Origin of the sequence: Lentzea albidocapillata subsp. violacea, from assembly GCF_900100275.1 — a bacterium.
Classification (GTDB): Bacteria; Actinomycetota; Actinomycetes; order Mycobacteriales; family Pseudonocardiaceae; genus Lentzea; species Lentzea violacea.
In genome coordinates, this window is the sequence record NZ_FNET01000007.1 from 1 (window position 1) to 114739 (window position 114739).

General features: G+C 69.3%; 110 protein-coding genes, 1 tRNA gene and 1 riboswitch (1 of these 112 cut by a window edge). Of the genes, 65 read left to right on the forward strand and 46 right to left on the reverse strand.

Annotated features, from left to right (window positions below):
* Positions 1–353: 353 nt before the first annotated feature.
* A complete protein-coding gene (locus BLR21_RS17200; RefSeq protein ID WP_090007111.1) occupies positions 354–962 on the reverse strand; it encodes an NINE protein in 609 nt (202 codons plus the stop codon).
* A 52-nt stretch (positions 963–1014) separates the two neighbouring features.
* On the opposite strand from BLR21_RS17200, the gene ald reads away from it, so the two are divergent.
* The 8 genes from ald to BLR21_RS17240 all read left to right on the forward strand — a co-directional run bounded on the left by ald (position 1015) and on the right by BLR21_RS17240 (position 7198).
* Positions 1015–2085: an alanine dehydrogenase gene (gene ald, locus BLR21_RS17205; RefSeq protein ID WP_090006851.1), complete on the forward strand. Its 1071-nt coding sequence runs from the start codon at positions 1015–1017 to the stop codon at positions 2083–2085.
* Positions 2086–2093: 8 nt separating this feature from the next.
* A complete protein-coding gene (xerD, locus tag BLR21_RS17210) occupies positions 2094–2969 on the forward strand; it encodes a site-specific tyrosine recombinase XerD (protein ID WP_476737557.1) in 876 nt (291 codons plus the stop codon).
* Positions 2970–2993: 24 nt separating this feature from the next.
* A complete protein-coding gene (locus tag BLR21_RS17215; RefSeq protein ID WP_090006852.1) occupies positions 2994–3323 on the forward strand; it encodes an ArsR/SmtB family transcription factor in 330 nt (109 codons plus the stop codon).
* A 145-nt stretch (positions 3324–3468) separates the two neighbouring features.
* Positions 3469–4347 (forward strand): ParA family protein, encoded by an 879-nt coding sequence (locus tag BLR21_RS17220; RefSeq protein ID WP_245816457.1) that lies wholly within the window; start codon positions 3469–3471, stop codon positions 4345–4347.
* Entirely contained in the window at positions 4344–4661 is a 318-nt protein-coding gene (locus tag BLR21_RS17225; protein WP_090006853.1) for a hypothetical protein, read from the forward strand. Before BLR21_RS17220 ends, BLR21_RS17225 begins: the two co-directional genes overlap by 4 nt.
* A complete protein-coding gene (locus BLR21_RS17230) occupies positions 4658–5488 on the forward strand; it encodes a segregation and condensation protein A (protein WP_090006854.1) in 831 nt (276 codons plus the stop codon). The genes BLR21_RS17225 and BLR21_RS17230 overlap by 4 nt, the downstream gene beginning before the upstream one ends.
* Positions 5485–6471: an SMC-Scp complex subunit ScpB gene (gene scpB / locus BLR21_RS17235; protein ID WP_176929670.1), complete on the forward strand. Its 987-nt coding sequence runs from the start codon at positions 5485–5487 to the stop codon at positions 6469–6471. The genes BLR21_RS17230 and scpB overlap by 4 nt, the downstream gene beginning before the upstream one ends.
* Positions 6464–7198 (forward strand): pseudouridine synthase, encoded by a 735-nt coding sequence (locus BLR21_RS17240; RefSeq protein ID WP_176929671.1) that lies wholly within the window; start codon positions 6464–6466, stop codon positions 7196–7198. Before scpB ends, BLR21_RS17240 begins: the two co-directional genes overlap by 8 nt.
* 47 nt (positions 7199–7245) lie before the next feature.
* On the opposite strand, the gene BLR21_RS17245 is transcribed toward BLR21_RS17240, so the two are convergent.
* Entirely contained in the window at positions 7246–7560 is a 315-nt protein-coding gene (locus tag BLR21_RS17245; protein WP_090006855.1) for an SH3 domain-containing protein, read from the reverse strand.
* Positions 7561–7695: 135 nt separating this feature from the next.
* Between BLR21_RS17245 and BLR21_RS17250 the strand changes: the two genes are divergently transcribed.
* The 6 genes from BLR21_RS17250 to BLR21_RS17275 all read left to right on the forward strand — a co-directional run bounded on the left by BLR21_RS17250 (position 7696) and on the right by BLR21_RS17275 (position 18476).
* Entirely contained in the window at positions 7696–10374 is a 2679-nt protein-coding gene (locus BLR21_RS17250) for an nSTAND1 domain-containing NTPase (RefSeq protein WP_090006856.1), read from the forward strand.
* A gap of 167 nt (positions 10375–10541) precedes the next feature.
* Positions 10542–13256 (forward strand): nSTAND1 domain-containing NTPase, encoded by a 2715-nt coding sequence (locus tag BLR21_RS17255; protein WP_090006857.1) that lies wholly within the window; start codon positions 10542–10544, stop codon positions 13254–13256.
* Positions 13257–13371: 115 nt separating this feature from the next.
* Positions 13372–16104: an nSTAND1 domain-containing NTPase gene (locus BLR21_RS17260; protein WP_090006858.1), complete on the forward strand. Its 2733-nt coding sequence runs from the start codon at positions 13372–13374 to the stop codon at positions 16102–16104.
* 80 nt (positions 16105–16184) lie between these two features.
* The gene (locus BLR21_RS17265) at positions 16185–16928 is read left to right on the forward strand and encodes an ABC transporter permease (RefSeq protein ID WP_090006859.1); all 744 of its coding nucleotides are present in this window, start codon (positions 16185–16187) and stop codon (positions 16926–16928) included.
* Complete coding sequence (locus BLR21_RS17270; protein WP_256334740.1) at positions 16925–17692, forward strand: ABC transporter permease; 768 nt, start codon at positions 16925–16927, stop codon at positions 17690–17692. Before BLR21_RS17265 ends, BLR21_RS17270 begins: the two co-directional genes overlap by 4 nt.
* Entirely contained in the window at positions 17676–18476 is an 801-nt protein-coding gene (locus tag BLR21_RS17275) for an ABC transporter ATP-binding protein (protein ID WP_051769417.1), read from the forward strand. The genes BLR21_RS17270 and BLR21_RS17275 overlap by 17 nt, the downstream gene beginning before the upstream one ends.
* Before the next feature lie 76 nt (positions 18477–18552).
* Here the strand turns inward: BLR21_RS17275 and BLR21_RS42535 are convergent, their stop codons facing one another.
* A complete protein-coding gene (locus BLR21_RS42535) occupies positions 18553–19374 on the reverse strand; it encodes an IniB N-terminal domain-containing protein (protein ID WP_090006860.1) in 822 nt (273 codons plus the stop codon).
* A gap of 174 nt (positions 19375–19548) precedes the next feature.
* Complete coding sequence (locus BLR21_RS17285; RefSeq protein WP_090006861.1) at positions 19549–20718, reverse strand: 4-hydroxybenzoate 3-monooxygenase; 1170 nt, start codon at positions 20716–20718, stop codon at positions 19549–19551.
* Between the two features lie 177 nt (positions 20719–20895).
* On the opposite strand from BLR21_RS17285, the gene BLR21_RS17290 reads away from it, so the two are divergent.
* The 5 genes from BLR21_RS17290 (at position 20896) to BLR21_RS17310 (ending at position 26767) form a co-directional block, all read left to right on the forward strand.
* Positions 20896–21912, forward strand: coding sequence for an ABC transporter substrate-binding protein (locus tag BLR21_RS17290; protein ID WP_090006862.1), 1017 nt, complete (start codon positions 20896–20898; stop codon positions 21910–21912).
* Between the two features lie 219 nt (positions 21913–22131).
* Positions 22132–24900, forward strand: a complete 2769-nt coding sequence (locus tag BLR21_RS17295) for a sensor histidine kinase (RefSeq protein ID WP_256334741.1) — start codon at positions 22132–22134, stop codon at positions 24898–24900.
* A complete protein-coding gene (locus BLR21_RS17300; protein ID WP_030468876.1) occupies positions 24897–25319 on the forward strand; it encodes a roadblock/LC7 domain-containing protein in 423 nt (140 codons plus the stop codon). The genes BLR21_RS17295 and BLR21_RS17300 overlap by 4 nt, the downstream gene beginning before the upstream one ends.
* Positions 25320–25335: 16 nt before the next feature.
* A complete protein-coding gene (locus BLR21_RS17305; RefSeq protein ID WP_090006864.1) occupies positions 25336–25932 on the forward strand; it encodes a GTP-binding protein in 597 nt (198 codons plus the stop codon).
* A 316-nt stretch (positions 25933–26248) separates the two neighbouring features.
* On the forward strand, positions 26249–26767 hold the full coding sequence (locus BLR21_RS17310) for a snapalysin family zinc-dependent metalloprotease (protein ID WP_256334742.1): 519 nt from the start codon (positions 26249–26251) through the stop codon (positions 26765–26767).
* A gap of 43 nt (positions 26768–26810) precedes the next feature.
* Here BLR21_RS17310 and BLR21_RS17315 read toward each other — a convergent pair whose 3' ends face one another.
* The 5 genes from BLR21_RS17315 to BLR21_RS17335 all read right to left on the reverse strand — a co-directional run bounded on the left by BLR21_RS17315 (position 26811) and on the right by BLR21_RS17335 (position 31532).
* Positions 26811–28643 carry a diguanylate cyclase domain-containing protein gene (locus BLR21_RS17315; protein ID WP_090006865.1) on the reverse strand — a complete coding sequence of 611 codons (1833 nt, stop codon included), beginning with the start codon at positions 28641–28643 and terminating at the stop codon, positions 26811–26813.
* On the reverse strand, positions 28643–29443 hold the full coding sequence (locus BLR21_RS17320; protein WP_090006866.1) for an SAM-dependent methyltransferase: 801 nt from the start codon (positions 29441–29443) through the stop codon (positions 28643–28645). Before BLR21_RS17320 ends, BLR21_RS17315 begins: the two co-directional genes overlap by 1 nt.
* A 99-nt stretch (positions 29444–29542) precedes the next feature.
* Positions 29543–29986: a hypothetical protein gene (locus tag BLR21_RS17325; RefSeq protein WP_090006867.1), complete on the reverse strand. Its 444-nt coding sequence runs from the start codon at positions 29984–29986 to the stop codon at positions 29543–29545.
* Positions 29964–30581: an RNA polymerase sigma factor gene (locus BLR21_RS17330; RefSeq protein WP_090006868.1), complete on the reverse strand. Its 618-nt coding sequence runs from the start codon at positions 30579–30581 to the stop codon at positions 29964–29966. Before BLR21_RS17330 ends, BLR21_RS17325 begins: the two co-directional genes overlap by 23 nt.
* Before the next feature lie 54 nt (positions 30582–30635).
* Positions 30636–31532, reverse strand: coding sequence for a S8 family peptidase (locus tag BLR21_RS17335; RefSeq protein ID WP_256334743.1), 897 nt, complete (start codon positions 31530–31532; stop codon positions 30636–30638).
* On the opposite strand from BLR21_RS17335, the gene BLR21_RS43800 reads away from it, so the two are divergent.
* Genes BLR21_RS43800 through BLR21_RS17345 form a run of 3 tightly spaced genes read left to right on the forward strand, consistent with a single transcriptional unit; the run spans position 31494 to position 36087 of the window.
* Positions 31494–31916 carry a hypothetical protein gene (locus tag BLR21_RS43800; RefSeq protein ID WP_256334744.1) on the forward strand — a complete coding sequence of 141 codons (423 nt, stop codon included), beginning with the start codon at positions 31494–31496 and terminating at the stop codon, positions 31914–31916. The two genes, BLR21_RS17335 and BLR21_RS43800, sit on opposite strands and share 39 nt — an antisense overlap.
* Positions 31913–34501: a CHAT domain-containing protein gene (locus BLR21_RS17340; protein WP_256334745.1), complete on the forward strand. Its 2589-nt coding sequence runs from the start codon at positions 31913–31915 to the stop codon at positions 34499–34501. Before BLR21_RS43800 ends, BLR21_RS17340 begins: the two co-directional genes overlap by 4 nt.
* Positions 34502–34560: 59 nt before the next feature.
* Positions 34561–36087, forward strand: coding sequence for an FAD-binding oxidoreductase (locus tag BLR21_RS17345; RefSeq protein WP_090006869.1), 1527 nt, complete (start codon positions 34561–34563; stop codon positions 36085–36087).
* Here the strand turns inward: BLR21_RS17345 and BLR21_RS17350 are convergent.
* On the reverse strand, positions 36068–36340 hold the full coding sequence (locus BLR21_RS17350) for a YggT family protein (protein ID WP_030476244.1): 273 nt from the start codon (positions 36338–36340) through the stop codon (positions 36068–36070). The two genes, BLR21_RS17345 and BLR21_RS17350, sit on opposite strands and share 20 nt — an antisense overlap.
* An 84-nt stretch (positions 36341–36424) precedes the next feature.
* Between BLR21_RS17350 and BLR21_RS17355 the strand changes: the two genes are divergently transcribed.
* From BLR21_RS17355 to BLR21_RS17365, 3 genes are read left to right on the forward strand one after another with little or no spacing between them, the layout of a single operon-like run.
* A complete protein-coding gene (locus tag BLR21_RS17355) occupies positions 36425–36754 on the forward strand; it encodes a TfoX/Sxy family protein (protein ID WP_030476245.1) in 330 nt (109 codons plus the stop codon).
* 42 nt (positions 36755–36796) lie between these two features.
* Complete coding sequence (locus BLR21_RS17360) at positions 36797–37240, forward strand: nucleoside deaminase (RefSeq protein WP_256334746.1); 444 nt, start codon at positions 36797–36799, stop codon at positions 37238–37240.
* Between the two features lie 10 nt (positions 37241–37250).
* Complete coding sequence (locus BLR21_RS17365) at positions 37251–37688, forward strand: Rossmann-fold NAD(P)-binding domain-containing protein (RefSeq protein WP_090006871.1); 438 nt, start codon at positions 37251–37253, stop codon at positions 37686–37688.
* Here BLR21_RS17365 and BLR21_RS17370 read toward each other — a convergent pair whose 3' ends face one another.
* The 3 genes from BLR21_RS17370 to BLR21_RS17380 are packed head-to-tail and all read right to left on the reverse strand — an operon-like array spanning position 37689 to position 39906.
* Positions 37689–38051 carry an STAS domain-containing protein gene (locus BLR21_RS17370; protein WP_176929672.1) on the reverse strand — a complete coding sequence of 121 codons (363 nt, stop codon included), beginning with the start codon at positions 38049–38051 and terminating at the stop codon, positions 37689–37691. It abuts the gene before it with no gap.
* A gap of 20 nt (positions 38052–38071) precedes the next feature.
* Positions 38072–38839, reverse strand: coding sequence for an iron-containing redox enzyme family protein (locus BLR21_RS17375; protein ID WP_090006873.1), 768 nt, complete (start codon positions 38837–38839; stop codon positions 38072–38074).
* A complete protein-coding gene (locus tag BLR21_RS17380) occupies positions 38839–39906 on the reverse strand; it encodes a carboxylate-amine ligase (RefSeq protein WP_090006874.1) in 1068 nt (355 codons plus the stop codon). The genes BLR21_RS17375 and BLR21_RS17380 overlap by 1 nt, the downstream gene beginning before the upstream one ends.
* A gap of 49 nt (positions 39907–39955) precedes the next feature.
* Between BLR21_RS17380 and BLR21_RS17385 the strand changes: the two genes are divergently transcribed.
* Complete coding sequence (locus tag BLR21_RS17385) at positions 39956–40879, forward strand: DNA topoisomerase IB (RefSeq protein ID WP_090006875.1); 924 nt, start codon at positions 39956–39958, stop codon at positions 40877–40879.
* Here BLR21_RS17385 and BLR21_RS17390 read toward each other — a convergent pair.
* The 3 genes from BLR21_RS17390 to BLR21_RS17400 are packed head-to-tail and all read right to left on the reverse strand — an operon-like array spanning position 40866 to position 42530.
* Positions 40866–41291, reverse strand: coding sequence for a DUF4383 domain-containing protein (locus tag BLR21_RS17390; protein ID WP_176929673.1), 426 nt, complete (start codon positions 41289–41291; stop codon positions 40866–40868). The genes BLR21_RS17385 and BLR21_RS17390 overlap by 14 nt on opposite strands.
* Positions 41292–41333: 42 nt before the next feature.
* Entirely contained in the window at positions 41334–42053 is a 720-nt protein-coding gene (locus BLR21_RS17395) for a SigB/SigF/SigG family RNA polymerase sigma factor (RefSeq protein ID WP_090006877.1), read from the reverse strand.
* A 12-nt stretch (positions 42054–42065) separates the two neighbouring features.
* Positions 42066–42530, reverse strand: a complete 465-nt coding sequence (locus BLR21_RS17400; RefSeq protein ID WP_090006878.1) for an SRPBCC family protein — start codon at positions 42528–42530, stop codon at positions 42066–42068.
* Between the two features lie 214 nt (positions 42531–42744).
* Between BLR21_RS17400 and BLR21_RS17405 the strand changes: the two genes are divergently transcribed.
* From BLR21_RS17405 to BLR21_RS17435, 7 genes are all read left to right on the forward strand, one after another.
* Complete coding sequence (locus BLR21_RS17405) at positions 42745–43518, forward strand: ABC transporter ATP-binding protein (RefSeq protein ID WP_090006879.1); 774 nt, start codon at positions 42745–42747, stop codon at positions 43516–43518.
* Positions 43515–44294: an ABC transporter ATP-binding protein gene (locus BLR21_RS17410; RefSeq protein ID WP_090006880.1), complete on the forward strand. Its 780-nt coding sequence runs from the start codon at positions 43515–43517 to the stop codon at positions 44292–44294. Before BLR21_RS17405 ends, BLR21_RS17410 begins: the two co-directional genes overlap by 4 nt.
* The gene (locus BLR21_RS17415) at positions 44291–46111 is read left to right on the forward strand and encodes an AMP-dependent synthetase/ligase (protein WP_090006881.1); all 1821 of its coding nucleotides are present in this window, start codon (positions 44291–44293) and stop codon (positions 46109–46111) included. Before BLR21_RS17410 ends, BLR21_RS17415 begins: the two co-directional genes overlap by 4 nt.
* Positions 46104–46991, forward strand: coding sequence for a branched-chain amino acid ABC transporter permease (locus BLR21_RS17420; RefSeq protein ID WP_090006882.1), 888 nt, complete (start codon positions 46104–46106; stop codon positions 46989–46991). Before BLR21_RS17415 ends, BLR21_RS17420 begins: the two co-directional genes overlap by 8 nt.
* Entirely contained in the window at positions 46988–48106 is a 1119-nt protein-coding gene (locus BLR21_RS17425; protein ID WP_218130898.1) for a branched-chain amino acid ABC transporter permease, read from the forward strand. The genes BLR21_RS17420 and BLR21_RS17425 overlap by 4 nt, the downstream gene beginning before the upstream one ends.
* Positions 48107–48119: 13 nt before the next feature.
* Positions 48120–49406, forward strand: coding sequence for an ABC transporter substrate-binding protein (locus BLR21_RS17430; RefSeq protein WP_090006883.1), 1287 nt, complete (start codon positions 48120–48122; stop codon positions 49404–49406).
* Between the two features lie 74 nt (positions 49407–49480).
* Positions 49481–49795: a hypothetical protein gene (locus tag BLR21_RS17435; protein WP_090006884.1), complete on the forward strand. Its 315-nt coding sequence runs from the start codon at positions 49481–49483 to the stop codon at positions 49793–49795.
* A 159-nt stretch (positions 49796–49954) separates the two neighbouring features.
* On the opposite strand, the gene BLR21_RS17440 is transcribed toward BLR21_RS17435, so the two are convergent.
* From BLR21_RS17440 to BLR21_RS17450, 3 genes are read right to left on the reverse strand one after another with little or no spacing between them, the layout of a single operon-like run.
* Complete coding sequence (locus BLR21_RS17440; protein ID WP_090006885.1) at positions 49955–50911, reverse strand: TolB family protein; 957 nt, start codon at positions 50909–50911, stop codon at positions 49955–49957.
* Complete coding sequence (locus tag BLR21_RS17445) at positions 50908–52110, reverse strand: MFS transporter (protein WP_090007120.1); 1203 nt, start codon at positions 52108–52110, stop codon at positions 50908–50910. Before BLR21_RS17445 ends, BLR21_RS17440 begins: the two co-directional genes overlap by 4 nt.
* A gap of 20 nt (positions 52111–52130) precedes the next feature.
* The gene (locus BLR21_RS17450) at positions 52131–53489 is read right to left on the reverse strand and encodes a CBM96 family carbohydrate-binding protein (protein ID WP_090006886.1); all 1359 of its coding nucleotides are present in this window, start codon (positions 53487–53489) and stop codon (positions 52131–52133) included.
* A gap of 171 nt (positions 53490–53660) precedes the next feature.
* On the opposite strand from BLR21_RS17450, the gene BLR21_RS17455 reads away from it, so the two are divergent.
* Positions 53661–54239 (forward strand): hypothetical protein, encoded by a 579-nt coding sequence (locus tag BLR21_RS17455; RefSeq protein ID WP_090006887.1) that lies wholly within the window; start codon positions 53661–53663, stop codon positions 54237–54239.
* Here BLR21_RS17455 and BLR21_RS17460 read toward each other — a convergent pair.
* Positions 54202–55188, reverse strand: coding sequence for a PHP domain-containing protein (locus BLR21_RS17460; RefSeq protein WP_090006888.1), 987 nt, complete (start codon positions 55186–55188; stop codon positions 54202–54204). The two genes, BLR21_RS17455 and BLR21_RS17460, sit on opposite strands and share 38 nt — an antisense overlap.
* Before the next feature lie 145 nt (positions 55189–55333).
* On the opposite strand from BLR21_RS17460, the gene BLR21_RS17465 reads away from it, so the two are divergent.
* The gene (locus tag BLR21_RS17465; RefSeq protein ID WP_143027746.1) at positions 55334–56905 is read left to right on the forward strand and encodes an alpha/beta fold hydrolase; all 1572 of its coding nucleotides are present in this window, start codon (positions 55334–55336) and stop codon (positions 56903–56905) included.
* 194 nt (positions 56906–57099) lie between these two features.
* On the opposite strand, the gene BLR21_RS17470 is transcribed toward BLR21_RS17465, so the two are convergent.
* Both BLR21_RS17470 and BLR21_RS17475 read right to left on the reverse strand, forming a co-directional pair.
* A complete protein-coding gene (locus tag BLR21_RS17470) occupies positions 57100–57927 on the reverse strand; it encodes a phosphotransferase (RefSeq protein ID WP_143027747.1) in 828 nt (275 codons plus the stop codon).
* Positions 57928–58072: 145 nt separating this feature from the next.
* Positions 58073–59020, reverse strand: a complete 948-nt coding sequence (locus tag BLR21_RS17475; RefSeq protein ID WP_218130899.1) for an MASE1 domain-containing protein — start codon at positions 59018–59020, stop codon at positions 58073–58075.
* Between the two features lie 245 nt (positions 59021–59265).
* Here BLR21_RS17475 and BLR21_RS17480 point away from each other — a divergent pair, with 245 nt between their 5' ends.
* Both BLR21_RS17480 and BLR21_RS17485 read left to right on the forward strand, forming a co-directional pair.
* Entirely contained in the window at positions 59266–61404 is a 2139-nt protein-coding gene (locus BLR21_RS17480) for a molybdopterin oxidoreductase family protein (RefSeq protein ID WP_090006892.1), read from the forward strand.
* A gap of 31 nt (positions 61405–61435) precedes the next feature.
* Entirely contained in the window at positions 61436–63217 is a 1782-nt protein-coding gene (locus tag BLR21_RS17485) for an AMP-dependent synthetase/ligase (RefSeq protein WP_090006893.1), read from the forward strand.
* A 218-nt stretch (positions 63218–63435) separates the two neighbouring features.
* On the opposite strand, the gene BLR21_RS17490 is transcribed toward BLR21_RS17485, so the two are convergent.
* Together BLR21_RS17490 and BLR21_RS17495 are read right to left on the reverse strand one after the other, a co-directional pair.
* Positions 63436–64419: a LacI family DNA-binding transcriptional regulator gene (locus tag BLR21_RS17490; RefSeq protein ID WP_090006894.1), complete on the reverse strand. Its 984-nt coding sequence runs from the start codon at positions 64417–64419 to the stop codon at positions 63436–63438.
* A 33-nt stretch (positions 64420–64452) separates the two neighbouring features.
* Positions 64453–65019, reverse strand: coding sequence for a TetR/AcrR family transcriptional regulator (locus tag BLR21_RS17495; RefSeq protein ID WP_090006895.1), 567 nt, complete (start codon positions 65017–65019; stop codon positions 64453–64455).
* A gap of 101 nt (positions 65020–65120) precedes the next feature.
* Between BLR21_RS17495 and BLR21_RS17500 the strand changes: the two genes are divergently transcribed.
* Positions 65121–66002, forward strand: a complete 882-nt coding sequence (locus BLR21_RS17500) for an alpha/beta hydrolase family protein (RefSeq protein ID WP_090006896.1) — start codon at positions 65121–65123, stop codon at positions 66000–66002.
* Positions 66003–66005: 3 nt separating this feature from the next.
* On the opposite strand, the gene araD is transcribed toward BLR21_RS17500, so the two are convergent.
* Genes araD through BLR21_RS17515 form a run of 3 tightly spaced genes read right to left on the reverse strand, consistent with a single transcriptional unit; the run spans position 66006 to position 69263 of the window.
* Complete coding sequence (gene araD, locus BLR21_RS17505) at positions 66006–67727, reverse strand: L-arabinonate dehydratase (protein ID WP_090006897.1); 1722 nt, start codon at positions 67725–67727, stop codon at positions 66006–66008.
* Complete coding sequence (locus BLR21_RS17510; RefSeq protein ID WP_090006898.1) at positions 67724–68629, reverse strand: dihydrodipicolinate synthase family protein; 906 nt, start codon at positions 68627–68629, stop codon at positions 67724–67726. Before BLR21_RS17510 ends, araD begins: the two co-directional genes overlap by 4 nt.
* The gene (locus BLR21_RS17515; protein WP_256334747.1) at positions 68616–69263 is read right to left on the reverse strand and encodes a GntR family transcriptional regulator; all 648 of its coding nucleotides are present in this window, start codon (positions 69261–69263) and stop codon (positions 68616–68618) included. Before BLR21_RS17515 ends, BLR21_RS17510 begins: the two co-directional genes overlap by 14 nt.
* Before the next feature lie 156 nt (positions 69264–69419).
* Between BLR21_RS17515 and BLR21_RS17520 the strand changes: the two genes are divergently transcribed.
* The 4 genes from BLR21_RS17520 to BLR21_RS17535 all read left to right on the forward strand — a co-directional run bounded on the left by BLR21_RS17520 (position 69420) and on the right by BLR21_RS17535 (position 72340).
* Entirely contained in the window at positions 69420–69929 is a 510-nt protein-coding gene (locus BLR21_RS17520; protein ID WP_143027748.1) for an anti-sigma factor, read from the forward strand.
* Positions 69930–70037: 108 nt separating this feature from the next.
* Positions 70038–70964, forward strand: coding sequence for a DUF1996 domain-containing protein (locus BLR21_RS17525; protein ID WP_256334748.1), 927 nt, complete (start codon positions 70038–70040; stop codon positions 70962–70964).
* A 123-nt stretch (positions 70965–71087) separates the two neighbouring features.
* On the forward strand, positions 71088–71639 hold the full coding sequence (locus BLR21_RS17530; protein ID WP_090006900.1) for a sigma-70 family RNA polymerase sigma factor: 552 nt from the start codon (positions 71088–71090) through the stop codon (positions 71637–71639).
* Complete coding sequence (locus BLR21_RS17535; RefSeq protein WP_090006901.1) at positions 71636–72340, forward strand: anti-sigma factor family protein; 705 nt, start codon at positions 71636–71638, stop codon at positions 72338–72340. The genes BLR21_RS17530 and BLR21_RS17535 overlap by 4 nt, the downstream gene beginning before the upstream one ends.
* 41 nt (positions 72341–72381) lie before the next feature.
* On the opposite strand, the gene BLR21_RS17540 is transcribed toward BLR21_RS17535, so the two are convergent.
* Positions 72382–73326 carry a zinc-binding dehydrogenase gene (locus BLR21_RS17540; RefSeq protein ID WP_090007123.1) on the reverse strand — a complete coding sequence of 315 codons (945 nt, stop codon included), beginning with the start codon at positions 73324–73326 and terminating at the stop codon, positions 72382–72384.
* A gap of 241 nt (positions 73327–73567) precedes the next feature.
* On the opposite strand from BLR21_RS17540, the gene BLR21_RS17545 reads away from it, so the two are divergent.
* From BLR21_RS17545 to BLR21_RS17560, 4 genes are all read left to right on the forward strand, one after another.
* Positions 73568–77311 carry a hypothetical protein gene (locus BLR21_RS17545; RefSeq protein ID WP_090006902.1) on the forward strand — a complete coding sequence of 1248 codons (3744 nt, stop codon included), beginning with the start codon at positions 73568–73570 and terminating at the stop codon, positions 77309–77311.
* Positions 77312–77368: 57 nt separating this feature from the next.
* A complete protein-coding gene (locus BLR21_RS17550; RefSeq protein ID WP_090006903.1) occupies positions 77369–77902 on the forward strand; it encodes a hypothetical protein in 534 nt (177 codons plus the stop codon).
* 97 nt (positions 77903–77999) lie between these two features.
* Entirely contained in the window at positions 78000–79958 is a 1959-nt protein-coding gene (locus BLR21_RS17555; protein WP_090006904.1) for a trypsin-like serine protease, read from the forward strand.
* Between the two features lie 82 nt (positions 79959–80040).
* Positions 80041–80628, forward strand: coding sequence for a hypothetical protein (locus BLR21_RS17560; RefSeq protein ID WP_090006905.1), 588 nt, complete (start codon positions 80041–80043; stop codon positions 80626–80628).
* A 433-nt stretch (positions 80629–81061) separates the two neighbouring features.
* On the opposite strand, the gene BLR21_RS17565 is transcribed toward BLR21_RS17560, so the two are convergent.
* The 4 genes from BLR21_RS17565 to BLR21_RS17580 are packed head-to-tail and all read right to left on the reverse strand — an operon-like array spanning position 81062 to position 86416.
* Entirely contained in the window at positions 81062–82450 is a 1389-nt protein-coding gene (locus BLR21_RS17565) for an aminobutyraldehyde dehydrogenase (protein WP_090006906.1), read from the reverse strand.
* Entirely contained in the window at positions 82447–84060 is a 1614-nt protein-coding gene (locus BLR21_RS17570; protein WP_090006907.1) for a thiamine pyrophosphate-binding protein, read from the reverse strand. Before BLR21_RS17570 ends, BLR21_RS17565 begins: the two co-directional genes overlap by 4 nt.
* Complete coding sequence (gene speB / locus BLR21_RS17575) at positions 84057–84995, reverse strand: agmatinase (RefSeq protein WP_030476287.1); 939 nt, start codon at positions 84993–84995, stop codon at positions 84057–84059. The genes BLR21_RS17570 and speB overlap by 4 nt, the downstream gene beginning before the upstream one ends.
* Positions 84992–86416, reverse strand: coding sequence for a sodium:solute symporter family protein (locus BLR21_RS17580; protein ID WP_090006908.1), 1425 nt, complete (start codon positions 86414–86416; stop codon positions 84992–84994). The genes speB and BLR21_RS17580 overlap by 4 nt, the downstream gene beginning before the upstream one ends.
* A gap of 82 nt (positions 86417–86498) precedes the next feature.
* Here BLR21_RS17580 and BLR21_RS17585 point away from each other — a divergent pair, with 82 nt between their 5' ends.
* The 7 genes from BLR21_RS17585 (at position 86499) to BLR21_RS17615 (ending at position 92484) form a co-directional block, all read left to right on the forward strand.
* The gene (locus BLR21_RS17585; RefSeq protein WP_090006909.1) at positions 86499–87833 is read left to right on the forward strand and encodes a PucR family transcriptional regulator; all 1335 of its coding nucleotides are present in this window, start codon (positions 86499–86501) and stop codon (positions 87831–87833) included.
* A gap of 144 nt (positions 87834–87977) precedes the next feature.
* Positions 87978–88049 (forward strand) — tRNA-Glu (locus BLR21_RS17590).
* Between the two features lie 119 nt (positions 88050–88168).
* The gene (locus BLR21_RS17595; protein WP_090006910.1) at positions 88169–88831 is read left to right on the forward strand and encodes an SAM-dependent methyltransferase; all 663 of its coding nucleotides are present in this window, start codon (positions 88169–88171) and stop codon (positions 88829–88831) included.
* Between the two features lie 69 nt (positions 88832–88900).
* Positions 88901–89548 carry a DUF4383 domain-containing protein gene (locus BLR21_RS17600; RefSeq protein WP_090006911.1) on the forward strand — a complete coding sequence of 216 codons (648 nt, stop codon included), beginning with the start codon at positions 88901–88903 and terminating at the stop codon, positions 89546–89548.
* A 70-nt stretch (positions 89549–89618) separates the two neighbouring features.
* A complete protein-coding gene (locus tag BLR21_RS17605; protein ID WP_218130900.1) occupies positions 89619–90299 on the forward strand; it encodes a M50 family metallopeptidase in 681 nt (226 codons plus the stop codon).
* A 61-nt stretch (positions 90300–90360) separates the two neighbouring features.
* Positions 90361–92094, forward strand: a complete 1734-nt coding sequence (gene argS, locus BLR21_RS17610) for an arginine--tRNA ligase (RefSeq protein ID WP_090007124.1) — start codon at positions 90361–90363, stop codon at positions 92092–92094.
* 72 nt (positions 92095–92166) lie between these two features.
* Positions 92167–92484 (forward strand): WhiB family transcriptional regulator, encoded by a 318-nt coding sequence (locus BLR21_RS17615; RefSeq protein ID WP_090006913.1) that lies wholly within the window; start codon positions 92167–92169, stop codon positions 92482–92484.
* Here the strand turns inward: BLR21_RS17615 and BLR21_RS17620 are convergent.
* Positions 92457–93257 carry a SigB/SigF/SigG family RNA polymerase sigma factor gene (locus BLR21_RS17620; RefSeq protein ID WP_090006914.1) on the reverse strand — a complete coding sequence of 267 codons (801 nt, stop codon included), beginning with the start codon at positions 93255–93257 and terminating at the stop codon, positions 92457–92459. The genes BLR21_RS17615 and BLR21_RS17620 overlap by 28 nt on opposite strands.
* Positions 93254–93652, reverse strand: a complete 399-nt coding sequence (locus BLR21_RS17625; protein ID WP_256334749.1) for an ATP-binding protein — start codon at positions 93650–93652, stop codon at positions 93254–93256. Before BLR21_RS17625 ends, BLR21_RS17620 begins: the two co-directional genes overlap by 4 nt.
* 137 nt (positions 93653–93789) lie before the next feature.
* Here BLR21_RS17625 and BLR21_RS17630 point away from each other — a divergent pair, with 137 nt between their 5' ends.
* Positions 93790–94452 (forward strand): ATP-binding protein, encoded by a 663-nt coding sequence (locus BLR21_RS17630; RefSeq protein ID WP_143027749.1) that lies wholly within the window; start codon positions 93790–93792, stop codon positions 94450–94452.
* Here the strand turns inward: BLR21_RS17630 and BLR21_RS17635 are convergent.
* The gene (locus tag BLR21_RS17635; RefSeq protein ID WP_143027750.1) at positions 94449–94805 is read right to left on the reverse strand and encodes an STAS domain-containing protein; all 357 of its coding nucleotides are present in this window, start codon (positions 94803–94805) and stop codon (positions 94449–94451) included. The genes BLR21_RS17630 and BLR21_RS17635 overlap by 4 nt on opposite strands.
* A gap of 399 nt (positions 94806–95204) precedes the next feature.
* Between BLR21_RS17635 and BLR21_RS17640 the strand changes: the two genes are divergently transcribed.
* From BLR21_RS17640 to gcvP, 9 genes are all read left to right on the forward strand, one after another.
* Positions 95205–95420 carry a hypothetical protein gene (locus tag BLR21_RS17640; protein WP_256334750.1) on the forward strand — a complete coding sequence of 72 codons (216 nt, stop codon included), beginning with the start codon at positions 95205–95207 and terminating at the stop codon, positions 95418–95420.
* A 99-nt stretch (positions 95421–95519) separates the two neighbouring features.
* Positions 95520–96101: a cardiolipin synthase ClsA gene (clsA, locus tag BLR21_RS17645; protein ID WP_090006918.1), complete on the forward strand. Its 582-nt coding sequence runs from the start codon at positions 95520–95522 to the stop codon at positions 96099–96101.
* Positions 96102–96143: 42 nt separating this feature from the next.
* A complete protein-coding gene (gcvH, locus tag BLR21_RS17650; protein WP_090006919.1) occupies positions 96144–96527 on the forward strand; it encodes a glycine cleavage system protein GcvH in 384 nt (127 codons plus the stop codon).
* A 113-nt stretch (positions 96528–96640) separates the two neighbouring features.
* On the forward strand, positions 96641–97099 hold the full coding sequence (garA, locus tag BLR21_RS17655; protein WP_030476302.1) for a glycogen accumulation regulator GarA: 459 nt from the start codon (positions 96641–96643) through the stop codon (positions 97097–97099).
* 48 nt (positions 97100–97147) lie between these two features.
* Entirely contained in the window at positions 97148–97687 is a 540-nt protein-coding gene (locus BLR21_RS17660) for a MerR family transcriptional regulator (RefSeq protein ID WP_090006920.1), read from the forward strand.
* Between the two features lie 152 nt (positions 97688–97839).
* Positions 97840–98313, forward strand: a complete 474-nt coding sequence (locus tag BLR21_RS17665) for a bifunctional nuclease family protein (RefSeq protein ID WP_030476304.1) — start codon at positions 97840–97842, stop codon at positions 98311–98313.
* Between the two features lie 304 nt (positions 98314–98617).
* Complete coding sequence (locus BLR21_RS17670; protein ID WP_030476305.1) at positions 98618–99184, forward strand: MerR family transcriptional regulator; 567 nt, start codon at positions 98618–98620, stop codon at positions 99182–99184.
* A 113-nt stretch (positions 99185–99297) separates the two neighbouring features.
* Positions 99298–100269, forward strand: a complete 972-nt coding sequence (locus tag BLR21_RS17675; protein WP_090006921.1) for a Clp protease N-terminal domain-containing protein — start codon at positions 99298–99300, stop codon at positions 100267–100269.
* A 56-nt stretch (positions 100270–100325) separates the two neighbouring features.
* A riboswitch (glycine riboswitch) is annotated at positions 100326–100421 on the forward strand.
* Between the two features lie 154 nt (positions 100422–100575).
* Positions 100576–103467 (forward strand): aminomethyl-transferring glycine dehydrogenase, encoded by a 2892-nt coding sequence (gcvP, locus tag BLR21_RS17680; RefSeq protein WP_090006922.1) that lies wholly within the window; start codon positions 100576–100578, stop codon positions 103465–103467.
* On the opposite strand, the gene BLR21_RS17685 is transcribed toward gcvP, so the two are convergent.
* The 4 genes from BLR21_RS17685 to BLR21_RS17700 all read right to left on the reverse strand — a co-directional run bounded on the left by BLR21_RS17685 (position 103464) and on the right by BLR21_RS17700 (position 106043).
* Positions 103464–104555 carry an IS630 family transposase gene (locus tag BLR21_RS17685; protein WP_143027751.1) on the reverse strand — a complete coding sequence of 364 codons (1092 nt, stop codon included), beginning with the start codon at positions 104553–104555 and terminating at the stop codon, positions 103464–103466. The two genes, gcvP and BLR21_RS17685, sit on opposite strands and share 4 nt — an antisense overlap.
* Before the next feature lie 253 nt (positions 104556–104808).
* Positions 104809–104991: a hypothetical protein gene (locus tag BLR21_RS17690; RefSeq protein WP_090006924.1), complete on the reverse strand. Its 183-nt coding sequence runs from the start codon at positions 104989–104991 to the stop codon at positions 104809–104811.
* Between the two features lie 12 nt (positions 104992–105003).
* A complete protein-coding gene (locus BLR21_RS17695) occupies positions 105004–105663 on the reverse strand; it encodes a maleylpyruvate isomerase family mycothiol-dependent enzyme (protein WP_090006925.1) in 660 nt (219 codons plus the stop codon).
* Between the two features lie 2 nt (positions 105664–105665).
* Positions 105666–106043 (reverse strand): DUF3224 domain-containing protein, encoded by a 378-nt coding sequence (locus tag BLR21_RS17700; protein ID WP_090006926.1) that lies wholly within the window; start codon positions 106041–106043, stop codon positions 105666–105668.
* A gap of 49 nt (positions 106044–106092) precedes the next feature.
* Between BLR21_RS17700 and BLR21_RS17705 the strand changes: the two genes are divergently transcribed.
* Positions 106093–107064, forward strand: a complete 972-nt coding sequence (locus BLR21_RS17705; RefSeq protein WP_090006927.1) for a helix-turn-helix transcriptional regulator — start codon at positions 106093–106095, stop codon at positions 107062–107064.
* Positions 107052–107867: an aldo/keto reductase gene (locus tag BLR21_RS17710; protein ID WP_090006928.1), complete on the forward strand. Its 816-nt coding sequence runs from the start codon at positions 107052–107054 to the stop codon at positions 107865–107867. Before BLR21_RS17705 ends, BLR21_RS17710 begins: the two co-directional genes overlap by 13 nt.
* An 18-nt stretch (positions 107868–107885) precedes the next feature.
* Here the strand turns inward: BLR21_RS17710 and BLR21_RS17715 are convergent, their stop codons facing one another.
* The 7 genes from BLR21_RS17715 to BLR21_RS17745 form a co-directional block, all read right to left on the reverse strand.
* The gene (locus BLR21_RS17715; protein WP_090006929.1) at positions 107886–109592 is read right to left on the reverse strand and encodes a vWA domain-containing protein; all 1707 of its coding nucleotides are present in this window, start codon (positions 109590–109592) and stop codon (positions 107886–107888) included.
* Positions 109593–109655: 63 nt separating this feature from the next.
* Positions 109656–110471: a 3-methyladenine DNA glycosylase gene (locus BLR21_RS17720; RefSeq protein WP_256334779.1), complete on the reverse strand. Its 816-nt coding sequence runs from the start codon at positions 110469–110471 to the stop codon at positions 109656–109658.
* Between the two features lie 92 nt (positions 110472–110563).
* A complete protein-coding gene (locus BLR21_RS17725; protein WP_090006931.1) occupies positions 110564–110809 on the reverse strand; it encodes a hypothetical protein in 246 nt (81 codons plus the stop codon).
* A gap of 48 nt (positions 110810–110857) precedes the next feature.
* On the reverse strand, positions 110858–111454 hold the full coding sequence (locus BLR21_RS17730) for a dihydrofolate reductase family protein (RefSeq protein WP_090006932.1): 597 nt from the start codon (positions 111452–111454) through the stop codon (positions 110858–110860).
* Positions 111455–111540: 86 nt separating this feature from the next.
* Complete coding sequence (locus BLR21_RS17735; protein WP_090006933.1) at positions 111541–112566, reverse strand: hemolysin family protein; 1026 nt, start codon at positions 112564–112566, stop codon at positions 111541–111543.
* A complete protein-coding gene (locus BLR21_RS17740) occupies positions 112563–113873 on the reverse strand; it encodes a hemolysin family protein (protein WP_090006934.1) in 1311 nt (436 codons plus the stop codon). The genes BLR21_RS17735 and BLR21_RS17740 overlap by 4 nt, the downstream gene beginning before the upstream one ends.
* A 109-nt stretch (positions 113874–113982) precedes the next feature.
* Positions 113983–114739, reverse strand: the 3' portion of a protein-coding gene (locus BLR21_RS17745) for a LacI family DNA-binding transcriptional regulator (protein ID WP_090007126.1). 260 nt of this gene lie beyond the right edge of the window; only the last 757 of its 1017 coding nucleotides appear in the window; its start codon lies beyond the right edge, outside the window; the stop codon is at positions 113983–113985.

Consider the following 114739-nt stretch of genomic DNA (forward strand, 5'->3'; position numbering starts at 1 on the left):
CGGCACACCATCCGCACACGCCAGCACGATCCTGCACCGCTGCGCCAGCACCTGCGACGACTTCGCCCGCCGCGCCCACCGCTGCAACGTTTCCCGCTCCTGCTCGGTCAACGTCACCTCAGCAGGAGGACGTCCAATCCGCGCCATCACCCCACCATAGACTTACCCAGCGGATTTCAGGCGCAGGACACTAGTGGCGCGACCCGGAACGTTGGCGAGGTAATCCACGCTCAGCAGGGCGCCTCGCGGCGCCGCCCCCACGCCCCCGTACATCCAGTACGAGGACGTGGGGGCGACACCACGATGCACCCGTCTGACCGCGAATTCCCCCGGCAACCTTCCGGGCCACGCCACTAGTCCCTGAGCTTGCGGCCCTGCGCGTCCGTGCCGCCGTTGACCAGGATGATGATCCCGTCGATCAGCGACCAGATGCCGCAGCCACCGCAGGTCAGCAGCTGGGCGACGGCGATGCCGGTGTGACCGGTGTAGAAGCGGCCGATGCCCAGGTTGCCCAGGAACAGCTGCAGCACGCCGGCGGCGACCTTCGACTTGTCCGACAGCGGCACGCCGGTGATCGGGTCGTAGCCGTACGGGGCGCCGGGGGTGCCGTAGCCGGGCGGGAGCATGCCGGGCGGGGGCGGCGGGACCGCGTACTGCGGCTGCGGGCCGGTGGGCGGCGGGTAGTACGGCTGAGTGGGCTGGGGCGCGTAACCGGGCGGGGCCGGGGGCACGGCGAACGGCACCGACGGCGGCGCGAGGAACGGCGGATGGGGCTGCGGCAGGTCGCGGAACAGCTCCGCGAGCTCGGCGTAGCTCTGCGCGCCGGACGCGCGGTTCACGCGTTCCTGGTATTCACCGATGTCGAGCCGCGCCATCGCGAAGTGGTCGTTGAGCGCGGTGATCGCCTCTTCGCGCTGCTGGTTGCCGATGCGTTGCTGCTCAGGCCCGAATGCTTCTGACACGGCACGCACGGTATCCGATGCAGCAGATCGATATGGGGAATACGCTGCGACGATGCTGGTCGGTGTCCCAAAGGAGATCAAGAACCACGAGTACCGTGTCGCGATCACCCCCGCCGGAGTCGTCGAGCTGGTGCGCCGCGGCCACGAGGTCGTCGTCGAGCGTGACGCCGGTGCGGGTTCGTCGTTCCCCGACCACGAGTACGTGGCGGCGGGCGCGCGGATCGCCTCGTCGGCCGACGACGTGTGGGGGTCGGCGGACCTGGTTCTCAAGGTCAAGGAACCGATCGAGCCCGAGTACCACCGCATGCGCCGCGACCAGGTGCTGTTCACCTACCTGCACCTCGCGGCTTCGCCGTCGTGCACCGCGGCGATCGCGGCCTCCGGCATCACGGCCATCGCCTACGAGACCGTGCAGCTGCCCGACGGGTCGTTGCCGTTGCTGGCGCCGATGAGCGAGATCGCCGGGCGGATGGCCGCCCAGGTCGGCGCGCACTGCCTGGAACGAGCCCAGGGCGGGCGCGGGGTGTTGCTCGGCGGGGCGCCCGGAGTGGCGGCGGGCAAGGTCGCGGTGATCGGCGCGGGCGTGGCGGGGATGAACGCGGCGACGATGGCCGTGGGCATGCAGGCCGAGGTCGTCGTGCTGGACAACAACGTCAACCGGTTGCGGCAGATCGACTTCACCTACCGCGGGCACCTGCAGACGATCGCCTCGAACGTCTACGAGGTCGAGAAAGCCTGCCAGTGGGCGGATCTGGTGGTCGGCGCGGTGCTGGTGCCGGGCGCGAAGGCGCCGAAGCTCGTCAGCAACGACCTGGTGTCGCGGATGCGGCCCGGCAGTGTGCTGGTGGACATCGCGGTCGATCAGGGCGGGTGTTTCGAGGACACGCGGCCGACCACACACGACGCGCCGACGTACCGCGTGCACGACTCCGTGTTCTACTGCGTCGCGAACATGCCTGGTGCCGTGCCGAACACGTCGACGTACGCGCTCACGAACGTGACGCTGCCGTACGTTATCGCCTTGGCGGACAAGGGTTTCGATCGTGCTGTCGCGGATGACCCGGCGCTCGCCAAGGGTGTCAACGCGCGTGCTGGAGTGATCGTGCTGGAAGGGCTGGAGTGATTGCCGAGCTGGTGGCGACCTATCTCGACCACCTCGCCGTGGAACGCGGCACCGCCCGCAACACGCTCGACTCCTACACGCGCGACCTGCGCCGCTACACCGAGCACCTGGAGTCCATAGGTGTCACGGACTTGGGCGCGGTTACGGAACTGCAGGTGAGTGAGTTCCTGGCCGTGCTGCGCGAAAGCGGGCTCGCGGCGTCGTCTGCCGCACGGACGTTGGTCGCCGTGCGCGGGTTGCACCGCTTCGCACACCGTGAAGGCGTTGTGCCGCATGACGCCGCACGGGCCGTGCATCCGCCGTCGCCGCCGAAGAGGCTGCCGAAAGCTTTACCGATCAATGAGGTTCTCACCCTCCTGGAAACTGTGGGAAACCTCAGGGACAAAGCACTGCTGGAGCTGCTGTACTCGACGGGAGCGCGAATCTCCGAGGTCGTCGGGCTGGACGTGGACGACATCGACGCTGCCGAGCGCACGGTGCTGCTGGACGGGAAGGGAGGGAAACAACGGCTGGTTCCGGTCGGGCGGCCGGCGTTGGCGGCGGTCGACGCCTACCTGGTGCGAGCACGTCCCGCGTTGGCGGCCAAAGGACGTGGTACGCCTGCGTTGTTCCTGAATACACGTGGCGGAAGGCTGTCGCGGCAGAGTGCGTGGACGGTTCTGAAGACCGCGGCGGAGCAGGCCGGCATCACCGCGGTGGTGTCGCCCCACACGTTGCGACATTCGTTCGCCACCCATCTGCTCGAAGGGGGTGCCGACGTTCGGGTGGTGCAGGAACTTCTCGGGCATGCATCCGTTACGACCACTCAGGTGTACACGCTGGTAACCGTTACGACTTTGAGGGAGGTCTACGCAACTGCACACCCTCGGGCCACTGGAACATGAGGCTTCCACGGGTACGGTGGGCAGGTGCCGAACTTGGACGAGCCGTCCCCACAGGCCATCGACCTAGCCGCCGTGCTGCACGCGCTGAGTGACCCGACAAGGCTCGCGGTCGTGCGCCAGATCCAGTTGAGCGGCGAGAGGCTGTGCGGGGCTTTCGAAGTTGACGTAGCGAAGTCGACCCTGTCCCAGCACCTGCGCGTGTTGCGCGAAGCGGGTATCACCCGAACACGCTGCCGCGGCAACCAGCGCTGGGTGTCATTGCGTCGCGATGACCTGGATCTTCTCTTCCCCGGCCTGCTGGACGTGGTGCTGTCCGCCGCCGATCGGCGAACACGAACGGATGTCACTGTCTAAGTAACTCTTGACAAGCCCGGCGAGGCGCGTTGCCGCTCGCACGGGTGCGGCCTAGGCTGCGCCCGGAGAGACGACTACGACCAGTGAGGGAACGCCAGCCATGTCGACACCGGAGCACGCTTTCGCGCCCCGTGCCGATCTGAACATGGCCCCGCACGCCGCGCCGGTGGACGACGTCGCTCACGAGCAGGTCGACGGGATCGGTCCGACAGGCCGCACGCGCCGCATCATCCCGGATCCGCCGCAGTTGCTGCACCACGGCCCGGCGAAGATCCTGGCCGTCTGCAACCAGAAGGGTGGCGTCGGCAAGACGACGACGACCATCAACCTGGGCGCGGCGCTGGCCGAGTACGGCCGCCGGGTGCTGCTCGTCGACTTCGACCCGCAGGGCGCGCTCTCCGTGGGTCTCGGCGTGCACCCGCACCAGCTGGAAACCACGATCTACAACGTCATCATGGAGAACGACACCGCCGTTCCCGACGTGATCCGCAAGACCATGGTCGACGACATGGACCTGCTGCCGAGCAACATCGACCTGTCGGCGGCCGAGATCCAGCTCGTGTCGGAGGTGGGCCGCGAGCACACGCTCGTGCGCACCCTTCGTCCCGTGATCGACTACTACGACTACGTGCTGGTCGACTGCCAGCCCTCGCTCGGCCTGCTCACGGTGAACGCCCTCGCGGCCGCGGACGGTGTGCTGATCCCGCTGGAGTGCGAGTTCTTCTCGCTGCGCGGGGTGGCGCTGCTCATCGACACCATCGAGAAGGTCAAGGAACGGTTGAACCCCAAGCTCAACATCACCGGCATCCTCGCCACGATGTACGACCCGCGCACGCTGCACTCGCGTGAGGTCATGGCCCGCGTCGTGGAGGCGTTCGGCGAGATCGTGTTCGACGCGGTCATCAACCGCACGGTGCGCTTCCCGGAGACCACCGTGGCCGGCGAGCCGATCACCCGCTGGGCACCGCGGTCCGCGGGCGCCAACGCGTACCGCGCGCTGGCTCGCGAGGTGATCGCCCGGTGAACCGTCGCCCAACGCTTCCCGGGGCCGCGGAACTGTTCAGGCTGACCGCTGCGCCCACCGAGGTCTCCTCCTCCGAGGACGCTCCGCAGCAACGCCGGGGTTCCGGCCGCACCAAGCACACCACGAAGATCACGGTCTACGTGTCCGACGAGGAGCTGCTCGCTCTGGAACAGGCGCGGCTCGTGCTGCGCGGTTCGCACTCGCTGGGCGTAGACCGCGGGCGCGTGGTGCGCGAGGCGGTCGCCATCGTGCTGGACGACCTCGAAACGCACGGTGACGCGTCGTTGCTGGTACGCAGGTTGCGCGAGCAGTGACAGAGCAAACCCCTGCTGACACTCCGGTTGACGACGGCAAGTTCAGGGTCCGGCTCACGAACTTCGAGGGCCCGTTCGACCTGCTGCTGCAGCTGATCTCCCAGCACACGCTCGACGTGACAGAGGTGGCGCTGCACACGGTCACCGACGACTTCATCGCGCACCTGCGCGGCATGGGCGACAAGTGGGACCTCGACGAGACCACCGAGTTCCTGGTCATCGCGGCGACCCTGCTGGACCTGAAGGCCGCCCGGCTGCTGCCCACCGGCGACGTCGAGGACGAGGACGACCTGGCCCTGCTGGAGGCGCGCGACCTGCTGTTCGCCCGCCTGCTGCAGTACCGCGCCTACAAGCAGGTCGCCGCGCTGTTCGCGGAACTGGAGCAGGGCGCGTTCCGGCGCTACCCCCGCTCGGTGTCGCTGGAACCGCGCTTCGAGGGCCTGCTGCCCGAGGTGATGCTCGGCGTCACGCCCGACAGGTTCGCCCTGATCGCGGCCGCCGCCTTCCGCCCGAAGCAGAAGCGCACGCTGTCGGTCGACCACATCCACCAGCACCGCGTGTCGATCCGCGAGACCGCCGACATCCTGCGCGCGATGCTGATCGAGAAGGGCACCGCGTCGTTCTCGGAGATCGTCGCCGAGTGCACCGAGACCATGGAGGTCGTGGCGCGGTTCCTGGCACTGCTGGAGCTGTACCGCGAGAAGTCGCTGGCCTTCGAGCAGGAGGACCCGCTCGGTCCGCTGCGGGTGACGTGGGTCGGCGGGACGTTGGAGGACGCGCAGGCGCAGGTGCACGCCGGCGACGAGGATGAGGACTACGCCGGATGAGTGAGCCACTGGTCGGGCCGGACGCGGCGGAGATCAAGAAGCCGGGGCCGGCGTTCGACGGCGGCGAGCCGCAGGAGCCCGACGCCGCGCTGGACGACGCCGCTCCCGCCGCCGTCGTGCTGGAGGAGCCCGCGGCCTCTGCCGAGGTCGTGGCCGAGGTCGCGGAGCCCGAGCCCGATGCCGCGCTGGACGACGCCGCTCCCGCTGCTGTCGTGTTGGAGGAGCCCGCGGCTTCCCCCGAGGTCGTGGCCGAGTCGAGTGACACTCCGGAGCCCGACGCCGCGCTGGACGACGCCGCTCCCGCCGCCGTCGTGCTCGAGGAACCCGAGGTCGCGGAGCCCGAACCCGACCCGGCCGACACCGAGGACGCCGCCGCCCTCGAGACCCAACTGCTCGCCGCGGCCCCCGAAGAGGCGATCGAGGACAGCGGCCTCCCCGACCTCACCGACGACGCCATCTTCGAGGCGGCACTGGAGTCCGTCCTCCTCGTCGTCGACAGCCCGATCGGCGAAGACGCCCTCAGCAGCGCTCTTGAGCAGCCGGTTAAGCGAATCAAGCAGGCACTCCGTAGACTCTCCACCAGGTACACCGAGTCCGGCAGCGGCATCGACCTGCGCAGGGCGGGGGACGGCTGGCGGTTCTACACGCGAGACCGCTTCGCCCCGTTCGTGGAGAAGCTGCTGCTCGACGGCCAGCGCGCGAAACTGACCCGCGCTGCCCTGGAGACGCTTGCGGTGATCGCCTACCGGCAGCCCGTGACGAGGGCGCGGATCGCGGCGGTTCGAGGCGTCAACGTGGACGGTGTGATCCGGACCCTGGTCGCACGGGGGCTCATCGAGGAGACGGGCACCGACAGCGACACGGGTGGGATCCTGTACCGCACGACCGAACTGTTCCTGGAGCGGTTGGGGCTGTCGTCACTTGCCGACTTGCCGCCAATCGCCCCGCTGCTGCCCGAAGTGGATGCGATCGACGATGTCTGAGAACGAGGGCGTGCGCCTGCAGAAGGTGCTCGCGCAGGCGGGGGTCGCCTCGCGCCGCGCTTCCGAAGAGCTGATCGAGCAGGGGCGGGTGCAGGTCGACGGCAAGGTCGTCACCGAGCAGGGGCGGCGGATCGACCCCGAGACGGCGGTCGTGCACGTCGACGGACTGCGGGTGCAGATCCGCGAGGACGTCGTCACGATCGCGCTGAACAAGCCGTACGGGATGCTCTCCACGATGGAGGACGACCTGGGCCGTCCGTGCGTGGGCGACCTGGTGCGCAGCCGCAAGGAGCGGCTGTTCCACGTCGGGCGCCTCGACGCCGAGACCGAGGGGCTGCTGCTGCTCACGAACGACGGTGAGCTCGCGCACCGGCTGATGCACCCGAGCTACAACGTCAAGAAGACCTACCTCGCCGAGGTCCCCGGACCTCTCGAGAAGGGCCTCAACAAGAGGCTCAAAGAGGGCATCGAGCTCGAGGACGGGCCGGCCAAGGTCGACTCCTTCAAGCTCATCAGCTCCGTGCCCGGCAAGGCGCTGGTCGAGATCGTGCTGCACGAAGGCCGCAAACACATCGTCCGCCGCCTGATGGAGGCCGCCGGATTCCCGGTGCAGTCGCTGGTCCGCGTCGCTGTCGGCGGTGTTTCCCTCGGGAACCAGCGCCCCGGTTCGATGCGGGTGCTGAACCGGCAGGAGGTCGGCGGGCTCTACAAGCTCGTCGGTCTCTGACCCCGGCGCAGGAAGGGGCCGCCACACCGGCGGCCCCGAGGGACGACTCAGCTGCACCAGCTGATGTGGATGGAGTGGACCCAGATCCCCTTGGCGCCACCCCAGAAGTCGCCCTTGAACCAGAGCGAGCCGTCGGCCGGCTTCACGCTCCTCATCTCCGACAGCTTGACGAAGCCCTGCCCCTTCATCACCGTGCCCAGCTTCCGGTAGCCGGTGCCGGGGCCGGAGCGGTAGTTGACGTCGTTCTTGTTCACGCAGTGGTAGCCCGCGGCGGTCACGGACTCGGACGCCTGCGCCACGCCTGGCGCCACCAGCAATGCGAGACCTGCGGCCACCACTGCGGCCGCGTTGCGGAACGTCATGGAGGTTCTCCCCTCGTCTGCCCGGCGCCGAACCGGCCGGGACGAGGGCAAAAGCTAGGTCCGCGGCATTGTTCAGTGCCGAACCCGCCCGCGTGATCATCACTCTGTGGACAATGTGGCCGGGGGGAGAACCACATGCCACGAGGGGAAACGCCGCTCGGCGCCGTCGACTCGGAGCTCGGGCGGTTCGCCGGCGGGCTGCGCCGGCTGCGCGAGAAAGCGGGCACGCCGCCGTATCGGGAACTGAGCTCACGGGCGCATTACTCGGCGGCCGCGTTGTCCGAGGCCGCCGCCGGCAAGAAGCTGCCCAGTCTCGCGGTCACGCTCGCGTACGTCGTGGCGTGCGGAGGTGATGCCACGGAGTGGGAGCAACGGTGGCGGGCTATCGCGGAGCCGCCCGCCGATGGCGGCACGCCGCCGTACGCGGGTCTCGCCGCGTTCGGCACGGAGGACGCTGACCTCTTCTTCGGTCGCGAGAAACTCACGGCGAAGCTCGTCGCACTCACGGCGGAACGTCCGTTCGTCGGTGTGTTCGGCGCGTCCGGCTCGGGGAAGTCGTCGCTTCTGCGCGCCGGACTGGTTCCCGCGCTGGACCGGACGCTGGTGTGCACGCCCGGCCCGAGCCCGCTGGACGAGTGCGCGGTACGGCTGGCCGAGCTCACCGGCGAACCGGCGCTCGACCTGTACGAGCGGCTCAAGGCGGACCCGGACGTGCTGCGGTTGCTCACCAAGGGCGTCACGGTGGTGGTCGACCAGTTCGAGGAGGTCTTCACACTCGCCGACGAGGGCTGGCGGGGCGCCTTCATCACGGCGCTGACCCGGTGCGACAGCGTGGTGATCGGCGTGCGCGCCGACTTCTACGGCCACTGTGGACACCACCCGGCGCTCGCGGAGGCGTTGGAAGGCGCTCAGCTCCTCGTCGGTCCGATGACGCCGGACGAGCTGCGGCGCGCGATCGTGGAACCCGCCCAACGCACCCACGTGACCGTAGAGTCCGCGCTGGTCACGAGGCTCGTCGCGGACGTCGCGGGGCAGGCGGCCGCGTTGCCGTTGATGTCGCACGCACTAGTGGAGACGTGGCGGCGGCGTCGCGGCATGACGATGACGCTGGCGGGCTACGAGGAGGCGGGCGGGATCGAGCACTCGGTCGCCCGCACCGCCGAGCAGGCGTTCCGCGCGCTTTCCGCGCAACAACAGCAGGTGGCGCGGGACGTGTTCCTGCGGCTCGTCGTAGTAGGGGAGGGCACCGACGACACGAAACGCCGTGTGCCCCGCCAGGACCTGGACGACGAGGTGCTGGACCGGCTCGCCGCCGCCCGCCTGATCGTGCTCGACCGGGACCACGTCGATCTTGCCCACGAGACGCTGCTCCGGTCGTGGCCCCGGCTGCGGGACTGGATCGCCGAGGACCGCGACGCCGTGCGCGCCCGCCAGCATCTGTCGGAGGCGGTCGCCGCGTGGGAGGCGAACGGCAGACACGCCGACGCCGTCTACCGCGGCGTCCGCCTCGTCCAGATCAGGGAACTGGACGGGCTCACCGGGCCGGAACGGGACTTCCTCGCCGCCGGCACCAGGATCGAACGCCGTCGCGCGCACCGCCTTCGCGCGCTGGCCGCGGTGCTGACAGTGCTGGTCGTCGTCCTCACCGGCGCCGTGCTGCTGGCCGTCGACGCGACACAGGTGGTCGCCGCGCAACGCAACGCCTCACTCGCCCGCGAGGCCGCGTCGGAGGCTCGCAGGCTGGCGATCACCGATCCGGGCGGCGCGGCCAGGATCGCGCTCGCCGCGCACGCCGTGGCGCGGACCGACGAGACACGAGATGCCGTGCTGAGCGTGTCCGCCGCCGTCCAGCGGACCTCCGTGCCGATCGTGACCACCCCCATGACGGTCCGGTTCTCGCCGTCCGGCCGCGCCCTGATCGTCCAGGACCAGGACAGGAGCATGTGGTGGGTCGAGGGCACCGAACGCCGCCCGCTCCCGTTCACGACCGACAACCGGTTCCACGTCAGCGCTGACGAGAAGCGGTTCTTCGTGCCGGAGGACGGGTTCCGTGTCCGCGTGTACGAGGCCGGCCGAACGGTCGAGATGCTGCCGCACTTCGCGATCCACGACGTCGACGGCACCGGCAGCATGGTCACCGGTGTTGATGTCTTCGAGACCGGCGACCGGATCTCCAGCCCGGACCGCATCCGCCTGTGGGACCTGAGCGGCACACCAAAGGACACGCTCTTGCCCGTGGAAGGGGTCATCGCGAGCGCGCTGAGCCGGGACGGCCGCACGCTCGCGGTCGCGCTGAACGACGGCGCGATGGAGTTGTGGCGAGTAGGCGGGGAACGGATCGCGCGCTGGCACAGGGAAGGCAAGCCGGCGACGAGACTGTGGATGAACGACGACGGCACGGTGCTCGCTGCGTGGCTGGACTCCCGCAGGACAGTGCAGTTGTGGCGGCTCGACGGTACTCCGCGGTGGTCGGCCGACCTGTCGGTCTCCTCCTCGACCCTTCCGGACGTGGCCTTCGGCGACCAGACGATGGCGGTGCACCTGGAGCCGAGCATCCAGGTGTGGGATCTCCGTCATGAACAGCCGCGCCGGACGGCGGAGTTCGGCGGGTTCACCAGCCACGTCCCGTCGATGCGCTATCGGCCGGACATCGGCGAGTTCGTCGCCTTCGAGTGGGAGGGCTCGAACGTGTGGACCTTGCGCGGCGACCTGACCGCCGCGCTGATACAGGTCTGCGCCGTGGCAGTCTCGCCTCTGTCCGACGAGGAGTGGCGGCGGCGGTTCCCGGATGTGGAACGCGTGCCCGTGTGCTGACCGAGGTCGTGGGTGGCGCGTGCGCGGGCCACCCACGGCCACTCCGGCGCCGGTTCGGGGCGCGAGCACCGGGTCTTCCCCGTGTAGTTGCCCCCCGACGTTAGGGCGAACGGGTTGTTCACGGTCATGTGTTCGCCGCTGAACAAAGTTCTCTGAACAATGACGGGATGCCGAGACGGGAACGCCCTCTCGACGAGGGCGAGAGTGGTCTCCTGCGGTTCGCGGCGGATCTGCGCCGGCTGCGGGAGCGTGCGGGCAGCCCCACCTACCGGGAACTGAGCCGGCGGGCGCACTACTCAGCGGCGGCGCTGTCGGAGGCGGCCGGTGGGCGCAAGCTGCCGAGCCTGGCGGTGACCATGGCGTACGCCAAGGCCTGCGACGCCGATCCGGAGGAGTGGGCGCGGCGGTGGCGCGCGGTCGTCGAGTCCGAACCCCGTGGTGGGAACGACAGTCCGTACGTGGGGCTCGCGATGTTCCAGCCCGGCGACGCGCCGAAGTTCTTCGGGCGCGAGCGGTTGACGGCCGAACTGCTCACCACCCGGAACCGCTTCACCGGCGTCTTCGGACCGTCCGGTGCGGGCAAGTCCTCGTTGCTGCGGGCCGGTCTCATCGCCCGCACCCGCGAGCCGGTGCTGCTGTTCACGCCCGGCGCGAACCCCGTGGAGGAGTGCGCGATCGCGCTCGCCCGGCTCACCGGCGGGGAGGCGGCCGCGCTCGCCGGCGAACTGGAGGACCCCGGCGCGCTCTGCCGCAGGCACCCGCACCTCGTGGTCGTCGACCAGTTCGAGGAGCTGTTCACGTTGTGCCGCAACGAAGAGCTTCGCCGGTGGTTGATCAAGGCGCTCATCGGCTGCCCGAAGGTCGTCATCGGCGTGCGCGCCGACTACTACGGCCACTGCGCGCAGTACCCCGATCTGGTCGACGCCCTCGAAGGCGCGCAACTCCTCCTCGGCCCCATGACGTCCGACGAGCTCCGCCTCGCCATCACCGAACCCGCCGCGGTCGTGGGGGCCAAGGTCGAGACCGCGCTGCTGGCCAGGCTGATGGCCGACGCGATGGGGCAGGCGGCCGTGTTGCCGTTGCTGTCGCACGCGCTCGCGCAGACCTGGCAGCACCGGCGCGGCATGACGCTGACCCTCAGCGGTTACGAGGAGGTCGGCGGCCTCGAACACGCTGTCGCCCGCACCGCGCAGGAGGTGTTCGACGGCCTGTCCGCGGCCGGGCAGGAGCAGGCGAGGCAGATCCTGCTGCGGCTCGTCACCGCCGACGGCACCAAACGCCGCGCGCACCAGGCCGAACTCGAAGCCGACGACGAGGTGCTGTTCGCGCTGGCCGCGGCGAGGCTCGTCGTGATCGACCGCGACGGCGTCGAACTGGCGCACGAGGCGTTGATCCGCAGCTGGCCCACGTTCCAGCGCTGGGTCGAGGAGGATCGCGAGAACATCAAGGCGCAGCGCGAACTCACGCACGCCACGCAGACCTGGGAGTCGCTCGACCGCGACCCCGGTGTGCTGTGGCGGGGACGCCGCCTGGTGAACGTCCCGGCAGGACTTTCCCTGAACGCCAAGGAACGCGCCTTCCTCGCCGCGAGCCTGGCCGCCGAAGAGGAGGCCTCGGCGAGCGCCCGAAGACGCACCCGCCGTCAACGCCAGCTGCTCGCCGCACTCGCGGCACTCGTGGTCGTCGCCGCCAGCTCGACCGCTTTCGCCCTGCGGGCGGGCATCGCCGCCGACGAGCAGCGCGCCAACGCGGCCGTGCTGAGAGCAGTGGGGGAGGCCGCAGCGCTGCGTTCCACGAACCCCGCCCTGGCGCAGCAGGTCGCGCTTGCCGCCTACCAGCTCGTGCCGTTGCCCCAGGCGCGTAACGGACTGCGGCAGGAGGACGTGCCGTCCCAGGTGCTGCGCGAAGCCCAGTCCGAGGTGACGGCGCTGGTGGTCGGCCCGACCCAGCAGCAGGTCGCGACCGGGCACCGGGACGGCACGGTCGTGCTGACGACGCTGGACGACCTGCCGTCCCCACGCACCTCCCACGACGCCACCAGGCACTCCGGTGCCGTCACCGCGCTCGCGATGGACTCGACCGGTGGCCTGATCGCGTCCGCCGCCGACGACGGCACCGTGCACCTCGTCGACGTCTCCCTCGGCAGACCGCGCGAACTGGCCGCGCTTCCCGTGCGTGCCACCGCGATCGCCTGGCAGGGCGGCACCCTCGTCACCACCGGCGCGGACGGCGCCCTGAGCTTCTGGACGGACCTGCGCCACGAACGCCCGAGGCTCCTCACCACCGCCCAGCCCGGCCTGGGACCGCTGGCGGCCATGTCGTTCCGCCCGGACGGCCAGGTCCTCGCCGCCGTCACCACCGGCCACGCCGTGCACCTGGTCGACGTCAGCGACCCGCGTGACGTCAAGCTCCTGTCGCTGACCAGGGAGTTCGCCGGCGGCGCCCAGTTCGCCGGCGCGGACCGCCTGATGACCACCGCGGGCACGGCCGTCCACCTCTGGGACACCACCGACCCGCGTGACCCCGTCCTGCGTGCCGCGATCCGGTCCGGCGGCGGCGAGGTCACGGCCGCCTGGCTCGCCGCCGGCCGGGTCGCGGTCGCCACCGACGACGGCCTGGTGCGGCTCTGGCTGCTCGGGGACGGCGAACCGGTCGAGCAGGCCCTGCTGCGCGGGCACACCGGACCGGTCACCGCGGTAGGCCTGACGCCCAGGGGTGACGAGGTCGTGACGGGTGGCGCGGACCGGGCGGTGCGGCTGTGGAACGCCGACCCGCGCGACCCGGCGGTCAGGATCTGCGAGCAAGCGTTTCCGCGGATGAGCCGCGAGCAGTGGGCGCAGTACTTCGGCGATCTCGACTTCGCCCCGCCATGTCGCGAGTGAAAGCCCAGGACCTGGCCGGTGGAACGATCACGAAGCGCACGTCCGGATGGTGAGGGATTAGCGGGCCGTTAGACGGAGGGCGAACCTCTGGTGGACAATCCGGCCAGGAGGCGGCATGCCAAGAGGGGAACGTCCGCTGGGCCCGGAGGACACCGCGTTGCTGCGGTTCGCCGGTGACCTGCGCAGACTGCGTGACCAGGCAGGCAAACCGAGCTATCGCGAACTGGCCCGGCGCGCGAACTACTCGCCGACCGCGTTGTCCGACGCGGCCGGCGGACGCAAGCTGCCCTCACTCGCGCTGACGCTCGCGTTCGTGCGGGCCTGCGAGGCCGATCCCGCCTCGTGGACCAGGCGATGGCGTGAACTCGCCGCCGAGCACACCCAGCCGTTGCACCCGAACACGCCGTACCCCGGCGGTGCGCCCTTCACCGAGGCCGACGCGAAGCGGTTCTTCGGGCGTGAGTGCCTCGTCGAACAGGTCGTCGAGTCGGTCAGGGCCAAGCCCGTCACCGTCGTCTTCGGCGCCTCCGGATCGGGCCGGACGTCGCTGCTGCGCGCCGGACTGCTGCCCGCCCTGGACGACGCCGTGGTGATCACGCCGGGGCAGGACCCGGTCGGGGCCCTCGCCGCGGCCCTCGCCGAGATCTTCGAGAACACCACCGCGAGCCGGTTGGCGCAGGAGTTCCGGGAGGACCCCGACCACCTCAGGCTGCGGATCCGCCAGCACCGCCCTGGCCTCGTGCTCCTCGTCGACGACTTCGAGAGGGCGCTGGACGCGGACGACTTCGTCGCCGCCGTGACCCGCTGCCCCCACGTCGTGCTTTGCGTGCGTGCCGACGAGCGGCGGCGCTGGCACGACCAGGGCGTCCACGCCGCCGAGATCACCATCGAGCCGATGAGCGCGGACCAGGTGCGCCGCGCGATCGCCGAACCCGCGGCCAAGATCGGTGCCACCGTCGAGACCGCGGTGATCGCGCGCCTGGTCGCCGACGCCGCGAACCAGCATGCGCTGCCGCTGGTGCAGCAGGCCCTGGTCGAGACGTGGCGGCGCAAGCGCGGCATGACGCTGTCGCTGGCCGGTTTCGAGGAGTCCGGCGGCATCGAACACGTCGTCGCGCAGTCCGCGGAGACCTTCTTCGCGGACCTCGGCGAGGCCGACCAGCGCGTGGCCAGGCAGCTGTTCCTGAGGCTCGTCTCGGTGCCGCGCAACGGGATCGTGCAACGTCGCAACCGCCTGCTGGACGTCGACGCCCGCCTGCTCGGCCTCCTCGTGAAGGCACGGCTGGTGACGCTCACCGAGGACGGCGTCGAACTGACCCACGACGCCGTGCTGCGCTGGCCGAGGCTCGCCGGGTGGATCGACGAGGAACGCGAGAACCTCAGGACGCACCAGCAACTCGTCACCGCGATCGAGCTGTGGGAGGCGAGCGACCGCGACCCGCTGGCGCTCTACCGGGGCGTCCGGCTGCGCCGGGCCAAGGAGCTCGGCGAGTTCCTGACGGTTCAGGAGCGCCGGTTCGTCGACATCAGCACCAGACGCGAGACGCGCCGCTCGACGGCGTTGATCGCGGTCGTGGCGGTGCTGCTGGCACTGGTGCCCGGCACCGTCGTCTACGCGCTCGCGAACGAACGCAAGCTCACCGAGATGAGCGACAGGGCGCTGGGCGGCAAGGCGCTGTCGCAGTCCGAGGCGCTGCTGGAGCAACGCCGGCCGTACGCGGACAAGTTCGCGCTGGTCGGCTACACGGTCAACCCGTCGGCCGAAGCCGAGAAGGTGCTGCGGCTCGCGAACGCGGTCGCGAGCGGCATCCTGTTCACCGGCACGCCGAAGGACGACGCGGACGTGGTGGTCTCCCCGCGCGGGGAGATGGCGGCGGTGACCGACCAGGACGGTACCGACCGGATGTGGGGCATCGACGACGGCAAGGCGTGGCCCGGCAAGAAGTTCGCCGACCGCCATCGGGTCGTGAAGCTCGCCGAACGCCGTGCCGTCACGAGGGACTTCAACGGCCAGGAACACCTGTGGGCCGTCGGCGACGCGAACGACGTCACCTACCTGACGGCGTTGCCCGGCCGGTTCCGCACGCTCGACCTCAGCCCGGACGGCTCCCGGCTCGCCGGCAAGGTCGGCGCCTCGGTCGAGGTCGGGCTGCCGACGCCGGACGAGTCCGAGTACGCGGAGCTCTACGACCTGAGCGACCCGCGCCACCCCCGCAAGCTCCCGATGCCGGTGAGCAACCCCGGGACCGTCGCGCTGAGCCAGGACGGCCGCGAGCTCGCGACCGGCGTCTGGAACTCGGCCACCGGCACCACGACGATCCAGTTCTGGAGCATCGGCGGCACCGTCGAGTCCGCGGGCCCGGCGATGTCCCAGCACGCCTACGTCCGCGGCATCACCTACAGCGGCGACGGGCGCTGGCTCGCCGTCGAGCACTCCTCGCCGGAGTCGGTCGTCGAGGTGTGGCAGCGCGTGCCGAGCGGCACGCCCGTGCTGCGCGCACGGCTCGACACGGCGTTGCGGGCCGGTGCCCGAGTCACGTTCTCCGACGACGGCCGCGTGGCCGTGGTCCGCGACAACGTCTTCGAGGTCCACCAGCTCCACGCGAGCGACCGTCCGGCGGACCGGCTCGTGTACGTCGTCGGGCACGGCAACTCCACGCGTGCGGTGTTCCGGCCGCAGAACCGCGACTTCCTCGTGCGCAGCGGGGGCCAGGATCCGGAGCTGCTGCCGTACGACCTCGACACCGGCGGCATCATCAAGAGGATGTGTGAAAAAGACGGCGCGAGGCTCACTGACTCCGAATGGGTGAAGAGCTTCGGCGAAGTGGCGCGCGTGAAGGTCTGCTGAATCCCGCGATGTGCGGGAAACAACCCGGAGTTGAGCGTGCACGCATTGTGAACTGGAGATCCACTCTCTAGGGTGACCGAGTGCGTGCGTTCACAAGGGGACTCATCGGCATCGCCGGGTTCCTCGCGCTCTGGGAGCTCTTAGGACGCTCTCCCCTTCTACCCGCGGATGCGCTGCCACCACCGTCCCTCGTGTTCGGTGAGCTGGTCGTGCAGCTGACGTCCCCCGAGTTCATCAGTCATGTCGTGGCAACGGTTCTGGCGGTGCTGATCGCCATCGCCATCGCCATCGCCATCGCGGTGCCGAGTGGACTCGTCCTCGGCAGCGTCCCGGCCGTGCGGCACGCGACCAGGGCGGTCATCGAGTTCCTCCGTCCGATCCCTTCTGTGGCACTGATTCCGCTCGCACTCGTGATGCTGGGCTTCGGCCCGGAAACGAAGATCACGCTCGCGGTCTACGCGGCACTGTGGCCGATCCTGTTCAACACCATCTACGCGCTGGACGAGCTGGACCCGTTGCTCGTTGAGACGTCACGGGTTTTCGGCACCGGACGTGTCGGCGTGCTGTTCCGGGTGGCGTTGCCGAGCGCGTTGCCGTTCGTCCTCACCGGAATCAGGCTCGCGGCGACGACGGCGCTGATCGTGATGGTGAGCGTGGAGCTCATGGCGGGCAGCCAGATCGGTCTCGGCTTCTTCATCATGGAGGCCCGCAGCGGGCCGGGCCGGATGGACCAGGTGCTGGTCGGCACCGTGGTCGCGGGCGCGATCGGCGTCCTGCTCAACAGCGGTCTCGAGCGCGTCCGCAAGCGTTGGGTGGCCTGGTGAACAAGTTCCTGCAACGGTGGACCGTGTTCGCCGGTCTCGTAGTCTTCTGGCAGCTGGCCGGCATGGCGGCCGACGACCCGTTCTTCCCGCCACCGTCCGACATCGTGTCGGCGGCCTGGGAGTGGTGGGTCCTGGAGCCCCAGAACGTCACCGAGCACATCCTGCCGTCGATCGGCCGGCTGCTGTCGGGCTGGGCGATCGCCTCGGTCATCGGCGTGGCGCTGGGCGTGCTGCTCGGCCGCTCCGACCGGGCGATGGACTACGCGGGACCGCTGCTGGTGTTCCTGCGCTCGATCCCGCCGCCCGCGCTGGTGCCGGTGTTCCTGCTGCTGTTCAGGGGCGGCACGTCGATGCAGCTCGCGACGATCATCTTCGGCGTGATCTGGCCGGTGCTGCTCAACAGCGTGGACGGCGCCCGTTCCGTCGACGTGACCAAAGTGGACACTTCCGCGGTCTTCCGGATCCCGCGCCACCAGTGGGTTCTCGGGGTGGTGCTGCCCGCGGCCTCACCGAAGATCTTCGCCGGGCTGCGGGTGTCGCTGTCGCTGTCCCTGGTGCTGATGGTCATCTCCGAGCTCGTGGGCACGGACAACGGCATCGGTTCGCAACTCATGCAGGCACAGCGCGAGTTCGACTACACGCGCATGTGGGCCGGCATCGTCCTGCTGGGCGTGCTGGGCTACGGACTGAACACCGTGCTTCTGGCGGTGGAACGCAGAGCTTTGGCTTGGCAACCGAGGAGCAGGGATGAGCAACATGCTTGAGGTGGCCGACCTAGGCCACAGCTACGGCGACTACGAGGCCATCGGTGGCCTCACGTTCACCGTGCGCGCCGGCGAGCTGGTGTGCGTGGTCGGACCCTCCGGATGCGGCAAGTCCACACTGCTGCGCACGATCTCGGGGCTCATCGCGCCCTCCCGCGGTGACGTGACCCTCAACGGTTCCCACCTCGCGGTGGTGTTCCAGGACTACCAGCGTTCCCTGTTCCCGTGGCTCACGGTGCAGGGCAACGTGGAGTTCCCGCTGCGCTCCCTGCCGCGCGCCGAACGCCGCTCCCGCGCCGCCGAGGCCCTGGCCTGGGTGGGTCTCTCGGCGGCCGCCAAGAAGCGGCCGTGGCAGCTTTCCGGTGGCATGCAACAACGTGTGGCGATCGCGCGCGCTCTGGCGTACCGGCCGGCGTTGCTGTTGATGGACGAGCCCTTTGCCTCGGTGGACGCGCAGACCCGGTTCGAGCTGGAGGACCTGTTGCTGCGCGTGCGCCGTGAGCACGACACGACCGTTCTCGTGGTCACCCACGACATCGACGAGTCGGTGTACCTGGGCGACCGCATCCTGGTGCTCTCCGGCTCGCCCGCGAAGCTGGTGGCGGACCTGGAGGTGCCGTTGCCCGCCGAGCGTGACCAGGTGACGACGCGGACGGACGAGGCCTTCGTGGCGTTGCGGTCCAAGGTGGCCCGGCTGCTGAACGTCGGCGGCAAGCCCACCCTCGACGTCGACAAGTGGGCTGCGGCGGAACGGGAATCGCTCAGCGAGACCGTCTCGTCCTGACAGTCGCTTGAGACAGGTGAGCCCCGGACCGCCGCGGTCCGGGGCTCACCTGTGTTCACAGTGCGCCAAACACAGCTCAGAGGTGGAGGTCGATGCTGTTGCCGTTGCCGATGCCACCGTCGAGGATGTCGATGTCACCGATCTTGACGTCCCCGACGACCTGGCCGAGGTCGTTGTGCACGTCGCCGACCTGCACGACGTTGTGCACCACGTTGTCGGTCACGTCCACGACGTCCTTCACGTCGAGGTCGACCGAGCCGGCGACGTCCTTGACCAGCACGTCGGAGTCCAGGACGTCCTTGACGAGCACGTCGGTGTCGAGGTCCTTGACGACCACGTCGGTGACGTTGTCGACGTCGACGACGTCGGTCACCTTGGAGACGACGGCGTTGTCGTGGGCCACGCCGGAGACGTTCGAGACGACGTCGCCGGCCGTCAGCACGGTGGAGTCGAGGGTGCCGGACACATCGCCCAGGCCGGAGAAGTCGCCGGTCAGTGCGGTGATGGCGGAAGGAGCGGAGACGCCGGTGGTGCCGGTGATGCCCTCGACGTTGCTCGCGATCAGCGTCAGCTGGTCGACGGCGGGCAGTTCGCCGCAGCCGGAGAGGACCTCGTCGATCGCGCCGGTGTTCGGGACGGACGCGGCGTCGAGCACCAGCGGCAGGATGTCCTGGACGTCGCCGGGGGTGAGGTCGCCCAGACCGGCTGCCTCCAGGGCGGCCAGCGGGTCCTGCTGAAACGCCTCGCGGGCGTCGAGGTCGGTCAGGAGGCCGAGAGTGAAGTCGTGCAGGGTGGTCTGTTCGGTCTGCGCCTCGGTGCCACCGGTCTGCACGCTGGTGTCACCGGTCTGGGCCGTGGTCGGGCCGGTCTGCACCGTGGTGGTCTCGGTCTGCTGCATGGGACTCAGGCTCCTGTAGGTGGATCGGGGGATGTCGTGTTGAACCGTATGGATGAACGACATCCCCCGGCATCGGGAGTTGGCCCCAGATCGTGACGTAGCGAGGTCCTTAGGGGATCGGGTTCACCCGTTAGGGGAGCGGGGATTTCACCCTGTAGGGCTGATTTTTACCCATCAGGGTCCGACGTAGTTCTCCGCGAAGGTGGCGCGGTAGGCGGGAGACTCCGCCAGGTGCTCCAGCCTCGCCTGGGCCAACCGTCCGAAGAACGGCGAGCTCACGTCGGTGTGGATCATGTTCACCATCCACTGGGAAAATTCCTGTGCCCGCCAGACGCGGCGCAGGCAGTCCTCCGAGTAGGTCTTGAGACCGGTCTCGGATCCGCTGGCGTAGAAGTCGATAAGCGCACGTCCGAACGTTGCGGCGTCGTTCATGGCGAGGTTCATGCCCTTGGCGCCGACCGGTGTGATGATGTGGGCTGCGTCACCCAGCAGGTAGAGCCTGCCGTACGACATCGGCTCGACCACATGGCTGCGCATGTCGAGAACGCGCTTCTCGATGATCTTTCCCTCGGTCAGCGCCCACGACGAGTCGTGCAGTGTGAAACGTTTGTGCAAAGCTTCCCAGACCTGTTCGTCGGACCAATCCGAAGCCTTGGTCCCGACCGGTACCTGAAGATAGAAACGGGATATCGTGGGAGACCGCAACATATGGCCGGCGAATCCGTCTTCGTGCAGCGCGTAAATGATGGCTTTAGTCGATGGAGGGGCTTCCGCGAGAATGGCCAGCCATTCGATCCCGTGCTGGTGCGAGAATTCTGAGAGCGCTCCCACAGGAATGGACGGACGGCTCACGCCGTGAAACCCGTCGCACCCGGCCACGAAGTCGCTCGTGATGGTCTCCCGGACCCCGTCTGCGCTGGTGAAGGCCACTGATGGACGAGAGGACGTCAGCTCCCGCAACTCCACGTCGCTGACCGAGAACCGGATGTCACCTCCTCTGTCCAGAAATCCCCCGATGAGGTCCTTGACGACTTCCTGCTGGGGGTACACGTAGTGTTCGCGGCCGCCATAGAGGTCGCTGTACGACACCTGGAACGCCTGGCCGCTCACGCGGAATTCACACGTTCCGTGACGGTCTGCTTCCATCAGCAAACGATCTGCCAGACCGAGCGACTCCAACATGGTCACGGAGCGGTGCTCCAGGACTCCTGCCCGTGCTCGTGTTTCCACTTGAGCTCGACTGGCCTTTTCGAGCACGACGCAGTCGATACCTGACTGCTGGATCAAGTTTGCCAAGGTCAGACCGGCCGGCCCTGCGCCGACAACGGTCACGGAGCGCTTCAACTGGGGTTCTCCTAGCGCTAGACCTGCTGTGCTTAGATGCTCACCGCAGGTAGTTGACTGGAACCTGCTCGTGTCGGTCAACTGGGGTCTTTTGGAGCAGCGTCATTACTCTGAGTGGTTGACCGTCGCGATCCCCCCCCGCAACGACGACACCGCTCCGACAGGAGAGTGCTCCCGATGACTCGAAGAGTCCGCCGTATGGCCATCCGTGGCATCGCCCTTGCCACGCTGCTCGCCACCGTGGCGAGCTGTGGTGCGCTCGGCGGCAAAGAGCAAGCACCCCCGGCTGATGCGAACAGCAGCGGTCCGGTCGAGAAGGCCAAGATCAGCCTGGGGGTCCTGCCGATCCTCGACGTGGCGTCCGTCCACGTGGCGATCAAGAAGGGGTACTTCAAGGCCGAAGGCCTCGAGGTCGACCTCAAGATCATCCAGGGTGGGGCCGCCGCGATCCCCGGCCTGGTCAGCAAGGAGCTGGACTTCACGTTCGGCAACTGGGTCTCGTTCTTCGCCGCCCAATCGAAGGACGCCGCCAAGGCGGTCGACGGAATCAAGCTCATCTCCGACGGCTACCAGGCGAAACCCGACATGTTCCTGATCCTGGCGGGCGGTGACTCGGCCATCAAGAGCCCGGCCGACCTCGCCGGCAAGACCATCGCGATCAACACGTTCAAGAACATCGCGGAGCTCACCGCGAAGGCCACGCTCGAGGCCGCGAACGTGGACGTGAACTCGGTGAAGTTCAAGGAGATGCCGTTCCCGGACATGCAGGCGGCGGTCCAGAACAAGACCGTTGACGCGGCCTTCATGGTCGAGCCGTTCATCACCCGCGCGCAGCGCGCCGCCGGTCAGATCAAGGTGCTGGACGCCGCGTCCGGCCCGACCGACAACATCCCGATCGCGGGCTACGCGACCACCGGCGCCTTCGCCAAGGAGAACCCCAAGACCGTCGCCGCCTTCCAGCGCGCGATGGCCAAGGGCCAGGCCGAAGCCGCCGACCGTCCCACGGTCGAGCCACTGCTCGTCGAGTACGCCAAGGTCGACAAGGAAACCGCAGGTCTTGTCCACTTCGGCGCCTTCCCGACGACGCTCGACGCCACGCGTCTGCAGCGCGTCGTCCAGCTGATGCAGCGGTACCAGATGCTGGACAAGGAGCTCGACGTCAGGCCGATGCTCATCCAGCCCTCCGGTAGTTGACGAACAGCGCGGGTGGCTGTGATCAGGCCGTGATCACGGCCACCCGCGCGACCGTTTCCTCCAGATGAATTATCGTGCGACGGCCGTTTAGCCGCGCAGCTCAAAGTTGTTGATTCTCGAACCACTGTTTTGTCGTCCGAACGGCGGTATGAGAACAGCGCGTTTTACTCCAAGATCCACCAGGTTTGCAGCTATTAAACGGGGCGGGGAGTGTTGACGGTGCGCGGTCGTGAGGACCAGCGAGGCATCGACCGGTTCCGCCTACGCAACTGGCGGTTGCGGAGCAAGCTCGCAGTGGTGTTGCTAGTTCCGGCTCTGAGCACCGCGACGCTCGCGGGCCTGCGCCTGAACACCCAGCTCGACGACGTCGAACTCTTCGGCAACGTCCAGCGCGAGCTCGCCGTGAGCCACCAGGCGGCGAGGGTGGAGAACGCTCTACAGGTCGAACGTGACTGGGCGGTGCAGTGTGTGGCCGCCGGCAGGCAGAACGCGTGCCCGGAGCACGCCGCCAAGACGAATCTCACCGATACGGAACTGGGCAGGTACCGGGATACGGGCGCGACGGCCACGGCCTTGAGCGCGCCCTTGCGGGAGACGTTCACCAAGTCGCTGCAGTCGCTCGACGGACTGGCGAGCTTGCGCGTGACGTTGCTGACCACCAAGTACCCGGACGTCGCGGTGATCAGTGCGTACAACCAGATCATCGCCTCGCTCGGCACGGTGCACCGCGCCGCGATCTCCAGCCTGAGCGAGCCGGAGATCGTTCCGCTGGTGGCCGCCGCGCAGGCGCTCTACACGGCGCAGGAGCAGCTCGGCCAGCAGAACTCGCTCCTGACGTCCACCGCGCTGCGCAGGGGCTTCGCGCCCGGCGCCGCGGACGAGCTGCGTGCCGCGCAGTCGCGTCTGGACGCGGCGTTCAACGAGTTCAACGACGCGGCGTCGCCGGCGAACAGGCAGAAGTTCCAGGACGTCGTGTCCGGTTCGTCCGTGGACGGTCGCAACCGGCTCGTGCGGCTCGCGCTCGCGCAGGACTTCGAGCGCAAACCGGTGTCCATCACGGACGCCGAGGTCCTCAAGATCGGCCAGGACACCGCGAACCTGGTTCGCGAGGTCGCGACCCACGTGGAGGCTCAGGCCGACGCGACGACCACGCGCCTTGCCGACACGGCTCGTTCGGACGCCTGGCGTGACGCGGCACTGGTCGCCGTCTCGCTGCTGATCGCGTTCGGCCTGATGGCGATGGTCGCCCAGTCGATGCTGCGGCCGCTGCGCGTGCTGCGCCGCAGCGCGCTCGACGTGGCCCGCAACCAGCTGCCCGAGGCGATCAAGCGAATCCGTTCGCACCGCGACCCGGAACGCGCCGCGGAGGAAGCGATCGTCCCGGTGCCGCTCAACACGACCGAAGAGGTCGGCCAGGTGGCACGGGCGTTCGACCTCGTGCAGCGCGAAGCCGTCCGCCTCGCCGTCGAGCAGGTGGCACTGCGCGCGAACGTCAACGACATGTTCATCAACCTGTCGCGGCGTTCGCAGGCGTTGGTGGAGCGGCAGATCAACGTGATCGACCGGCTCGAGCAGGACGAGCAGGACCCGGACCACCTGGCGTCGCTGTTCGAGCTCGACCACCTCGCCACGCAGATGCGCCGCAACAGCGAGAACCTGCTCGTGCTCTCCGGCACGACGGTCAACCGCCGCGTCACCCGCCCGGTCGCGATCGCCGAGGTGCTCGGCGCCGCGGTGTCCGAGGTGGAGAAGTACGCGCGCGTCCAGATCGCGCCGACGCCGGAGCTCATGGTGCAGGGCCGCGTGGTCAACGACCTCGCGCACCTCGTCGCCGAGCTGCTCGACAACGCGACGGCGTTCTCCAAGCCCACCACCAAGGTGACGGTGCGGACGATAGAGACCCGCAAGGGCGAGGTCGCGATCCGCATCCACGACCGCGGCGTCGGCATGCAGGAGAACGACGTCGTCGAGTTCAACGCGAAGCTCGCCGAGCCGCCGGAGGTCGACGTCTCGGTGGCCCGCGAGATGGGCCTGTACGTGGTCGGCCAGCTCGCCAAGCGTCACGAGATCCGCGTGACGCTGGCGAACAACGACGACATCGAGGGTGGCGTCACCGCGCAGGTGATCCTGCCGATCTCCCTGCTGCACAAGGGATCGGTGCCCGCGCTGCCGTTGCCGGCCGCGTCGCTGCCCTCCGCGGCCGAGTCCACCGGCACCGGTGAGGCCCTGTCCGGTGTGCCGAAGTGGACGCCGGAACACCCGGTCGTCGTGCCGTCGCCCGCCACCGAGGACGAGAACTCCGGCCGGCACCGCATCGAGCAGACCTCGACGGACGGCCTGTTCACCGCGCGGATCGAGGCTTCGGAAGACGTCGCCGAGGACGGGTACTCCTACGAGCCGCCGATCGAACGCCCGACCGATCCCGCCACGGAGATCTTCCCCGCGATCGTCGACGAGCCGCTGATCTCGCACGACGACCTGTCGAGGTGGTTCAAGACCCCCTCGGCCCCCGAACCCTCCCTCAAGGACGTTCCGCCGGTGGAGCCGGAACGCGCCGAGCACCACGAGGAGGACGCGGAGCCCGCCACCGTGAACGGCCTGCCCAAGCGGCACCGTTCGGCGGACACCGTCAAGATCGAGGCGCCGACGGCGGTGCCGCGCGCGGTCGCCGACTACGCCGAGTCCGACTGGGGAGTGGCGGACGAAGGCTGGAAGGCCGCGGGCGCGCTGGACAAGGGCACGGCCGCGCAGACGACGGAGAACGGTCTGCCCAAGCGCGTCCCGAAGGCGCGCCTGGTCCCCGGTTCGCTGCCGAAGCCGACGTCGCCCGCGCCCCAGCTGTCGACCGCCGCCATCCCCGGCCGGTCGGCCGACCGGCTGCGCCAGCGGTTCGCCACGTACCAGAAGGGTGTCCAGATGGGCCGTGAGTCGCTCTTCGACTCCGCCGTCGGAGGCATCCCCGTGATCGCAGAAAGGGAACGCCAGTGACCACCGCGACTGAGGAACTGGACAACTTCAGCTGGCTGGTCGAGGACTTCGTCAGCAGGGTGGCCGGTGTCGCGCACGCGATCGTGGTCTCCGCCGACGGCCTGTTGCTCGCATCGTCCGATCGACTCCCGCACGACCGCGCGGAGCAGCTCGCCGCCGTCTCGTCCGGACTGGTCTCCCTGAACCTCGGCGCGGCGCGCTGTTTCGAGGCGGGTGAGGTCAAACAGACCGTCGTGGAGATGGAACGGGGCTATCTTTTCCTGATGTCCATCAGCGACGGGTCCTGCCTCGCCGTACTCGCCGCACCCAACTGCGACATCGGGCTCATCGGCTACGCGATGACCCGGCTGGTGGAGCGGGTCGGTCTTCAGCTGACGCCGGAGATCCGGGCCCAGCTGCACGTTTCCATGCGCGCCTGAGTAGAGAGAAGTTCCCATGAGCAACGGTGCTCCGGGTCGTCCGGGGTCACCTGGGGCCGGCCTGAACGTGATGTCGTCGAAGATCGTCGTCGCGGGCGGGTTCGGCGTCGGCAAGACGACGTTCGTCGGGTCGGTCTCCGAGATCACCCCGCTGACGACCGAGGCCGTGATGACCCAGGCATCGGTCGGTGTCGACGACCTGTCGGCGGTGCCGGACAAGGTGACCACCACGGTGGCCATGGACTTCGGCCGGGTGTCGCTGGACAAGGACCTGATCCTGTACCTGTTCGGCACGCCCGGTCAGCACCGGTTCTGGTTCATGTGGGACGACCTGGTCCGCGGTGCGATCGGTGCCGTCGTCATGGTCGACACCCGCAGGATCGACGAGGCGTTCGCGCCCATCGACTTCTTCGAGGACCGCGACCTGCCGTACGTGATCGCGGTGAACTGCTTCGACGGCCTGATGCACCACCGGGCGGAGGAGATCCGGGACGCGCTGACGATCTCGGCATCGGTGCCGATAATTCCGTGCGACGCACGGAACCGGCAGTCGACGAAGCAGATCCTGATCGCACTGGTGGAGCACGCGCTGCGCCAGCCTTCGTTCGCCTGAAACCCGCCTCCCGCGGAAACCGGGGCCGGTGCCACGCGCACCGGTCCCGTTCGGCCTTCCGGTCCATAAGAACCAGCCGCGTGTGAAGAGTTATACCTCCGTCCGGCGGCGGCCTGTTCGGCGCAGGAGAACGCGGGAAATCCGTTGGTAGGGCATGTTTCCGCTCGCCAGGCCACGCGCCGGTGCTGCCGGCGAGCTGATCACCGACGAAGTCTCTTGATCGTGGCAGCGCCGCTTCACACTTGACGCTTCTTGTGCGGCAACGGTGCGGCGATACAGTCGGGACGCAATTACCCTGCATTGCGAGGAGATTCCTGTGTCCCTGCGCAAAACAATTGCCGTGGTCGCCAGTGCCGCCGCCCTCTCGGTCGGTCTCATCGGCACCGCGGAAGCCGCGCCCCGTGTCATCACCTACAACTCGTCCGGCGCCGCCGAGTTCGTGGCGGCCGTCGACGCGGGCGCGAACGTGTGGAACACGCAGCTTCCGAACACCCTCAACCTGAGGAAGGTCACCGGCCCCGCGCACGTCACCATCGTCGCGGACAACGGCTGGCCCCGCGCCCAGACGACGAGCCTCGGCCGAGGCCGGATCTGGATGGGCCGCCTGGCGGTCAACGAGGGCCACGACACGATCCGGATCGCGGCGCACGAGCTCGGCCACATCCTGGGTCTGCCGGACCGCCGGACGGGTCTGTGCACCGATCTGATGTCCGGTGCCAGCGCCGGCACGTCGTGCAAGAACCCCAACCCGAACGCCGCGGAGAAGGCCCAGGTCGTCCGGAACTTCGGCCGCACCGTGACCGTCAAGGCGGAGACGTTCCAGGACGCTGCCTAATAAGCTCGTGAGTGGTTGTGGTCTCCCTGACGGCCACAACCACTCACGGCGAGACCACCAGGTCCACGCCCAGCGCCTGCAGCTCGTCCGGATCGCCCGGCCCGCCGATCACGTGCACGCCGGCCGACCGCAGCAGCGGCACCATCAGAGCAAGGCCCTGGCGCGCCAGGCGTTCCGACGGCGGCCGTGCCAGCCGGACACCCCACACCGGCGCGCGGTCCACAGTGGACAATCCGGCGAACCCGCCGCCGAACTCGTGCAGCAGGACGTGCACACCCATGTCGTGCAGCACTTCGAGGTTCTCCTCGCCGTCGGGCATCGACCTGACGTCCAGCGCCAGGAACAACGACGAGGCCGGGAACGAACTGGCCCGCAACGTCGACCGCACGTGCGCCGTGAGGTCCGGATGCCGCGACTGGTCCCTGGACAGCCGGATCAGGGCCGGCTCGCCGCGCGAGCACGCGTCCCGCAGCACCAGCTGCCCGAGCCGGGACGCCAGTCCGAGGGCGTCGGCGTAGGCCACGACGTCGTCGTGCCGGGTGGCACCCCAGCGCACGGACGCCTCCACGAAGGCCGGCGGTCCCGAAACCCACGACACCGGCGCGTACTCCACGGAGATCTCGCCGTTCTCGAAGGCACCGGGCATCGCCGCGATGCGCGCGAATCTGGCCCGGTCGACGGCGTCGGCCTCGTGGTCGTAGATGCCCCACTGCCGCTTGCCGCCGGTCTCGGCTCTGCGCAGCGTCGAATGCGCGCGCCGCAGCACGGCCGTGGGATCGACGCCGGGACCGGAGGTGTGCACGAAACCGATCGACGTCGACACCGCGACACCGGCGCCCTCCAGGTACACGGGCTCGGAGAGTTCCTCGTCGATCATCGCCGCCAGCGCCGCGACGTCGGGCGATCCGTGGATCAGCACCACGAACTCGTCGCCACCGACCCGCGCCACCACCGCGTCCGGCAGCACGACCCGCAGCCGCCGCGCCACCTCGACCAGCACGGCGTCGCCCGCCGCGTAACCGAGGCCGTCGTTGACGATCGTCAAACTGTCGACGTCCAGGTAGCCCAGCGTGTACGGCTCGCCGGACGCCGTCGCGGACTCCAGCTTGTCGGTGAACGACGCCCGGTTCGGCAGCCCGGTCAGCAGGTCCGTCAGCGACTGGTGCCGCAGCCACTCCTGGAGCATGCGCTGCTCGGTGACGTCCTCGATCAGCGCGACGTGGAACTTCGGCAGCCCGTCCGAGCCGCGCAGCACGGACAGGACGACGTTCGCCCACACCGTGTCCCCGTTGCCGCGGGCCAGTTCCCACTCGCGCCGGTCGGTGTCCACAGAGGACGCGAGCAGCCGGTGGCAGGCCGCGGCCAGCGCGATCGCGTCCGGCTCGGCGAACAGTTCCTTGGGCATCTCCTCGTGGCCGAGGATGGCGGCCAGCGCCTCGTTCGCCTCCACGACCGCGCCCTGCAGGTCGAAGATCGCGATGCCCACCGCGGTCGTCGCGAAGACCTGGGCGAACCGGGCCTCGCTGTCGTGCAGGTCGCGCTGTGCGTCCTCGACGGCCTTCAGCAGCGAGTCCTTGACCTTCTCCTGCTCGGCGAACAACTGGTCGCGCGTCGCCCGCACGTAGCCCGCCGCCAGCGCGCCGAGCACCTCGGGCGAGAACTCCCCGCCGAGCACCTCCAGCGTGCGGCGCAACGAGTCCGGTCCGGTGAAACTCCTGCGCACCAGCCATTCGCCGATGGCCACCGCCGCCTGCCCAGCACGCAGCCGGGCGGCGTGCTCGTCGAGGTGCTGCGTCAGCTTCCGCCTCGACATCGGCGAGTACGCGCTCTCGATCAGAACAGCCGCCCAGCGCTGTGCGAGGGGCGAGGCGGACATCAGGGCTTGCGACCCACCGCCGCGTAGAGGTTCGCCTTCGACGGCTCGTCACCGACGTCCTCGGGGGTCTCCGGCCGCCACTGCGGCGTGAACACGATGCCGGGCTCGACGATCTCCGTGCCCGCCAGCATGTCCGCGACCTGGGCCTTGGTGCGGGGCGTGATCGGCTCCGCGGTCTTCGCGAAGATCTCCTTACCGGCCGCCATCGCCGCCGGCATGCTGTCCGCGGTGAAGTGCGACAGCGCCAGGTACGACCCGGACGGGAGAGACTCCACGTAACGGGCCAGCACGCCCCACGGGTCGTCCGAGTCGGGGATGAACTGCAGCACACCGACGACCAGAAGCCCGATCGGCCGAGAGAAGTCCAGGTGCTGAGCGGCCTGCGCCACGACCTTCTCCGGTTCGCGCAGATCCGCCAGCAGCGCCGTCACGTTCGGCTCGCCCGCCAGCATCAGCTCGGCGTGCGTGATCGCGACCGGCTCGAAGTCGACGTACACGACCTTCGACTCGGGCGAGACCTCGTGCGCGACCTCGTGCACGTTGCCGACGGTCGGGATGCCCGAACCGAGGTCGATGAACTGCCGGATGCCGAGATCCGCCAGTTCCAGCACCGCGCGGCGCAGGTAGGCGCGGTTGAGCCGCGCCATGCCCCGCACCGGAAGGACCTTGATCAGGGCTTCCGCCGTCGCGCGGTCCGCCTCGAAGTTGTGCCCGCCGCCGAGCAGGTAGTCGTAGATCCGGGCGGAACTCGGGACGTCGACATTGACACCTTCCGGAACCCAGCTGACTCGATCGACCACAGCAGCACACCTCTCGCGATGCGAATTCTGAGCATCGACAACCCTACTGGCCGCAGATGTGGGCCGAACGAATGAATTACCCGTTCACACGAATGTGAGTCAGAGGATGAACCAATCGGTGCAACCACTTGCGAACCGGAACTTCACCGGTCCTCGTGGTGCGACCCCCATGACGAACATCCCCAGCTCGTCGACCGCCGCGGTCTCGTGGTCGCCGTCCGGCGTCACCAGCGTGACCGGTCCGGTCGCCGGCATCAGCTGACCGGTGACCCCCGCCGCGGACACCTCGACCTGCAGCATCACGCCGTCCGCGTCGAACACCAGCTGCCGCGCCGTGGCCGTCGACCGGGCACGGGCGAACAGCGTGTCGTCCAGCACCGAGTCGTACGACGTGATGAGCAGCAGCTCCTCGTCGATGTTCCGCCAGGTGAACGCGGCCTTCGCGGCCTCCACGAACTCCGGCGGGACGTCGTCCTGGGGTGTGCTCAACGCGTCACGCAAGGCGTCGAGCAGTACTTCGTCACTGTCCCAGTCGTGCCGCACCCAGCACACCTCCTCTCTTCACCGGCGATCCGAGGAACGCTGAAAGCGCAGTGGTCTTCCGCAACTTCTCCAGGCACCGTATCCGCGTCGGGCCGATGCTGCCGACCGGCATCGCGAGCTCTTCGCTCACGACCTGGTAGCTCGGCGGCGGATCCGTCATCAGCTTCTGCAGCAACCGCTTGCACTGGTCCGTGAGCTCGGCGAACCCATCCCGCAACGCCTGCCGCCGCTCCACCGCCAGCAGCTCCGCCTCCACGTCCGCGTCCGCCTGCTCCGCCTCCAGCGCGTCGGATTCGGACAACGGGTCGTAGAGGTGCGTCCGCTGCTGCACGCGCAGCACGCGCAGGCATTCGTTGCGGGTGGTCGTCATGATCCAGCCCGGCAGTGCCTCCGGCTCGCGCAGTCGTCCGATCTGCTCCACGAGCCGAAGCCACAGCGTCTGGTTCACGTCGGCCGCATCCGCAGGGCGCAGCCGGTGCTTGTAGATCACCGACACCACCAGCGGCGTGTAACGGTCCACGATCTCGTTCCACGCCGACTGATCGCCCTCGGCCGCCGCGCTCACGAGCGCGGCGATCGGGGATGCAGAACTCACGTCGACTCCTTGCGGTCACAACTGGCGGAGGCCGAGGTTGCCTCCCAGATACAACTATTTGACAAAAACTCCGTAACCGGAGTGGAACTCCGGACCGGCCAGCAGCTTGTCACGCGCCTGACGTGCGTCGATGCCGTCTGAGACCATGGTGGCGGCGATCCGGCCGGTGACCAGGGGAGCGGCGAACGACGTGCCGTACCAGTACGCCCACAGCGCGAACGGCGTAGCCGCGGCCTCGCCCGGCAGCTGCCACTCGCCCTTGAGGTAGGTCGAGGCCCGGTTGCCGATCGCGCACGCGTCGACCCAGTGACCCCAGTTCGAGTAGAAGGCGGGGCTGATCGAGCCGTCCCGTTCCTGCTGGGCGGCGGCGACGGCGGTGACCCCGCACAGTGCGGCGGGCCAGCTCGGCCGCTGCGTGCCCTGGTTGCCGGCGGAGGCGACCACGACGATGTCGGCGGGCAGCGCCTCGATGGTGCGCCGCAACGGTTCGGAGGCCACGTCGTCCGCGGTGAAGCAGCCGAGCGACAGGTTCAGCAGGTTGATCTTGTGCTGGCCCAGCTCGGTGATCTTGCGGCAGACCCGTTCCTCGTCGCCGAAGCCGTTCGGGTCGAGGCCGATCTCCGGGTCGAACGTGACGCCGGGCGCGGCGTTCTGGATGACGCCCGCGACGAACGTGCCGTGCCCGCCCTGCAGCGCGAAGTTGTCGCCGCTGCTGTAGGCGGCGTCGACGTCGTCGGCCTCCTTGGCGTAGCGGCCGTCGAACCACTCGGAGTGCTCGCTGTCGGCATCGGAGGAGATGCCGGTGTCGACGATGCCGACGCGGACGTCCCTGAGGCGCTCGTCGAACTTCGGCGCCGAGACCGGGTCGGCCGGGTAGGGCCGGTCGCCGGGGTTGCCCATGACGAGGCCGCCGTGACCGACGATCACGTGGTGCGGCTGCACGAGCGGCACGCGCTCGTTCGGCCAGTTCCGCTGGTCACGCAACAGGCGGACAATGCGCGGAATGTCCTCCTCGTTGTTCGGCAACGTCAATCGCGCCAAACCGGCGAATCCTTCGCCCGGCCGGGCGATGATGTTGTTTTCCCGGAGCTTTTCGACCACGCGTTGTTGGTCCTCGGCACCGACGAGCAGCTGACCGGGCCGATAAAGGAATTCACGCCCGCGTTCGGCGTGGAAGCTGATGGTCTTGTCCTCGGCGATGAGCTGCAGGAAAGCTCTTTGGTAAAGCTCCGCGCTTGCTGGCGTTTTCGACACCACGGCCTCACTAAAGCAGCGTTGACGGACACCCCGACCGAGCTTGATCAAGCTACCACAGCCGATAAAGTGTCGCCGTGACCGACTTTTGTGCGGAGGACGCGCTGGAGGCCAGGCAGCGCAACCCGCGCGCGGCCGTGGAGATGGCCCGTGCTGTCCTTCGCGCGACGGAAGATCGTTCGGAATGGTCGATCGCCGAGCGCGCGATCGGCCTCGCGCTGCGGGAGATGCACGACTTCCCCGGCGCGGCCCGGCACCTCCGCCGCTCGATCAGGATCGCCTCCGAGGCGTCGCTGCCCCGGTTGTCCGCGCTGGCCCAGATGAGCCTCGCGTGGGTGCTCGCCTACACGGGCAGGCAGAAGGCCGCGCTGACGTTGCTGGACGACGCCATGCCGGAACTGACGGGCGCGGACTCGGTGGCCGCCCTGATGCAACGCGGTGTCGTCTTCCACTACCTGACGCGGTACGACGACGCGCAGCGCGACTACACGGCCGCCATCGCCGGTGCGCGACGAGTGGGGGACCAACTGGTCGAGGCGCGCGCTCTCAACAACCGCGGCCTCGTGCGCGCGTACGTGGGAAACATGCGTGAGGCGTCGGCCGACTTCTCGCTGGCGGCTTCGTTGCTGGGGGAGCTGGGCCAGGAGCTCGGCGTCGCCGACGTGCACTGGAACGCCGGCATCATGGCGACGCGCGGCGGTGACGTGCCCGCCGCGCTGACGTTGTTCGACAAGGCGGAGGAGGTCTACCGCCGCCTCGACGTGATGCGCCCGGTGCTGCTGGTCAACCGGTTGGAGCTGCTCGTCTCGGTGCCGCTGCTGGACGAGGCCCGCGCCGCGGCCGACCGCGCGATTCCCGAACTGAAGGCGCTGAAGAACCCGCTGGGCGTCTCGGAGGCCCTGTACTTCCGCGCCCGCATCGCCCTGCTGGACGACGATCCTTCCGCGGCGCATTCGTTCGCCGCCGAGGCGCGCCGCCGGTTCCGCCGCGAGCAACGCCTGCTGTGGGCGGCGGGCGCGCGTTACCTGGAGCTGCACGCGGCCGTGCTGCGCGGCGACCGCTCGCGTCCGCTGCGCCTGGCGCTGTCGCGGGTCGCCTCCGAACTGGACGCGATGGACTGGCGGCTGCCCGCGCTGGAGGCCCGCATCGACGCGGGCCTGGTCGCCGCGGACCTGGGCCACCGCGCGCGTGCGGTCGCCGAGCTGTCGGTGGCGGCTGCCGCGCGGCTGCGTGGCCCGGCCGGTCTGCGCGTACGCGGCTGGTACGCGGAAGCGTTGCGCCGCAAGCTTTCCGGCGACGTCCGGGGGACGTCGTCGGCTCTCCGGCGGGGCATCGGCCTGCTGGACGAATACCGGGTGTCCCTGGGTGCCGCCGAGCTGCGCGCGTCGGCCGGCGTGCAGGGCCAGGCTCTCGCGCTGGAAGGCCTGCGGCTGGCCGTGGCCTCCGGCAACGCCGCACGCGTGCTGTCGTGGACCGAGAGCTGGCGCGCCGGCGCGCTGCGGATGAAGTCCGTGTCGCCTCCCGACGACCCGCGCCTGGAGGACGCGCTGGCGTCGTTGCGCGCGGTGGCGGCCGACGTGGAATCCGCTGTGCTGGCCGGAAAACCCGCGGGCGCCCTGCGCGCCAAGCTGGTGCGCTCCGAGCAACGTGTCCGCGACCTGACCCGCCAGGTGTCGGGCGAGGTCTCCGTCTTCAAGCCACCGTCGGTCCCGTCCCTGGTCACCGCCCTGGGTCCGGCGGCGCTGATCGAGTTCGTGGAGGACGACGGCACGCTGATGGCCGTCGTCCTGGCCGGAGGCCGTGCCTCCCTGCATTCCCTGGGGGCGGCGGAGGGCGTGGTCCGCGAGATCCGCCTGCTCCGCTTCGCCCTGCACCGCCTGGTCACCCTGCCGCCCCACTTGCCGAACCTGGCCGTGGCCCGCTCGTCGGCGTCGCACGCCGCCGCACTGCTCGCCCGCCGCCTGCTGGACCCGCTGGCCTCCCGCATCGACGGCCGCCCGCTGGTCGTCGTGCCCACCGGCGCGCTGAACGGCCTGCCGTGGGCCGTCCTGAACCGCCAGGTGGCGGTCGCGCCGTCCGCGTCCGTCTGGCTGCGCGCCACTTCCGTGCCGGACGCCTCGGGCGAATCCGTGCTGGCCGCCGGGCCGCGCATGGCCGCCGCCTCCGCCGAGATCAAGGCCATCAGTGCCCACGTGCCGGGCCGCGTCCTGGTGGGCGGCGAGGCGACGGTGAGCGCCGTGGCGTCCGCAATGGACGGTGCCGCGCTGGCCCACATCGCCGCCCACGGCTCGTTCCGCGTCGACAACCCGCTGTTCTCGGCCCTGGAACTGGCCGATGGGCCGTTGACCGTCTACGACATCGAACGCCTGCGTCAGCCGCCTACGCGGGTGGTGCTGTCGGCGTGCGACACGGGCCAGTCGGCCGTTCGTCCCGGCGACGAGCTGATGGGGTTCACGGCGGCGCTTCTCGGCCTGGGCACGCGGACGTTGATCGCGCCCGTCGTGCCGGTGCCGACCGACGGCACGGCGCCGGTCATGGTGGAACTGCACCAGAAGCTGGCCGCCGGGATGGCTCCGGCCGAGGCGCTGGCTGCGGTGCAACGCGCTGCAGTGGACGACGCCGCCTACGCCGCTGCCGTCGGCTTCGTGTGTTTCGGCGCGGGCTAGGTCCTACTTCGCTCAAGAGGCATTCCAGAACGCCTGAGTTTCGCTTATGGTTGCTCGTCATGACAACGAGGTCGTGGTGGGGCTGGGGCAACGTCGAGGACGCCGTCACCCCGGAGGAACGCCGTGCGCTGGTCGACCGGGTCCGGGCGGTGCTGCCGGACGCGGACCTGACGTTCCACGAGCCGCCGGACCCCGCCACGCTCGACCTGCCCGCTTCGCGGATCGAGCCGATCTACTCGACGGATCCGGTCGACCGGCTCGCGCACGCCCGCGGCCAGGCCTACCGCGACGTCACCCGCAACCTCGCCGGTGACATCGGGCCGCTGCCGGATGCCGTCGCCCGGCCGCGCACCGAGCAGGACGTCGTCGACGTGCTGGACTGGTGCGGGTCGAACGACGTCGCGGTGATTCCCTTCGGTGGTGGCACTTCCGTCGTCGGCGGGGTGGAGCCGCGTGACCTCGACCGGGTGGTGACGCTGGACCTCTCGGCGCTGGACCAGGTGCTGGAGGTAGACCCGGTCAGTCGTGCGGCGCGCATCCAGGCCGGGGTGCTGGGGCCGTCGCTGGAGGCACAGCTCAAGCCGCACGGCCTGACGTTGCGGCACTTCCCGCAGTCGTTCGAGTTCTCGACGCTCGGCGGCTGGCTCGCCACCCGCGCGGGCGGCCACTACGCCACGCTCTACACGCACGTCGACGACCTGACCGAGTCGCTCAGGGTCGTGACGCCCCAGGGGATCAGCGAGTCGCGCCGGTTGCCGGGGTCGGGCGCGGGGCCGTCGCCGGACCGGCTCTTCCTGGGCTCCGAAGGCACCCTGGGCGTGATCACCGAGGCGTGGATGCGCCTGCAGGAGCCGCCGGTCCACCGGGCCGGGGCGTCGGTGCGGTTCGCGTCGTGGGAACGGGCCGTGGAGGCGACCCGGCTGATCGCGCAGTCCGGGCTCCACCCGGCGAACTGCCGTCTGCTGGACCCGGCGGAGGCGTTCCTCAACGCCGGGTCGCCGTCCGCCGTCCTGGTGCTGGCGTTCGAGTCCGCGGACCACCCGGTCGACGCGAAACTCGCGCGAGCCCTGGAACTCTGCGGTGACGGCGAGGTCGTCGAGGGCGCGGCGCAGCAGTGGCGGAAGTCGTTCCTGCGCATGCCGTATCAGCGGGACGCGATGGCTCAGCACGCGATGATCACGGAGACGTTCGAGACGGCCTGCACCTGGGACCGTTTCGCCGAACTGCACGCGGCGGTCACGGAGGCGGCGACCAAGGCGCTGCGCGAGGTGTGCGGCATCGGCATCGTCACGTGCCGCTTCACCCACGTCTACCCGGACGGCCCCGCGCCCTACTACGGCATCTACGCGCCGGGCCGCTGGGGCAGCCTCACCGCGCAGTGGGACGAGATCAAGGCCGCGGTCTCCGAGGCGCTCATCGCGGCGGGCGGCACGATCACGCACCACCACGCCGTCGGCCGCGACCACATGCCCTGGTACACGCGCCAACGGCCGGACGTCTTCGGCGCGGCCCTGTCCGGTGCCAAGACCGCGCTGGATCCTCAGGGCCTGCTCAACCCCGGCGTCCTCACGACACGACCGACCTGAGGATCAGCGCCGCGATGAACACCAGCGTGAAGGCCAGGTCGAGCCCGAACCCGCCGAACCGCACCGGCGGCAACACCTTGCGCACCGGCGCGAGCACCGGCTCGGTGACGCCGTGGGTCACCCGGCGCACCTTCCACACCCAGTCACCGCGCGCCTGGAAGGTGACCGCCCAGTCCACGATCATCCGGCCGATCATCACGAGGATGAACAGCGTCAAGAGCCAATAGAGCAGCCAGCCGACCAAGCCGAACAAGATGGCCTCCTTACGTCCTGTACGTCCATGAAGCCACACGAAACTGAGAGGCGCCTGGCAACTCGCTGAGACAGTATTCAGCGCGTGGCGTACGACGAGGGCCTGGCCCACCGTCTGGGCGAGTCGCTGGGCGACCTCCCGGACCTCGGCACGAAGAAGATGTTCGGCAGCCTGGTGTTCATGTGGCGAGGAAACATGCTGGTAGGCGTGCTGAACTCCGACCTGATAGCGCGCGTGGGCCCCGAGGCGCAGGCCGACGCGCTGGCCCAGCCGGGCGCCCGCGTCTTCGACTTCACCGGACGGCCGATGAACGGCTGGGTGGTCGTCGACGGCGAGGCCGTGGCGGAGGACGAGGCGCTGGAGGACTGGATCGCGCGCTGCCGCGAGTTCGTGGAAGCGCTACCGCCGAAGTGAGCCGACACTGAATAGAACGCCCTCGCGGGTAGGCTTCGACCGATGACTGCTGAAGACATGCTCGCCGTCGCCGTAGAAGAGGCGCGGACGGGACTCGCCGAAGGCGGCATCCCGATCGGCGCGGCACTCTTCGACGCGGACGGCCGTCTGCTGGGCAGGGGCCACAACCGCCGCGTGCAGGACGGCGACGCCTCGATGCACGCGGAGACCTCGGCCTTCCGCAACGCCGGTCGTCAGCGCAGCTATCGCGGCACGACGATGGTGACGACCCTGTCGCCGTGCTGGTACTGCAGCGGCCTGGTCCGCCAGTTCGGCATCTCGCACGTCCTGATCGGCGAGGCCACGACGTTCCACGGCGGCCACGACTGGCTGGCTGAGCACGGCGTCGGCATCACCGTCGTCGAGGACCCGGCGCTGGTCGAGCTGATGACGACGTTCATCGCCGAACGCCCCGAGCTCTGGTACGAGGACATCGGCCAGGATTAGCCTGAAACGCATGGCTGCTGTGCTGATCGCCGGGGCGGACGAGGACGCGGAGATCGCGCGCCGGCTCGTTCTCGCCGGTCACACCGTCCGGTTCGCGCCGCTCGACGGTGCCTCGGCCGGGTCGCTGGACTCGCTCGACGTGCTGGTCAACACCGGCGGGGCCGCGCAGGAGACGTTCGAGGGTGCCGTCGAGAGTGCCGCGCGCGTCCTGCAGACCTACCTGCCGCTGCTGCGACGGTCCGCTGTCGTGGTGAACGTCAGTGGCCCCCGCGACTCGCCGTCCGCGGCGGCGGTCAACATCGTCACCGTGCAGTACGCGAAGGCGTTCCCGCGGATGCGGATCAACGCCGTCGAGCAGGACGCCGGCGCCGTCGTGCGGATGGCGCAGGTCGGACAGGACGGGCCTACCGGCGGCTACTTCGACGCGACGGGTGCCCGGCCCTGGTGATCAGGACGAGTAGCGCTGCGCTGCCTCGTCCGCCGTCTTCACGATCGTGAACACCGCGTCGAGCCCGGTCGCCTCGATGGGCCGCAAAGCGGCTCGGTTCGACGCCACCACCACGAACTCGACGCCGGCCTTCGACGCGCGCTGCTGGCCGAGGACCAGGGCCTCCAGGCCGGCGGATCCCAGGAACCGGACGCCGCCGAGATCCACGACGACGGCCCGCAGGCCTTCCGCCACGTGAGTTTCCAGCGGGCCGGTCAGCGCACCGCTGGAGGTGGTGTCGAGCTCGCCGGACACGCGCAGCACGACGACGTCGGGGGCGAGCCGGTCGACGACCACCGTGGCCAGAGCTGTGGGGTCAGGCACGTGATCTCCTTCGTCAGCTGTCAGCACCCCACGTTAACCCGGCTGGAGACCGGCGGTCGACGGCACCTCAGCGAGGTGCGACCTGCCTGCAGGGAAGCGTGGACGTGCTGGGTGAGGCGGGCGTGCAGTTCGTGGCACGCGGTGAAGCCGAGGCGGACGTCCTCCGGCGGGCACTGGACGGGCAGCAGTTGCGCGAACGGGTCACCGCCGATCGTGTCGACCGCGGTGAGGAAGCCGACGAGGGCCCCGACGAGCCGCCGGTGCAGACCGAACAACGACAGCGCGTTCGCCAGTGCGAGGGTCGGGGCGGGCATTTCGTCGACGCCGGAGAACGGGTCCAGGTCGCGTAGCGTCACGGTGAACAGCACCGAGTGCGTGCGCTCGGAACGCGTGCCGTAGGCGTCGCCCTGGATGTCGCGCAGCACCGAGCGCATCTCGCGGCGCGGCTGCCAGAACGCGTGGTGGCCGCGCAGTTCCGAAAGCCCCTCGTCCGACAGCGCGACGGGTGAGGTGACCTCGGTCAACGACCGCAGCGCCGTCTCCCAGCGGGTCTCCAGGGCCGCGTGGAACTGGGCCAGCGCCGGGTGGTCCTCCCAGCCGGTGGCGACGTCGTCGAAGCCGCGCATCCGCAGCTCGTAGCAGATCCACAGCGACAGCTGCAGGTCGTCGTCCTGCCAGGCTTCCCTTGTGCCGCCGCTGACGAGCAGCGCGGGCTGCGGCGGGGGCGGCAGGCGCAGCGCTGAGACCAGGGCTGAGCTCATGTGGCCGCGGGGGCCGGGGAGGCGCATCAGGTTTCCTCACGCGTTCGGGCGATCAGCATGTCCACAAGGGACTCGGGGTCCGGGTAGCGTCGTTGCCGAGCGGCACCGCAGCCGTTGTGGCGCAACCAGTCCAACTGCTGCTCCACAGTAGACAGAGTGCCGCGATCGCGCAGCGCGACCGCGACGTGCTCGACGAGCGACACCGCCCGGTCGAACGCGGGGGAGAGTTTTCCGGTGTGTGGATCGGCGGCCAGTCCGTCGACCCCGTCGCGCGACGCCCGCCAATATGCCGCTCGCAGCACGGAATCGTCCACCCGCTGTTCGGAGGGTTCCGTCACGACGAGGGCCCGGACCAACTCGGCGAGGACCACGACTTCCGTTGCCAGCTGCGGGATGTCCGCGACGCGCACCTCGACGGTCGGATGATCGGCGGACGGGCGGACGTCCCAGTACACCATCGCCCTGTCCATCAACGCTTCCGAGCTGATCAGCGCCTCGACGGTCCGGTCGTAGTCGGCGGGGCCGTGCCAGAACGGCGGCGGCCCGCTCACCGGCCAGCGCGACCACACCATCGACCGCCAGCTGGCGTATCCGGTGTCCTCTCCCTGGGAGTACGGGGAGTTCGCGCTCAGCGCCAGCAGCGTCGGCAGCCAAGCCCGCAGCTTGTTCGACGCCGCCAGAGCTTCGGAGCTCGAGGAGACACCGACGTGCACGTGCAGTCCACATGCACCCGTTCCGGTCACGAGCCTGCGATGGGAGTACTCGATCCGGTGATAGCGCGCGTCATCCGATCCGGGAGGGGGCCCGGCTTCGCCGATCGGCGGCATGCCCGTCGCCACGAGCCGGCACCCTGCCTCGTCGGCGGCGTCCACGAGCACCCGGCGGCCGAGCCGGACCTGATCGGACAGTTCGCCGAACGAGGAGGTGACGCCGGTGGCGATCTCGATCTGGAACGGCGTGAGCTCGCCCTGCACGTCGAGGTCTCCCGGCGCGCGGGAGATCTCCCTGACCCGGGGTGCCAGTGCCACCGGCCGCCGCGAATCGGGATCCACGAGCAGGAACTCCTGTTCCACACCGACCGTGTAGTGATTCATCGGCGAGCGGGTACCCGCGTTTCATGCTGATCAATCCCGGGGTGCCCGGATGAGACTGCGGCGCAGCATCACCGCAGGTCCAGGCTGGACGCGACGCAGGCACGGCAAGGGGTTCCGGTACCTCGACGCCGACGGCGCGGCGCTGTCCGCGAGCGACGCCGAGCGGGTGAGGGCGCTCGTGATCCCACCCGCCTGGCGCGACGTGTGGATCTCTCCGCACCCGAACGGCCACATCCAGGCCGTCGGTTACGACGACGCGGGCCGCCGCCAGTACCTCTATCACGAGAAGTGGCGGGCCGACCGCGACACGGAGAAGTTCGCCCGCGTGCTCGAACTGGCCCCGAAGCTCGGGAGGTTCCGCGAGCAGGTCGAGCAGGACATGAGGTCGCGCGGCCGGAAACGGCTGCTCGCCATCGCGCTGCGGATGCTCGATCTCGGCGTCTTCCGCGTCGGCCACGAGGAGTACGCCGAGGAGAACGGCACGCACGGCGTCGCGACCCTGCTCTGCGAACACCTCTCGGTCACCGGCGACCGGGTCCGCTTCCGGTTCCCCGCCAAGCACGGCGTCGAGGTGGACCAGGAGATCACCGATCGCGCGCTCGCCAGGGCCGTCCGGTCGTTGCTGCGCGACCGGACGCCGGACTGCCGCGTTTTCGACCTCACCGCCGACGACGTCAACGAACGCTTCCGCGAGCTGGTCGGCGACGAGTTCAGCGTGAAGGACCTGCGCACCTGGCACGCCATGGTCTTCGCCGCACAGGCGTTCGCGCAGGCCCTGCGCGAACGGGGCAGGCCGTCGAAGCGCGCGGTCAGCGCGGTCATGAAGGAGGTCGCGCAGGACCTCGGCAACACGCCGTCCGTGGCGAGGAAGTCCTACGTGGACCCGCGCCTGGTGGAGGCGTTCGAGCACGGTGACGTCATCGGCGGAGGTGACCCCGAACGGGCCGTGCGGAAGCTGCTCAGGAGGATCTGACGGCGGCGGCGCGGTCGCACTGGCGGCACCACACCGCGCCCTCCGCCGACGCCAGCGCGGCGAACCCGGCGAAGAGGTGCAGGGCGTTCGAACCGGAGTTGACGTTCAGGAAGTTCACGAGCTCGCCGTCGTAGCGGGCCAGGCCGAGCCCGAACAGCACCAGGAACAGCACCGCCACCAGCAGCCCGACATCGGTCAGCGCCTTCAGGCGCGGTACCGCGAGCAGCAGGGCGGCGCCGAAGACCAGGTGGATGACGTTCTGCAACGGGTTGACGCGCAGTCCGAGCACCCAGGTGTCGGACTCGCCGGCGAACGACGCGAAGCCGGTCACGAAGAACCCGGCCACGCCCCAGAGCACGAGCAGGGCACCAGTGCTGATCGCCAGCTTCTGGGGCCACCGCAACCGTTTCATGAACCCAGTATCGCCAGAAGCGGTCATTCTCGCTCGCTCATTTCACTCCTCCGCCAGCAGATCGTGTCGCAGCTGCTCCAGGGACTTGGTGAGCAGCCGCGACACGTGCATCTGGGAGATGCCGACGCGGCGGGCGATCTCCGTCTGGGTCAGCCGGCCGAAGAAACGCAGGACCACGATGGTCCGCTCACGGCGCGGAAGGCCCCGCAGCATCGGCTGCAGGGCCTCGTGGATCTCCACGCCTTCCAGCGCCGGATCGTCGACGGTCGAGCTCTCCAGTGAGTCCAGCGGTGCGAACGCGATGTTCTTCTCGATGCGCAGGCCCTCGTAGACGTCGGTGAGCGACACCCCGAGGTGCCGGGCGATCTCGGAGGGAGTGGGAGACCGCCCGGTCCTGTGCGAAAGCTCGGCGGTCGCGCCGTCGATGGAGTCGCACAGCTCTTTCAACCTGCGGGGCACGCGGATCGCCCAGCACTGGTCGCGGAAGTGACGCCGCACCTCGCCGGTGATCGTCGGCACGGCGTAGGACAGGAAGTCCGTCTGCCGCGAGACGTCGAACCGGTCGATGGCGTTGATCAGTCCGACCGCCGCCACCTGCGCGAGATCTTCCATGGGCTCGCCGCGTTCGCTGAAGCGGCGAGCGATGTGCCGGGCAAGGGGGAGGTACTCGCGCACCAGCCGGTCTCGCAGCACGTAGTAACGCGGCGAGTCACGGTCGATGCGGGCGAGTTCCTCGAACGCCGCGTGCTGGTCTGGCGTCAACGTGCACCGCGATCAGACCTGGGGCGGCGGCGTCACGTCGCCCCGCCAGGCGCCGGTCTCGGCGCCGCGGTTCTCGATGAACTCCTTGAACCTCTTCAGGTCGCCCTCGACCCGGTGGCCGACGACGCCGAGCGCCGCTCCGGCCTTCTCGGTGATTGTCTCGGGGTCGTACTCCATCTGGAGATGGACCCTCGTCGTGTCGTTGTCCAGGCGGTGGAACGTCACCACGCCACCCTGCGGCGGCCCGTCGATCGTGGTCCACGCGACTCGCTCGTCCGCGTGCTGCTCGGTGATCTCCGCGTCGAACTCGCGGACGACCCCGCCGATCTTCGTGGTCCAGTGGGTCCTGGTCGGCGTGACCTGGTCGATCTTCTCGACCCCGTCCATGAACGCCGGGAAGGATTCGAACTGGGTCCACTGGTTGTAAGCCGTGCTCACGGGCACGTGGACGTCCACCGACTTCTCAATGGTGGTCACGAAACCTCCTCCTTCGATTGGTGTCGGAAGGTGAGTACCCAGGCGACGCGCTGTTACACATCCGACATGTGTCCACTCAGGACGGTCACGCAGCGTGTCGGACCATTTGCGATCCGCACATCACGAAATCGCCCGCAGTGGTCAAATCACTCTGTGATCCAAGTCTCACGAGCGGCATACTGCGCGGTATGTCAGGGGCCCCTAGGAGGCGCTGGTGCTCGAAGCGAACAACCTCGAGGTTGTCTACGACGACGTGATGCTGGTGCTCCGGGGCGTGAGCCTGCAGGTGCCCCAGGGCAAGGTCGTCGCGCTGCTCGGTGCGAACGGAGCAGGCAAGACGACCCTGATGAGGGCCTTCAGTGGCCTGCTCGACGTGCACGACGGCAAGGTCACCAAGGGCTCGATCACGCTCGACGGTGAACCGATCCACCGCCTCTCACCAGCGAAGATCGCGGACCGAGGCATCAAACAGGCCCTGGAGGGCCGCCGAATCCTGGCCGAACTGACCGTCGAGGAGAACCTCAAGGTCGGCGGCCACGCGAGACCCAAGCGGCTCAGGCAGAACCTGGACCGCTGCTACGAGCTCTTCCCGCTGCTGCTGGAACGGCGAAGACAGAGCGCGGGCTACCTGTCCGGCGGCGAGCAGCAGATGCTCTCGATCGGCCGGGCGCTGATGTCGGAACCGTCCTACCTGCTGCTCGACGAACCCAGCCTCGGCCTCGCGCCGTTGCTCGTCCAGCAGATCCGCGACCTTGTCGTGAAGATCAACGAACAGGGCACCACGGTCCTGCTGGTCGAGCAGAACGCCAGCATGGCGCTCTCCATCGCCGACCACGGCTACGTGCTGGAGACCGGCAAGGTCGTCATGGACAAGCCGGCGGAGGCACTTCTCGCCGACGACGACATCCGCGAGTTCTACCTCGGCCTCGGCACCTCCTCGTTCCGTGCGGTCAAGCACTACAAGCGCAGGAAGCGGTGGCTCTCATGAGCGTTCTGGAAGTCACCGACGTCCGGCTCGCGTTCGACGGGGTCGTGGCGGTCGACGGGGTGTCGTTCGAGGTCGGAGAGGGTGAGCTGTTCGCCGTCATCGGCCCGAACGGCGCCGGCAAGACGTCCATCTTCAACGTCCTGAGCGGCGTCTACCGGCCGCAGCAGGGCACCGTGCGGTTCCGCGGGCACGACCTGATCGGCATGCGGCCGCACCGCATCGCCGCGCAGGGCATGGCCCGCACGTTCCAGAACATCGAGCTGTTCTCGCACCTCACCGTCGTCGACAACCTCATGCTCGGCCGCCACAACCACATGCGGTACGGCGCGCTGTCGGCGTTCTTCTGGCTCGGCAAGGCGCGCGCCGAGGAGCTGAAGAACAGGGCCGCGGTCGAGGAGGTCATCGACTTCCTGGAACTGGAGCAGTGGCGCCGGTACCCGGTCGGCCTGCTGCCCTACGGCGTGCAGAAGCGCGTCGAGCTGGGCAGGGCGCTCGCGATGGAGCCCAAGCTCCTGCTGCTCGACGAGCCGGTCGCCGGCATGAACGTCGAGGAGACCGAGGACATGGCCCGGTTCATCCTCGACGTCCGGGAGGAGCTGAACATCCCGATGATCATGGTGGAGCACGACATGGGTCTCGTGATGGACCTGGCCGACCGCGTGATGGTCATGGACTTCGGCCGTCCGATCCGCACCGGCACGCCCGCGGAGGTGCAGCAGGACCCGGACGTCATCCGCGCGTACCTCGGCGAGCAGCACAAGAGCGTGACGCCATGACCACGACCGTCGTCACGCGGGTGAGGAACCGCGCCGAGAACACGCCAGACCAGATCGCCCTGCGGGCCAAGGACTTCGGCATCTGGCAGGAGGTCACCTGGTCCGGCTACTGGGCGAACGTCGAACTGGTCGGCCACGCGCTGCTCGCGCTGGGCCTGCAGCCGGGCGAACGGGTGGCGATCCACTCCGAGAACCGGCGCGAATGGCTCTACGCCGACCTCGGCATCGTCGCCGCCCGGGGCATCACGGTCGGGCTCTACCCGACCAACCCCGCGTCCGAGGTCGCCTACCTCCTGTCCCACTCGGGCTCGCGGATCCTGATCGCCGAGGACCAGGAACAGGTCGACAAGGCGTTGCTGGTGCTGGAGGACACCCCCGATCTCGAATGGATCGTCTACGTCGAACCGCGCGGCATCAAGGGCCGCTACGACAACCCGAAACTGCTGGCCTGGGAGGACTTCCTGGCGCTGGGCGCCCAGCACCGCGACTCGTTCCCCGGTGAGCTCACCGAACGCATGGCGGCCGTCGAACCCGACGACGTCATGACGTTGATCTACACCTCCGGCACCACCGGGCCGCCCAAGGGCGCGATGCTCACGGTGGCGAACGTCGAGTTCGCCGTCCACGTGCTGGTGGAGGGCGGCGGTTTCGCTTCGCCACCGCCGTCCTCCGCCGACGTCACGCTGTCCTACCTGCCGTTGTGCCACGTCGCCGAGCGCATCTTCACGACGTGGTTCAGCGCGGCCAGCGGCGTGCAGGTGCACTTCGCCGAGTCGATCGAGACGGTGCAGGCGAACCTGCGCGAGGTGCAGCCGACGATCCTGTTCGGCGTGCCCCGCATCTGGGAGAAGGTGCTGGCCGGCGTCACGATCGGGGTGTCGTCGGCGTCCCGGCTCAAGCGCACGACGACCCGGTTCTGGCTCAAGCGCGCGGAAGCCATCGGCGAAACGCTGGTGCACAACGGTGGCAAGCACACGGGCAAGAGCCGGTTGGTCTACGCGCTGGGCTGGCTGTTCTGCTTCCGCGCGCTGAAGGCCCGGATCGGCATGCGGCACGTCCGGTACGCGGCCTCGGGTGCCGCGCCGATCGCCCCGGACGTGCTGAAGTTCTTCATGGGCATCGGGGTGCCGATGCACGAGGTCTACGGCATGACCGAGAACACCGCCGTGGCAACGGGAAACCGGCCGGGACGGGTCAAGATCGGCACGGTGGGCGAGCCGCAGCCCGGCACCGAGCTCCGGATCGACGAGGAGACCGGCGAGATCCTCACCAGGCACGGTGGCACGTTCGCGGGCTACTGGCGTGATCCCGAGTCCACCCAAAGGGTGCTGGACGACGGCTGGCTGCACACCGGTGACGTCGGTGAGTGGGTCGACGGCACGCACGTGAAGATCACCGACCGGATGAAGGACATCATCATCACCGCGGGCGGCAAGAACATCGCGCCGTCGGAGATCGAGAACGCGCTGAAGACCTCCCCGTACATCAAGGAAGCCGTCGTGATCGGCGACCAGCGGGCCTACCTGGTGGCGTTGATCGGCATCGAGTACGAGACGGTCGGCCACTGGGCACAGCAACGAAAGATCACCTACACCACCTACCGGGACCTGTCGGAGAAACCCGAGGTCCTGGAGCTGGTGCAGAAGATCGTGACCGAGGTGAACGGCAGGTTCGCGACGGTCGAGCAGGTCAAGAAGTTCCGGATGTTCCCCAAGGAGCTCGACCACGAGGACGGCGAGCTGACCGCGACCCAGAAGGTCAAGAGATCCGCGCTGGGCAAGATGTTCGACGACCTCGTGGAGAGCATGTATGGATGAGTTTCTCCAGTCGTTGATCCGGGGTCTCGGCACCGGGTCGATCTACTCGCTGCTCGCGCTCGGCTTCGTGATCATCTACAAGTCGACGCAGGTGATCAGTTTCGCGCAGCCGGCGTTCATGCTGGCGGGCGCGGTGCTGGTCTCGTACCTCTCGCCCGCCGTGTCGTTCGTCGGGGCGGTTCTCGTGGCCGCCGTGGTGATCGCGGTGCTGGCGCTGGGCGTGGAACGCACGGTGCTGCGGCCGATGGTCGGCAAACCGGTGTTCGTGGTCGCGATCATCACCATCGGCGTGGACGTCGTGGTCAGGGTGGTCACCAACGCGTTCATCGGCCTGGACGTGCGGCAGGTCGGTGATCCGTGGGGCCTGAACACGGTGAGCTTCCTCGGAGCCGAGGTGCAGCAGCGTTATCTCGTGATGATCGCGACGACCGCGGTCGTGACGGCGCTGCTCTTCCTGTTCTTCCGGTACTCGCGGATCGGGCTCGCGATGCGGGCGGTGGCCTACGACCAGGAAGTCGCGCTGGCACAGGGCATCTCGGTCGGATCGGTGTTCGCGTTGTCGTGGGCACTGGCAGGCGGGCTCGCCGCTCTCGCCGGCGTGTTCGTCGCCACGGGCGCCGGTGTCGACCAGCAACTCTGGATCGTGGCGCTGAAAGCGTTGCCCGCGATCATCCTCGGCGGCCTGGAGTCGCTGGGCGGTGCGGTGGTCGGCGGGCTCGCGGTCGGCATCGTCGAGTCGCTTTTCGGTACATACCAGAATGATTTCGCACCGTGGCTCGGGCCTAACTTCGCGCTGGTCGCGCCATACGCGTTGATGCTGCTCGTCTTGCTCGTCAGACCGTACGGACTGTTCGGCAAGAGAGAGGTGGAGCGGCTGTGAAAGGGCCAACGTCCATCAAGGGCAGGCAAGACCTTTACACCTCCTACGGGCAGGACATGGGGTTCCTGAACACGCGTCCCAAACGCGCGTGGTCGGGTGGTCTCGTCGTCGTCGCCCTGATCCTGCCGTTCATGATCACCGACGACCTGTTGCAGCTGCTCGCCACCGGGTTCGTGGCGGCGATCGGCGCGATCGGGCTGAACATCGTCACGGGGTACGCGGGCCAGGTTTCGCTGGGCCACGCGTTCTTCCTCGCGATCGGTGCGTACACGGCCGCCGCTCTCAGCGGTCCCGAGACCGGGCGGGTGATCGGGTTCGGCATCACGTCGCTGCCGATCTGGCTGCTGGCCTCGGGGTTGGTGGCCGCGTTGTTCGGCGTCCTGGTGGCGCCGGTGGCAGTGCGGTTGCGGGGGCTCTACCTCGCGATCGTGACGCTGGGGCTGGTCTTCCTGGGAGAACACGTGTTCCGGGAGTGGACGTCGCTGACCGGCGGGCCAGGAGTCGGCCGGCCCGCCGCCGTACCCGAGCTGTTCGGGGTGCGGCTGGACCAGGACAGCGCGCTGTTCACGGCGGCACAGCAGTTGTACCTGCTGATGTTCGTGCTGCTGGTGATCTTCGGTGTGCTGGCGCGGAACCTCGTGCGCTCGCGGGTCGGGCGGGCGTTCGCGGCGGTGCGCGACCGGGACCTGGCCGCGTCGGTGATCGGCGTGGACCTGACGAGGTACAAGGTCCTGGCGTTCGCGGTGTCCTCGTTCTACGCGGGTGTCGCGGGCGCGTTGCTGTTCGTGGTGAACGGGTTCTTCGATCCGGGCTCGTTCAGCCTCTTGTTGTCAGTGCAGTACATCGCGATGGTGCTCATCGGCGGCGCGGGCACCATCTCCGGAGCGATCATGGGCGCGCTCTTCATCACTCTGCTGCCACGCATCACCAGGGAACTGCCCACGGTGCTGCCGTTCATCAGTGGTGACGCGACGGGCGTGTTCACGGTCTTCCAGCTGGAAGCCGTGCTCTACGGCGTGCTCATCATCGTGTTCCTCATCGTCGAGCCACGAGGGTTGTTCGGCATCTGGGTCCGCGTCCGCAACTACTGGCGCACCTGGCCGTTCTCGTACTGAGGAGAGAATCCCCATGTCCGGTAAGAGACTCGCAGTCATATTTGTTGGGGCCTTGTTGCTCGCTTCATGTCGAGGCGGGGACGGGGCGGCACCTCAGGAGGGCGCGGGCGGCATCAAGGTCGACGCCGGCGTGACGTCGGAGGCGTGCCCCAACGCCGTCGACAAGTCCAAGGGCTGCATCTACCTCGGCACCATCTCGGACCTCACCGAGGGCCCGTTCAAGACCCTGGCCGTGCCGATCACGGACGCGCAGAAGGCGTTCTGGAAGCGCGTCAACGACCAGGGCGGCATCGGCGGCTACGAGGTCGACGTCACCAAGTACGTCAAGGACAACAAGTACAACCCGCAGATCCACAACCAGGTCTACCAGGAGATCAAGGGCAGCATCCTGGCGCTGACGCAGACCCTCGGCTCGCCCACCACCGTGGCGATCCTGCCGGACCTCGAGAAGACCCCGATGGTCTCCGTGCCGGCGTCCTGGACCTCGTTGTGGGGCTTCCAGGAGGTCGTGCTGGAGTCCGGCGCGAACTACTGCGTCGAGTCGATGAACGCGGTCGACTACGCCACCGAGAAGCTGGGCGTGAAGTCCGTGATGGCCGTGCACAACGCCGGTGACTACGGCGACGACGCGGCGGCCGGCACGAAGATCGCGGCCGAGAAGCGCGGGCTGACGTTCGAGAACGTGACCACCACGCCCGGCCAGGACAACCAGGGTGGTGCGATCGACGCCGTGGTGTCGAAGAAGCCCGACCTGGTGATCCTGACGACCGGACCGACCGACGCGGCCGTGATCATCGGCCAGGCCGCGGCCCGTGGCTTCAAGGGCAAGTTCATCGGCACCTCGCCGACGTGGAACCCCGGTCTGCTGAAGTCGCCGGCCGCTCCCGCGATCAAGGCGCTGTACATGCAGACCGCGCCGTGGAAGGCATGGGGCACCGAGTCCGTCGGCCACACCGCGATGCGCGCGGCACTGCCCGGCGTGACGCCGAACGACGGCTACACCGCCGGTTGGGTGTGGGCGTACCCGCTCAAGGCGGCGCTCGAAAAGGCTGCCTCGAACAAGGATCTGACGCGTGCCGGCCTGCTCGCCGCGGTGCGCCAGCTCACGTCGGTGGACTACGAGGGCATGCTTCCTTCGGGTGCGGGCAACTTCTCCGCCTCGCCCCAGGACGCACTGTTCCGTCAGACGACCCTCTACCGGCCCGACGACGCCGCTCCGACCGGAGTGACGCTGGTGGAGGACTTCTTCACCGGCTCGACGGCGAAGGACTTCAAGTTCGAGAAGCCCTGCTACCAATGAACCGAACGGGTGACACTCGACGCTGAAACCGGACATCCCTGACTAGTCTCGCTGCTGAGGCTTGGTAGGAGGTTGTGACGGTGTTGTCGTGCGTCGAGGTTCGCCGCTCCACCGGAGGCCTCCGGTTGTTCGTCCGTCCCCCGGCCGCGTCGCGCTGGAGCGCGCGGCTGGGGTACGAACGTGTGTCGGAGCTGCTGACGGCGATTCGTCAGGCGCAGTCGTGCACCGTGCCGGACGTGGCACTGCGGTACGTGCCCGACCAGCGCACCGGTGAGGCGGTGCTGGCGTGCGAGACGGGGTCCGTTCTGCTGGACGCCGCCGAGGTGTCGGCGTTGCACGACACGCTTCGCGCGCACATGCCGGACCGGATGAGGCCTCTCCCGATCTAGTGGAGCGACCCGGAACGTTGGCGAGGTAATCCACGCTCAGCAGGGCGCCTCGCGGCGCCGCCCCCACGCCCCCGTACATCCAGTACGAGGACGTGGGGGCGACACCACGATGCACCCGTCTGACCCCGAATTCCCCCGGCAACGTTCCGGGCCACACCACTAGCTGATCGGTGCGGGAGAACTCGCCTCCGGGACCAGGATCGCGGGCGTTCCGCTGCCGTCCGCCGGCACCGCCCACACGTCGTTGAGTCCGTCGTCGCGCTGGATGCCGTACGCGACGGTCCTGTCGTCCACCCAGGCCGGTTGGTCGTCGACGCTGCGGGTCTCGGCGAGCTCGGTGATCGCGTGTGTCGCGAGGTCGAGCACGGACACCCGCCAGCCCTTCTGCGGGTAGCCGCCGACCGCCTTCTTGTACGCGATGCGGGTGCCGTCGGGGGAGAGCGACGGGCACTCGACGTCGTCCATGTCCGTGAGCGGCCGGATCTTGCGCGCCGCGAAGTCGCCTTCGAGCAGGTAACGGTGGCCGCCGGTGGACATGGTGGCGTAGAAGCGGTTGTCGTCGGCGGTGAACGTGACGCCCCAGTAGTTCGTGTCGACCGGCTGCTGCGGCATGCCCTCGACCGCGAACTCCTCCAGCGACGTGACCAGCGTGCCGGTCTTCGTGTCCAGGATGCCCGTGCTGGTGGAGAACCCGTTGGCGGCGTAGGAATGCCCGTCGACGAACAGTGTCCAGGCCACCATCCGGCCACTGGCCGACACTCGCGTGCGGTTCGGGAAACCGGTCAGCGGCACCGTTCTGAGTTCCTTCAGGTCGCGGTCGAGCACGGCCAGTTCGCTCGCCTTCAGCGCTCCGACCGGCCGCAGGCAGGAGATCGTGCCCGCCGCCGAGTAGACGCGGTCGCAGCGTTGTTCGGTGACCTTCCGCGAACCGGCAGGGTCGGTCCGCGACACCGTGGAGAGCTTGCCGTTGCTCAGAACCATCAGCCGTGGCCCGGCACCGGCCGGAACGGACCGCGCGGCATCGTCCGGCGTGGCACCGGACAGCGTGGTGTAGCCGGCGGCGACGCCTCCGAGCAGGACGGCGGCGGTCAGGGTGATCAGCAGGCGCTTGTTCATCTGCGGCGTCCCAGGAGTGCGGCGGTGGCGATCAGGGCGCAGACCACCGCGACGGCGGCGATCCTGGTGGCGGCTTCGGGGCTGCCGAACTGCCAGGCGAGGCCGAACAGCACCGATGAGCCGAGGTAGGCGAGCGCCTGTCCACTTTGGATCAGCGCGATGCCGGTGGTGCGCAGGCGTTCCGGCAAAACCGGGCCCGCGAGCGCCATCAGCACGCCGTCCGTGCACGCGTAGAAGACGCCGTAGAGCAACACGACCAGCACGAGGAGAGGCCAGCCGCCCAACGGTCCGTGCAGCAGCAGGTAGACGACGGTCAGCGCGCCGTAGCCGGCCAGCATGACCTTGAGCCGGCCGATCCTGTCGGCGAGTGCGCCCAGCGGCGCGGCGAGCAGCAGGTAGACCAGGCTCGTGCCGACGGCGAGCAGTGGGAACCAGCCGAACGCGAGCCCTTCGCGCTTCTGCAGCAACAGGTACACGAACCCGTCGCCGATGGTGACCAGGCCGAGCAGTGACGCGGCCAGCACGATCCGGCGGACGGCCGGGTCCTTGAGCAGCGCGAGTTTGAGAGGTTCCTTGCGTGCCAGGGGTTCCGGCCGGTCCCGTACGTAGAGCACGAGCACCAGCACGCCGAACGCGGCGATGCAGGCGCTGGTGACGAACACGGCGTCGAACGACTGGGCGGACGCCGCGAGCACGGCCATCGCGACCAGCGGCCCGGCGAACGCGCCGATGCCGTCCATCGCCCGGTGCACGCCGAACGCCCGTCCGAGGTCGCCGCTGGGCGTCGAGAGGGTGATCAGCGCGTCGCGCGGGGCGGTCCGCAGGCCCTTGCCCGCGCGGTCGGCGGTGATCACGAAACCCAGCGCGGTCAGGGAGTTGCCGGCGGCGAGGAGTCCGAGCTTGGCCACCGCCGAGATGCCGTAGCCGAAGCCCGCGACGGCCTTGCGCTTGTTCGTCCGGTCGGCGAGGTAGCCGCCCGCGAGTCTGAGGAGCGTGGTGGCGCCGGTGTAGACGCCGTCGATCAGCCCGTACGCGGCGGGACTGAGCTGGAGGCCGATGACCAGGTACAGCGGCAGGATGGCGGCCACCATCTCCGACGAGACGTCGGTGATGAGGCTGACCGTGCCGAGCGCGAAGACGTTGCCGCTCAGTCCTTTCCAGTTCGCTGACTTCGGTTTGTCTAGTGTGGACAGGTACATCATCGGCCTCCAGCGGTCCGTCAGTGGCAGTTGGTGGTGCCGCTGTCGGTGTAGGTCCTGCCCGCCTCGGGGACGAACTGCCAGTCGAAGCTGTTGCTGTGCAGCGTCAGCTTCAGCACGCCGCGGGTGCCGCTGTTGCGGGCCTCGCTGTTCGGCTTGATCGTGCCGAAGCCGTAGGCGCCCGCGCCGCCCATGCCCGCGACGAACGTCCGGATGCCGCGCGAGTTGTCCAGCCCGCCCGTGGGGTTCTGCGGGGCGAACCGCTCGTAGTGGTGGTTGTGACCGAAGACCACCACTTCGGCGTTGGCGTCGTACAGCGCCTGGAACAACGGCCTGGTGGCCGTCGAGGGCGCGTGGTTGGCGCCGCTGGTGAACAGCGGGTGGTGCCAGTACGCGGCGGTGCACGGCTTCGTGCTCGCCGCCAGGTCCTGCCGCAGCCACTGCTCCTGCGCGCTGCCCGCCGACATGCTGATGTTGGAGTTCAGCGACACGATGTGCCAGTTGCCTAGGTCGTAGGAGTAGTAACCCCGGCCGGACGGCCCGGCCTGTGCGCCGAAGTAGTTGTAGTAACCGGTGGCGCCACTGGTGCGGTAGTCGTGGTTGCCCGGCGATGGCCTGGTGCGCGCCTTGTGCCGGCCCCACGTGGGCTCGTAGTAGGTGTTGAACTGGCTCGCGGTGCCGTCCGGGTAGACGTTGTCGCCGGTGGTCCAGACGGTGCCCGGGATGTTGTCCAGCAGCGCGGCCGTGGCCGAGTCACCGGAACCGGAGTCGGCGATGTCGCCGGCGCCGACCCAGACCGGGTCGCCGGGCGGCGGGATGGTGCCGTCGGTGACGACGAGTTGCGGTGCGGTGGAACCGGACTCGCGGGAGTCGTAGTCGGCGCCGTCCGTGCTGCTGGACGTGATACCGATGCTGTACGTGCCGTTGCCCGTGACGTAGCTGGTGACGTCGACCTCGTACCAGGCGTTGCGCACGACCGAGCCGATCGAGCCGATCGTGGCGCCGTCGATGGCGGGCTGGTTGTTCCAGGTGACCGCGGTCTCGGTCCAGCTGGTGTTGGACATGGCCTTGAAGGTGCCGCCGTGGGGGCTTTGCGCGCCGGAGACGTCATCGGTGTGGATGCGCAGCTTGGCGTTGCTGACGCTGCCGGTGATCCCGGAGACGGTGAACTTGAGGAACGTCCGCTTGATCGGCGAGTTGTCGATGCCGAGCTGGCCGGAGGTGCCGTAGTTCGTGTTGCTGGACCCGTTGTCGACGTAGGTGTCGGCGATGGGAGTGAAGGTGGTGGTGGCAGCCTGAGCTGCGGTGGAGGCGGTGAGTGTGGCCGCCGTGACGATGACGGTGGAGAGCACGGCCAAAGGAGCCCTGCGACGTGACATGCCGGTCCTTGTGGTGGTGGGCGGACGTGGGCCGTCGCGAAGAGTAGGGGCGCGATGGTTCGGTCACCAATGATCGTTCGGCGGCGGTTCGATGAACGGTGGGAAAACCCCACCAGGGGGTGACTGCGGGCGGCTCGGTATTTCCGCGGCTGCCGCCCGCTCCGTAAGGACATGGGAGTCGAGGTCTGCGACCCTCGCTGGCTCACGGCCGTGCCGGGAGCCGAGCTCGTGGTCGCGCTGGACGAGGTGGGTGGGTACGCCGCCGACGGGCACCGGGTGACGGTGCTGATCGACCTGGTGCCGGGCACCGTGTCGATGCTGCGCGGCCTGGCCGCCGAAGCCGTGGGCGAAGGCGCCCGAAAGGTTCGGGTGCGGCCGCATGGCGTCGATCGGGTCGACCTCGTCTACGCGGCGGTGGAGCTGAACCGGATCGCGGAGGACGACGCCGTCGAGGTGCAGTTCGACGTCACGTCCGCCGCGTTGCTGCGGGCCGATCCCACGGCGTTCGTGCGGGTCGATCCGCTCGTGGTGAAGGCCGACGGGACGGTCGTGCCGATCTGCGCCGGGCTGGAGCGGTACGCGCTCGGGTCACTCGGCTCGCTGGACGACCTGGTGGCCGCGTGGGACCCCGAACCCGTCCGGGACCTGTGCCGCGTCGCGCTGAGCCGCGCGCTGGCCGACACCGGGCCGCTCGTGTCCTGGTACGAGCACCTCACCCGGACAGCAGCCGCGCTGCGGTCCTCGTGTTGATCACCTGCTCCGGCTCGACACCGCACTCCTCCGCCCGCGCGCAGCCGTAGTTCAGCCAGTCGAGCTGACCGGGCGCGTGCGCGTCGCTGTCGATGGAGAACGTGCACCCGGCGTCGACGGCGAGATTGAGCAGCCGGCGCGGGGGATCAAGCCGTTCCGGCCGTGAGTTGATCTCGACCGCGGTGCCGTGCTCGGCGCAGGCCTCGAAGACCTGCACGGCGTCGAACTGGGACTCCGGGCGGCCCTTGCCCACGACCAGCCGGCCCGTGCAGTGGCCGAGGATGTCGACGTGCGGGTTCCTGACCGCGTTGACCATCCTGCGGGTCATCTCGGCGCGCGGCATCTTCAGTTTCGAGTGGACGCTCGCGACCACGACGTCGAGGCGTGCCAGCAGATCCTCGTCCTGGTCCAGCGAACCGTCGTCGAGGATGTCGACCTCGATGCCGGTGAGAACCACGAACGGCGCCAGTTCGGCGTTCAGCTCGGCGACGACCTCGAGCTGCTTCTCCAGTCGTTCGCGGGAGAGTCCATTCGCGACGGTCAGGCGCGGGGAGTGGTCCGTCAGCACCATGAACTCGTGGCCGAGATCGCGCGCCGCCTCGGCCATGTCCCTGATCGGGCTGCCGCCGTCGGACCAGTCGGAGTGGACGTGGCAGTCGCCCTTCAGCCGCGCGCGCATCTCCTCGCCGCCGGTGATGTCGACGTGCCGCAGCTTCGCCAGGTACGACGGCTCGCGGTTCGCGAGCGCGTCCGCGACGACACCGGCCGTCGACTTGCCGACGCCCTTGAGGTCGGTGAGCGTGCCGAGCCTCGCCCGTTTCTCGACATCGGCGGGGTCGAGGCCGGCGAGGACGGCGGCCGCGTTGCGGAACGCCTCGACGCGGTAGGTCGGCTCGCCGGCACGTTCGAGGTGAAAAGCCACCTGCTTCAACGCCTTGACCGGATCCATACCTCTTCCTACCTCATCGGCGGTGTCCGCGCGCTGTCTCGAATGGCGCCGTCGCGGTGAATTTCACCCGACCTTCGGGGGTGTCGACCGGGACGGTGACTGCGAAAGCGTTCTGTCGCTGGCCGACGATCGTGAGGGGTACGCGGTGAGGAAGCGTTGGGGCGCGGCGGCTTTGGTCGCTCCGCTGTTCATGTCCCTGGTGGGAACGGCCCAAGCGGCGCCGGGGCCGTTGGACGAGTACTACACGCAGACCGTCGCCTGGGCCGAGTGCCCGGCGGGCTGGGTCTCGCCCTCGACGGGGATCGAGTGCGCCACGGTCATCGTGCCGATGGACTACCGGAACCCGGGCAACGGCAACCTGGAAATCGCCATCTCGCGCAGGAAGGCCACAGATCCGGCACGTCGCAGAGGCGTGCTGATGACGAACCCGGGCGGTCCCGGTGGTTCGGGTCTCGGCGCCGTGCACTGGTTCAACGCCCAGACCGACGTCCTGAAGATCTACGACGTCATCGGCATGGACCCGCGCGGTGTCGGCCGGTCGACGCAGATCCGCTGCATCTCGACGCCGTCCGACGACGAGTTCCCTTCGCGCCCAACGGATGCGCAGCTCGCGAACTGGTCGGACTACGCCCGCGCGGTCGAGGAGAACTGCCAGCGCGGCGGCGGTGAGATGCGCAGGTTCATCTCGACCATGAACACCGCCCGCGACATGGACGTCATCCGCGGAGCCATGGGGGAGAAGAAGATCTCCTACGTCGGCTACTCCTACGGCACGCAGCTCGGCGCCGTCTACGGCTCGATGTTCCCCGCGCGCCTCGACCGCAGCGTCCTCGACTCCGCCCTGGACCCGCTGAAGACGTGGCACGAGCAGGACGTCGACGTGGTGGACGCGATCACCGACAACCTCCGCAAGTGGACCGAGTGGACCGCCGCCCGCAACGGCACGTACGGCCTCGGCACCACCCCGGCAGCGGTGCGAGGCGAACTCGACGCGATCGCCGCACGCCTGAAGACCGGCCCCTACGGCGGCTACGCGGACGTGACCTCCTTCGACTACGCGGCCGGCGCCACCCGCTACCGCCGCTCGTGGGCCGCGTTCTCCCGCCACATCGCCTCGATCAAGGCAGGCGCCGCGGACCCGGCCGAGGCCTCCGCGATCGTGGCCGCCCTGAAGAAGGGCGACATCGAACCCACCTCGCCGGGCACCTTCCAGGCCGTCGTGTGCGAGTGGGACTGGTTCTCCGACGTCAACACCTACTACAACGACATGAAGCGCTGGCGCGACACCAACCCGTACGGCGGCACCGTCGACTACATGGCGCCGACCAACTGCACGTTCCGCGCCTTCCAGCGCCCGGAGAAGATCCCGGCCATCACCCGCAAATACCCGGCTGGCCTCGTGGTCAACTCCGACGGCGACACCCAGACCCCGCTCGCCAACGGCCGCGTCATGGCGGAGCACCTGAGGCAGCCACTGATCAGCGTGGCGAACGACGGCCAGCACGGCCACTACGCGTTGCGCCGCAACACCTGCGTCGACACGCTGGTCAACAAGTACCTGGTGTCGGGGATCCTGCCCGCGTCCAGGGTGACCTGTGCCGGGACGGACATCGCGGAGACCGTGCCTCCGGGTCAGGCGGTGGCCCTGGGCGCGCAGCCGGCCCGGCCGTTGAGCGACATCCTGGGCGAGATCGCGGCGGAGACGAAGCCGTTCTGATCGTGTGAACGATCTTGTCGGACCCTTTGAGTACATACCGATTCCGTGATTTACCAGTGAGCTGGGAACACTCGCCTGGTTGCTGCTGCTGACGGTCGGGTGTGCTGCTACGCGGTAGCGTCACATCCGATCCTCGGTAGCACTCTCGGGCCGCCTGTGAGCTGCGCCGTTGCGGGCGTCGCCGGTACCGGCCGTCAGCGGTTGCCGAGCCTGTGTTCAAGCCAGCGGCGCGCGCCTTCGGTGGCGTCCGTCCCGGCGAACTTCCGCTCCCAGAGGCGCACGAGGGAGGCGGTATACGCGGTGATCCCGTCTGGATCCGCTGCCCGGAATCCGTCGAGTTGCCCGGCCCATGCTTCAGCGGCTGAGGGCGGATGTCCTGCGGCGATGAGCCGAACAGCGACTTGCGCGCCGTCAACCCACGGAGCGCCAGACCTCCACCATGCCCAATCCACGACACGAGCGCGGTCCGAGACGAGGAAGTTGTACGGGTTCAGGTCGGAGTGGATCAAGGCCGTGCCGTCCATGTAGGCCGGTGCGCGGCTGGCCCACTCCCTGATCGTGGCTGCGTTCTCCCGAGACCAGGCGTGGGCATCTTCGGGTAGCTCCATGCTCAACTCGCGGTCGAGAGCGGTAGCCCATTGCTTCCCCATCTCGCGCTTCGCAGAGGAAGTAGGGGGCGCGTTGGTCGTGCTGATCGTTCGCACAGCGTCGGCCAGCATCGGCAGATGCGGCGATCCAGGGGAAAAGTCGGCGTGCTGCCCGGACACGTGCTCGAACCCGAGCAGCAGCCAACCTTCCTCTTCGATCTGCCACAGCAACCGTGGTGCCAGCCCCTCGGGCAGGAACGGGTTCACGGCTGCTTCGTTGCGGTGCATGAAGGACTGAGGATCGTCCGCCTTGACGCCCTTGCAGAAGAACCAGCCATCCGCAGCCATGAGTGAGACGGCGATCTCGGAGTTCCGGCCCGCTGGCGCGTCCTCCGTGTCGATCACATCGCCGACCTCCTTCTCGACTGCGTTCACGAGGGCCGGAGGTAGCACGGTCCAGTCAAGGCGGTTAATCGTCAGTCTCCTGTCCAGGCGGTGTCACGGCTGGTCTTCCTGCCCGCAGCTGGTACAGCCGGCGTGGCACTGAGGGGACCCCTGCGTCAGCGTGGCCGCAACCTGCTCAGCCGGGCGGCACGACCCGGCCGAGCCGCTTGCGCACACCGTCCTCCTGGTAACGCGCGACGGTGTCGGCCAACTGCTCGCACGCCCGCTCGATGGCCCGCCTGGCCTCGTTGCGCTCGCTGGTGACGGCGCTGAGGATCAGCCCGGTCAGCGCCACCGATCCGTTGAACGCCTGCAGCACGATCATGGTGGTCAGCAGGTCGTGCGCGACGAAGTGGCCGCTGGCCGCGGACATCACGGCGGCCACGGCGATGATCAGCGCGCACGGGGCGGCGACCGCGTGCTGGAAGCGGAGCGCACCCCAGATCAGCATCGGGAACACCAGGAACAGCAGGCGCGACTCCGTTGTCGTCACGAAGGCGGCGAGTGCGGCGGTCGTGACCAGTAGCGCGGCCGCCTCCGCCAGCCGGCGCGGTGGGGCGTTCCAGTGGCGCGGCAAGGTGAGTAGCAGCGGCGTGAACACCAGCACGCCCATCGCGTCGCCCGTCCACCACACCGACACCACGGCCGGCACGTCGTTCCACGGGATCACGCCGCCGGCCCTCAACGCCGCCGCGCCGACCAGCGCGCTGACCGACATCGCACCCAGGGCTCCCGCGAAGACGAGCAGCAGCGCGTCCTTCAGCCGGTCGAGCGCCGGGCGGAAGCCGAAGCGGGTCAGCAGGTACCAGGCGAGCAGGGGCGCGGCGGTGTTGCCCGCGGTGATCAGCAACGCCGAGAGCAGCGGCGCGCCCAGGGAGATGTTGGCGGCGAACGCTCCGAGCGTGATCCCCGGCCAGATCCGGCGGCCTGACATCAGCAGTGCCGCCACGGCGATCCCCGTCGGCAGCCACAGCGGAGTGACCTGCCCCTTCACGAGGGCCAGGACCAGGCCGACCTGCGCGGTCGCGTAGTACGCGAGCGCGACCGCCGCGATCGTGGCGAGGGTGCGGAGTGTGGCGTTCACCGCCACATGCTGCACCTGTGCACACACGTTGGCCATACCCCGCGACAGGGCGTACCCACCTGGACTCACTCCGTAGATAGGCGCGCCGGCTCACCCGGCTTTGACCAGTGCAAATCGACATACCGGCTGGTATGCTCGGCGACTCTCAGGCGGTCGTTGGGCTGTTCGGGTTGACCTCGGCCGGGCGGTTGCGCCGGATGGCAGACGACTAGTACCCGTTAGTAACAAGCGGCTTAAGGGGACCCATGAGGACCGTGTTCACGACCTGCCCGCTCTGCGAAGCGACGTGCGGGCTGGAGCTGACGGTCGAGGGCGACCGCATCACGAAGGTGCGTGGCGACCGCGAGGACGAGTTCAGCAGGGGCTTCATCTGCCCCAAGGGCGCCTCGCTCGGCACGCTCGACGCCGACCCCGACCGGCTGAGCACCCCGCTGATCAAGCGTGACGGCGAGTTCCAGGAGGCCACCTGGGAGGAGGCGTTCGCGTACATCGACGAACGCCTGAAGGACTTCCCCGACCGCAACGCCGTCGCGATGTACCTCGGCAACCCGATCGTCCACTCGCTCGCCGGCGGCCTCTACGCCGGACCGCTGCGCAAGGCGCTGGGCAGCCGCAACGTCTTCACCGCCAGCACCGTCGACCAGATGCCGAAGCACGTGCAGGTCGGCCACATGTTCGGCGGCATCTTCTCGATCCCCGTGCCCGACATCGACCGCACCGACTTCATGCTGGTGCTGGGTGCGGACCCGTTCTCGTCCAACGGCAGCCTGTGGACGGTCCCGGACGCGCCCGGCCGGTTCAGGGACCTGCGGAAACGGGGTGGTTCCTTCGTCGTCGTCGACCCGCGCCGCAGCCGCACCGCCCAGGCGGCCGACCAGCACGTCGTGATCAAGCCGGGTACGGACGTGTTCCTGCTGCTGGCGCTGATCCACGAGCTGTTCGCGCAGGACCTGGTGAACCTCCGCGAGCTCGCCGGGCACGTCACCGACCACACGGTGATCCGGGACCACGTCGAGAAGTTCAGCCCCGAGGCCGTCGAGGAACGCACGGGCGTCGGCGCGGCCACGATCCGAGCGCTGGCAAGGCAACTGGCCGGGGCCGAACGCGCCGCGGTGTACGGCCGGATCGGCACGACGACCGTCGAGTTCGGCACGGTCGCGTCGTGGGCGGTCGACACCCTCAACATCCTGACCGGCAACCTCGACCGGCCCGGTGGCGTGATGTGGCCGCTGCCCGCGCACAGCAAACGCGGATCGGGCAGCGGCAAGGGGTTCGCCATCGGCCGCTGGCACAGCCGGGTCAAGGGCCACCCCGAGGTGATGGGGGAGTACCCCGCCGTCACGATGGTCGACGAGATCGAGACGCCCGGCGAGGGCCAGGTGCGGGCGCTGTTCACGATCGGCGGCAACCCCGCGCTGTCGCTGCCGAACTCGGCACGGGTGAACGATGCTCTGTCCTCATTGGACTTCATGGTCAGCGTCGACCCGTACCTCAACGAGACCACGAGGCACGCCGACGTCGTCCTGCCGACGCCGCCGCCGTCCCGCCGCGACCACTACGACATCGCGTTCCTCAACAACTCCGTGCGCAACGTCGCGAAGTACTCGCGCGCGGCGATCCCGTTGGAGGAAGGCAGGGTCGACGAGACGGACATCTTCTTCCGCCTCACCACGATCCTCGCCGGCATGGGCCCGGCGGCCGACCTCGACGCCATCGCGGCGTTCCAGCTCGCCGGCCTGAAGAAGAAGGCGGGTGCCGACTTCGAACCCGAGGGCGAGACGCGCGAGGAACGCCTGCTGGACCTCAAACTCCGCACCGGCGCGTACGGGGTGACGTTGCGGCAGTTGCTGGATCACCCGCACGGCATCGACCTCGGCCCGCTCACCTCACGCCTGCCGGAGATCCTGCGCACGCCGTCCGGCAAGATCGAACTCACGCCGCAGCCGATCATGGACGATCTGCCGCGCGTGCTCGCCGCGCTGCGGACGCCCGAGACCGGGATGGTCCTGGTCGGCCGCAGGCACCTGCGCACCAACAACTCCTGGATGCACAACGTGCCCGCGCTGGTGAAGGGCAAGCCGTTGTGCACGCTCCTGGTCAACCCCGGCGACGCCACCCGCATCGGCCTGACTGACGGCGCGACCGCCCAGGTCACCTCGCGCGTCGGCAAGATCGAGGTGCTGGTCGAGGTCACCGCGGACATCGCGCCCGGCGTCGTCTCGATGCCGCACGGCTGGGGCCACGACCAGCCCGGCACGCGGCTCACCGTCGCCGGGGAGCACGCCGGCGTGAACGTCAACCTCCTCACCGACGACCTCCGCATCGACCCGCTCTCGGGCACCGCCGTGCTGAACGGCACCCGCGTGCAGGTCGTGCCCGCCTGAGACCCCCCTTTCCCGACGTGTAGGAGCCGCCATGACCGCCGGAGTCACCAGCCCCAACGCGGTGCGAGCCGTCCGCCGGATAGCCGACCTGCCGTTCCTCGCGGAGCAGGCCTACGGCGACGCGGTGGCGTGGCGGTTCAAGCAGGACGGGCAGTGGCGCGAGCAGACCTACGCGGAGGTCGCCGAGGTGGTGCTGGACCTCGCGTCCGGGTTCGTCCACGCCGGACTGCAACCGGGCGACCGGGTCTGCGTGCTCGCGAACACCCGTCCGGAGTGGACGGCGGTCGAACTCGCGGTGCTCGCGGCGGGCGGCATCGTCGTGCCGATCTACCCGTCGAGCGTCCCGGAGGAGATCGCCTGGGTCGTCGGCGACTCCGGCGCGTCGATCGTGGTGGCCGAGAACGGGGAGCAGTGCGCCAAGGTCGAGGCCGTCCGCTCCGGCCTCCCCGAGCTGCGCACGGTTTTCTCGATCGACCCGGCCGGCGACCGCCCGCGGGTCGCGGACCTGCAGGACACCGGCCGCACCTCGCCGCTGGCCGGCGTGCTGGACTCGCGCCGGGCCGCGATCAGGCCGGAGGACCCCAGCCTGATCATCTACACCTCGGGCACCACCGGCCCGCCCAAGGGCTGTGTCCTCACCAGCGCGAACTGGGTCGCGCTGTGCCGGGTCGCGGAAGAGGCCCGCATCGACGCGATGACCGGCGTCGTCTACCTGTTCCTGCCGCTCGCGCACGTCTTCGCGCAGATCATCATGTTCGGCACCATGTACCGCGGCGGGGCGCTGGCGTACTTCGGCGGCGACATGAAGGCGATCGTGCCGGAACTGGCCGAGGTCCGGCCGACCTTCCTGCCGTCCGTGCCGCGCATCTTCGAGAAGATCTACACGTTCGTCACGTCGAGCGTGCCCGCGGAGCAGCTCGACCAGGCCGTGGCGCTGGGCCTGGAGGTCCGGCGCCGGCGGGCGGCAGACGAGCCGGTACCGGCGGAGATGGCGGCCGCGTTCGAGCAGGTCGACGCGTTGTTCGCCAACGTGCGCGCGGCGTTCGGCGGCCGGCTCGTGCAGGCCCTGTCCGGTGCCGCGCCGATCTCGCGCGAGGTGCTGCGGTTCTTCCACGCGGCCGGGGTGCCGGTGCTGGAGGGCTACGGCATGACCGAGTCCACGGCGGTCGGCACGATCAACACGCTGGACCGCTTCCGGCTCGGCTCGGTCGGCGCGTCCGGTGTGGCGGGCCTCGAGATGTCGCTGGGGGAGGACGGCGAGCTGCTGATGCGCGGCCCGCACGTCTTCGCGGGCTACTGGCGCAACGACGAGGCCACGGCCGAGACGCTGCGGGACGGCTGGCTGCACACCGGCGACCTGGGCGAGATCGACGCCGAAGGGTTCGTGACGATCACGGGCCGCAAGAAGGACATCATCATCACCGCGGGCGGCAAGAACATCGCGCCGGCGAACGTGGAGAACGTGCTGCGCCAGTCCCGCTGGATCTCGCACGCCGTGCTGTTCGGTGATCGCAGGCCGTACTGTGTGGCGCTGATCACACTCGACGCCGACGAGATCACGCCGTGGGCGACGGCCCGCGGCTTGCCGTCCGACATCGAATCTTTGGTGGGTCACCCGGACGTGCGAACGCTCGTGCAGGGAATTGTCGACGAAGCGAACTCACACTTCGCCAGTGTTTCCCAAGTGAAGAGGTTCGTGCTGCTCACCCGTGATCTGTCCCAGGAAGAAGGTGAGCTCACCCCGACGTTGAAGGTCAAGCGCAACGTCGTGCATCGCCTTCACTCTGCGTTGTACGAAGGGCTCTACGCGTAACCCGAACGTACGAGAAATCCAAAAACAGGTACATCCACCCTGGCGGATTCCTTCCACTCAGGGCAGAGTGGGACACCAAGCGGCGCTAGGCCCCCTCCCCCCTCGGGCCCAGCCGCTTCGCGGCCCCGGCTCAAGGCGTACTCCCCCCAGACGCCCAGCCGGGGCCGCCTTGCATCTCCGTCCTTTGTGGTCGCGCCGGCGGCCGATCGGGATCCGTGTCAGCGTTTCGGTGGCGTCGTGGTCCCGCGCACGATCAGCTGGGTCTCCGCCATGATCTGCGGCGCGTCGGTGTGATCCGAGTCCAGCCAGTCCAGCAGGAGGTTCACGGCCGTGCGTCCGGCCTGCGCCACCGGCATCGCCACCGTGGTCAGCGCGGGCGAGCACAGCGCGGCGTAGGTGAGGTCGTCGAAGCCGGTCACCGACACGTCGCCCGGCACGGAGACGCCCCGGTCGCGCAGCCGTGCCAGCACGCCCAGCGCCATGATGTCGTTGTAGGCGACGATCGCCGTCGTGCCGGCCGCGAGGGCGAGGTCCGCCGCCTGCAGGCCGCCCTCGAAACGCGGTGCGAACGGCCCGAGGTCGACCAGGTCCACCCCGTGCTTCGCCACCGCCGTCATCAGGCCGCGGCGACGCTCCTGGTTGGACCACGAGGTGCGCGGCCCGTTGAGGTAGGCGATGCGGCGGTGCCCCAGCGCGACGAGGTGGTCGATGACGGCGTGCATGCCGCCCGCCGAGTCCATCAACGCCGCGGGCACGCCGGGCAGGCGCCGGTTCAGCAGCACCAGCGACGTCACGCCGGCCACCTCGCGGACCTGCGAGTCCTCCAGGCCCGGCGCGCACAGCACGACCCCGTCCACCTGCTTGGCCATCGCGTGCACGAGCTTGGCCTCGGCGACCGGGTCCTCGTCGCTGTCCGCCACGAACACCGCGTAGTCGGCCTGCATGGCCCGTGCCTGCACGGCCTTGAGCACGCCGGTGAAGAACGGGTTGTCGAGGTCCGGCACGACGATGCCGATGTTGCCCGTCTTGCCCGTGATCAGCCCGCGAGCCGCCCTGTTGGGCTGGTAGCCGAGGTCGGTCGCGGCAGCCAGCACACGGGTCCTGGTCTCCGGGCGCACGAGCTCCGGGGACGTCAGCGCACGCGAAACGGTGGCCACCGACACGTGTGCCCTGCGTGCCACGTCGCGGATGGTGACTGCCACTTGTACCTCACCCTCAACAGCCGGTTGAACCAATCATGACGGGTGCTGCCGGGAAAGTCCGTCGAGCAGCAGGCCGATCAGCCGCCGGGGGTCGTAGCGCGGGTCGTCGTCCCGGCCGATGCACAGGTTGCCGATCCCGCGCATCAGCTCGAACGGCCGCACGTCGGCGCGGATCTCGCCGGCCTCGGCCGCCGCGTCGAGCAACGAACCGCACACCGGTCCGAGCCGGTCGAGGAAGTACGCGTGCAGCGACGCGAAGCCGCTGCTGTCCGACTGCATCGCGCCCGCGAGCCCGTGCTTGGTCACCAGGAAGTCCACGAACAGGTCGATCCACTTACGCAGCGCGGCGGCAGCGGAGTCCTCTGTGGACAGCAGGGCGGGGCCGGCCTCGGCGCAGGCCTCGACCTGGTGCCGGTAGACGGCCACGACGAGGTCCGCGCGGGTGGGGAAGTGGCGGTAGATCGTGCCCATGCCGACACCGGCCTCGGCGGCGATCTCGCGGATCGGCGCGTCGACGCCCGACCGTACGAACACCTCGGCGGCGGCGGCGAGCAGCGTCTGCTCGTTGCGCACGGCATCGGCTCGCTTGCGTGGTGGCACGCGCGCTCCTTCCCGAGCGGACGGTTGACAAAGCGGAACAGTGCTCCGTATCGTTCCGGAACGTCGCTCCGCTTGAGTGGACTGTACTCGAAGGGAACCCCATGACCGTCTTCACGGTGAGCCCTGTTGCGCTCGCAACCCCCGGCAGGCCCGTTGACCTGCAGCTGAAGGTCTCCGCGCCGACCGAGGGCACCGGCCTGCCGATCCTGCTGCTCTCGCACGGGCAGGGCTACTCGAACCACCTGTCCTCGCTGAACGGCTACGCGCCGCTCGCGAACCACTGGGCCGAGCAGGGCTTCGTCGTCCTGCAGCCCACGCACCTGAGCAGCAGGAGCCTGACGCTGCCGGAGAACACCCCTGGTGCGCCGATGTTCTGGCGTTCGCGCGCCGAGGACATGTCGCAGATCATCGACCGCCTCGACGAGATCGAGAAGGCCGTGCCGCAACTGCGGGACCGCTGGGACCGCACGAAGATCGCCGTCGCCGGGCACTCGATGGGCGGCCACACCGCGAGCCTGCTGCTGGGCATGAGGACCGAGGGCGTCAGCCTGAGGGACGACCGGATCAGCGCGGGCGTGCTGCTCGGCTCGACGGGCCGGGGCGACGTGGTCACCGACGTGGTGAAGGAGCACTACTCCTTCATGCAGGACACGGACTTCAGCGAGATGACCACGCCCGCGCTCGTCGTCGCCGGCGACGCGGACGCCTCCGCGCACCTGACCACCATGGGGCCGGACTGGCACGCCGATCCGTTCCACCTCGCGCCCGGCCCGAAGGACCTGCTCACGCTGTTCGGCGCGGAGCACGGGTTCGGTGGTGTCTCCGGCTACGACGTCGCCGAGACCACGGACGAGAGCCCCGAACGCGTCGCGGCCGTGCAGCGGCTCACCACGGCCTACCTGCGTGGTCAGCTGCACGGCGCGACGGACTGGCAGGACCTCAAGGCTGCCGGGATCACCGAAGGCCGCATCGAGTCCAAATAGGACTCAGTGCGCGTTCGGCTCGGGGTTTCGCCCGGGCCGTGACAGGAACTCGAAGTCGCAGCCCTGGTCGGCCTGCGTGATGTGCTCGTAGTACAAGGCGCCGTAACCGCGTTCGAACTTCGGCGGTGGCGTTGTCCACGCGTCACGACGACGCGCCATCTCCTCGTCGGAGATCTCCACGCGCAGCACCCGCGCCTCGACGTCCAGCGTCACGAGGTCGCCGTCCCGCACCAGTGCCAGCGGACCGCCGATGTGCGCTTCCGGTGCCACGTGCAGAACGCATGCGCCATAAGAAGTTCCGCTCATCCGCGCGTCCGACACGCGCACCATGTCCCGGACACCCTCGCGCAGCAGCTTGTCCGGGATCGGCAGCATCCCGTATTCCGGCATGCCGGGCCCGCCCTTGGGGCCGCCACCGGCCAGCACGATCACCGAATCCCTCGTCACCTCCAACGACGGGGAGTTGATCCTTGCCCGCAAGTCCTGGTAGCCGTGGAAGACCACGGCGGGCCCGGTGTGCCTCCACAACGCGGGATCGGCCGCGACGTACTTGATCACCGCTCCGTCGGGGGCCAGGTTGCCCCGCAGCACGGCCAGCCCGCCCTCGGGTGAGATCGGATCGTCCAGGGGGCGGATCACGTCGGAGTCGTACACCTCGGCGCCGTCGAGGTCCTCCCCGAACGTCCGCCCCGTCACCGTGATCCGCTGGAGGTGCAACGAGTCCCGCAACCGCGACAGCAGCCCGCGCAGCCCGCCCGCGTAGTAGAAGTCCTCCATCAGGTGCGTTCCGGCGGGCTGGACCGAGGTCAGCACCGGCACCTCGCGCGACAACCGGTCGAAGTCGTTCAGCGACAACGGGATCTGCGACCGCCCGGCCATCGCGATCAGGTGGATGTACGAGTTCGTGGACCCGCCCAGCGCCAGCACGGTCCGGATCGCGTCCTCGTAGGCCTCCGCCGACAGCACGTCGCCGATCGTCAGCCCCTCGCGCACCATCTCGACCACACGCATGCCCGACGCGGCCGCCATCCGGTGGTGCGCCGAGTCGACGGCCGGGATCGACGACGCCCCCGGCAACGTCAGCCCCAGCGCCTCCGCGGCGGCCGTCATGGTCGAGGCCGTGCCCATCGTCATGCACGTGCCGGGGGAGCGGGCCAGCCCGGACTGGATCTCCGCCCAGTCGCCGGACGAGATCGTGCCCGCCCGCTGCTCGTCCCAGTACCGCCACATGTCCGTGCCGGACGCGAGTTTCTCGCCCCGCCAGTGGCCCCGCAGCATCGGCCCGGCGGGCACGAAGACGGCAGGCAGCCCGGCGGAGGCCGCGCCCATCAGCAACGCGGGGGTGGTCTTGTCGCAGCCGCCCATCAGCACGCAGCCGTCGACGGGATAGGACCGGAGGATCTCCTCGGCCTCCATCGACAGCATGTTCCGGTACAGCATCGGAGTCGGCTTCTGGTACGTCTCCGACAACGTGGAAACCGGGAACTCCAACGGGTATCCGCCCGCTTCCCAGACCCCGCGCTCGACCTGCTTCGCCCGTTCGCGCAGGTGCATGTGGCACGGGTTGATGCCGCTCCACGTGTTCAGGATCGCGATGACCGGCTTGCCGAGGTGCTCGGCGGGGTTCAGGCCGAGCTGACGCATCCGGGCGTTGTGCGAGAACGCCCGTAGCCCCTCGCCCTCGAACCACTCCGCACTCCGGAGCCTCTTTCGGGCAAGCCTCACAAGAGGCTCCACGAGTTCAACAGCACGCCCACGGCCGAACGGTCAGCCTCCGACAGGACAGAAGCAGGCGGCCGCACGTCCCGGCGGCACAAACCGAGCTGTGCCAGGGCTTCCTTCACGACGGACACGTTGTTCGCCGACTCGCCGGCCGCCCGCAGCTCCTCGAACCTCCGGACGAACTCCCAGAACTCCATCGCCGCACCGAACTCACGGGCCCGCAGGCACCGGAACATCTGCAGCGAGAGCTGCGGCGCGACGTTCGCCAGCCCGGACGTGAACCCGGTGGCCCCGACCGCGAAGTACCCCGGCGCCGACAGTTCGGCCAGCCCCGCGATCCACGTCAGCCGCTCGAGCCCGGCGTCGCGGGCGACCGAGGCGAACCGCACCGGATCCGGCACCGCGTACTTCACGCCGACGACGTTCGGACACGCGTCCGCCAACGCCGCGATCTGCGCGCCGCCGATGCGCGGGTTCCGCATGTACAGGACCACGCTCAGCTCGGGCACCGCCGAGGCGATCGCCCGGTGGTAGTCGACCCAGCCGTCCAACGAGACGTACGGGTGCACCGGCTGGTGGATCATGATCCCCCGAGCGCCGGCCCGGTCCGCGAACCGGGCCGCGGCCACGGCGGACGACAGGTCGTGCCCGACCCCGGCGACGATCGCCGCACGGTCCCCGGCCACGTCCACGGTGATCCGCAGCGCGCGTTCGGTCTCGGCGGAGGACAACGTGTAGAACTCGCTCGTGTTGCCGTTCGGCGTCACGACCGAGATCCCGCCCTCGAGCATCCGGTCCACGACCGCGGCGTAGCTCTTCTCGTCGATCGCCCCGTCCGCGCCGAACGGTGTGACGGTGATCGCCACCACGGAAGCCAGCTGCTCGGACAGGTCATCGAACGACATCGGAAAGCTCCTCGACCACTCGATCGGCGAAAGTCCGGATGTGGCGGCGCAACAGGTCGGCCGCGACGTCGCCGCAGCCCTCCTCGGCGGCGACGAGGATCGCCCGGTGCTCGGCGGCCTCGGCGTCCCAGGTGGGGTGCAGGCCCCAGCCGGCGACGGTGATCAACGCGGCCTGGTCGCGCAGCCCGTCGAGGATCCCGACCAGCAACGGGTTGCCGCACCCGGCGTAGAGCGCGCGGTGGAAGCGGCGGTTGGCCAGGCTGCGCCGCGCCAGGCCGGGGACCTCCTCCAGGGCTGATCTCGCCTCGGTGAGGTCCGCTCCCAGCTCGACGGAACGGCGCAGTGCCTCCGGTTCCAGCAACATCCGCACGTCGTAGACGGACGCGGCCATCCCGGCGTCGACCGTGCGGACCGTGGCGCCCTTGTACGGGCTCATCACCACGAGCCCCGACCCGGCGAGCGTCTTGAGCGCCTCGCGCACGGGCGTCTTCGAGACGTTGAGCGTCGCGGCGAGATCGGTTTCCACGAGCGCCTGACCGGGCTTCAGTTTTCCGTGCAGAATCGCTTCTTTGATCGATTCCAGAACGAAGTCCGTCCGGGACGCCGGAACGACTCCAGGCCGGTCATACATCATATATGAGAGCGTAGGAGCTGGTAGAGCCCCAGGTCAACCTACGTTGAACCAACTTCCTCGCAGGCTCGTTCTGAAGATGTTGGTCACCGCCGTACGCGGGGCTGGAGAAGAAGAAATTCGAATGTCCTGGGTACCGACGAGTTGAACGAGAACGACATGCTGATGGAAGAACTGCCACCGGAGGCCGCGATCGACGGGCCTCCGCCGGACCTGGACCACCTGCTCCAGCGCACGCTGGGCACGGTCCGTGAAGAGAGACATCAGGCCGTGCGCCGCCGAGGGCGCATCACGGCTCTGTCGTCGACCCTTGTCGTCGCCGGAGTGCTCGCTGGGGGCGTCTGGCTGGGTCAGGGAATGGGGGTCGGTGGCACCGAGAACGTCGACGCGCTCCTGCAGGGCACCTCGTCGACGGGTGCGCGGATGGCCGTCCAGGTCACCGACACCGAAGGTGGCTTGAAGCTGGTCGCGACGGTCGACGGCATGCAGGACGGGGAAGCCTGCTGGCTGGTCGTGCACACGAGGGACGGACGGACGTTCACCGCCGGCTCGTGGAGGGCGCACAGCGGCGAGGTGACCCTGGCCGGGTCCGCGATGGTGCGGGCAGGGGACGTGAGCGGGGTCAGCGTGGTCGACCACGATCGGCAGCCGCTGGTGACCGCCCACTGACGCGGGACTTGCCCGGCGCGCCGGGTTATCGTCGTGCCCGGACGCGCCGGCCAGTCCTGCTGAGACGGCGCGCTTCTGTTCGCGCGGACGGATTGGCAGGCTGTGGACGTGGCCCGGAACAAACCGGTGACCTTCGCGGTCGCGGTGGTCGCGCTCCTCGTCGTCACGGCCTCCGCGGTCCTGCTGTGCGGCACGTCCAGCGGCGCTGACCAGTACGTCAGCGAGCTCGACCAGGTGCTCGCCGGCCCGAAGACCCCGAGCGTCGTCATCCGGTGCGGCGCGAACGAGGACCGCCACCTCAACGCGGACAACCCCGTCGTCTCACCGGGCATCCCGTTCGGCGCTCACCACACGCACGAGTACGTCGGCAACAGGTCGGCGGACGCCAGGTCGACCGACGAGTCCCTCGCGGCCGCGACCACCACGTGCGAGAACGACGACCTCTCGACCTACTACTGGCCCGTGCTGCGCCTGACCGACGGCGTCGGGCACGACGAGCACGCGGACGGCGGCGGCCTGCACGGCAACACCGGTGAGGTGCTCCGGCCGAAGAGCGTGGAGATCAGGTACCACGGCAGCCCGGTGAGCGACGTCCTGCCGATGCCCCGGTTCCTGCGCCTGATCACCGGCGATCCGTCGGCGTTCTCCAACGACCACGGCCCGAACACGCGCGCCCGGTGGGGCTGCTCGGACCGGCCGGACCGCTACACGACGAAATACCCGTTGTGTGGAAACGCGACCACGTTGCGCAGCTACGACTTCGGCAGCTGCTGGGACGGCAACAACACCGACAGCGCCTCACACCGCACGCACGTGGTGTTTCCGCTGACCGGCGGCATGTGCCCGGCCAGGACCTTCCCTATCCCGCGCCTGCACGTCACCGTGGGCTACGACATCCCCGCGGGTCGCCCGTTCGCGATCGACAGCTTCGAGGAGGAGCAGCGCGACCCGGCGACCGACCACGCGATGTACGTCAACGCGATGCCGGCCGACCGGATGGCGGAGTTGGTCGGACATCTCAACCGTTCCCGCTAACATCCGGCATTCCAATTTTTCGTTGAAGAGCCGTTGAACCGAAGCTCTCTGTCGCTCGTGTGTCGGCTGAGGTCTTGAACAGGACGCCCGCAGAGGTGTTCGCGGGCGGGGAGGAGTGGGTGGATGGCGGCTTTGTTCTCCCGCAAACGGGAGACCGCGGCCGACGAGGCACTGATCCGATCGCTCTACGAGGAGCACGGCCGGGCGCTGCTGGCGTACGCGACGCGGCTCACCGGCGATCGGGCGGCTGCCGAGGACGTGGTCCAGGAGACCCTGGTCCGAGCTTGGCGCCATCCCGACGCCCTCGTGAACGGCAAGGGATCGGTGCGTGGCTGGTTGCTGACGGTGGCGCGCAACATCGTCACCGACAGGGTTCGTGCGAAGGCCGCGCGTCCTCAGGAGGTGGCGGAGTCTCCGGCGACGCCACCGATCGAGCGCGACCACGCTGACCAGGTCGTCGACTCGGTGGTGGTGCTCGAAGCGCTCGACCGGCTGTCCTCCGACCACCGCGACGTGCTGATGGAGATCTACTTCCGCGGCCGGAGCGTGACGGAGGCGGCGGCGGCGCTCGGGGTGCCACCTGGCACAGTGAAATCGAGATCGTATTACGCGTTGCGAGCCTTGAGGGAGACCTTCGGCGGTCAGAAGGTCGCACTGAAGGGGGTGGCCGGATGACCACGCGACACGACCCGCAACTGCTCGGTGCCTACGTTCTCGGGGCACTGGACGAGCAGGAGGTGCGTGAGATGGACGAGCACCTGGCGTCCTGCCCCGACTGCGCGCGCGAACTCGGCGAGCTCCGCGACATGGAGGCCTTCCTCGGCGAGGTGCCGCCGGAGGCCATGCTGGACGGCCCGCCCGAGGGCGGCGATCTGTTGTTGCAGCGCACCCTGCGCCAGGTGCGTTCCGAACGGGGCGGCGTCGCACGGCGTCGTCAGTTCGCGCTCGGTGCCGCGGCGGCCGTCGTGGCCGCCTTGGTGCTCGGTGCCGGTGTCTTCGTCGGTAAGGCCACGTCACCCGATGTGACGGCCCTTCCCACCCCGACGGTGGCACCGGACCCGGCGGGCACCAGGCTCGCCACGTTCACCGACCCGCTGACCAAGGCGTCGATGACCGTGAAGGTCGTCCCCGCCGCCGGGTGGGTCCGCACGAACATGGCGATCAACGGCATTCCCGAAGGCGAGAAGTGCCGGATCTTCGTCGTCGCGAAGGACGGCAGCCGCCAGGAGGCGGGCTCCTGGGTGGTATCCAAGAAGGGTGCCGCCGAGGGCACGAACCTGGACGGTTCCGCGCTGGTCGACCCCAAGGACGTGAAGTCCGTGGTGGTCGAGAACTTCGCGGGCAAGAAGTTCGTCGAGGTGCCGGTACCGGCGTGACCGAGAGGCCGCTTCCGCATAGTCGGAAGCGGCCTCTCTTCTCACGGCCTGAGCACGACTTTCCCCGCCGTGGCACGGGATTCCAGCGCTTCGTGGGCCGCGGCCGCGTCCTTCAACGCGAACGGCGGGTTGACCAGAGGCACGAACCGCCCGCTCGCCAGCCCGGCCATCGCCTCGTCCTCCAGCACCCGCAGCCCTCTTCGCATCAACCCAGGTCCCAAAGCGACAGTCGCGGTGAGACTGTTGGTGAACAACGCCTCCGTGCTGATCGGAGTCGAGGTCCCGGACGCCCACCCGTAGATGATCTGCCGCCCACCGGGCCCCAGCGTCCTCAGCGCCTGCGCCCCCGCCTCGCCGCCGACGCCGTCGAGCACCACGGTCATGTCCTTGAGCCCGTCCGCCCACCCGTCGCGCGTGTAGTCGATGGCCGCGTCCGCCCCGTTGTCCATGACGAGGTCGAGCTTCTCGCCACTGGCGAGCCCGATGACCTGCGCCCCGACGTTGCGCGCCTCCTGCACGAACAACGCGCCCATGCCACCGGCCGCCGACGTCACCAGCACCACGTCGTCCTTCGTGAGCTTCGCGACGTCCAGCACCCCGACCACCGTGCGGCCGGTCCCGATCATGGCGACGGCGACCTCGAACGACACGTCGTCGGGCAGGCCGTGCAACGAGCTGACGCCGGCGACCGCGAGCTCGGCGTAGCCGCCGTTCGCCTGGCCGAGGTGCGCGACGACCCGCCGCCCCAGCCACTCGGCCTCGACCCCGTCCCCGAGCGCCGTGACGACCCCGGCGACCTCACGCCCCGGCGTCATCGGAAAGTCGACAGGCCCGAAGCCGCCCTTGCGGATCGTGGTGTCGACCAGGTGCACCCCGGCGGCCGCGACGGTGATCCGCACCTGACCGCTCGCCGGCTCCGGGTCGGGAACCTCCTCGAAGCGCAGGTTCTCCGCCGGGCCGAACTCGTACTGCCGAATCGCGAACATGGCGCCCACGCTAGGAGCTCGACCGAGCTGGAGGTCAACTGTCTGTTTCGCCGGCGTTTGGCGGCCTGATCGTCCGAGTCGTCGTTGTCGTTACGCGACGAATAACACGCGTGCAACTGTGCCTTCGATCAGCGATTGGTAGCGCGGAAATCGGAACCCGGAGGTACCTTGCTCGCGGCACCGAGTCAGCACCGGTGCTGGTCGCACGCACGTACCTCTGGGGGTCGTTTTGCGCATACGCATGCGCTTCACCGTGCTCGCCGTGGCTTTGTCCACGCTCGCGGGCACGCTTGTCGCAATACCACCGGCCGGCGCCGACACAGTTGATCGCGGTGACGAACGCATGCGCGTTTTCACCGTCTACCAGGCGGGTGGTGCTGCCGTCCGCGAGGCTGCGGCCACCGCGCTCGTCGGAACAGACGCCGACATCAAGGCGTTCTTGGACAACGGGTGGGACCGCGCGGCTCAGTCCGACGAGCGGGCCCGTGTCGCCGAGATGCTCGACAACGGCGGGGTGACGGTCAAGCAGGCCGCCCAGAACGCGCTCAACGCGGGTAACGCCGCCGCCGTCACCGACTTCCTCAAGACCGGGTGGGCACCCGCAAACCAGCAGGACCTGAGGATCCGGGTCAATCAGATGATGGCCGTTGGTGGCCAGCACCTGCGCGACGCCGGTCAGACCGTGCTGGACGCCGCGACCGAGGACGGCTACCGGGCGTTCCTCGACCAGGGCTGGCGCACCCCGCAGACCGCTGACCTGCGTATCCGGGTCAACCAGCTGATGGCTGCCGGTGGGGAGAAGGTCAGGCAGAAGGCCCAGGAGGCGCTCGACGCCGGCACCGTCGAGGCGTTCGAGCAGTTCCTCGACTACGAGTGGCCGACCGCGCAGGCACGCGACCAGGAGACCGCGTCCATCGCCGAGCTCGCCCGCGTCGCCAAGGTCGCCGGTGAGCTCGCCGCAGCCGAGACCCAGGCCGCGAAGGACGCCTCCGCACAGGCCGTGACCGAGGCCCTGCTCGCCAAGGAGGCGGCCGAGAAGGCACGCCAGGCAACGGAGAGCGCCGGCCACAACGCGGCCGAGGCGGCGAAGGCGGCCGCACTCGCCGCCGACGCGGCCAACCGGGCTGCGAAAGCCGCCGCCGAGGCGATCAGCGCCGCGAACGCCGCGAGCACGGCCGCCCGCGTCGCCGCCGGTGCCGCCTCCCGTGCCGCGACGGCCGCTGCGATGGCCGGTCAGGCCGCGTCCCGCGCCTACGATGCCGCCGCCGCGACCGCGATGGACGCCGCCAACGTTCCGTGGGCCAGGGACTCCGCCGTGGCGGCGCGCCAGGCCGCCGCGGACGCCGGATCGATCGCCGAGGCCATCGCGAAGGCACTGGAGGCCCTCGACAACGCGACGATCGCTGCGCGTTCGGCAGCCCGTGCCGCCGAGGGTGTCGCGGACGCCGCTGCTGCCGCGACCCAGGCCGGTGATCTCGCGAACCAGGCGGGCGCCGACGCCGCGATCGCCCGCAACGCCGCAGCAGCCGCGCGCAACCAGGCGGCGCGTGCGAGCCGGGCCGCCCAGGCGGCCACCGACCTCGCCGCGACCGCCGCCCAGGCGGCGCGCAACTCCAGGGACTTCGCCAACCGGGCCGCCGCGGACGCGATCAAGGCGGCAGAGTCGGCCGAGGCCGCGATCCTGCACGCGGGCAACGCCCAGATGGCCGCGGCCGAGTCGACCAAGCACGCGAACGCCGCGACCAACGCGGGGAACACCGCGCTCGAGGCCGCCGCGCAGGCCAGGACGATCTACGACGCCGCCCGCGCGGCCGAAGCCGTGAAGCTGGAGATCCGCGCCGGCCAGGCGGCGGAGGCCGCCCAGCTGGCCAAGTCGGCGGTGGCCGGTGTGCAGGCCTCGCAAAAGTTCGACGCTGACCAGGCCTCGTTGCGCGACGCCGAGACAAACCGCCTGATCGCCGAGGCGACCGCACCCGGCGCTAACGACACGGTCGTCACCGCGAACGGCCGCAAGATCGCCATTCGGCTGTCCGAGGACAAGGGCCCGTGGACGAAGGAAGCGGCCGTCGGAGCCCTCGTCAGTTCGGACGCCGAGGTGCGCGAGTACGTCCGCAGCGGCATCGCGCGTGCCGCGGGCCGGGACGACCGGGTGACGCTCACCAGCATGTCCAAGGCGGGCAGCCAGTCCCTGAAGGACGTGGCCGCCGCGAAGCTAGCGGGTTCGGACGCGGACGTGCGGGCCTTCCTGCTCGACCCCGTCCACCCGAGCCGCGACACCGAGGCCAGGATCAAGGTCAACCAGCTGCTGGCGGCTGCGCAGGCTGCCAACCGCTCGACGACGGTCACGATGGCGCAGAAGGCCCTCGACGCGGGCACGGGTGCCGCGTTCCGCACGTTCCTGGACAAGGACAGGTTCTCCGCGGGCGTCGTCGACGACCGGATCCAGGTCAATCGCGTCATCGCCGACCCGGCAACCGGCGCCGAGACCAAGGCGATGGCCCAGGCCGTCCTCAGCGGCCCGCCGACCGCGATCCAGCACTGGCTCGAGACCGGCCGCCTGGTCTCGGTCAAGCGCGACCAGGAAACGGTCGCGCATGTCGCCGAGATGCAGGGCTACCTCGCCATGGCCGCCGGCGCCGCGGCAACGGCCACCAAGAACGCCAACGAGGCGCAGGCCTCGGCGGCCGTGGCCCGCAACGCCGCGAACGAAGCCTCCGCCTACGCCCAGGAGGCACAGCGCAACGCGGCCGCCGCCGCGACCTTCGCCCAGGAGGCCAAGGACTCGGCCTCGGCCGCCGAACGTTCCGCGCAGGACGCCGCCAACTCCGCCCGAGTCGCCCGCAACGCCTCCACGCAGGCGCAGGCCTCCGCCCATGAGGCCATGAAGTCGGCCACGTGGGCAGAAGCCTCGGCCAAGGAAGCCGCGGGTTTCGCAGCGGCCGCCTACGGCGCCTACCGCCAGGCCTACGACATCGCGACGGCGGCGGGCAAGCAGGCCGACGAGGCCCGCGCCGCCGCGGACGCCGCGCTGGCCGACGCCGACCGCAGGATCAGCGACTCGCTCGTCCAGAAGCTGCACCTGCAGGTCGAGAACTGCCGCGCCCTGACCGGCGCGCAGCACGAGAACTGCATGAACCTGTTGTCGCAGAACGAGTACGACACGGTCTCGCGGGTTTTCATGAACGGCGAGGCCTGCTGGACGCTCTACGGCCACATGAAGGACAGCTCGACGTTCCACAACTGCACGGCCGACGCGATGAGCACGGACTTCGCGGAGCACCGCAACCTCCAGCTCGCGCTGGAACTGGTCAACACGCTCACCATGATCCTCGGCGGCGCGGCTCTCGCCGGAGCCACGGTGCTTGTCGGGGCGGCCGCCTGGCAGGTGGCCGTGGCCTGCTCGGGTTTCTGCGGCATGATCCTGAATGCGATCGACCCGATCGCGGCCGCGTTCTTCCCGGGCATGGTGATGACCGCCGCCGCGTCAGTGGGCGTGGCAGGCGCCAGGATCGCTGGCATTATCAACGACCTGCGATCACGGGTCACCACTTCAGCCAACTCGGTGGCGGAGAGCGTGACGATCGCGGCGAGGCTGGCGGAGCACGAAAGGCGGTTGCTACTCGGGGTCGACGCGGCGAAGGACAAGTTCAGCATCGACGAGATGAAGGTCGCCCTGTGGTTGGAAGACCACTACCAGTTGCAGCTCATGCGCTGGAACCTGAACATCCCGGGCAAGAAAAACCCGGACTGGATCGATGCGAGCGGCAGGACCTACGACGCTGTCGGACCGGTGCCTACACAGCACTTCGACGCGCAGTGGGCGTCCGGAGGTACTCAAAATTCGATCGCGAAGCACGCGGCCACGATCGACATCGTGCCCGTCGACGTCTACGGCCTCACACCTGCTCAAGCCAAGCTGGTGCGGGACTACGTCAGCCAGAACTACGACCCGTCCAAGGTGTACGTCATCGAGACGGCGAGGTGACGTCGTGGCTGGGAACAGGAAATCTCTGTGCACCAACGATTTCAGGGGGAATAACCAATGAGGACGATCACCAGGCTGGCGCTGGCCGCCGCGGCGGTGGGCGTGGTCGCCGCCGGTGGCGTGTTTGCTGCACAGGCGAACGAGCAGGCGGCCGCCGATGAGCAGCCGTCGCTGGTCGAGGACTTCAAGTACCCCGACGCGGCCAGGATCCTGGCCGAGGACAACGTCAACCTGATCTCAGGTGACGGACACATCCTCTACGTGCCCTGCGCGGATCAGCCCGTGAACGGCGTGGGCACGATCGAGATCTGGTCGTCCGACCTGTCCGTGGGCGGGCACGACAACGGGCAGGTGTGCCTCAAGGTCGTCGGGACCACCGGCTACATCACGTTGTCCATCCCGCACGTCTTCGAGATCCGGGGCGACGGGCACGGCAGTGCGCAGGGCCACGCCGGCATCGCCGAGGTCACCCCGGTAAGCGGCGGCGCCGTCAAGACCGTTCCGCTGAAGCCGAACGGCTCGCAGCAGGTCGGTATCACCCAGCCCGGTGGCAGCCCGGAGACGTTGGTGCGCCTGGAGATCAAGCCCTGACGTGGGGCTCCGCAGCGCGCCGGCCTCACCGCGGGCGTGCTGTTCCACGCGCCGGACAGCGGTGCGGCACGACAAGAAGACTTGAGGAAGAAGAAACATGAGATCGTGGCCCAGAGCGGCGGCCGGCGCCGTCGTCACCGCGGCAGTGACGGCCGGGCTCGTCGCGTCGCCGTCGATGGCGTTGTCCGGGGGCACGGTTGTGCCCGACGGCTCTTACAAGTTCCTCGCGAAGATTTCGAAGTCCGCGATGGCGGCGTGCTCCGGGGTGCTCGTCGACCCGGTGTGGGTGTTGACCGCGAAGGGATGCACACCGGACGGCGCCACGGTTTCGCTGGCCGGCAGGACGATCGGCATCGCCCGTGTCGTCGAGAAGGACGACCGCGACGTGGTTCTCGTGCGCCTTAAGGAAGCCGTCGGGGACGTCGCGCCGATCGCCATCGGCGCCGCTCCCGCGCAGGGCGAGGTGCTACGCGCGGGTGGCTTCGGTCGCACGGTCACCGAGTGGGTGCCGGACCGTCCGCGCACGTCTCTGTTCACCGTCGGGTCGAGCAACGGCCAGACCGTCGCGCTGACCGGCAACGACGGCGTCGACACCTGCAAGGGCGACGCGGGCGGACCGGTGTTCCGCGAGGTCGGCGGGGTGCCGCAGTTGGTCGGTCTGAACGCCGCCTCATGGCAGCACGGGTGCCTCGGTGTGTCCGAGACCAGGCAGGGCAGCACGGCGGCCAGGGTCGACAACCTTGGGTCGTGGTTCGCCTCCGAGTTCCTCGACGTGAGCGCCGTCGCCGCGCCACGCCACGCGATCAACCTCACCTGGGTGGCCAGGGGCAACCAGTCGTTCAAGGTGTACGCCGCGCAGACCGCGGACGTGCCGATCGGTGCATCCACTTTGGTCGCGACGGCGATCACTCCTCGTTTCACCCACAGCGCGCTGGCTGCCAAGCAGAGGTGGTATTACCGCGTCGTGCCGGTGCGCGACGGGCAGGACGGTCCTGCCTCGGGCGTCGCCACCGCGACTACGAAGGTGCCCACCCGCAACGACTTCACCGGTGACGGCGTCGACGACCTCACTGCCGCGTACGACGTGGGAGGCTTCACACTCGGCCTTCCGGTCTGGACCGGCGGCCAGGACGGTCTCGGCGCTCCCGAGTTCAAGCTGACCGGTCCGGCCGGTGGCTTCGACCTCAACCGCGCCCGGTTCCTGAGCGGTGACTTCAACGGCGACGGCAAGGCCGACACGGCGGCCTTCTACAACTACGACGGCGGTGACACGAAGATCCTCGTCTTCTACGCCGGTGCCACCGGCTACGCCGACTGGCAGGAGAAGTGGACCGGTGGTGCCGGCAACTGGCCGGCCCAGACGTCGAAGGTCCTCGCCGGCGACTTCAACGCCGACGGCAAGGCCGACATCGCCGCGTTCTACGACCTCGGCAACGACCAGACGAAGCTCTTCGTCTGGTCCGGCACGGCGACCGGCTTCGAGGCGCCCGTGGCGAAGTGGGACAGCGGCCAGAACCAGTGGAGGCAGGCCAAGGGCACCTACCTGGCCGGTGACTACAACGGCGACGGCCGGGTCGACGTCACCGCGGCCTACGACCACGGCGACGGCCGGATGGCGCTGTGGACGTTCGAGGCGACCGCCGACGGCTTCACCGCCCCGGTGCACCGCAAGGAGGTTACCGGCTGGGGCGGCTCGCAGGCCCGGTACGTCTCCGGCGACTGGAACGGCGACGGCCGCTCCGACATCGGCGCGTTCTACAACTACCCCGGCGGCCAGACCAAGCTGCTGGTCTTCTACGTCACCGCGACGTCGTTCGACGGCTGGTCGGAGAAGTGGGACGGTCTGCCGGGCAACTGGCCGGCCCAGACCGCGCGTGTCACGTCCGGCGACTACAACGGTGACGGCCGCGCCGACGTCGTCGCGTTCTACAACTTCGACAACGGCCTGACGCGTTCATACATGTGGAAGGGCACCGCGACGGGCTTTGACGCGCCCGTCCAGCAGTGGGACGGCGGGCAGGGCAACTGGCCCGCGCAGTCGGCTAGGGTCCTCTGACACGACAACCCGAATCACGGCGAGGGGGCCTGGGACGGTCCACATCGGATCGTCCCGGGGCACTCCGCTTGGAGTGATACCGATGTCCAGTGACTTCTTCGTGTACCGCGCCGGAACCTGGTACGGCAAGATCTGGAACGCCTCACACGGCGTCTACTCCTGGGTGCTGGAGCGGATCGCCGAGCACACCACGAATCCCGCCGTCGCCGAGGTGCTCCGCGAGCACGCCGACGACAACGCGTTCAACCTCATCTGGTACCCCGAGTACGGCGCGGAGATCGTGCGGGTGATTCTGGGGCCGTTGCGCGACGACCTCGCGGGGGAGACCGAGTATGTGCGCACCCTCGTCCTGGAACTGGTCGCGATGGCGGAGGGCTGGGCCGACGCGACCGACGTGTTCCCGGTGTTTTTGCCGTGGCGGCTCAGCCGCGTGGAGAACGGTGGGACGGTGCGCTACCGCTCGTCGGAGGAGCCGGTACGAGACGTCGTCTTCGGCGGCGTGCGGGCCGCCGACCTCCCCGAGGAGGTGACGAACCTCGAGATCAGTCCGGTGCAGGGTGGGTACGAGGTGCGCTCGGTGGGGTTCGAGGCCGTGGTGACCGCGGAGAGCCTCCGCATCCTGGGTGATCCGTATGCGGGCCCGCTGGAACACCGCAGCTCGTTGGGGTGATTGAACTTCAGCTGGTGGTGTGCGGCACACGGAATGATCATGGTCGTGACGCTGGGACCTGAGTCAGTGACGTGGCGGCTGGGCTGGTGAACCCGGTTCGAGCTGGTTGTGCTGGGGCGGGTGGTGCTGATGCAGGTCGCGCACCCGGTCATCGCCGCCGCGGTGCGCGACGGCTACCGCGCCGACCCGTTCGCGCGGCTGACGAGGGCTAGCACCTCGCCGCAGCTGCTGTTGTTTCGGTGGAGAGCAGGCCGGGCAGGAGGCGGAACGGCTGGTGCGCGCCCACGCCAGGATTCCCAGCGACCTCACGGCGTTGCGGGCCAAGCTCGGTCTGGAGTGGACGGACCGCGACGGTGCAGGCTGCGCCGGCGGGTCGTGTCCGCGTTCGTCTCGGCCAGCCTGCTGCACCATCCGGTGCCGTTCCGGGCAATGCTCAGTGCGCGATCATCACGTGCTTGACGCGCGTGTAGTCCTCCAGGCCGTGCATCGACAGGTCCTTGCCGTAACCCGAGGCGCCGAACCCGCCGTGCGGCATCTCGGCCGCGACGAGGCCGTGCGTGTTGACCCAGACGATGCCGAAGTCGAGCCGTGCGGTCAGCGCCGCGACCCGGCCCGTGTCGCGGGTCCAGATCGAGGACGCGAGTCCCTGCGGAACCCCGTTGGCCAGAGCGATCGCCTCGTCGTCGGAACCGAACGCCTGCACGGTGATCAGCGGCGCGAACGCCTCCTCCTGGACCAGTTCGTCGCCCTGACCGGGGCCGGAAACGACCGTAGGTTCCAGGAAGAAGCCCTCAGAGCCGTGCCTCTTTCCTCCACAGTGGACGGTACCGGACGTGCGGGACAGCAGGCCGAGCACGCGGTCCAGCTGGGCCTGGCTGTTCAACGGCCCGAAGTCGGTGCCGGGAACCTGCGACGAAGCGGCTTTCACCAGTGCGGCAACGAACTCGTCGTGCACGGCCGAGTGCACCAGCACGCGTGACGCGGCGGTGCAGTCCTGGCCCGCGTTGTAGAACGCCGCGCCCACAACGCCTTCCGCTGCGGCGGCGACGTCCACGTCGTCGAACACCAGGACCGGCGCGTTGCCACCGAGTTCGAGGTGCGTGCGCTTCACCGTCGCCGCGGCGCTGCGGGCCACCTCGACGCCGGCGCGGGTGGAACCGGTCAGCGACACCATGGCGGGCACGGGGTGCTCGACCAGCAGCCGGCCGGTGTCGCGGTCGCCCAGCACGACGTTGAACACGCCCGCCGGGAGAACGGACGCGGCGAGCGTGGCCAGCAGCACGGTGGAGGAGGGCGTGGTGTCGGCCGGCTTCAACACCACCGTGTTGCCCGCCGCCAGGGCCGGGGCGATCTTCCACACGGCCATCATCAGCGGGTAGTTCCACGGCGTGATCTGCGCGATCACGCCGACCGCCTCACGCCGCTGGTACGAGGTGTGGCCGGGCACGTACTCACCCGCGGCGGCGGTGCCCAGAGCCCTTGCCGCACCGGCGAAGAACCGGATCTGGTCCACGCACTGCGGAATCTCCTCGTCCAGCAGCACCGAGCGGATCTTGCCGGTCTCGCGGACCTCCGCACTGGCGACAGCCTCGGCGTTCGCTTCGAGGAGGTCGGCGAGCTTCAGCAACGCCAGCTGGCGTTCGCCGGGCGTGGTGCGCGACCACGCGGGGAAGGCCGCCTCGGCGGCACGCACCGCGGCGTCGACCTCGGCGGCCCGGGAGACGACCGCGCGGCCGAACTCCTCGCCGGTGGCGGGATCGATGAGCGGTGAGGTCTCTTCAGCGGTGACGGAGGTGCCGTTGACGAAGTTCGCGACGATCACGTGTGCTCCAGGTGCGTGGGGGCGAACATGCGCAACACCGCGGGCAGCACGACCACGTGCGGGCCGTCCCCGGCGAACGCCTTGGCGAGGTCCTCGCTCAGCGACTCGGGTGTGCTACGGGTAGCGGGCACCCCGAACGCCCCGGCGAGTGCCACGAAGTCCGGGCGGGCCAGTTCGGTGGCGGTGGCCTGGCCGAACGCGTCGGTCATGTACTCGCGCAGGATGCCGTAGCCGCCGTCGTCGACGATCAGCCACACGACCCGCGACCCGTGCTGCGCGGCCGTCGCGAGCTCCGAGATCCCGTACATCGCGCCGCCGTCGCCGGACACCGCGAGCACCGGCCCGTCGACGGCCGCCGCGACCCCGAGCGCGGCCGGGAAGCCGTAGCCGAGCCCGCCGGAGCCCTGGGCGGAGAACTGCGCGCCACCCCGCGGATCCCAGGCCGACCAGGCCCAGTACGCCAGAATCGTCATATCCCAGCAGGTCGGCGTGCCGTCCGGAACCGCCGCCCGCAGCGCGGCGAGCACCTGCCACTCCAGGTCGAGCTCCTGCTCCGAGAACCGGTCCCGCACGCTTGCCAGCAGCCCCCGCACCCGTTCCTCCGCGGCACCGTCCACGGCGCGGGCCGTGACGCCGGAAGCCAACGCGCGCAAGGCATGCCGGGCGTCGGCGTGGATGCCGAGCGCGGGGTAGTTCGACTCCAGCTTGCCGAGGTCGGCCTCGATCTGGACCACCGCGCCGCGCGGCCGGAACGTCCGGTAGTTGCTCGACAGCTCACCCAGTCCCGATCCGACGACGAGCAGCACGTCCGCGTCGGCGAGGAACTCCGTGGTGTGCCGGTCCTCCAGCCACGACTGCGCGGAAAGCGGGTGCTCCCAAGGGAAGTTGCCCTTGCCGCCGAACGTCGACACGACCGGCGCCCGCAGCTTCTCCGCCAGCTCCAGCAGTTCGGCCGACGCGCCGAGCGCGCCGCCACCGGCGAGGATCACCGGCCGGTCGGCGCCGTTCAGCAGCCGCACGGCCTCCTCGACCAGTTCGGCCCGCGGGTGCAGTTCGCGCGGCGACCACGCCACCGACGTCACGGGCGGCACGGAGGCGGGCCCCAGCAGCACGTCCTGCGGGATCTCCACCCACACCGGCCCGAACGGCGCGGTCAGCGCGATCTCCCACGCCTCGGCCAGCGCCGACGGGATCTGCGACGCGTGCCGGACGACCCGCGCGTGCTTGACCACGTCGCGGAACGAGGCCAGCTGATCGGTCAGCTCGTGCAGGTACCCGCCCCGCACGCCACCGAGGCCGGCCGAGGGGATCTGGGACGAGATGCCCAGCACCGGCGCCGACCCGGCGGCCGATTCCTGCAGTCCGGCAAGGGTTTGCAGCGCGCCGGGCCCGGTCGACACCAGCAGCGGCGTCACCGAACCGGTGATCCGCGCGTGGCCGTCGGCCGCGAACGCGGCGTTGACCTCGGTCCGCGAACCCACGTACCGCAGCTCGGACCGGCGCAGGGCGTCGAACAGGCCCAGGGCGTGCTGACCGGGGATGCCGAACACCGTGTGCGCGCCGAGCGCCTCCAGCGTTTCGACCACGACGTCACCGCCGTTGCGCGTCACTGCCCCTCCTTCAACGCCAACAGGCCCACCAGGTCATAAGCTACGTGCGAGGCTGCCACAGACGTGATGTCCGCGTGGTCGTAGGCGGGCGCCACCTCCACGACGTCGGCGCCCACCAGGTTCAGGCCGCGCAACCCGCGCACGATCTCCAGCAGTTCCCGCGACGTCATCCCGCCCGCCTCGGGCGTCCCGGTGCCGGGGGCGTGCGCCGGGTCCAGCACGTCGATGTCGATCGACACGTACAGCGGGCGCGAACCGATCCGCTGCCGCAGCGCGTCCACGGTCTCGTCCACGCCCCGCCGCATCACGTCCGACGACGTCACGATGCCGAACCCGAGCCGCCGGTCGTCCTCCAGGTCCTTCTTGCCGTACAACGGTCCGCGCGTGCCGACGTGCGAGATCGCCTCGGTGTCGAGGATCCCGTCCTCGACCGCCCGCCGGAACGGCGTCCCGTGCGTGTACGGCTCGCCGAAGTAGGTGTCCCACGTGTCGAGGTGCGCGTCGAAGTGCAGCAGCGCCACCGGCCCGTGGATCCGCGACACCGCCCGCAGCAACGGAAGCGCGATCGTGTGGTCACCGCCGATGGTGACCAGCCGGGTGCCGTCGCGCTGCAGATCGGAAGACGCCTGTTCGATCGTCTCGATGGCCTCGCCGATGTGGAACGGGTTGACCGCGATGTCCCCGCCGTCCACGACCTGCAGGCGTTCGAACGGCGACACGTCCAACCCTGGGTTGTAGGGGCGCAGCAGCCGGGACGCCTCCCGCACGGCCGCGGGCGCGAACCGCGCGCCCGGCCGGTACGAGACGCCGGTGTCGAACGGGACTCCCACCACCGCGACGTCCGCGTGCGCCACCTGGTCGAGGCGCGGCAGCCGGGCGAAGGTCGCCGGGCCCGCGTAACGCGGGACCCGCGAGGAGTCGACGGGGCCGATCATGCGTTCACCAGTTCCTCTTCGGTCGCGTCACCGGCCACCCGGCGGTCCCACGTCGCGAGCACCGCCGGATCCGTGGCAGGGGTGGCGAGACTGACCACGACGTACGTCACGAAGGACGCGCCGAGGCTGTAGTAGATGGCTTCGTTGGCGTACACGTCCACGAACACCATGAACCCGATCGCCGTCAGCGAGCCCACCGCCATCGACGCCATCGCGCCGAGCCGGGTACCGCGCTTCCACACCAGACCGCCGATGATCGCGACCAGCAGCCCGCCGACGAGGATGTTGTAGGCGACGGTCAGCGCGGCCACGACATCGTTCAGCGCCACCGCGATGGCGATCGCGACGACACCGATCACGAGCGTGAACATCCGGTTGTTGTGGACGTCGGAGTCGGTCTTCCTGCGCCAGATGTCGTTGGACGCCACCGTGGCGCAGGCGATGAGGGCACCGGACGAGGTGGACATCATCGCGGCCAGCGCGGCGGCGAGCACGAGGCCGCGCACACCGGTGGGCAGCAGGTTCTCCACGATCGTCGCGAACGCCTCGTCCTTGTTCGCGATGTCGGGGTACAGCGCCTTGCCCGCGAGGCCGATCAACGCACCCGCGACCGCGTAGACGAGGCAGTAGAGGCCGGACGTGATGCCGCCCCACGTCGCGACCTGAGGCGACTTGGCGGTGAACACACGCTGCCAGATGTCCTGGCCGATGAGCAGACCGAACACGTAGATCAGCAGGTACGTGATGATCGTGCTGACGCCGATGTTGCCGACCTCGAACATCGCCGGGTCGTTCAGCCGCTCCTGGATGCCGTCGAAGCCGCCCGCGGTGGCGAGGCTGATCGGCAGCAGCAGGAACAGGATGCCGACCGTTTTCACGACGAACTGCACGATGTCGGTGAGCGTGATCGACCACATGCCGCCGAGAACGCTGTACAGCACCACGATGCCGCCACCGATGATCACGCCGACGGACTTCGGCAGTCCGAAGAGGACGTTGAAGATGGTGGAGTACGCGATCGTGGACGTGACGGTGAGCATCAGCGTGTACGCCGCCATCACCAGGCCGGAGACCATGCTGGAGTTGCCGCCGTAGCGGAGGTCGAGCATCTGCGAGACGGTGTAGACCTTCAACCGGACGATCCGGCGCGCGAAGAGCGCGCTGAGCAACAGGATGCCGAGACCGATCGCGAAGACCATCCAGGCGCCGGAGATGCCGTACTTGTAGCCGAGCCCGACACCACCGATGGTCGACGCGCCGCCGAGCACGACGGCCGACATGGTGCCGGAGTACATCGTGAAGCCGAGCCTGCGTCCGGCGACCAGGTACTCGCTCTTGCTGGTGGCGCGGCGCATGCCCCACCAGCCCATGCCGATCATGCCGAGCACGTAGGCGGCGATCACCGCGTAGTCGAGAGCCACTGTCGGACCTCCTTGGGTTGCAGGTCACAGTAGGAACGCGGGCTGGCGCCGGTAAGTGGTCGTTGTGCACAATTGCCGCACCATGGTTGTGCAAACCGTCCCACTGCAGGATCTCGTGGCCCGAGTCGACCTCGGGCTGACCGTCCTGTGTGGAGCCGGCGCGCTCGACCGGCCGGTCCGCTGGGCGCACGTGTCCGAGCTGGAGGACCCGACGCCGTACCTGGTCGGCGAGGAGCTGCTGCTCACGGCCGGCGTGCGGTTCCCGTCCGACGTGCCCGCGTACGTCGCCGGGCTGGTGTCCTCCGGCGTCTCGGCGATCGGCTTCGGCATCGAGCCGGAGTTCCCGACGGTGCCGTCGTCGCTGGTGGAGGCCTGCGAGGCGCAGGGCATGCCGCTGCTGGAGGTGCCGCCGTCGACGCCGTTCCTGGCGGTCTCGCAGGCACTCGGCGCGTTGCTCGCGGAGATCGCCGTGCGGGAGCAACGGATGCTCGCCGACAGCCAGCGCGCGCTGACCCGTGCCGCGACCCGCGTCCGTCCCGTCGAGTCGGTGCTGACGACCCTCGCCGTGGTGCTGAACTGCCGGGCCGACCTGGTGGATCCGGCTTCGGCGCCCGAGGACGTCGCCTCGCTCGCCGCGCGGGTGTCGTCGGGCCGGGGACCCCGTTCGGCCTCGGCCCAGGTGGGTGAGGACCACGTGACGTTCGATCCCGTCGAGTCCGCCGTGCTGGTCGTGCGCCGGGTGACACCGCTGTCGCCCGCCGAACGGGCCGTCGTCGCGGTGGCGCTCGCGTTGCTCGGGCTGCTGCGCCGTGACCTGGAGAGCGAACGCGGCCGGATCGCCCGGCTCGCCGCCTCGGCCGTGCTGCGGTCGCAGGTGTCCGGGGTGGAGAAGGTCCTCGGGCCCGGCCCCTACCGCGTGGTGGCGGGGGAGTCGCGCGCCGACTACGACGTGCTGGCACAGCGGTACGGGCCGCTGGTTTCCGTGCTGGACGGCGGTTTCCTGGCGCTGGTGGCCTCCGGGCTGGAGGTGTCGGGACCGGTCGGGGTCTCGTCACCGGTCGCGGAGACCGGTGTGGAGCGCGCCGTGGACGAGGCCTCGGCGTTGCTCGCCAGGGCCCTGGCCACCGGCGAGCCCGCCTTCCCGGCGTCCGACCTGGCGTCCCTGGTGGACCCGGTCGCGGCCAGGGAGTTCGCCCGCCGGCAGCTGGCACCGCTCCTCGGGCGCCCCGAACTGATCGGCACGCTGAGGGTCTGGCTCGCCCAGCACGGCGGCTGGGACCGGGCCGCGACGGTGCTCGGCGTGCACCGCAACAGCGTCCGGCACCGGATCTCACACGTCGAACGGCTGCTCGGTCGTGATCTTGGAACGGCCGATGCGCGGGCCGCACTGTGGCTCGCTCTGACGTGGCTCGATTAATTCCTTTGCGGCGAGCGTGCGCTCTCGGTCATCATTGTTCACATGATCCGAGCAGATGAATGGGCCGGGGCGCCCTCCAAGCTGTGACCTGCTAGTTCACTTTCTTCTATTTCGGCGAGCATTTGTGCATCAATGCTCGTTCCAGGCGTGTTCGTCCAGTGGTCAGGACGTCGGATTCTCACTCCGGAAACACGGGTTCGATCCCCGTACGCGCTACGTGGCCCGGTCTGTGTGGGGTGGACCGGGCCCTCCCGCCGGAGAGTCCATGTCAGACGGACCCAAAGAATCTTCGAAAACTTCGCCCGAATGGTCTAGGCGCCAGTTACGCTCTGCGAATGGCTGCGGTCCCCGCCTTCGCACGCTACGAGGTCGACGTACGTCGGCCGAACGCCGCGCGTATCCATGACTTCTACCTCGGCGGCGCGCACAACTACGCCGCCGACCGCGCGTTCGCCAAGCAGGCGGTCCGGATCGACCCGGAACTGCCGCTCGTGACGCGGGCTCAGCGAACCTTCCTGCGCCACGCCGTCCGCCACTGCTGGGCGGCGGGCGTGCGCCAGTTCCTCGACCTCGGCTCGGGCATCCCGACCTGCGGCGCCACGCACCAGACACTGCCCGACGCCAGGGTCGTCTACGTGGACTCGGACCCGGTGACGGTCGCGTTCTCCCGCGGACTGCTGCGCGGCGAACCGCGGGCGTGCGCGATCGAGGCGGACCTGCGCCGTCCGGACCAGGTGCTGCGGCATCCCGGCGTGCTGTCCCACCTCGACCCGCGCGAGCCGTACGCGGTGCTGATGGTCGACGTCCTGAGGTACGTCGACGACGCCACCGGACCGGGCCGCGTCGTGCGCCGCTACCGGCACGCGCTGCCGGCCGGCGGGTTCCTCGTGGTGTCGCACCCGACACCGGTCGAGCAGCTCATGGAGGGCCTGTCGATCGAGGCGCCGGCCGTGGTGCCGGGCGCGTACGCGGGCATCGGCCGCAAGGGTCACAGCTAGCCGGAGGCGTTTGGTCACGGTGAGCCCGGGGTAGTCCGCCGAGCGACAAGACGGAGCCTGGAGGGCGTCATGACCCACCGCATCAAGATCGCCGGTCTGCAGCCGGTGCAGGTGCTGGCCGGACTGGCCGGCATCGCGTTCATCGTGTTCGGCATCGTGGGCTTCACCCGCACCGGAATGGGTGACTGGGCGGCCAACTCGTTCGTGCTCGGGTTCTCGGTGAACCCGTTGCACAACCTGGTGATGGTGGCCGTCGGCGTGCTCGGTCTGCTCACGGCTCTCGGTTCTGGCCTCGCGCGGCTGTACGGCTGGCTGCTGTTCGCCGGCTTCGGAGTGCTCTTCGTGTGGGACCTGATGATCACGGGGATCCTCGCCCAGAACCCGGCCGAGCGGTTCGGCAACCCGTTGGCGGTCAACGTCAACGACAACTGGCTGCACCTCGGCATCGCGCTGTTCGGTCTGCTGCTCGCGGTCATGCCCGCGCGCCGCAAGCTGGTCGAGGAGGAGGAGCCGGCGCTGCCGGAGCCCCGCTCGGAGGCGTTCCGCGACGAGCGGGACGGGTCGCCGCGCATCGAGCAGATGGACCCGGCGGTCAGCACCTCGGCGGTCACCGAGCCGATCCCGGCCGCGCAGCGGCGCGAGGAACCGATCACCCACGAGCAGGCGGTGGTCGATCCCAAGACGGAGCGGATGAACAAGAACAGGATCAAGCACTGACCTGGTCCTGCACAGACGCGCCGGGAGAGCCCACATGCGGCTCTCACGGCGCGTCTGTTTCGATGTCGCGATGCCTTCCGAGTTGTTGACCGACGAAGTGCTGATCACGTGGGGGACGGCGGCCGCCGCGTTCCTGGCCGTCGCGTTGCACGGGATCTGGCGGGTCACCCGCAACGTCATCACCATTGCCCACGAGGGCGGGCACGCCCTGCTGGCCGTGCTGACCGGACGGCGGCTGAGCGGGATCAAGCTGCACTCCGACACGTCCGGGCTCACCGTGTCGCGCGGCAAGCCCCGCGGGCCGGGCATGGTGCTGACCGCGCTGGCCGGGTACGTCGCGCCGTCCCTGCTCGGGTTCGGCGCGGCCGTGCTGATCACCACCGAGCAGATCCAGCTGATGCTGTGGATCAGCATCGGGTTCCTCGCCGCGATGCTCATCATGATCCGCAACGTGTTCGGCGTGCTGTCCATCATCGTCACGGGCGGGGTGTTCTTCTTCGTCTCCTTCTACGCCTCCGTCGAGGTCCGGGACGCGGCCGCGTACGTGTTCGCCTGGTTCCTGTTGCTGGGCGGGGTCCGGCCCGTGTGGGAGCTGCAGGTCAAGCGGTGGCGGCGGCAGGCCCCCCGGTCGGACGCCGACCAGCTCGCGTGGCTGACCGGGGTGCCGGCGCTGGGCTGGGTGACGTTCTTCGGGGCGATCAGCGTCGCCGCGCTCGTCGGTGGCGGGGCGTTGTTGCTCGGGCGGTGGTGAACTCGCTTTGCCGCGGGTGAAATACTCGGGTGAACAAGCCAGCGGTCGAGAGGTGGGTTCAGTGCTGCGTGGGGATGTCGGGCTCGAACTGGGCCAGCGGGTCGCGCGGGCGTTGCGCGTCGCCCTGGACGTGGACATCACCGCCGCGGAAGCGCTGATCCGACCGTCCAACCGAGACGGTGCCGACTACCAGTGCAACGTCGCGATGAGCCTCGCGAAGAAGCTCGGCAGGAACCCGCGCGAGGTCGCCGCCCTCATCGTGGAGCACCTGGACGCCGGGGACGCGATCGAGACGCCGGAGATCGCCGGCCCCGGCTTCATCAACCTGAGGCTGCGCCGCGAGTGGCTGGAGGCCGAGGCCGCGAAGCTGCTTTCCGACGACCGGCTCGGGGTGCCCGAGACCGAGGAGCCCCGGCGGATCGCGATCGACTACAGCAGCCCCAACGTGGCCAAGGAGATGCACGTCGGGCACCTGCGGTCGACGATCATCGGCGACGCGTTCTGCCGGCTGCTGACCTTCGCCGGGCACGAGGTCATCCCGCACAACCACCTCGGCGACTGGGGCACCCCGTTCGGCATGCTCATCGAGCACCTGACGGACGAGGGCCACGGCGCCGACCACGAGATCAGCGACCTCAACGCGTTCTACCAGCAGGCGCGCCAGAAGTTCGACAACGAGCCGGGTTTCGCCGACCGCGCACGGCGCCGGGTGGTGCTGCTGCAGGGCGGCGACGAGGCGACGCTGGCGCTGTGGCACGAGCTGGTGGGCGAGTCGCAGCGGCACTTCAACCAGGTCTACGAACTGCTCGGCATCGGCCTGACGGCCGGCGACAACTACGGCGAGAGCTTCTACAACCCGTACCTCGCGGACACCATCACCGAGTTGCAGCAGAAGGGTCTCATCGAGACCAGCGACGGCGCGCTGTGCGTGTTCCCGCCGGGGTTCAGCAACCGCGAGGGCGACCGGCTGCCGCTGATCGTGCGCAAGAGCGACGGCGGCTACGGCTACGCCACCACCGACTTCGCGACCGTGCGGTACTGGGTGCGGGAGCGCAAGGTCGACGACCTGATCTACGTCGTCGGCACGCCGCAGGCCCAGCACTTCCAGATGATCTTCGCCACCTCGAAGCAGGCAGGGTGGCTCGACGACGCGCACACCGCCGTGCACACCGGGTTCGGCACGATCCTCGGGTCCGACGGCAAGACGATCCGGACGCGGGCCGGCGGCACGATCAAGCTGATCGACCTCCTCACCGAGGCCGTAGAGAACTCCTACCAGGTGATGCCGGAATCCTCCGAAGTGGAGGGTGCGGAGAAGGACGCGCTCGCCCGCACCCTCGGACTCGGCGCGGTGAAGTACGCGGACCTCTCCAACGACCGGGAGAAGGACTACGTCTTCACCTGGGAGAAGATGCTCGCCAAGACCGGCGACACGTCGGTGTACATCCAGTACGCGAACGCGCGCATCCTGTCGATCGGCCGCAAGGTCGGGCGTGAGGCGCCCCACGACGCGCCGCTGGTGCTGCGGGAGCAGGCCGAGCGGGAACTGGCGTTGAAGCTGCTGCAGCTGCCCACGGCCATCCAGGCGGCCATCGACGAGCTGGCGCCGCACAAGCTCACGACCTACCTGTTCGAGACGGCGACGGCGTTCTCCGCCTTCTACAACGACTGCCCGGTGGCGACGGCGGAGACCCAGGAGTTGCAGGACTCGCGTCTGCACCTGCTCACGCTGACGTCACGGGTGCTCACGCTGGGCCTGTCCCTGCTGGGGATTGGCGCACCCGAACGGCTGTAGCAGGTTTATCCCTGGTCAGGCCACGGGTACGCAGTGATCGCAACTCTTTCCCCTAGTCCCCAGGGAGTCGCGATGACCTGCACCACCCGTCTGCCCAAGCCGGTCACCGAGGTCTGGGACTGGCAGATGGACGGCCTGTGCCGCGGTGAGAACAGTGCGGTCTTCTTCCACCCCGACAACGAACGCGGCTACGCGCGAGCGGCCCGTGAGGACAAGGCGAAGGCGATCTGCGGGCACTGCCCGGTGCTCGAACGATGCCGTGCCCACGCGCTCGAGGCCCAGGAGCCGTACGGCGTGTGGGGTGGCATGGGGGAGGACGAACGGCGCCAGATCGTCAACGCGGCCCGGCGCCGTGTTCGTGCCTACTCCTCCAGCACGTCCCGCAGCTGACGCAACGTCTTCGCGAGCAGGCGCGAGACGTGCATCTGGGAGATGCCGACCTTCTGTGCGATCTGGGTCTGGGTCATGTTGCCGAAGAAGCGCATGACCACGATCTTGCGTTCGCGTTCCGGCAACTTCTCCAGCAACGGGTGCAGTGCCTCGCGTTGCTCGATCATCGCGATCTCGGGGTCCTCCTCGCCGATGGTCGAGCCCAGCGAGATCGACGAGTCCTCCGACATCAGCATGTCGTCCAGGGACGCGCTCTGGTAAGCGTTTCCGGCCGCGAGTCCTTCGTGGATCTCCTCGCGCGACAGGCCGAGGTGCTCGGCCAGTTCCGACGGCGTCGGGGCGCGACCGAGTGACTGGGCCAGCCGCGAGGTACCCGCGTTGATCGCCAGGTGCAGCTCCTTGAGCCGCCTCGGCATCCGCACCGACCAGCTGGAGTCACGGAAGTACTTCCGGACCTCACCCATGATCGTCGGCACCGCGAACGACAGGAAGTCGCTGCCGCGTTCGGGATCGAACCGGTCGACCGCGTTGATCAGGCCGACCGTCGCGACCTGCACCAGGTCCTCGTGCGGCTCGCCGCGGTGGCCGAATCTGCGGGCGATGTGCTGGGCGACCGGGAGATGCTCGGTGACGAGCCTGTCCCGCAACGTCTCGCGTGCCGGGCCTTCGGGGGTTCCCGACAGCTCGGCGAACAACGGCGCCAGGTGGTCGTAATCACCCGACCGGGTCTTCTTCTTCTCCTCGGTCCTGATCGCCTCTTCCGATCCGGTCACGCATCCACCGCCCCTGCCGTGGACTTCACGAGGTTGATGTGGACCAGGAACCCTTCGGTCTCCTCCACTCGCGTCTGCACGGAGTCGACGAGCGCGGTCAGGACCCGCCAGCCGAAGCTGGCCTCGTCGGGCCCGGCGGCGGACTTCGCGGAGATCTTCGCCGCGACGTGGACGGAACCCTTGTCGTCCACCGCGAAGTGGCAGCTGAGCACGGCGTCCTGGGCCGCCAGCGTGATCAGCGTGGAACAGGTCTCGTCCACGGCGAGCTTCAGGTCCTCGATCGAGTCGAGGTCGAAGTCCTGCCGCATCGCGATGTCCGCGGCGACCGCACGCACGATGGACAGCTGAGTGGGATCCGCCGCCATCCGGAGCTCGACGCCTGACAGTTGAGTCACAGCCACCTCGTAGTCCGTTCTGCTGAGGGACGGCATGTCGTTGCCGTACCCGAATCGATCTCATTTCACACGTGTACTGACTGGGCGCTCAGGGAAGTCACCTGCTGAAGGCAATCGACCGGAGGAGCGCTGTGCTTGTGCACGAAGATTCTCTGGCCCTCCGCTTCCCGGCGGACGCGCGCGAGGTGGCGCCGGTGCGGCACCAGCTTCGCGAATGGCTGCACGGTGCCGGTTTCGGCGAGGACGAAGCGAGCGATCTGGTCCTCGCGGTCAGCGAGGCGGTCAACAACTCGGTGGAACACGCCTATCCGGGGGCCGCACTCGGCACCGTGGAGGTGCGTGCCCACTGCGAACCGGACGGCTCCGTCCATGTGGACGTCACCGACCACGGCCAGTGGCGCGTGCCGCCTCCGGCACTGACCATGCGCGGACGAGGTCTCCTGCTCATGCGGGAGAGCGTGGACGACGTCGAGATCCACCGCAGGGCGAGCGGCACGACCGTGCGCCTGCGGCGAGCCCGTTCGCCCATGCTGCCCATGGCCAGAACGGCGCCCGAATGCGACGTCCAGATCCACGAGACCTCCTCCGGCGTAGTAGCGGTCGTGCGCGGGAACGTGCCCGTCGAGGCCGGCCCGGCGCTGCGCCGCACGCTCACCACGGCGGCACGCGGGGGCACCGTGCCGCTGACCGTCGAACTCAGCGGACTCGGCGTGGAGGAGGGCGGGATCGCGCAGGCCCTCCACGACGTCGCCGAGGCGCTCACCGCGGCGGGCAACCGACTCGTCGTCCGGAGGCGTTAGGCCAGCGCGGAGTCGACGGAGTCGTGCAGGCTGAAGACCTCGCCTAGCCCGGTCGCCTCCAACGGACGCGTCACGGCCCGTGCCTTCGCCACGACCTTGAGCGAGGCGTTCTCCTGCTGTGCCAGCTTCGCGGCCTCGACGAGGACGGCGAGTCCGGCGGAACCGAGGAACGTCACACTGCCCATGTCCACGACGAAGACGCCACCGTCGCCGAGACCGTTGATCAGGGCTTCGCGCAACGCGGGCGCGGACACCATGTCGACCTCGCCGGACACGGCGAGCACGGTGACTCCGGGCGCCGGCTGCCGCACCTTCAGCTCGATCTGCTCCGCACGCGGATCCTGCACAGTCACCGAAGCACTTCCTCTCGAATACAGGAAGCCGCCACGCAGCGGCCCCGATTGCGGCTGGTGGCTCAACCGCTGCGGACACCACCGTACGGGAGCGGCCGCCCCACCGGACAGGTCGTGGGGTCCATACCCGGACAAGGGGCGGTTCAAACGCGCGGTGCGTCCCGGCCGATCGTGGATCGGCGTTGTGCGGTCATCGGCGTACGACGAACGGTTGCGCAGGCAAGGACCCGCTCATCCGTCGCGCTTCGGGCCCGAACAGCTCGGCGCGCCGTTCGGCCCAGTTAACGCTAAGGACCCAAACAGGACACGTGTTCTGAACCACAGTCGGACAGAATTCGTTCTCAGGGATAACGCCGGAGCCCCGGCACGCGACATCCCTGATGTCACGGAGGGACAGAAATGAGAACCGCCATGGAAACCCAGCCGCAGCAGGACGCAGAGTCCGACTCCGCGCTGCCGACCACGCCGTGCAGCGTGGTGTGGAGCCGGGGTCACGCCTATGTGCTCGAGGGTTTCCGCGCTCGCTGGGTGGGTCGCGACGACCGGGGCCGCCCGCACGCCATCACCGGCGCCGAGATGCAACGCCGCGGCTGGACGCTCACCCACACAGCCTGAGCCGCACCCCCGCAAGATCCGCATCCCCGCGACCAGTCGCACAGCGAGCCGTGACGCCATCCGGCAGCCCTTGCGCGGTCACTCGTTTAGAGTGCGGGTGTGCGTGATCCGGCTGATCGCCTGCTGACGATTCCGAACCTGCTCAGCGTGCTGCGGCTGGCCGGTGTTCCGCTGTTCCTTTACCTGTTGCTCGGACCCCGCGAAGACGGCTGGGCGCTGCTCATCCTCGTTTTCGCGGGCTTCTCCGACTGGCTGGACGGCAAGCTCGCGCGCTGGCTCAACCAGATGAGCAACCTCGGCGCCCTGCTCGATCCCGCCGCCGACCGCCTCTACGTGTTCTGCACGCTGCTGGCGTTCGTGATCAGGGACATCGTGCCGCTCTGGGTCGCCCTCGTGCTCGTGGGCCGCGAGGTCGTCGTCGGCATCTGCCTGCTGATCCTGCGGCAACGGGGCTGGGGCACGTTCGAGGTGACGTACCTGGGCAAGGCCGCGACCTTCAACCTGCTGTACGCCTTCCCGCTGCTGCTCCTCGCGCAGGGCGACTCGGGGTGGGCGCAGGTCGCCCAGCCGGTCGCCTACGCCTTCACCGTCTGGGGCGGAGCCCTCTACCTGTGGTCGGCGCTGCTGTACGTCTACCAGTTCTTCCTGGCCCTGCGGGTCACACCTCGCACGGTCGCGTGAAAAGATCACCCCATACAGGTTCGGCACGAGGAGCGCAGTCAGTTGATTCCCGAGGAGCTTCGCTACACCGAGGAGCACGAGTGGATCGCCAGCACAGGCGAGAACACGGTGCGCGTCGGCATCACCGACTACGCCCAGGAACAGCTCGGTGACGTCGTCTTCGTCCAGCTGCCCGAGGTCGGTCACACCGTGGCGGCGGGGGACACGTTCGGCGAGGTGGAGTCCACCAAGAGCGTGTCCGACCTCTACTCGCCGCTCGACGGCGAGGTGACCGCCATCAACGACGCGTTGGTCCAGTCGCCGGACGCGGTCAACACCGATCCGTACGGCGAGGGCTGGATGGTCGAGATCAGGCTGAACGACCCCGAGGCGCTGGAAGGCCTGCTGGACGCGGAGGCGTACAAGGCGTTGGTGGAGAAAGAGTGACGTCGATCTTTCGCCGGATCTTCGGCCGGAAGGGGAGCCGCGCTGATGGCGGTGACCCCAACGCGATAGGTTTTACCGGAAGTGACGGATCCAGCAGCAGGAGGAGAGCTCAGGTGAGCACGAACGACGGCCCAGGCGTTCCGCCGGAGCAGTCCCCGGAGCGGACCTCCGTCTTCCGGGCGGACTTCCTCCAGGAGATGGAAGGCGGCGCCGAGGCGCCCGCACAGGAGCCGGCCGTTGCCGGTGTTGACGCCCTTCCCGCCGGTTCCGCGCTGCTCGTGGTGAAGCGCGGCCCGAACGCCGGTTCCCGGTTCTTGCTGGACCGCGACACGACGAGCGCCGGGCGCCATCCCGACAGCGACATCTTCCTGGACGACGTGACGGTCTCGCGCCGCCACGCCGAGTTCCGCCGGGAGAGCGGCGAGTTCGTCGTCATCGACGTCGGCAGCCTCAACGGCACCTACGTCAACCGTGAGCCGGTCGACCAGGCCGTTCTCGCGAACGGCGACGAGGTCCAGATCGGCAAGTTCCGTCTCGTCTTCCTGACGGGTCCCGGCTCCGCGGGAGCCTGACGCGTGACGGCCGGGCGGCCACAACGCGGGGTATCGAGCATCGGGGCTGTGCTCGCGCAGCTTCGACCCGAGTTCCCCGACGTCACCATCTCCAAGATCCGCTTCCTGGAAGCGGAGGGGCTGGTCCGCCCGGCACGCACCGCCTCCGGCTACCGCCAGTTCAGCGTGGCGGACGTCGAGAGGTTGCGGTTCGTGCTGTCCGCACAACGCGACAGATACCTGCCGCTCAAGGTGATCCGCGAGCAGCTCGACGCCACCCCGGTGGACTCGGGCTCGATCTCGCGGCTCGAACTGCTGGCCCAGACCGGTTTCAGCGCGGACCAGCTGTCCCAGCTGGAACGTGACGGTCTGCTGCGCCCCGGCCCCGGTGGCCGGTTCACCACCGACGACATCACCGCGCTCCGCACGATCCGGACGATGACCGGACTCGGCGTCGAGCGCGAGCACCTGCGCGCGGTCCGCGCGGCAGCGGATCACGAGGTGGTTCTGCTCAGGTCGTTCTCGGATACCGAGACGGTCCGGGAATTGGCGGACCTCTTCACCACGTTGCACACGTTGTTGGTGCGAGCGGGCTTGCGCCAGTCCTGATCAGCCGATGGACGGTGCCTTCTTGATCACGATCTGCCCGCAACGATTGAGCACTGGGCCCGCTTGGCGGGTAGCGTCGGAGAGGTACGCCGGGGGATGCTCGGGTGTGAAACCGGGTCGTCCCCGAACGGATTAGAGGGAGGCGAGGCCCGATGAGCGAAATGCGTGTCGTCGGCGTGCGGGTGGAGCTGCCCCAGAACCAGCCGATCCTTCTTCTGCGCGAAACCGAGGGCGAGCGGTACCTGCCCATTTGGATCGGCAGCGTCGAGGCCACCGCGATCGCACTCGAGCAGCAGGGCGTCCGCCCCGCTCGTCCGCTCACCCACGACCTCCTCAAGGACGTCATCGGGGCACTGGGGCGCAACCTCGAACAGGTCCGGATCACCGACCTGCAGGAAGGCACGTTCTTCGCGGAACTCGTGTTCGACGGCGACGTGCGGGTCTCCGCGCGGCCCTCGGACTCGGTGGCGCTGGCGTTGCGGGTCGGCGTGCCGATCCACGCCGAGGAGTCCGTCCTGGCCGAGGCGGGCCTCATCATCCCGGACGAGCAGGAGGACGAGGTGGAGAAGTTCCGCGAGTTCCTCGACTCCATCTCCCCGGAGGACTTCCGAGGCGCGGACACCTGAGTTTTCAGCGTGTCGCACTCTGTTCGGTGAGGACCCGAGGGCAGTTCGTTTGGCTGTCCCTCGATTGGACTACATACGGTCGTTATGACCGCTAAACGATCACTAAACGTCACCTGAACGTGCTTGTTCGGGTGACGGTATAACTCTCTACCTCAGGTTGAGGGTCGCCTCTCTCCGCGCGTCGCGTTGACCTGCCATCGGACCGGTCCTACCGTCGAACTCGAGTGGACGTCGCTGCTTCGCGGAAGTGGACGTGGCGGCTTGACGGTCATGAGTTTCGTGGCCGTTCCGAGGGGAGGCAGGCGTGGTCGAGGAAGCGCCCTTGAGGGCCGAATCCGGGCTGCAGGGTGAACTGTTCCCGGACTCCTCGCTGCCGGACGAGCTCGTCGGTTACCGAGGACCCGCGGCGTGTCAGATCGCGGGCATCACGTACCGGCAGCTCGACTACTGGGCAAGGACCGGGCTGGTCGCGCCGACGATAAGGATGGCGCACGGCTCCGGCAGCCAGCGGTTGTACTCCTTCAAGGACATCCTGGTGCTCAAGGTCGTGAAGCGGCTGCTGGACACCGGTGTCTCGTTGCAGAACATCAGGGTCGCGGTGGACCACCTGCGCCGTCGCGGCGTGCAGGACCTGGCGAGGATCACGCTCTTCTCCGACGGCACCACCGTCTACGAGTGCACCTCGCCGGAAGAGGTCGTCGACCTGCTGCAGGGCGGCCAGGGCGTGTTCGGCATCGCGGTCAGCGGTGCGATGCGCGAGATCTCCGGCACGATCCACGAGTTCCCGGCCGAACGCGCGGACGGCGTCGAGATCGCCCCGATGACCGAGGACGAGCTGACCCGCCGGCGTCGCGAGCGGGCGACCGGCTGACCGGCCCAGCTGATCGGCCCAGCTGATCGGCACTGTGATCGTGGCCGACTGGCGCTGGTGAGTGGCCGGTCGGCAGCAGCGCCCGGATCTTGTTCTTCCGTAGCGTTTCCGGCATGACGATCACCCCTTCCTACCAGGTCGTGAAGGTGCTGGCCGCGGCGACGAAGCGCGCGTTCCGGCTGGAGTTCGGCTTCCTCGGCACCGAGAACCTGCTGATCTCGCTGATCGACACCATCGGACCCGGCCGCAAGCTCGGCGTGAAGTCACTGCGGGCCCAGGCGATGGCGCGGGGGCCGGAGCTCTGGGCCGACGAGGACGGTGGCGTCGTTGCCGAGGCTCACCCGGACGTCACGGCGTTGATGAACGCCGCCTGCGACCAGAGTCTCATCGGGACTGTGCTGCCCGTCAGCCGTGCGCTGGAGGAGTGTCTGCTCGCGGCGGTCGCCCAGGCCGGCGACGGCGTGCTGACCACGACCCACCTCTCGCTCGCGTTGCTGGAGCAGGGTTCGGGACGTGCCGCCGACCTGTTCGTACTGCGCGGAGTCGACGTCGAGGCGACGGCCGCCGCCGTGCGAGCCGATGCCGCGCGGCCGCACGCGGAGGTCGAGGAAGCGCCCGCCGTGCGGTTGCTGCGCAAAGCGGGTGCGTTGGAGGGGGACTCGGGCGGCGGGTATGTGCGCTGGCTCGTCCGCTGGGTCGCGCGCGGCCAGGGTCTGGGCGGGCCGGTGCTGACCGTCGTGCGCAACGAGGCCGGACGGCTGGCCGTGGCCGCGAGGCGAGAAGTGTCGTCTCGCGATCTGGTGGAGGCGGTGGTGACGGTCGACCGCCAGTTGAAGGTGGCTGGCAGGAAGCTGAAGCCGGAGTTCGAGTCGGGCGGGGCGGAGGCGTTGCGGGAGGCAGGGATCGACCTGGCCGCGTTGCCCGTCAGCGGCGGCAAGGTGGAGCGTGCGATGGAACGGGCGAAGCTCGTCGCCGCCCGGCGCGGGGACGCCGTCGTGGGCACCACGCACCTGCTCGCCGCGTTGCGCGACGACCCCGCGGACCCGGTCGCCGGGGCGCTCGCCGGTCTCGGCACTGAGATGTAGGTCGCGTCCCTAGCGACTACCTGGGCTGCCTGCGGGTATTCTTTTCGGGTAGTCGCTGAACTCAGGCGGGAGAGCCCGGGCTTCGAGCCCGGCGCCGAAGGAGCAAGTCCCTCCCCGGGAACCTCTCAGGCATCCAGGACCGCCAGAGCGAGACGCCTCTGGAAAGTGGAGTCCCCGCAGGGGAATCCCGCCGACGGTGAAAGCCCATCCTCGTGGTGGGTGAACCTCTCAGGCGCCCTTCGGGGTACGGACAGAGCGGGGAGGGCACAGGACACGTGTGCCCTCAGCCACCCCCGGAGGCGTTTGATGACGCAGGACCGCATTCCGCTCGCCGCTCTCGAGCACGGCACCCCGTTCGCCGACCGCCACGTCGGTCCGCGCCCCGCCGAACTCGCGCGCATCCTCGACGTGATCGGCGTCGGGTCGCTCGAGGAGCTGGCACAGCACGCGGTGCCTTCGTCCATCCACGAGCGCGACCTCGTGCTGGACCTGCCCGCCCCGGCCACCGAGACCGAAGCGCTCGCGGAACTGCGTGAGCTCGCCTCGCAGAACCGCCTGATGACGCAGATGATCGGCCTCGGCTACTACGACACCGTGACGCCGGGCGTGATCCTGCGCAACGTGCTCGAGTCGCCCGCCTGGTACACCGCCTACACGCCGTACCAGCCGGAGATCTCGCAGGGCCGCCTCGAAGCGCTGCTGAACTTCCAGACCATGGTCGGCGACCTGACGGGCCTGCCGACCGCGAACGCGTCCATGCTGGACGAGTCGACCGCCGCCGCCGAGGCGATGACGCTGGTGCGCCGCGCCGGCAAGTCCAAGTCGAACAAGTTCGTCATCGACGCCGACACGCTGCCGCAGACGCTGGCCGTCATCGAGACGCGCGCCGAGCCGCTGGGCATCGAGATCGTCGTCGCGGACCTGTCGCAGGGCATCGAGGGACTCGGCCTCGGCGGCGACTTCTACGGCGTGCTGCTGTCGTACCCCGGCGCGTCCGGTGTGGTGCGCGACCAGGCCGCGTTGATCGAGGAGATCCACGCCGCCGGCGCCCAGGCCGTCGTCGTCGCCGACCTGCTGTCGCTGACGCTGCTGCGCGCGCCCGGTGAGATCGGCGCGGACGTCGTCATCGGCACCACGCAGCGCTTCGGCGTGCCGATCGGCTTCGGTGGCCCGCACGCGGGTTACATGGCCGTCCGGTCCGGTCTGGAGCGTCAGCTGCCCGGCCGTCTCGTCGGTGTCTCCGTCGACGCCGACGGCTCGCTGGCCTACCGCCTGGCCCTGCAGACGCGCGAGCAGCACATCCGCCGCGAGAAGGCCACGTCGAACATCTGCACCGCGCAGGTGCTGCTGGCCGTGATCGCGTCCATGTACGCCGTCTACCACGGTCCCGAGGGTTTGCGCGCCATCGCGACCCGTGTGCACCGCCTGGCCACCGTGCTCGCCACGGGCCTGTGCGAGGCCGGGCTCGACGTCGTGCACGGCGAGTTCTTCGACACCGTCCAGGTGCGCGTCGAGGGCCAGGCCGCCGCCGTCGTCGAGAAGGCGCGTGAGGCCGGCATCAACCTCCGCAAGGTCGACGACGACGTCGTGGCAATCGCTTGCGACGAGAAGACGACGCGCGCGCACATCCTCGCGGTGTGGGAAGCCTTCGGTGTCAAGGGGTCCGATGTGGACGCCATCGACGCCGACACCGCCGACGGCATCCCGGCCGACCTGCGCCGCACCTCGGACTACCTGACCCACCCGGTCTTCCACGCGCACCGCTCCGAGACCGCGCTGCTGCGCTACCTGCGCGCGTTGTCCGACAAGGACGTCGCCCTGGACCGCAGCATGATCCCGCTCGGCTCCTGCACGATGAAGCTGAACGCCACCGCGGAGATGGAGTCCATCACGTGGCCGGAGTTCTCGACGCTGCACCCGTTCGCGCCCGTCGAGGACGCTGCCGGTCTGCTGCGCATCGTCTCCGACCTGGAGGCCTGGCTCGCCGAGGTCACCGGCTACGACGCGGTGTCGCTGCAGCCCAACGCCGGTTCGCAGGGTGAGTTCGCCGGCCTGCTGGCGATCCGCGCCTACCACCGCGCGAACGGTAACGCCGCCCGCGACGTCTGCCTGATCCCGTCCTCCGCCCACGGCACCAACGCCGCGTCCGCCGTCATGGCCGGCATGCGCGTCGTCGTCGTGAAGTGCGACGACAAGGGCAACATCGACATGGGCCACCTGCGCTCCACGGTCGCCGAGCACGCCGACGACCTCGCCGCGATCATGATCACCTACCCGTCGACCCACGGCGTGTACGAGGACACCGTCCGTGAGGTCTGCGGCCTGGTCCACGACGCGGGCGGCCAGGTGTACGTCGACGGCGCGAACCTCAACGCTCTCATCGGGTTGGCGCGGTACGGCAAGTTCGGCTCGGACGTCTCGCACCTGAATCTGCACAAGACGTTCTGCATCCCGCACGGCGGCGGCGGCCCCGGCGTCGGCCCGATCGGGGTGAAGTCCCACCTCGCCCCGTTCCTGCCGAATCACCCGTTGCAGCCGACGGCGGGCCCGGCCACCGGTGTCGGCCCGATCTCGGGCGCCCCGTGGGGTTCCGCGTCGATCCTGCCGATCTCCTGGGCGTACGTGCGCATGATGGGCGGCGACGGCCTGCGCCGCGCGACCCTGACCGCCGTGGCCGCCGCGAACTACGTGGCCCGCCGCCTCGACGAGCACTACCCGGTCCTCTACACGGGTGAGGGCGGCTTCGTCGCCCACGAGTGCATCCTCGACCTGCGGCCGTTGACGAAGGCCACCGGCGTGACGGTGGACGACGTGGCCAAGCGCCTCGCCGACTACGGCCTGCACGCCCCGACCATGTCGTTCCCGGTCGCCGGCACCCTGATGGTCGAGCCGACCGAGTCCGAGGACCTGGCCGAGATCGACAGGTTCATCGACGCCATGATCGCCATCAAGCGCGAGATCGACCGCGTCGGCGCCGGCGACTGGCCCGTCGAGGACAACCCGCTGCGCAACGCCCCGCACACCGCGGCCTGCGTGACCGTCGGCGAGTGGAACCACCCGTACACCCGCGAGGAGGCCGTGTACCCGGCCGGTACCGGTGCTCCGAAGATCTGGCCGCCGGTCCGCCGCATCGACGGCGCGAAGGGCGACCGAAACCTGGTCTGCTCCTGCCCGCCGCTCTCGGCCTACAGCAGCTAGTGTCGTGCGCCGGAAATTCGCCTGCAAAAGCGTGCGAGTGACTCGAGGATCTCTTCGGCGGTCTTGGTCCAGAGGAACGGCCGGGGGTGGGTGTTCCAGTCGGCGATCCAGGCTCGGACATCCTTCTCCAGCGCCTGCACGCTCTTGTGGGCGCCGCGTTTGATCTTCTGTTCGGCCAGAAGCCCGAACCAGCGTTCGACCTGGTTGATCCAGGAGGAGCCGGTCGGGGTGAAGTGCATGTGGAACCGGGGATGCCTGGCCAGCCAGGCTTTGATCGCCGGGGTCTTGTGGGTGCCGTAGTTGTCGCAGACCAGGTGCACGTCCAGCTCGGCGGGCACGGTCTTGTCGATCGTGATCAGGAACTTCTTGAACTCGGCGGCGCGGTGCTGGCGGTGCAACTCGCCGATCACCGTGCCGTCGGCGACGTCGAAGGCGGCGAACAGGCTGGTGATGCCGTTGCGAACATAGTCATGGGTGCGCCGCTCGGGCATGCCCGGCATCATCGGCAACACCGGCTGGGACCGGTCCAGCGCCTGGATCTGGCTCTTCTCGTCGACACACAGCACCACCGCCCGCTCGGGCGGATTGTGGTACAGGCCAACGACATCCACGACCTTCTCCACGAACAGCGGATCAGTGGAGAGCTTGAACGTCTCGGCACGATGAGGCTTGAGCCCGAAGTCACGCCAGATCCGCCCGATGGTCGACTTACTCAACCCGGTGCGTTCGGCCATCGACGTCCGAGACCAGTGCGTGGCGTTGCGCGGGGTCTCCTCCAGCGTCGCCACGATCACTTCCTCGACCTGATCGACCGTGATCGACGGCGGCCGGCCCGGTCGTTCCTCATCGACCAGGCCGTCCAGCCGATCCCGCAGAAACCGCCTGCGCCACTTGGTCACTGTCGCCGGGTGCACCCGCAGGTCCTCGGCGATCCGCTTGCCAGGCACACCATCCGCGCAGGCAAGCACGATCCTGCACCGCTGCGCCAGCACCTGCGACGACTTCGCCCGCCGCGCCCACCGCCGCAGCGTTTCCCGTTCCTGCTCGGTCAACGTCACCTCAGCAGGAGGACGTCCAATCCGCGCCATCAACCCACCATAGACTTAGCCAGCGGATTTCAGGCGCAGGACACTAGTGGCGCGACCCGGAACGTTGGCGAGGTAATCCACGCTCAGCAGGCCGCCTCGCGGCGCCGCCCCCACGCCCCCGTACATCCAGTACGAGGACGTGGGGGCGACACCACGATGCACCCGTCTGAACGCGAATTTCCCCGGCAACCTTCCGGGCCACACCACTAGGCCCGTAGTGGAGCTGGGGCGCACTCGGGGGTGCGCCCCATTTTCATGTCCCGACGGGGCAGGCGTCGTCGCCGCAGTTCTCGTCGACGCTCAGACCCGGCTTGTTCAGGTCGTGCTCGAACGCGAAGTGGAAGCACTCGGGGTGCATCCGCTCGAACAGCTCGAAGTCCTCCCGGTCGAGCCCGACCGTCTCACCACAACGCTGGCACGTCTGTTCCTCTGACACCGGCTGATCGTCTCACTCCTCGAACGGCTCCGGCCGGTGCCGTCCGGACAATGCCAGCGCGGCGATCCAGACGTCCGGATCGCCGTCCCAGTCCAGTGCCTTGATCTGGTCGGCCGACCGCCGCCCGCCGATGGCCCGCATCAGCTCGAACGACGTCGTCCGCAACGTCCCGGCGGGCTCGCCGTGCCCGAGCACGCGGTCGCCGTGCTCCAGCGTGATCCGCAACGCCGGCACGTCATTGTCCCGCATCCGCTGGTCGAGCTGCTGCAACGGCCGCACCAGCGCCGCCCGTACCTCGACGCCGTCCCGCGCGCCCGGCACCCCCAGTGCCGCACGGAGGTCGTGCTCGTGCGCGATCACCTCCGCCACCAGGACCGGTCCCATCGGCGTGTCGAACAGCGGCCGGGCCGGTTCCAGGTTCGCGTCCCACTCGGCGAAGGCGTCGGACAGCGAGTTGTCGCGGCGGTCGCGCACCTGCCGTTCGCCCCACTCGCCTGACTCGACGCCGTCGAACCGGCGGTCCGCGAAGTCGCGCAGACCGCCGGCGAGGTGCGCCACCACGTCCTTGACCGACCAGCCGGGCGTCGCCGCCACGGGTGTCCGGGGATCAGCACCGGAGACCAGCGCGGTGATCCGTTCCTTGGCCGCGTCGTAGAGAGGGGCGTTGGTCATCGTCAGACCTCGTACTCCAGGGTGTAGGTGCCGCTGCCATCCTCCGCCCAGTCCACCGTCACCGCACCTCGCGCGTTCAGGTACCTCCCGGTGCCGTCGACGATCTCGATCACGGCCTCCACAGGGGACCGGTACGCGCCGGCGTGCCGCAGCACCAGCGTGCCCTCGTCGGTCGTGATCTCCTCGATCGCGGTCGTCCACGCCACGTCGTCGCCGTAGTACATGAGGTACCGGCAGCTCCCGATGCCACTGACGTCGCCCGCGTACCCGAACTGCACGTGCGCCTCGGTGAGCTTGCGGCCCTCGACCTCCTTGTACGACCGGCCGTCCCAGGTCTTCTCGTCCCAGCTCTTCACTTCGATGGTTCCGGTTGCCTTCATGTGGACCACTCTGCTGGCAATTCCTGACAGATCGTGTCAGGTTCATTCCGTGAAATCCGGCAGGCTTCTCCAGGTCCTCCTGCTCCTGCAGGGAAGGGGTCGGATGACGGCCGACGAACTGGCGTCCGAACTCGAGGTCTCGCCGCGCACGATCTACCGCGACGTCGAGGCCCTCTCGGCGTCCGGTATCCCGATCTACGCCGACCGCGGCCCGGCGGGTGGCTACCAGCTGATCGACGGCTACCGCACCCGGCTGACCGGCCTGACGACCGGCGAGGCGCAGTCGCTGTTCCTCGCCGGCCTCCCCGGACCCGCGCAGGCGCTGGGGCTGGGGGAGTTCGCGGCCGCCGCCCAGCTCAAGCTCCTCGCCGCCCTGCCGACCGAACTGCGCGGCAAAGCCGAGCAGATCCGCCAGCGCTTCCACCTCGACACCCCGACGTGGTTCCGCGGCGACGAACCCACCGAGCACCTCGCCACGATCGCCGACGCCGTCTGGGAGCAGCGCCGGGTCCGCATGACCTACCGGCGCTGGGGCAACCAGATCGTCGAGCGCGAGGTCGACCCGTACGGGCTCGTGCTGAAGGCCGGCACCTGGTACTTCGTCGGCAGCGGCCGCACCTACCGCGTCTCGCGCGTGCTCACGCTCGAGGCCACACCGGACACGTTCGACCGTCCCGGCGACTTCGACCTCGCGCGGTTCTGGGCGGAGTGGTCGGAGCAGTTCGAGGCCCGCATGTACGGCGAGCGCGTCACGGTCCGCATGACGCGGTCCGGACTGGACAAGACCCAGTACCTGCTCAGCGGCTACCAGGCGCGGGTCATCCGGGACGCCGCACCCGAACCGGGGGAGGAGTTCGGCTTCCCCACCGAGTCGAACCGGCACGCTGTCGCTGACCTGCTCAAATTCGGCGCGGACGTGGAAGTCCTGGCACCAAACGAGGTCAGGCACGACATCGTCGAGACAGTCAAGGCGATGCAGGACGTCTACAACGATGCGAAGCTACCCGCATGGTTCCGCTGATTGCGTTGAACAACGGAGTACGGATCCCCCAACTCGGCTTCGGCGTCTACCAGGTGCCGGAGGACCAGGTGGCCGGTGCGGTCACGACGGCCATCGAGGCCGGCTACCGCAGCATCGACACGGCCGCGGCCTACGGCAACGAGTCCGGCGTCGGCGACGCGATCGCCGGCGTGCCGGACCTGTTCGTCACGACCAAGCTGTGGAACGCCGACCAGGGCCACGACGCCACGCTGCGCGCGTTCGACGAGAGCATGCGCCGCCTGCGCCTCGACGTGCTCGACCTCTACCTCATCCACTGGCCGACGCCCAAGCGCGACCTCTACGCCGACTCGTGGCGCGCCTTGGAGAAGCTCTACGCCGACGGCCGCGTGCGCGCGATCGGCGTCTCGAACTTCCACACACCACACCTGCAGCGCCTGTTCGACGAGTTCCCGACCACCCCGGCGGTGAACCAGATCGAGCTGCATCCGTTGCTGCAGCAGGAAGAGATGCGCAAGGTGCACGTGACGCACCGCATCGTCACCGAGGCGTGGTCCCCGCTGGCGCAGGGCGGCGCGTTGCTGCGAGAGCCCGACATCGCGGGCCTCGCCGACAAGTACGGCAAGACCCCGGCCCAGATCGTGCTGCGCTGGCACGTCCAGCTCGGCAACGTCGTGATCCCGAAGTCCGTCACGCCGTACCGGATCAAGGAGAACATCGACATCTTCGACTTCGAGCTGGCGCAGGACGACATGCTCGTGATCACCGAGCTCGACAACGGGACCCGCACCGGTCCGGACCCCGACCGCTTCAACGCCGCCTGAGCGACCGGTCGCGCTCGGTCAGGCCTTCGTCGACAGCACCTGACCGAGCGCCGCCTCCACACCGTCCACGTTCTCCACCACCGACACCGACCCGCCGGTCGTCTGCGCGATGTCCGTCAGCGCCGCCTGGTCCACCTCGCCGCCGATGGCGATGAAGCTGACCGGCAGGTCCGTCCCGTGCAGCTGCGCCTTCAGCGCCGCCAGGTCGATCCCGCCGTCCGAGGTGCCGTCGGTGATCACCACGACCCGGTTGACCCGCCCGGCCACGAACCCGTCGTGCGCCGTCTCGTAGCAGGCCGCCAGCGCGCTGTAGAGCTGCGAGCCGTCCGCCGTCTTGAGCGCGTCGATCGACCTGCGCAACGCGTCGCGCTTCTCGCTGACGGGACCGGTCGCGACGAGCTGCTTGTGCGGCTTCGACCCGTCGAGGTCGCGGGCGAACTCCCACAGCCCGAACGACCCCGACACCGACCTGTCGACCTGGCCGCGCAGAGCCGCCTTCACCTTGTCCAGCCTGGGTTTCATCGACGTCGAGACGTCCGCCAGCACCGTGACGACCTGCCCGCCGCGGTCCGCCGACGCCCAGGCCGAGGAGATCTGCTGCGTGGTCGTCGCGTCGGCGGCGACCAGGTTCTCCGTGACGGGAGAGAAGGACACGCCCGGCGAAGGCGACGGACGGTCCTGAGTGGACTCCACCCGCAGACCGCCGCGCGCCAGGATCGCCTGCTGCGGAGGGTCGGTCATGAAGTCGCGGAACGCCTGCGCAGCACGCACTTCCGCCTCGCCGACCTCGCTGCCACCCAGTGCGACGTACGGGAAGTCCGCCATCGGAGCCGGCCCGGCGGGCAGCACACCCACCAGCGGCTTCGACGGGGCTTCCTTGCCCGTGTTGTGCCTGAACAGGTCCACTTCGGACACCGGCGTGGCGGAGAAGCCCGCCGCGTTGACCGTCGCGCTGTCACCCAGGCGCCGCAACGCGTCCCGCGTCGTCGGCGGAACCTCCGGCGGCACGGTGGCGGCGAGCTTGGACAGCGCGGCCTTCGCGGCGTCCGATCCGAGCGACTCCGCGGTGACCGGACCCTTGCCGCCGGCCAGCGCCGCCTGGATCGCGAGCGCGGACGAGGTGTTCGCGGCCGGATCGGGCATCGCGACGCTGAACCGGCCCCAGGACTGGCCGTACTTCGTCCAGTCCGTCACCTCCGGCAGGTCCGACCAGCGGAAGTCCTTCAGCACCGGCGCGGCGGCCTCGGGAGCCGCGAGCAGCACCGGCGACGTGCCGACGGACTTCGGCGCGGAGCCGACCAGCTTCGCGTTCAGCGCGGACAGCCGGTTCGCCCACAGCGTCGAGTCGGGCAGCCACGCGTGCGGGCGCTTGCCGAGCTTCTGCTCGTCCCACGCCGTCGTCAGGCCTTCCAGCACCGCGGAGGAGTCCGCGGAAGTCACTTCGATCACGATGCAGTGGTCGTACACAACGGGCCGTGTCGCGCTGTACGCGTGTGCGACGTCCCGCACGGCCTCCGCGACGCTGGGCGTCACGGAGATGCGCAGCACGGAATCGCCCTCGCTGCAGTTCTCGGCCAAGGCCTGCGAGCGCTTGTCGAGCACTCCGCCGGCCCACGACAGGGCGAGCCAGCTGAGGCCAAGCAGCACCACGAGCACGACGATGAGCACGGGCCATTTGGCGATTCCGCGCTTCACCTTCGCCCGCAGAGCGCGGTGTCGAGACATCGATCCCTCACAACTACTCAGCGGCCCCCGACGACCGCCAATCACGCTAACAGGTGAACTTCGTCAGCGAAGTGAAGTCACTCCATGTATCGACTGGCAAACGAAGATGAGCCGTTCTCGCAACGGTCGTGCCTGCTCAGCGAACTCGGCCTGCCGCCGGACGTACTCCGCGCGCCCCTCCGCCGTCTCGATCCGCACCGGGGGGTACCCGAGCCCGGCCAGGTCGTACGGGGAGGCCTGCATGTCGAGTTCGCGCACGTCAGCGGCCAGTTCGAAGCAGTCGGCGACGAGATCGGACGGCGTCGCCGGCTCCAGTTTATAGGCCCACTTGAACAGGTCCATGTTCGCGTGCAGGCACCCCGGCTGCTCGTTGCGCAACTGCTCGTCACGAGTGGGCTGCAGAGCGTTACGCGGCCGAGCGGGTGGCGTGAAGAACCGGAACGCGTCGAAGTGCCCGCACTGGATCCGGCTCGCCTCGACCACCTGGTCCGTGCCGTCGCTGCCCAGCCTGAGCGGCCACGCGTTGTGCCGGACCTCCTCGGGCTGCTGCCGGAAGACCATCGCCCACTCGTGCAGCCCGAAGCAGCCGAGGCGGGCAGGCCTGCTCAGCGTTGCCGTGAGCAGGCCCTGGACGAACTCCAGCGTCTTCGCCCGCTGTCCCACGAAGCTCTCGACGTCGAGCGTGACGCCCTCGGGCGTGGCTTTGTAGTGCGGGAACTCCAGGTACTCCGGCGCGTCCTCGAGAACGACGCCGGGCCCCGGATGCCAGCGTTCGAGCCGCACGGGCCGATGGCTGTAATAGGTGAAGAGGAAGTCCATGACCGGGTGCTTCTCTTTGCGAAGCTTCCGCTCCTGATGCGGCCCGGTGAACCTGCGCATGCGCGCCACATGCGAGTCGCGCAAACGGTGCCATTCGGCTCGGGTCAGGACCTCCACGGGCGGTTACCGTACGCGCATGCTGAAGCGCAGGGCTAAAGCGGCGGCACGAGCCCGGTGAACGTCCGCGCGCCCTTGCAGTGCGGGCACTCCCGCCCGTTGTCGACGGTCCGCGGCGCGCCACCGATGATCGCCAGCGTCGGCGCGGCGATGTAGCTCGCACCCCCGCACAGGTGGCACACCGTGCGCGGCTCGGGCGTGACGGCGAAGAGGTCGTCCGGGTCTTCTTCGTCCTCGAAGTCGTCGTCCTCGGCGAACTCGTCCTCGTCGTCGTCACTCATGCCGCCCAACTTAGTGGGTCAGCTCCGCCGCACGAGTCAGTGACTCGGTCAGTCAGCCTCCGGAGCTGCGTACTTGACTTTGTAGCGCAGGTGCGTGACCGAAGTGCTCTCGATCACCGAGAGCGGACCCTCCAGCTCGTACCCCTTGCCGGGCGCGAAGAACGGCGTTCCCCCGCCGAGGATCACCGGCACCAGGTCGAGGAAGATCTCGTCCACCAGGCCCGCGTCGATGGCCTGCCGCGCGATCTCGCCCGAGTTCAGGCCGACGGCCTTGTCGCCGGCGTGCTTCTGGGCCACCGCAACGGCTTCCTCGATACCGCCGCTGACGAACGTGAAGTGTTCGTTGTCCTCCAACGGCCGATGGGTGAGCACGACGGTGTGCACGCCCATCGGGTGCTGGCCGTCCCACCCGTTGGTGAAGTCGTAGAGCCTGCGCCCCACGACCAACGCGCCGGTCGCCTGGATCAGCCCGCCGAAGTAGGCGGCGCTGGCCGGTGTGAGGTTGACGGTCATGGCGCCGGTCGGGACCGTGAACGCCACGTCGCCCGCCTCGTACCAGGCGAACAGCTTGTCGAAGCCGGAGAAGTCCGGGCCCGAGACGTAGCCGTCGATCGAGGTGCTGGCGCCCGTGTAGACCTTGCTCATCTTGTGCCTCCCTGTTGTGGTCCTTCACAGGGACGTCGAACGCCGCCGTCCCCGGATCGACATGGGCCGGAGAGGCACATACCGGGCTATACCCAGCGCACGTGTGTGCCGTCGCGCACCGTGCCCACGTACTCCTCCAACAGGTCCTCCATCGCGACGACACCGAGCACGGTGCCGTCCGCGCTCACCGCGCGCGCCAGGTGTGACTGGGCCCGGCGCAATGCGGCCAGCGCCTCGTCCAGACGGGCCTCGGCAGGCACCTCGGGCAGCCCGCGCACCCGGTCACGCGGCACCGGCGTCTCCGCGCCCTCCAGGTCCAGCACGTCCTTGACGTGCAGGTACCCGATCAGCCCGGCGTCGGCGAGCACGGGGAACCGCGAGAACCCGGTCTCCGCGACGGCGGCCTCGATCTCGCCCACGGTCGGCGCCGCGGACACCGTCGTCAGCCGGTCCAGCGGAACCAGCACGTCGGCCACCGTGCGCGCGGCGGACGACAACGTCTGCGCCAGCCGCCGGTGCTCCGAGTCCTCCAGCAGGCCCTCGGAGCGGGACTGCGCGATCAGCAACGCCAGTTCGTCCGGCGTGTAGGCCGACTCCAGCTCGTCGACCGGCTCCACGTCGAACCGGCGCAGCACCCACCGGCCCACGGCCGTGAACAGGGCCAGCGCCGGCGCGATCATCCGCGAGAACCCGTAGTGCACCGGGACCAGCCACACCGCGGCCCGCTCGGGACCGGCGATCGCCAGGTTCTTCGGCACCATCTCGCCGAGGATCGTGTGCAGCGCGACGACGATGACCAACGCCACCGCGAACGCCACACCGTGCACCACGGCCAACGGCAGCCCAACGGCGCTGAGGGGCCCCTCCAGAACGGAAGCCAGCGCGGGCTCGGCGATCGCGCCCAGCCCGAGAGAGCACAGCGTGATGCCCAGCTGCGCGCCCGCGATCAGCAACGGCAGCTCCTGCGACGCCTTGATCGCGGTACGGGCGCGGGCGGACCCCTTGTCCGCCAGCGACTCCAGCCGGTCCCGGCGCGCGGTGATCACCGCGAACTCGGCACCGACGAAGAACGCGTTGCCCGCCAGCAGGAAGGCGATGATGAGGAAGTTCACGAGGACGCCACCACCCGAAGCTCGGCCACGCGGTGCTTGTCCATCCGCATGACGGTCACCCTCCACCCGTCGACGCGAATCTCGTCGCCGACGTCCGGAATCCGGCCGAGCCGCGCCAGCACCAGGCCGGCCAGCGTCTCGTAGTCGCCCTCGGGCATCTGGAACCCGGTCGCGTCGGCCACCTCGTCGTCGCGCAGCAGCCCGGACACGATCCAGCTGTCCGAACCGAGCGACCGCACCGGCGCGGCCTCACCGCGGTCGTGCTCGTCGCGCACGTCGCCGACGATCTCCTCGACCACGTCCTCCAGCGTCACCATCCCGGCCGTGCCGCCGTACTCGTCGACGACCAGCGCCGTCTGCAGCCCGGACGCCCGCAGCCGGTCCAGCAGGGCATCGCCCTCCAGCGACTCCGGCACCGAGTACACGGGCCGGGTCACCGCCGACAGCGGCGTGGACGTGCGCAGAGCGGCAGGCACCGCGAAGGCCTGCTTCACGTGCACGATCCCGCTCACCTCGTCCAAGGAGCCGTTGTGCACCGGGAACCGCGAGAAACCGGTCTCCCGGGCCTTCAGCACGAGGTCCGCGACCGTCGCGTCGCCCCGCAACGCCTCGAGCCGCACGCGCGGCGTCATCAGCTCGCCGGCCGTCCGGTCACCGAAGCGCAGCGACCGGTCGAGCAGCACCGCGGTGCTCTGGTCCAGCGTGCCGTGCTCGGCCGACGTGCGCACCAGCGCGCCCAGCTCCTCGGGCGACCGCGCGGACGCCAGCTCCTCGACCGGCTCGACACCCATGCGCCGCACCAGCCAGTTCGCCGAGTTGTTCATCCAGCTGATCAGCCAGCGGAAGACCGTGGAGAACCCGGCCTGGAGGCCGACCACGCTGCGCGCCGTCTCCAGCGGCCTCGCGATCGCCAGGTTCTTGGGCACGAGCTCGCCGAACACCATCGACAACGCGGTGGCGATCGCCAGCGCCAGAGCCAGCGACACACCGTCGGCCACGGACGCGGACGCGCCGAGCGCCGTGAGTCCGGGCTCGATCAGGTTCGCGATCGCGGGCTCCGCGATGTAACCGGTGATCAGCGTGGTCAGCGTGATGGCGAGCTGTGCGCCGGAGAGCTGGAACGAGAGAGTGCGATGCGCACGGTCGATGGTGTGCGCCTTGGCGTCGCCCACCTCGGCCACGTGACGTTCGACGGTGCTTCGTTCCAGCGCGGTCAGCGAGAACTCCGCCGCCACCGCGATGAAGGTGCCCGCGGTCAGTGCCACGACGGCGACCAGACCGAGCACGCTCAGAAGTATTCCGGTCACCTACGCGCTCCAAGCGAGCGGATGACCGGGTTGGTATGCCAGCCAGGGCCAGACCCCATGGGGACGGCTCAACTCCTCATGACTTAAGTACGTGAACAGCCAGATGAGTCTAATTGTGAGCAGTGGAGGCCCTGAGCACCACCTCACCGGCGACACGGACGGTGCGGGCCTCGTCACCCCCGGCGTCCAGCACGAGACCTGCGGCGATCTCGCCCATCTCCTCCAGCGGGAGCCGGACGGTGGACAGTGCGGGAACCGTGTCGCGCAGCGTCGGGATGTCGTCGAACCCGGCGATCGAGATGTCCTCCGGAATGCGCACGCCACGTTCACGCAGCGCGGCCATGGCCCCCATCGCCATGACGTCCGTCACGGCGAACACGCAGGTGGAACGCGACTTCGACGTCAGCAGCTCCATCGCCGCGGCATACCCGCCGTCACGGGTGAAGGCGCCGTTGATCACCACGGGCGGCGCGATCCCGGCGTCGGCGAGCCCCGCCTTGAACCCGGCGAGCCGGTCGCGGGCCACCACGAGTTCGGAGGGACCACCCAATACGGCGAACTTCCGGTGGCCGAGCCCGGCCAGCGCACGGGCCAGGGCGCGAGCACCCGCGCGGTTTCCGGGAACGACCGTGTCGGTGCCGAGCTTCGCCTGCGACACGCACGCGACACGCCCGCCCTGCTCGCTGAACGCGTCGATCTCGGCGGCCAGCCGGGACTGCGCGGCGCGGTCCGTGGTGCGCGAACCGGCCAGCACCACCGCACGGGCCCGATGCGCACGCAACGTGGAGAGCAGCTCCGCCTCACGCTCGGGACGGCGCCCGGTCGTGCCGAGCACGACCGAGAGCCCGGCGGCCTCGGCCACCCGC

Bases quoted from the DNA above. Each gene is read 5' to 3' on its own strand.
- ald (WP_090006851.1), top strand. From the start codon at position 1,015: ATGCTGGTCGGTGTCCCAAAGGAGATCAAGAACCACGAGTACCGTGTC.
- BLR21_RS17220 (WP_245816457.1), top strand. From the start codon at position 3,469: ATGGCCCCGCACGCCGCGCCGGTGGACGACGTCGCTCACGAGCAGGTC.
- scpB (WP_176929670.1), top strand. From the start codon at position 5,485: ATGAGTGAGCCACTGGTCGGGCCGGACGCGGCGGAGATCAAGAAGCCG.
- BLR21_RS17240 (WP_176929671.1), top strand. From the start codon at position 6,464: ATGTCTGAGAACGAGGGCGTGCGCCTGCAGAAGGTGCTCGCGCAGGCG.
- BLR21_RS17245 (WP_090006855.1), bottom strand. From the start codon at position 7,560: ATGACGTTCCGCAACGCGGCCGCAGTGGTGGCCGCAGGTCTCGCATTG.
- BLR21_RS17250 (WP_090006856.1), top strand. From the start codon at position 7,696: ATGCCACGAGGGGAAACGCCGCTCGGCGCCGTCGACTCGGAGCTCGGG.
- BLR21_RS17255 (WP_090006857.1), top strand. From the start codon at position 10,542: ATGCCGAGACGGGAACGCCCTCTCGACGAGGGCGAGAGTGGTCTCCTG.
- BLR21_RS17260 (WP_090006858.1), top strand. From the start codon at position 13,372: ATGCCAAGAGGGGAACGTCCGCTGGGCCCGGAGGACACCGCGTTGCTG.
- BLR21_RS17275 (WP_051769417.1), top strand. From the start codon at position 17,676: ATGAGCAACATGCTTGAGGTGGCCGACCTAGGCCACAGCTACGGCGAC.
- BLR21_RS42535 (WP_090006860.1), bottom strand. From the start codon at position 19,374: ATGCAGCAGACCGAGACCACCACGGTGCAGACCGGCCCGACCACGGCC.
- BLR21_RS17290 (WP_090006862.1), top strand. From the start codon at position 20,896: ATGACTCGAAGAGTCCGCCGTATGGCCATCCGTGGCATCGCCCTTGCC.
- BLR21_RS17305 (WP_090006864.1), top strand. From the start codon at position 25,336: ATGAGCAACGGTGCTCCGGGTCGTCCGGGGTCACCTGGGGCCGGCCTG.
- BLR21_RS17315 (WP_090006865.1), bottom strand. From the start codon at position 28,643: ATGTCCGCCTCGCCCCTCGCACAGCGCTGGGCGGCTGTTCTGATCGAG.
- BLR21_RS17345 (WP_090006869.1), top strand. From the start codon at position 34,561: ATGACAACGAGGTCGTGGTGGGGCTGGGGCAACGTCGAGGACGCCGTC.
- BLR21_RS17360 (WP_256334746.1), top strand. From the start codon at position 36,797: ATGACTGCTGAAGACATGCTCGCCGTCGCCGTAGAAGAGGCGCGGACG.
- BLR21_RS17365 (WP_090006871.1), top strand. From the start codon at position 37,251: ATGGCTGCTGTGCTGATCGCCGGGGCGGACGAGGACGCGGAGATCGCG.
- BLR21_RS17375 (WP_090006873.1), bottom strand. From the start codon at position 38,839: ATGCGCCTCCCCGGCCCCCGCGGCCACATGAGCTCAGCCCTGGTCTCA.
- BLR21_RS17380 (WP_090006874.1), bottom strand. From the start codon at position 39,906: ATGAATCACTACACGGTCGGTGTGGAACAGGAGTTCCTGCTCGTGGAT.
- BLR21_RS17385 (WP_090006875.1), top strand. From the start codon at position 39,956: ATGAGACTGCGGCGCAGCATCACCGCAGGTCCAGGCTGGACGCGACGC.
- BLR21_RS17390 (WP_176929673.1), bottom strand. From the start codon at position 41,291: ATGAAACGGTTGCGGTGGCCCCAGAAGCTGGCGATCAGCACTGGTGCC.
- BLR21_RS17410 (WP_090006880.1), top strand. From the start codon at position 43,515: ATGAGCGTTCTGGAAGTCACCGACGTCCGGCTCGCGTTCGACGGGGTC.
- BLR21_RS17415 (WP_090006881.1), top strand. From the start codon at position 44,291: ATGACCACGACCGTCGTCACGCGGGTGAGGAACCGCGCCGAGAACACG.
- BLR21_RS17420 (WP_090006882.1), top strand. From the start codon at position 46,104: ATGGATGAGTTTCTCCAGTCGTTGATCCGGGGTCTCGGCACCGGGTCG.
- BLR21_RS17430 (WP_090006883.1), top strand. From the start codon at position 48,120: ATGTCCGGTAAGAGACTCGCAGTCATATTTGTTGGGGCCTTGTTGCTC.
- BLR21_RS17440 (WP_090006885.1), bottom strand. From the start codon at position 50,911: ATGAACAAGCGCCTGCTGATCACCCTGACCGCCGCCGTCCTGCTCGGA.
- BLR21_RS17445 (WP_090007120.1), bottom strand. From the start codon at position 52,110: ATGTACCTGTCCACACTAGACAAACCGAAGTCAGCGAACTGGAAAGGA.
- BLR21_RS17450 (WP_090006886.1), bottom strand. From the start codon at position 53,489: ATGTCACGTCGCAGGGCTCCTTTGGCCGTGCTCTCCACCGTCATCGTC.
- BLR21_RS17455 (WP_090006887.1), top strand. From the start codon at position 53,661: ATGGGAGTCGAGGTCTGCGACCCTCGCTGGCTCACGGCCGTGCCGGGA.
- BLR21_RS17460 (WP_090006888.1), bottom strand. From the start codon at position 55,188: ATGGATCCGGTCAAGGCGTTGAAGCAGGTGGCTTTTCACCTCGAACGT.
- BLR21_RS17480 (WP_090006892.1), top strand. From the start codon at position 59,266: ATGAGGACCGTGTTCACGACCTGCCCGCTCTGCGAAGCGACGTGCGGG.
- BLR21_RS17485 (WP_090006893.1), top strand. From the start codon at position 61,436: ATGACCGCCGGAGTCACCAGCCCCAACGCGGTGCGAGCCGTCCGCCGG.
- BLR21_RS17500 (WP_090006896.1), top strand. From the start codon at position 65,121: ATGACCGTCTTCACGGTGAGCCCTGTTGCGCTCGCAACCCCCGGCAGG.
- BLR21_RS17510 (WP_090006898.1), bottom strand. From the start codon at position 68,629: ATGTCGTTCGATGACCTGTCCGAGCAGCTGGCTTCCGTGGTGGCGATC.
- BLR21_RS17515 (WP_256334747.1), bottom strand. From the start codon at position 69,263: ATGATGTATGACCGGCCTGGAGTCGTTCCGGCGTCCCGGACGGACTTC.
- BLR21_RS17520 (WP_143027748.1), top strand. From the start codon at position 69,420: ATGCTGATGGAAGAACTGCCACCGGAGGCCGCGATCGACGGGCCTCCG.
- BLR21_RS17530 (WP_090006900.1), top strand. From the start codon at position 71,088: ATGGCGGCTTTGTTCTCCCGCAAACGGGAGACCGCGGCCGACGAGGCA.
- BLR21_RS17535 (WP_090006901.1), top strand. From the start codon at position 71,636: ATGACCACGCGACACGACCCGCAACTGCTCGGTGCCTACGTTCTCGGG.
- BLR21_RS17540 (WP_090007123.1), bottom strand. From the start codon at position 73,326: ATGTTCGCGATTCGGCAGTACGAGTTCGGCCCGGCGGAGAACCTGCGC.
- BLR21_RS17545 (WP_090006902.1), top strand. From the start codon at position 73,568: ATGCGCTTCACCGTGCTCGCCGTGGCTTTGTCCACGCTCGCGGGCACG.
- BLR21_RS17550 (WP_090006903.1), top strand. From the start codon at position 77,369: ATGAGGACGATCACCAGGCTGGCGCTGGCCGCCGCGGCGGTGGGCGTG.
- BLR21_RS17555 (WP_090006904.1), top strand. From the start codon at position 78,000: ATGAGATCGTGGCCCAGAGCGGCGGCCGGCGCCGTCGTCACCGCGGCA.
- BLR21_RS17560 (WP_090006905.1), top strand. From the start codon at position 80,041: ATGTCCAGTGACTTCTTCGTGTACCGCGCCGGAACCTGGTACGGCAAG.
- speB (WP_030476287.1), bottom strand. From the start codon at position 84,995: ATGATCGGCCCCGTCGACTCCTCGCGGGTCCCGCGTTACGCGGGCCCG.
- BLR21_RS17585 (WP_090006909.1), top strand. From the start codon at position 86,499: ATGGTTGTGCAAACCGTCCCACTGCAGGATCTCGTGGCCCGAGTCGAC.
- BLR21_RS17595 (WP_090006910.1), top strand. From the start codon at position 88,169: ATGGCTGCGGTCCCCGCCTTCGCACGCTACGAGGTCGACGTACGTCGG.
- BLR21_RS17600 (WP_090006911.1), top strand. From the start codon at position 88,901: ATGACCCACCGCATCAAGATCGCCGGTCTGCAGCCGGTGCAGGTGCTG.
- BLR21_RS17605 (WP_218130900.1), top strand. From the start codon at position 89,619: ATGCCTTCCGAGTTGTTGACCGACGAAGTGCTGATCACGTGGGGGACG.
- BLR21_RS17615 (WP_090006913.1), top strand. From the start codon at position 92,167: ATGACCTGCACCACCCGTCTGCCCAAGCCGGTCACCGAGGTCTGGGAC.
- BLR21_RS17640 (WP_256334750.1), top strand. From the start codon at position 95,205: ATGAGAACCGCCATGGAAACCCAGCCGCAGCAGGACGCAGAGTCCGAC.
- BLR21_RS17665 (WP_030476304.1), top strand. From the start codon at position 97,840: ATGAGCGAAATGCGTGTCGTCGGCGTGCGGGTGGAGCTGCCCCAGAAC.
- BLR21_RS17675 (WP_090006921.1), top strand. From the start codon at position 99,298: ATGACGATCACCCCTTCCTACCAGGTCGTGAAGGTGCTGGCCGCGGCG.
- gcvP (WP_090006922.1), top strand. From the start codon at position 100,576: ATGACGCAGGACCGCATTCCGCTCGCCGCTCTCGAGCACGGCACCCCG.
- BLR21_RS17685 (WP_143027751.1), bottom strand. From the start codon at position 104,555: ATGGCGCGGATTGGACGTCCTCCTGCTGAGGTGACGTTGACCGAGCAG.
- BLR21_RS17695 (WP_090006925.1), bottom strand. From the start codon at position 105,663: ATGACCAACGCCCCTCTCTACGACGCGGCCAAGGAACGGATCACCGCG.
- BLR21_RS17700 (WP_090006926.1), bottom strand. From the start codon at position 106,043: ATGAAGGCAACCGGAACCATCGAAGTGAAGAGCTGGGACGAGAAGACC.
- BLR21_RS17710 (WP_090006928.1), top strand. From the start codon at position 107,052: ATGGTTCCGCTGATTGCGTTGAACAACGGAGTACGGATCCCCCAACTC.
- BLR21_RS17715 (WP_090006929.1), bottom strand. From the start codon at position 109,592: ATGTCTCGACACCGCGCTCTGCGGGCGAAGGTGAAGCGCGGAATCGCC.
- BLR21_RS17720 (WP_256334779.1), bottom strand. From the start codon at position 110,471: ATGCGCAGGTTCACCGGGCCGCATCAGGAGCGGAAGCTTCGCAAAGAG.
- BLR21_RS17725 (WP_090006931.1), bottom strand. From the start codon at position 110,809: ATGAGTGACGACGACGAGGACGAGTTCGCCGAGGACGACGACTTCGAG.
- BLR21_RS17730 (WP_090006932.1), bottom strand. From the start codon at position 111,454: ATGAGCAAGGTCTACACGGGCGCCAGCACCTCGATCGACGGCTACGTC.